This window comes from Bradyrhizobium sp. BWC-3-1 (assembly GCF_032917965.1).
Lineage (GTDB): Bacteria > Pseudomonadota > Alphaproteobacteria > Rhizobiales > Xanthobacteraceae > Bradyrhizobium > Bradyrhizobium canariense_D.
In genome coordinates, this window is record NZ_CP136625.1 from 4,426,152 (window position 1) to 4,539,215 (window position 113,064).

The 113,064-nt window shown below is 64.2% G+C and carries 105 protein-coding genes and 2 pseudogenes (1 of these 107 cut by a window edge); 63 read left to right on the top strand and 44 right to left on the bottom strand.

Features of this window, described 5'->3' with window-relative positions; translation table 11 throughout:
• Positions 1-717: 717 nt before the first annotated feature.
• The gene (locus RX329_RS21455; RefSeq protein ID WP_009859265.1) at positions 718-891 is read right to left on the bottom strand and encodes a hypothetical protein; all 174 of its coding nucleotides are present in this window, start codon (positions 889-891) and stop codon (positions 718-720) included.
• A gap of 243 nt (positions 892-1,134) precedes the next feature.
• Between RX329_RS21455 and RX329_RS21460 the strand changes: the two are divergent.
• Positions 1,135-2,833: pseudogene (locus tag RX329_RS21460) on the top strand (ComEC/Rec2 family competence protein); the annotation flags it as partial.
• 138 nt (positions 2,834-2,971) lie between these two features.
• On the opposite strand, the gene RX329_RS21465 reads toward RX329_RS21460, so the two are convergent.
• The 6 genes from RX329_RS21465 to RX329_RS21490 all read right to left on the bottom strand — a co-directional run bounded on the left by RX329_RS21465 (position 2,972) and on the right by RX329_RS21490 (position 8,362).
• Positions 2,972-3,406: a hypothetical protein gene (locus RX329_RS21465; protein ID WP_018458088.1), complete on the bottom strand. Its 435-nt coding sequence runs from the start codon at positions 3,404-3,406 to the stop codon at positions 2,972-2,974.
• 494 nt (positions 3,407-3,900) lie between these two features.
• Complete coding sequence (lexA, locus tag RX329_RS21470; RefSeq protein ID WP_026233499.1) at positions 3,901-4,602, bottom strand: transcriptional repressor LexA; 702 nt, start codon at positions 4,600-4,602, stop codon at positions 3,901-3,903.
• Positions 4,603-4,778: 176 nt separating this feature from the next.
• Positions 4,779-5,990 (bottom strand): gephyrin-like molybdotransferase Glp, encoded by a 1,212-nt coding sequence (gene glp, locus RX329_RS21475; protein ID WP_317244164.1) that lies wholly within the window; start codon positions 5,988-5,990, stop codon positions 4,779-4,781.
• Between the two features lie 238 nt (positions 5,991-6,228).
• Positions 6,229-6,420 (bottom strand): hypothetical protein, encoded by a 192-nt coding sequence (locus RX329_RS21480; RefSeq protein ID WP_026233498.1) that lies wholly within the window; start codon positions 6,418-6,420, stop codon positions 6,229-6,231.
• A 167-nt stretch (positions 6,421-6,587) separates the two neighbouring features.
• Entirely contained in the window at positions 6,588-7,214 is a 627-nt protein-coding gene (locus RX329_RS21485) for an HAD family hydrolase (RefSeq protein WP_085395035.1), read from the bottom strand.
• A 14-nt stretch (positions 7,215-7,228) separates the two neighbouring features.
• Positions 7,229-8,362, bottom strand: a complete 1,134-nt coding sequence (locus RX329_RS21490; RefSeq protein ID WP_317244165.1) for an alpha-hydroxy acid oxidase — start codon at positions 8,360-8,362, stop codon at positions 7,229-7,231.
• A gap of 303 nt (positions 8,363-8,665) precedes the next feature.
• On the opposite strand from RX329_RS21490, the gene RX329_RS21495 reads away from it, so the two are divergent.
• The gene (locus RX329_RS21495; protein ID WP_026233497.1) at positions 8,666-10,003 is read left to right on the top strand and encodes a S41 family peptidase; all 1,338 of its coding nucleotides are present in this window, start codon (positions 8,666-8,668) and stop codon (positions 10,001-10,003) included.
• A 277-nt stretch (positions 10,004-10,280) separates the two neighbouring features.
• On the opposite strand, the pseudogene RX329_RS21500 reads toward RX329_RS21495, so the two are convergent.
• A pseudogene (locus RX329_RS21500) lies at positions 10,281-13,012 on the bottom strand (EAL domain-containing protein).
• Between the two features lie 142 nt (positions 13,013-13,154).
• Here RX329_RS21500 and RX329_RS21505 point away from each other — a divergent pair.
• Complete coding sequence (locus RX329_RS21505; RefSeq protein ID WP_085353576.1) at positions 13,155-13,256, top strand: Flp family type IVb pilin; 102 nt, start codon at positions 13,155-13,157, stop codon at positions 13,254-13,256.
• A 9-nt stretch (positions 13,257-13,265) separates the two neighbouring features.
• Here the strand turns inward: RX329_RS21505 and moaC are convergent, their stop codons facing one another.
• Genes moaC through RX329_RS21525 form a run of 4 tightly spaced genes read right to left on the bottom strand, consistent with a single transcriptional unit; the run spans position 13,266 to position 17,565 of the window.
• A complete protein-coding gene (gene moaC, locus RX329_RS21510; protein ID WP_317244166.1) occupies positions 13,266-13,808 on the bottom strand; it encodes a cyclic pyranopterin monophosphate synthase MoaC in 543 nt (180 codons plus the stop codon).
• Between the two features lies 1 nt (position 13,809).
• Complete coding sequence (gene trpC / locus RX329_RS21515) at positions 13,810-14,631, bottom strand: indole-3-glycerol phosphate synthase TrpC (RefSeq protein WP_317244167.1); 822 nt, start codon at positions 14,629-14,631, stop codon at positions 13,810-13,812.
• Between the two features lie 7 nt (positions 14,632-14,638).
• On the bottom strand, positions 14,639-15,652 hold the full coding sequence (gene trpD, locus RX329_RS21520; protein ID WP_317244168.1) for an anthranilate phosphoribosyltransferase: 1,014 nt from the start codon (positions 15,650-15,652) through the stop codon (positions 14,639-14,641).
• Positions 15,653-15,666: 14 nt separating this feature from the next.
• On the bottom strand, positions 15,667-17,565 hold the full coding sequence (locus tag RX329_RS21525; protein ID WP_317244169.1) for a peptidylprolyl isomerase: 1,899 nt from the start codon (positions 17,563-17,565) through the stop codon (positions 15,667-15,669).
• Between the two features lie 223 nt (positions 17,566-17,788).
• On the opposite strand from RX329_RS21525, the gene tpiA reads away from it, so the two are divergent.
• The 3 genes from tpiA (at position 17,789) to RX329_RS21540 (ending at position 20,888) form a co-directional block, all read left to right on the top strand.
• Positions 17,789-18,547 carry a triose-phosphate isomerase gene (gene tpiA, locus RX329_RS21530; protein WP_317244170.1) on the top strand — a complete coding sequence of 253 codons (759 nt, stop codon included), beginning with the start codon at positions 17,789-17,791 and terminating at the stop codon, positions 18,545-18,547.
• Between the two features lie 157 nt (positions 18,548-18,704).
• Complete coding sequence (gene secG, locus RX329_RS21535) at positions 18,705-19,091, top strand: preprotein translocase subunit SecG (RefSeq protein ID WP_007590603.1); 387 nt, start codon at positions 18,705-18,707, stop codon at positions 19,089-19,091.
• A gap of 165 nt (positions 19,092-19,256) precedes the next feature.
• Positions 19,257-20,888 (top strand): CTP synthase, encoded by a 1,632-nt coding sequence (locus tag RX329_RS21540; RefSeq protein WP_007590604.1) that lies wholly within the window; start codon positions 19,257-19,259, stop codon positions 20,886-20,888.
• 4 nt (positions 20,889-20,892) lie between these two features.
• Here RX329_RS21540 and RX329_RS21545 read toward each other — a convergent pair whose 3' ends face one another.
• From RX329_RS21545 to RX329_RS21555, 3 genes are all read right to left on the bottom strand, one after another.
• Positions 20,893-21,555: a class I SAM-dependent methyltransferase gene (locus RX329_RS21545; RefSeq protein WP_018458074.1), complete on the bottom strand. Its 663-nt coding sequence runs from the start codon at positions 21,553-21,555 to the stop codon at positions 20,893-20,895.
• A 103-nt stretch (positions 21,556-21,658) separates the two neighbouring features.
• On the bottom strand, positions 21,659-23,035 hold the full coding sequence (locus RX329_RS21550) for a sensor histidine kinase (protein ID WP_018458073.1): 1,377 nt from the start codon (positions 23,033-23,035) through the stop codon (positions 21,659-21,661).
• Positions 23,032-23,703, bottom strand: coding sequence for a response regulator transcription factor (locus tag RX329_RS21555; RefSeq protein ID WP_317244171.1), 672 nt, complete (start codon positions 23,701-23,703; stop codon positions 23,032-23,034). The genes RX329_RS21550 and RX329_RS21555 overlap by 4 nt, the downstream gene beginning before the upstream one ends.
• 196 nt (positions 23,704-23,899) lie before the next feature.
• Here RX329_RS21555 and RX329_RS21560 point away from each other — a divergent pair, with 196 nt between their 5' ends.
• The 3 genes from RX329_RS21560 (at position 23,900) to RX329_RS21570 (ending at position 26,422) form a co-directional block, all read left to right on the top strand.
• Positions 23,900-24,226 (top strand): NIPSNAP family protein, encoded by a 327-nt coding sequence (locus RX329_RS21560; RefSeq protein WP_085353235.1) that lies wholly within the window; start codon positions 23,900-23,902, stop codon positions 24,224-24,226.
• Positions 24,227-24,350: 124 nt separating this feature from the next.
• Positions 24,351-25,214, top strand: a complete 864-nt coding sequence (gene kdsA, locus RX329_RS21565; protein ID WP_018458071.1) for a 3-deoxy-8-phosphooctulonate synthase — start codon at positions 24,351-24,353, stop codon at positions 25,212-25,214.
• Positions 25,214-26,422 (top strand): MFS transporter, encoded by a 1,209-nt coding sequence (locus tag RX329_RS21570; RefSeq protein WP_317244173.1) that lies wholly within the window; start codon positions 25,214-25,216, stop codon positions 26,420-26,422. The genes kdsA and RX329_RS21570 overlap by 1 nt, the downstream gene beginning before the upstream one ends.
• A 30-nt stretch (positions 26,423-26,452) precedes the next feature.
• On the opposite strand, the gene RX329_RS21575 is transcribed toward RX329_RS21570, so the two are convergent.
• Positions 26,453-26,869, bottom strand: coding sequence for a helix-turn-helix domain-containing protein (locus RX329_RS21575; protein WP_317244174.1), 417 nt, complete (start codon positions 26,867-26,869; stop codon positions 26,453-26,455).
• Positions 26,870-27,299: 430 nt separating this feature from the next.
• Here RX329_RS21575 and RX329_RS21580 point away from each other — a divergent pair, with 430 nt between their 5' ends.
• The gene (locus RX329_RS21580) at positions 27,300-27,821 is read left to right on the top strand and encodes a dihydrofolate reductase family protein (protein ID WP_317244175.1); all 522 of its coding nucleotides are present in this window, start codon (positions 27,300-27,302) and stop codon (positions 27,819-27,821) included.
• Positions 27,822-27,941: 120 nt separating this feature from the next.
• Here the strand turns inward: RX329_RS21580 and queF are convergent, their stop codons facing one another.
• Both queF and RX329_RS21590 read right to left on the bottom strand, forming a co-directional pair.
• The gene (gene queF, locus RX329_RS21585) at positions 27,942-28,394 is read right to left on the bottom strand and encodes a preQ(1) synthase (protein ID WP_018458066.1); all 453 of its coding nucleotides are present in this window, start codon (positions 28,392-28,394) and stop codon (positions 27,942-27,944) included.
• A 51-nt stretch (positions 28,395-28,445) separates the two neighbouring features.
• Positions 28,446-29,423 carry a lyase gene (locus tag RX329_RS21590; RefSeq protein WP_085395046.1) on the bottom strand — a complete coding sequence of 326 codons (978 nt, stop codon included), beginning with the start codon at positions 29,421-29,423 and terminating at the stop codon, positions 28,446-28,448.
• A 174-nt stretch (positions 29,424-29,597) separates the two neighbouring features.
• Between RX329_RS21590 and eno the strand changes: the two genes are divergently transcribed.
• From eno to RX329_RS21660, 14 genes are all read left to right on the top strand, one after another.
• On the top strand, positions 29,598-30,881 hold the full coding sequence (eno, locus tag RX329_RS21595; protein ID WP_317244176.1) for a phosphopyruvate hydratase: 1,284 nt from the start codon (positions 29,598-29,600) through the stop codon (positions 30,879-30,881).
• A 34-nt stretch (positions 30,882-30,915) separates the two neighbouring features.
• Complete coding sequence (locus RX329_RS21600) at positions 30,916-32,049, top strand: zinc-binding dehydrogenase (protein WP_018458063.1); 1,134 nt, start codon at positions 30,916-30,918, stop codon at positions 32,047-32,049.
• 116 nt (positions 32,050-32,165) lie between these two features.
• Positions 32,166-33,164: an MBL fold metallo-hydrolase gene (locus RX329_RS21605; RefSeq protein ID WP_247397137.1), complete on the top strand. Its 999-nt coding sequence runs from the start codon at positions 32,166-32,168 to the stop codon at positions 33,162-33,164.
• 175 nt (positions 33,165-33,339) lie between these two features.
• Complete coding sequence (locus RX329_RS21610; RefSeq protein ID WP_085353225.1) at positions 33,340-33,891, top strand: NADPH-dependent FMN reductase; 552 nt, start codon at positions 33,340-33,342, stop codon at positions 33,889-33,891.
• Positions 33,892-34,100: 209 nt separating this feature from the next.
• Positions 34,101-34,418 carry an FtsB family cell division protein gene (locus RX329_RS21615; protein WP_007590617.1) on the top strand — a complete coding sequence of 106 codons (318 nt, stop codon included), beginning with the start codon at positions 34,101-34,103 and terminating at the stop codon, positions 34,416-34,418.
• 311 nt (positions 34,419-34,729) lie between these two features.
• Entirely contained in the window at positions 34,730-35,752 is a 1,023-nt protein-coding gene (pdhA, locus tag RX329_RS21620) for a pyruvate dehydrogenase (acetyl-transferring) E1 component subunit alpha (RefSeq protein WP_085353223.1), read from the top strand.
• A 29-nt stretch (positions 35,753-35,781) separates the two neighbouring features.
• A complete protein-coding gene (locus RX329_RS21625) occupies positions 35,782-37,170 on the top strand; it encodes a pyruvate dehydrogenase complex E1 component subunit beta (RefSeq protein ID WP_026233491.1) in 1,389 nt (462 codons plus the stop codon).
• Between the two features lie 3 nt (positions 37,171-37,173).
• The gene (locus tag RX329_RS21630) at positions 37,174-37,476 is read left to right on the top strand and encodes a DUF5076 domain-containing protein (RefSeq protein WP_007590623.1); all 303 of its coding nucleotides are present in this window, start codon (positions 37,174-37,176) and stop codon (positions 37,474-37,476) included.
• A gap of 2 nt (positions 37,477-37,478) precedes the next feature.
• Positions 37,479-37,931 (top strand): nucleoside deaminase, encoded by a 453-nt coding sequence (locus RX329_RS21635; protein WP_317244177.1) that lies wholly within the window; start codon positions 37,479-37,481, stop codon positions 37,929-37,931.
• A 60-nt stretch (positions 37,932-37,991) separates the two neighbouring features.
• A complete protein-coding gene (locus tag RX329_RS21640; RefSeq protein ID WP_247397145.1) occupies positions 37,992-39,341 on the top strand; it encodes a pyruvate dehydrogenase complex dihydrolipoamide acetyltransferase in 1,350 nt (449 codons plus the stop codon).
• Positions 39,342-39,389: 48 nt separating this feature from the next.
• Positions 39,390-39,596, top strand: a complete 207-nt coding sequence (locus RX329_RS21645; RefSeq protein ID WP_247296603.1) for a hypothetical protein — start codon at positions 39,390-39,392, stop codon at positions 39,594-39,596.
• 17 nt (positions 39,597-39,613) lie between these two features.
• A complete protein-coding gene (lpdA, locus tag RX329_RS21650; protein WP_317244178.1) occupies positions 39,614-41,035 on the top strand; it encodes a dihydrolipoyl dehydrogenase in 1,422 nt (473 codons plus the stop codon).
• A 145-nt stretch (positions 41,036-41,180) separates the two neighbouring features.
• The gene (locus tag RX329_RS21655) at positions 41,181-42,422 is read left to right on the top strand and encodes a threonine synthase (RefSeq protein ID WP_247392809.1); all 1,242 of its coding nucleotides are present in this window, start codon (positions 41,181-41,183) and stop codon (positions 42,420-42,422) included.
• An 86-nt stretch (positions 42,423-42,508) separates the two neighbouring features.
• Positions 42,509-43,477, top strand: a complete 969-nt coding sequence (locus tag RX329_RS21660; protein ID WP_317244179.1) for a tripartite tricarboxylate transporter substrate binding protein BugD — start codon at positions 42,509-42,511, stop codon at positions 43,475-43,477.
• A gap of 32 nt (positions 43,478-43,509) precedes the next feature.
• Here RX329_RS21660 and RX329_RS21665 read toward each other — a convergent pair whose 3' ends face one another.
• The 3 genes from RX329_RS21665 to RX329_RS21675 form a co-directional block, all read right to left on the bottom strand.
• Positions 43,510-43,896: a response regulator transcription factor gene (locus RX329_RS21665; protein ID WP_018458052.1), complete on the bottom strand. Its 387-nt coding sequence runs from the start codon at positions 43,894-43,896 to the stop codon at positions 43,510-43,512.
• Positions 43,897-43,981: 85 nt separating this feature from the next.
• The gene (locus RX329_RS21670) at positions 43,982-44,572 is read right to left on the bottom strand and encodes a response regulator (protein WP_249802374.1); all 591 of its coding nucleotides are present in this window, start codon (positions 44,570-44,572) and stop codon (positions 43,982-43,984) included.
• 77 nt (positions 44,573-44,649) lie between these two features.
• Positions 44,650-47,085 (bottom strand): PAS domain S-box protein, encoded by a 2,436-nt coding sequence (locus tag RX329_RS21675; RefSeq protein ID WP_317244180.1) that lies wholly within the window; start codon positions 47,083-47,085, stop codon positions 44,650-44,652.
• A 744-nt stretch (positions 47,086-47,829) separates the two neighbouring features.
• On the opposite strand from RX329_RS21675, the gene RX329_RS21680 reads away from it, so the two are divergent.
• From RX329_RS21680 to RX329_RS21690, 3 genes are all read left to right on the top strand, one after another.
• Positions 47,830-48,198: a hypothetical protein gene (locus tag RX329_RS21680; RefSeq protein ID WP_231188449.1), complete on the top strand. Its 369-nt coding sequence runs from the start codon at positions 47,830-47,832 to the stop codon at positions 48,196-48,198.
• Positions 48,195-48,383, top strand: coding sequence for a hypothetical protein (locus RX329_RS21685; protein WP_039800268.1), 189 nt, complete (start codon positions 48,195-48,197; stop codon positions 48,381-48,383). Before RX329_RS21680 ends, RX329_RS21685 begins: the two co-directional genes overlap by 4 nt.
• 66 nt (positions 48,384-48,449) lie before the next feature.
• The gene (locus RX329_RS21690; RefSeq protein WP_231188451.1) at positions 48,450-48,740 is read left to right on the top strand and encodes a hypothetical protein; all 291 of its coding nucleotides are present in this window, start codon (positions 48,450-48,452) and stop codon (positions 48,738-48,740) included.
• Positions 48,741-48,831: 91 nt separating this feature from the next.
• Here the strand turns inward: RX329_RS21690 and RX329_RS21695 are convergent, their stop codons facing one another.
• Positions 48,832-51,021 (bottom strand): lytic transglycosylase domain-containing protein, encoded by a 2,190-nt coding sequence (locus RX329_RS21695; protein ID WP_317244181.1) that lies wholly within the window; start codon positions 51,019-51,021, stop codon positions 48,832-48,834.
• 324 nt (positions 51,022-51,345) lie between these two features.
• On the opposite strand from RX329_RS21695, the gene RX329_RS21700 reads away from it, so the two are divergent.
• The 3 genes from RX329_RS21700 (at position 51,346) to RX329_RS21710 (ending at position 53,726) form a co-directional block, all read left to right on the top strand.
• Positions 51,346-53,082 (top strand): adenylate/guanylate cyclase domain-containing protein, encoded by a 1,737-nt coding sequence (locus RX329_RS21700; protein ID WP_317244182.1) that lies wholly within the window; start codon positions 51,346-51,348, stop codon positions 53,080-53,082.
• A gap of 105 nt (positions 53,083-53,187) precedes the next feature.
• The gene (locus tag RX329_RS21705; protein ID WP_018458044.1) at positions 53,188-53,364 is read left to right on the top strand and encodes a hypothetical protein; all 177 of its coding nucleotides are present in this window, start codon (positions 53,188-53,190) and stop codon (positions 53,362-53,364) included.
• A 149-nt stretch (positions 53,365-53,513) separates the two neighbouring features.
• Positions 53,514-53,726, top strand: coding sequence for a hypothetical protein (locus RX329_RS21710; protein WP_085353209.1), 213 nt, complete (start codon positions 53,514-53,516; stop codon positions 53,724-53,726).
• Positions 53,727-53,877: 151 nt separating this feature from the next.
• On the opposite strand, the gene RX329_RS21715 is transcribed toward RX329_RS21710, so the two are convergent.
• Positions 53,878-54,051, bottom strand: coding sequence for a hypothetical protein (locus tag RX329_RS21715; RefSeq protein ID WP_018458042.1), 174 nt, complete (start codon positions 54,049-54,051; stop codon positions 53,878-53,880).
• A gap of 199 nt (positions 54,052-54,250) precedes the next feature.
• Here RX329_RS21715 and RX329_RS21720 point away from each other — a divergent pair, with 199 nt between their 5' ends.
• Positions 54,251-54,829: a hypothetical protein gene (locus tag RX329_RS21720; protein WP_317244183.1), complete on the top strand. Its 579-nt coding sequence runs from the start codon at positions 54,251-54,253 to the stop codon at positions 54,827-54,829.
• 26 nt (positions 54,830-54,855) lie between these two features.
• On the opposite strand, the gene RX329_RS21725 is transcribed toward RX329_RS21720, so the two are convergent.
• Positions 54,856-55,077, bottom strand: coding sequence for a hypothetical protein (locus RX329_RS21725; RefSeq protein WP_317246436.1), 222 nt, complete (start codon positions 55,075-55,077; stop codon positions 54,856-54,858).
• 534 nt (positions 55,078-55,611) lie between these two features.
• On the opposite strand from RX329_RS21725, the gene RX329_RS21730 reads away from it, so the two are divergent.
• The 3 genes from RX329_RS21730 (at position 55,612) to RX329_RS21740 (ending at position 59,788) form a co-directional block, all read left to right on the top strand.
• Positions 55,612-56,010: a MerR family transcriptional regulator gene (locus tag RX329_RS21730; RefSeq protein ID WP_317244184.1), complete on the top strand. Its 399-nt coding sequence runs from the start codon at positions 55,612-55,614 to the stop codon at positions 56,008-56,010.
• A gap of 1,245 nt (positions 56,011-57,255) precedes the next feature.
• Positions 57,256-58,980 (top strand): dihydroxy-acid dehydratase, encoded by a 1,725-nt coding sequence (ilvD, locus tag RX329_RS21735; protein WP_027518135.1) that lies wholly within the window; start codon positions 57,256-57,258, stop codon positions 58,978-58,980.
• Complete coding sequence (locus RX329_RS21740; RefSeq protein ID WP_026233489.1) at positions 58,967-59,788, top strand: tetratricopeptide repeat protein; 822 nt, start codon at positions 58,967-58,969, stop codon at positions 59,786-59,788. The genes ilvD and RX329_RS21740 overlap by 14 nt, the downstream gene beginning before the upstream one ends.
• Positions 59,789-59,803: 15 nt before the next feature.
• On the opposite strand, the gene xth is transcribed toward RX329_RS21740, so the two are convergent.
• Positions 59,804-60,601: an exodeoxyribonuclease III gene (xth, locus tag RX329_RS21745; RefSeq protein ID WP_247487485.1), complete on the bottom strand. Its 798-nt coding sequence runs from the start codon at positions 60,599-60,601 to the stop codon at positions 59,804-59,806.
• Between the two features lie 133 nt (positions 60,602-60,734).
• Between xth and RX329_RS21750 the strand changes: the two genes are divergently transcribed.
• Complete coding sequence (locus RX329_RS21750; RefSeq protein WP_247487482.1) at positions 60,735-63,065, top strand: ATP-binding protein; 2,331 nt, start codon at positions 60,735-60,737, stop codon at positions 63,063-63,065.
• A gap of 9 nt (positions 63,066-63,074) precedes the next feature.
• Here the strand turns inward: RX329_RS21750 and erpA are convergent, their stop codons facing one another.
• Positions 63,075-63,404, bottom strand: a complete 330-nt coding sequence (gene erpA / locus RX329_RS21755) for an iron-sulfur cluster insertion protein ErpA (protein WP_007610737.1) — start codon at positions 63,402-63,404, stop codon at positions 63,075-63,077.
• A 134-nt stretch (positions 63,405-63,538) separates the two neighbouring features.
• Between erpA and RX329_RS21760 the strand changes: the two genes are divergently transcribed.
• The 12 genes from RX329_RS21760 to surE all read left to right on the top strand — a co-directional run bounded on the left by RX329_RS21760 (position 63,539) and on the right by surE (position 75,656).
• A complete protein-coding gene (locus tag RX329_RS21760; protein WP_247487480.1) occupies positions 63,539-64,747 on the top strand; it encodes a deoxyguanosinetriphosphate triphosphohydrolase in 1,209 nt (402 codons plus the stop codon).
• Between the two features lie 9 nt (positions 64,748-64,756).
• Complete coding sequence (gene argS, locus RX329_RS21765) at positions 64,757-66,547, top strand: arginine--tRNA ligase (RefSeq protein ID WP_317244185.1); 1,791 nt, start codon at positions 64,757-64,759, stop codon at positions 66,545-66,547.
• 139 nt (positions 66,548-66,686) lie between these two features.
• Positions 66,687-68,261, top strand: a complete 1,575-nt coding sequence (locus tag RX329_RS21770; protein WP_317246437.1) for an SPOR domain-containing protein — start codon at positions 66,687-66,689, stop codon at positions 68,259-68,261.
• A 45-nt stretch (positions 68,262-68,306) separates the two neighbouring features.
• Complete coding sequence (gene nagZ / locus RX329_RS21775) at positions 68,307-69,335, top strand: beta-N-acetylhexosaminidase (protein ID WP_317244186.1); 1,029 nt, start codon at positions 68,307-68,309, stop codon at positions 69,333-69,335.
• Positions 69,332-70,171 (top strand): segregation and condensation protein A, encoded by an 840-nt coding sequence (locus RX329_RS21780; RefSeq protein WP_007590654.1) that lies wholly within the window; start codon positions 69,332-69,334, stop codon positions 70,169-70,171. Before nagZ ends, RX329_RS21780 begins: the two co-directional genes overlap by 4 nt.
• A 21-nt stretch (positions 70,172-70,192) precedes the next feature.
• A complete protein-coding gene (gene scpB / locus RX329_RS21785; RefSeq protein ID WP_027567087.1) occupies positions 70,193-70,945 on the top strand; it encodes an SMC-Scp complex subunit ScpB in 753 nt (250 codons plus the stop codon).
• A 166-nt stretch (positions 70,946-71,111) separates the two neighbouring features.
• Positions 71,112-71,348, top strand: a complete 237-nt coding sequence (locus tag RX329_RS21790) for a twin-arginine translocase TatA/TatE family subunit (RefSeq protein ID WP_007610722.1) — start codon at positions 71,112-71,114, stop codon at positions 71,346-71,348.
• A gap of 88 nt (positions 71,349-71,436) precedes the next feature.
• Positions 71,437-71,991, top strand: a complete 555-nt coding sequence (tatB, locus tag RX329_RS21795; RefSeq protein WP_018458029.1) for a Sec-independent protein translocase protein TatB — start codon at positions 71,437-71,439, stop codon at positions 71,989-71,991.
• On the top strand, positions 71,988-72,800 hold the full coding sequence (gene tatC, locus RX329_RS21800; protein WP_018458028.1) for a twin-arginine translocase subunit TatC: 813 nt from the start codon (positions 71,988-71,990) through the stop codon (positions 72,798-72,800). The genes tatB and tatC overlap by 4 nt, the downstream gene beginning before the upstream one ends.
• A gap of 199 nt (positions 72,801-72,999) precedes the next feature.
• Positions 73,000-74,331, top strand: coding sequence for a serine--tRNA ligase (gene serS / locus RX329_RS21805; protein WP_018458027.1), 1,332 nt, complete (start codon positions 73,000-73,002; stop codon positions 74,329-74,331).
• Between the two features lie 94 nt (positions 74,332-74,425).
• Positions 74,426-74,788 carry a hypothetical protein gene (locus RX329_RS21810; protein ID WP_085353194.1) on the top strand — a complete coding sequence of 121 codons (363 nt, stop codon included), beginning with the start codon at positions 74,426-74,428 and terminating at the stop codon, positions 74,786-74,788.
• A 100-nt stretch (positions 74,789-74,888) separates the two neighbouring features.
• Entirely contained in the window at positions 74,889-75,656 is a 768-nt protein-coding gene (gene surE, locus RX329_RS21815; protein WP_085353192.1) for a 5'/3'-nucleotidase SurE, read from the top strand.
• Between the two features lie 35 nt (positions 75,657-75,691).
• Here the strand turns inward: surE and RX329_RS21820 are convergent, their stop codons facing one another.
• Positions 75,692-76,063, bottom strand: a complete 372-nt coding sequence (locus RX329_RS21820) for a response regulator (protein ID WP_317244187.1) — start codon at positions 76,061-76,063, stop codon at positions 75,692-75,694.
• Positions 76,064-76,288: 225 nt separating this feature from the next.
• Between RX329_RS21820 and RX329_RS21825 the strand changes: the two genes are divergently transcribed.
• Complete coding sequence (locus tag RX329_RS21825) at positions 76,289-76,939, top strand: protein-L-isoaspartate(D-aspartate) O-methyltransferase (protein WP_026233485.1); 651 nt, start codon at positions 76,289-76,291, stop codon at positions 76,937-76,939.
• A 110-nt stretch (positions 76,940-77,049) separates the two neighbouring features.
• Positions 77,050-78,435, top strand: a complete 1,386-nt coding sequence (locus RX329_RS21830) for a LysM peptidoglycan-binding domain-containing M23 family metallopeptidase (protein WP_317244188.1) — start codon at positions 77,050-77,052, stop codon at positions 78,433-78,435.
• Positions 78,436-78,592: 157 nt separating this feature from the next.
• Here RX329_RS21830 and RX329_RS21835 read toward each other — a convergent pair whose 3' ends face one another.
• Positions 78,593-79,609, bottom strand: a complete 1,017-nt coding sequence (locus tag RX329_RS21835; protein ID WP_317244189.1) for an ATP-binding protein — start codon at positions 79,607-79,609, stop codon at positions 78,593-78,595.
• Positions 79,610-79,789: 180 nt separating this feature from the next.
• Here RX329_RS21835 and yajC point away from each other — a divergent pair, with 180 nt between their 5' ends.
• The 6 genes from yajC to RX329_RS21865 are packed head-to-tail and all read left to right on the top strand — an operon-like array spanning position 79,790 to position 85,443.
• Positions 79,790-80,155 carry a preprotein translocase subunit YajC gene (gene yajC, locus RX329_RS21840; protein WP_007610701.1) on the top strand — a complete coding sequence of 122 codons (366 nt, stop codon included), beginning with the start codon at positions 79,790-79,792 and terminating at the stop codon, positions 80,153-80,155.
• A gap of 59 nt (positions 80,156-80,214) precedes the next feature.
• The gene (gene secD / locus RX329_RS21845) at positions 80,215-81,819 is read left to right on the top strand and encodes a protein translocase subunit SecD (RefSeq protein WP_018458020.1); all 1,605 of its coding nucleotides are present in this window, start codon (positions 80,215-80,217) and stop codon (positions 81,817-81,819) included.
• A 10-nt stretch (positions 81,820-81,829) separates the two neighbouring features.
• A complete protein-coding gene (secF, locus tag RX329_RS21850) occupies positions 81,830-82,849 on the top strand; it encodes a protein translocase subunit SecF (protein ID WP_018458019.1) in 1,020 nt (339 codons plus the stop codon).
• Between the two features lie 60 nt (positions 82,850-82,909).
• The gene (locus RX329_RS21855; RefSeq protein ID WP_018458018.1) at positions 82,910-83,293 is read left to right on the top strand and encodes an Mth938-like domain-containing protein; all 384 of its coding nucleotides are present in this window, start codon (positions 82,910-82,912) and stop codon (positions 83,291-83,293) included.
• Complete coding sequence (locus RX329_RS21860) at positions 83,290-84,153, top strand: phytoene/squalene synthase family protein (RefSeq protein WP_317244190.1); 864 nt, start codon at positions 83,290-83,292, stop codon at positions 84,151-84,153. The genes RX329_RS21855 and RX329_RS21860 overlap by 4 nt, the downstream gene beginning before the upstream one ends.
• A 45-nt stretch (positions 84,154-84,198) precedes the next feature.
• Entirely contained in the window at positions 84,199-85,443 is a 1,245-nt protein-coding gene (locus tag RX329_RS21865) for a threonine ammonia-lyase (protein ID WP_317244191.1), read from the top strand.
• Positions 85,444-85,459: 16 nt separating this feature from the next.
• Here RX329_RS21865 and RX329_RS21870 read toward each other — a convergent pair whose 3' ends face one another.
• The 5 genes from RX329_RS21870 to RX329_RS21890 all read right to left on the bottom strand — a co-directional run bounded on the left by RX329_RS21870 (position 85,460) and on the right by RX329_RS21890 (position 90,188).
• Positions 85,460-86,638, bottom strand: a complete 1,179-nt coding sequence (locus RX329_RS21870) for an aminotransferase class V-fold PLP-dependent enzyme (protein WP_317244192.1) — start codon at positions 86,636-86,638, stop codon at positions 85,460-85,462.
• Between the two features lie 78 nt (positions 86,639-86,716).
• A complete protein-coding gene (locus RX329_RS21875) occupies positions 86,717-87,295 on the bottom strand; it encodes a CAP domain-containing protein (RefSeq protein ID WP_085353188.1) in 579 nt (192 codons plus the stop codon).
• Between the two features lie 84 nt (positions 87,296-87,379).
• Positions 87,380-88,474: a serine/threonine protein kinase gene (locus tag RX329_RS21880; RefSeq protein WP_317244194.1), complete on the bottom strand. Its 1,095-nt coding sequence runs from the start codon at positions 88,472-88,474 to the stop codon at positions 87,380-87,382.
• A gap of 7 nt (positions 88,475-88,481) precedes the next feature.
• The gene (trmFO, locus tag RX329_RS21885) at positions 88,482-89,909 is read right to left on the bottom strand and encodes a methylenetetrahydrofolate--tRNA-(uracil(54)-C(5))-methyltransferase (FADH(2)-oxidizing) TrmFO (RefSeq protein ID WP_085353185.1); all 1,428 of its coding nucleotides are present in this window, start codon (positions 89,907-89,909) and stop codon (positions 88,482-88,484) included.
• Positions 89,910-90,035: 126 nt separating this feature from the next.
• Positions 90,036-90,188, bottom strand: coding sequence for a DUF1127 domain-containing protein (locus RX329_RS21890; protein ID WP_018458011.1), 153 nt, complete (start codon positions 90,186-90,188; stop codon positions 90,036-90,038).
• A 617-nt stretch (positions 90,189-90,805) separates the two neighbouring features.
• Between RX329_RS21890 and RX329_RS21895 the strand changes: the two genes are divergently transcribed.
• The gene (locus tag RX329_RS21895) at positions 90,806-91,132 is read left to right on the top strand and encodes a hypothetical protein (protein WP_317244195.1); all 327 of its coding nucleotides are present in this window, start codon (positions 90,806-90,808) and stop codon (positions 91,130-91,132) included.
• 76 nt (positions 91,133-91,208) lie between these two features.
• Here RX329_RS21895 and RX329_RS21900 read toward each other — a convergent pair whose 3' ends face one another.
• Complete coding sequence (locus tag RX329_RS21900) at positions 91,209-92,033, bottom strand: lytic murein transglycosylase (protein ID WP_317244196.1); 825 nt, start codon at positions 92,031-92,033, stop codon at positions 91,209-91,211.
• A 130-nt stretch (positions 92,034-92,163) separates the two neighbouring features.
• Positions 92,164-93,072, bottom strand: a complete 909-nt coding sequence (locus RX329_RS21905) for a DUF2189 domain-containing protein (RefSeq protein WP_026233481.1) — start codon at positions 93,070-93,072, stop codon at positions 92,164-92,166.
• Positions 93,073-93,406: 334 nt separating this feature from the next.
• Between RX329_RS21905 and RX329_RS21910 the strand changes: the two genes are divergently transcribed.
• Complete coding sequence (locus tag RX329_RS21910) at positions 93,407-93,790, top strand: DUF3597 domain-containing protein (protein ID WP_085384623.1); 384 nt, start codon at positions 93,407-93,409, stop codon at positions 93,788-93,790.
• Positions 93,791-93,843: 53 nt separating this feature from the next.
• Here RX329_RS21910 and RX329_RS21915 read toward each other — a convergent pair whose 3' ends face one another.
• On the bottom strand, positions 93,844-94,119 hold the full coding sequence (locus RX329_RS21915; RefSeq protein WP_317244197.1) for a GNAT family N-acetyltransferase: 276 nt from the start codon (positions 94,117-94,119) through the stop codon (positions 93,844-93,846).
• Positions 94,120-94,367: 248 nt separating this feature from the next.
• Complete coding sequence (locus tag RX329_RS21920; RefSeq protein ID WP_317244198.1) at positions 94,368-94,724, bottom strand: hypothetical protein; 357 nt, start codon at positions 94,722-94,724, stop codon at positions 94,368-94,370.
• A 178-nt stretch (positions 94,725-94,902) separates the two neighbouring features.
• Between RX329_RS21920 and RX329_RS21925 the strand changes: the two genes are divergently transcribed.
• On the top strand, positions 94,903-96,510 hold the full coding sequence (locus tag RX329_RS21925) for an acyl-CoA synthetase (RefSeq protein WP_317244199.1): 1,608 nt from the start codon (positions 94,903-94,905) through the stop codon (positions 96,508-96,510).
• A gap of 9 nt (positions 96,511-96,519) precedes the next feature.
• Complete coding sequence (locus RX329_RS21930) at positions 96,520-97,380, top strand: PCC domain-containing protein (RefSeq protein WP_317244200.1); 861 nt, start codon at positions 96,520-96,522, stop codon at positions 97,378-97,380.
• A gap of 16 nt (positions 97,381-97,396) precedes the next feature.
• Here the strand turns inward: RX329_RS21930 and RX329_RS21935 are convergent, their stop codons facing one another.
• The gene (locus RX329_RS21935) at positions 97,397-99,469 is read right to left on the bottom strand and encodes a DUF1217 domain-containing protein (protein WP_317244201.1); all 2,073 of its coding nucleotides are present in this window, start codon (positions 99,467-99,469) and stop codon (positions 97,397-97,399) included.
• A gap of 1,164 nt (positions 99,470-100,633) precedes the next feature.
• Between RX329_RS21935 and RX329_RS21940 the strand changes: the two genes are divergently transcribed.
• On the top strand, positions 100,634-101,215 hold the full coding sequence (locus RX329_RS21940) for an SRPBCC family protein (protein WP_018458001.1): 582 nt from the start codon (positions 100,634-100,636) through the stop codon (positions 101,213-101,215).
• A gap of 2 nt (positions 101,216-101,217) precedes the next feature.
• A complete protein-coding gene (locus RX329_RS21945; RefSeq protein ID WP_317244202.1) occupies positions 101,218-102,171 on the top strand; it encodes a cytochrome D1 domain-containing protein in 954 nt (317 codons plus the stop codon).
• Positions 102,172-102,219: 48 nt separating this feature from the next.
• Here the strand turns inward: RX329_RS21945 and RX329_RS21950 are convergent, their stop codons facing one another.
• The 5 genes from RX329_RS21950 to RX329_RS21970 form a co-directional block, all read right to left on the bottom strand.
• Positions 102,220-102,894, bottom strand: coding sequence for an HAD-IA family hydrolase (locus RX329_RS21950; protein ID WP_085353172.1), 675 nt, complete (start codon positions 102,892-102,894; stop codon positions 102,220-102,222).
• Positions 102,895-102,912: 18 nt separating this feature from the next.
• Positions 102,913-103,476: a DinB family protein gene (locus RX329_RS21955; protein WP_026233478.1), complete on the bottom strand. Its 564-nt coding sequence runs from the start codon at positions 103,474-103,476 to the stop codon at positions 102,913-102,915.
• A 46-nt stretch (positions 103,477-103,522) separates the two neighbouring features.
• Entirely contained in the window at positions 103,523-106,504 is a 2,982-nt protein-coding gene (uvrA, locus tag RX329_RS21960; protein WP_317244203.1) for an excinuclease ABC subunit UvrA, read from the bottom strand.
• A gap of 282 nt (positions 106,505-106,786) precedes the next feature.
• Positions 106,787-107,476 carry a porin family protein gene (locus tag RX329_RS21965; RefSeq protein WP_317244204.1) on the bottom strand — a complete coding sequence of 230 codons (690 nt, stop codon included), beginning with the start codon at positions 107,474-107,476 and terminating at the stop codon, positions 106,787-106,789.
• A 223-nt stretch (positions 107,477-107,699) separates the two neighbouring features.
• Entirely contained in the window at positions 107,700-108,482 is a 783-nt protein-coding gene (locus RX329_RS21970) for an outer membrane protein (RefSeq protein ID WP_026233477.1), read from the bottom strand.
• Between the two features lie 435 nt (positions 108,483-108,917).
• On the opposite strand from RX329_RS21970, the gene RX329_RS21975 reads away from it, so the two are divergent.
• A complete protein-coding gene (locus tag RX329_RS21975) occupies positions 108,918-109,415 on the top strand; it encodes a single-stranded DNA-binding protein (RefSeq protein WP_007590726.1) in 498 nt (165 codons plus the stop codon).
• A 369-nt stretch (positions 109,416-109,784) separates the two neighbouring features.
• Positions 109,785-112,529: a DNA gyrase subunit A gene (gyrA, locus tag RX329_RS21980; RefSeq protein ID WP_317244205.1), complete on the top strand. Its 2,745-nt coding sequence runs from the start codon at positions 109,785-109,787 to the stop codon at positions 112,527-112,529.
• A 105-nt stretch (positions 112,530-112,634) separates the two neighbouring features.
• On the opposite strand, the gene RX329_RS21985 is transcribed toward gyrA, so the two are convergent.
• Positions 112,635-113,064, bottom strand: partial view of a potassium transporter Kup gene (locus tag RX329_RS21985; protein ID WP_085353166.1) — the 3' end only. Its footprint extends 1,424 nt past the window's final position; only the last 430 of its 1,854 coding nucleotides appear in the window; its start codon lies beyond the right edge, outside the window — the gene reads right to left on this strand; its stop codon occupies positions 112,635-112,637.

Genomic DNA, 113,064 nt, shown 5'->3' on the forward strand with positions numbered 1-113,064 from the left:
ACCAATATCGCTGAAACAAAGCATCATGAACCACGCAAGTTTAACCGAGGCTTAGCCCGTCGGCTTCGGCCGGCGGCTTTTCTTTGCCCACATCGTGCGAACACATAAGCAAATGCCGCAGCAGTGACACTGCTGCGGCATCGCGCACGGTCAAATGAACCGGGTAAAAAAATCACGTAAAATATGGAGCCAGCCCCGGCTTCATCACGCTAAGCGAAATGCGGGCGGGCATGCAAATTGATTCGAATTGTTCCTTAACGTGTGTCAGGCGCTTTGAGTGAAGGCACCGCCGGGGCTGGGCGTGGCGGGCCTTCTCCCCAAGCACAAGGCCGCGTATGTCCCCCACGGCCCCGTCCCGCCGGAGAGCCTGCGCCGATTGCGTTAATGCCCGGTTGCGGGCAGCCGGATTCACGCTGGCGGGCCGCTGGGTTGCCGATTTGGCACACTTCACGATTTTCGCCCCGCCCAATGGTCGGTCTGTCAGAAAATCGACAGACAGTGTCGGGAAGAGGCGAGTACGGTAGAGGCGGCTGATGGGCGTATTCGCGTTATTTGCTATGTCGGAAAGTGCAGTACGCTTCTACCGTTTAGCTGAGGTGTGCAGGGAAAAGGCCGCCGAAGCCCGTTACTCCATCGATGCGGAGCCGTGGCTTAAACTTGCTCAGGACTGGCTCGAATTAGCACGAGCCTGCCAGCAAGAGCACGACGGCGAGAAGCCTACGAGCCGCGCTGCATCCGATGAACGGCTACCAGAAGATCTGGACGCTCGAGCACTTCCACCAGCTTGTCCAAGATGATGCGCTCGTTATTCCGGGGCCTCGGTTCTAAGTATTCCTCGAGAATGCGCTGGGCATCACTAACAGCCTGAAGAGCTAGCTGTTCATCGGTCATCTGTTAGCCTCCGGTGGCTGTCCAGAACGGAAGAACTTACGTGTAAAATGGTTCCAGATCCATTAATTACCGGTTGATGATGGATGCTCGCGCCTGTGGGATGATCCACAGCAATGCTCCTTGGGCAATGCAATCGAAACGTCGTCCCAGCTGGGACAATGGGCCCAGTTTGTGGGTTTAATTGGGGATCAGCCCAGCTTAAGATAAATAATGCGTCTGAAATCAATATCTTAGACGGTATACGCGCGGCTGATGCCGCCACTCGCGCCGGTGCGGCCCGGCAGCTACGACTTTTCGCGTGACATGTTCTTCCAGGGCATCGGCGCCTCCGGCTTCGCGATGGGCGCCATCACGGTGGCGTCGCCGCCTGAGACCGGCGGCTTACGGCTGCGTTACGCGGCCTTCATGCAAGGCCTGCGCGATGCGATCGATGCCCGCATCCGGGCGACGCTCGACGGCGACAATCGGGCGATCGCGACCGCGCTGCTCACCGGGCGGCGCGATGCGATCACCACGCCCGTCAACGATGCGATGTTCATCTCCGGCCTCGGCCACGTGCTCTCGATCTCCGGTTTATCACATGGCCGTCGTTGCCGGCGTCGTGTTCTTCGCGGTGCGCGCGCTGCTCGCTCTGATCCCCGGACTGGCAGCCGGCTTCGCCATCAAGAAATGGTCGGCCGCCGCCGCGCTGGTCGCCGCTGCGTTCTACCTGCTGCTGTCGGGCGCGGAGGTCGCCACGCAAAGGTCGTTCTTCATGACGGCGGTGGTGCTGATCGCGGTGATGGTCGATCGCCGCGCCATCACCTTCCGCACGCTTGCTGTGGCTGCGCTGATCGTGCTGGCGGTCGCGCCGGAAGCGCTGGTGCATCCGAGTTTTCAGATGTCGTTTGCGGCAACGCTCGGCTTGGTCGCACTGGTGCAAATCGGCATGCCCAATTTGTTTGCCTCGCCGGACAATTCGGCGACTGCGCGCATTGCGATGTGGGGTGGGCGCGAGATTGCGATGCTGTTCATGGCTTCGCTGATTGCGGGACTTGCGACCACGCCCTATGCCGCCTTTCATTTCCACCGTGTCACGCCGTTCGGCGTGCTCGCCAATCTCGGCGCGATGCCCGTGGTCTCTGCGCTGGTGATGCCGGCGGGGCTGTTGGGGCTGCTTGCTGCGCCGTTCGGGCTGGACAGCGTGTTCTGGTGGCTGATGGGGATTGGCATCGAGTGGATGGTCGCGGTCTCGCGCTGGGTCGCGGCCTTGCCGGGCGCGGTGGGCCGCATCCCGGCGTTCGGGATCGCGCCGCTGATCGCGGCGAGCCTGGGAATCATTGTGCTCGGCTTGTTGCGCACGCCGCTGCGCTGGTCCGGCGCCCTGGTGCTGCTGGCAGCGATCCTCTGGGGACTGTCGGCGCGGCAGCCCGACATCCTGATTGCCGGGGATGGCGCGAGCGTCGCGGTGCGGGGCAGGGACGGATATCTGCACCTGATCAGGACGAACAAGGACGGCTTTCTGCTCAAGGAATGGCTCGCTGCCGACGCCGATCCGCGCGAGGCGGGCAGAGCCTCGCTTGCCGATGGCGTGTCCTGCGACGAATCCGGCTGCGTGACGCCACTGGCCGACGGGAGGCTGGTCGCGCTGGCACTGCGCGTCGACGCTCTCGCAGACGATTGCAGTCGGGCCGCCCTGGTGGTGACGACTCGTCCCGCGCCGCCCGATTGCGCGGCGATGGTGGTCGATCGGCAGCGGCTCGCCAGCCAGAGCGCGCTGGCGCTGACGCAGCGTGGTGACGGTTTTGTGGTTCAGGCAGTGAGGGCGAGAGGCACGAGCCGCCCCTGGTTGCCGGCCGGCGCCGGCGAGGGTGATTTCGACGGCAGCCTCGCGCCAAAGTCGACCGCGCCTCGCATCAAGGACGCAACGCCGGCGGACACCGACCTGCAAGCCGACGATTGATCTGATGGTGCGGAGCAACGCAGTGGTTCGGTGCGTCCGTTCGGATTCGCGGGGCGCAAACCACACCATCTCGCCGGCCACGGCCGGCGATGGCGATTCAATCCTGACCTCCGACCTCGTAGCCGGAGGGCGGCTCTGTCAGCCGATCGGCAGGTGCGTGACGGTCGGCTGCCTGTCGGCGGTGATCTGCGCCTTGTGCTCGCGCTCGGTGACCGACTGAGTCACCGGCAGTTGCAGCACCGTCGCGCGCTGGCCTTCGACGAGCTGCGTCACCAGCACGTATTTGCCGTCGGGGAATTCGATCGCATCATGATGGCGGTCGGGAACGTGCGGATCGATCTTGCCGAACTTGCCGACGCGGGAATTGATGGTGCGCGTCCAGATCCAGCGATTGTCGTAGCGGACGTCGTCGGCGAAGGCGAGCTCCGTCCCCGGCAGCAGGCAGACGGCGACGGACGGATCGGCTGCAGAGGCGAAGCCGCGCGTCGAGGTGCCGCGGAAGCTTGTCGTGACGATCGTCTCGCCGACTTCGGCGGGGCGCGACGCGACGGCATGTAGGCTGTAGTCACACATCGGGTGCTCCTCATGCTGGGATAGCAACCCGCGTCTCTTATCGAGGCGCAGGCCTCTATCAGAGTGGAAGCACGAACGCTGTGCTTGGTTGTGGGCAAATCTGCGGCTGGCTTCCGCAAGCCGCGATCACATTATCTTTCCCGAATTCAATAGGAACAAAGCTCGCCGCGATGCATTCGGGAGGCGCGTACGCGAACATTGCCAACTTGGCTGCAACGGCCGAACTTGACCGCTGGTCGCTGTTTCCTCGAACAACCGAGCCGCGAAGCGGTGCTGCTTGAAGCGGTGCTGCTTCGTCGGCGTGGCGAGGAGCCAGCGTTGGAGGAGGGGCCGGATAGTCTGTGCAGAACCAGAAAGGCTATCCAGCCGGAGCGGACGATGATCCGCTCCAATCTCTGACCGGCGATGCCGATCGGAAGCGCGCGAGGCGCCAAGCACCTCCGGCATGAAGTGCTTCCGATATGAAGTACTGCCGATAGAAAGGACTCCCGGTATCAGTACTTCCGGTAAAGCCCGATCAGCTTGCCCTGAATCTTCACCCGGTTGGGCGGCAGGATGCGGACCTCATAGGCCGCGTTGGCGGGCTCGAGCGCGATCGAGGCGCCGCGACGGCGGAAGCGCTTCAGCGTCGCTTCCTCGTCGTCGATCAGCGCCACCACGATGTCGCCGGTATCGGCGCTCTCGTTGCGCTGGATCAGGGCCATGTCGCCGTCGAGAATGCCGGCTTCGACCATCGAGTCGCCGCGCACTTCCAGCGCGTAATGCTCGCCCGAGCCGAGCATGTCAGGCGGTACGCTGATAGTATGGCTGCGGGTCTGCAACGCCTCGATCGGCGTGCCGGCCGCGATGCGGCCCATCACCGGCACCGCGACGGGACGTTCGCCCTCGTCAGCGGGCAGGCTCGCGCTCGCACGCACCTTGCCGAGATTGCCCTCGATGACGCTCGGCGTGAAGCCGCGGCGGCTGCCAGCGGCTGCCTGGAGCTCCGGCAGCTTGATGACTTCAATCGCACGGGCGCGGTTGGGCAGGCGTCGGATGAAGCCACGCTCCTCGAGCGCCGTGATCAGGCGATGGATGCCCGACTTCGAGCGCAGATCGAGCGCATCCTTCATCTCGTCGAAGGAGGGCGGCACGCCGCTTTCCTTCAGACGTTCACTGATGAACCGCAGAAGCTCGTATTGTTTGCGCGTTAACATCTCGACCAAAGTCCCCCGGTTGATGTCGTCCGATTCCGAGACGCTGAATTCGGCCATAAGCCGCTGCATGCTCGAAACAAATCATGAACAGACACTATATGTTCGATACATGTTCCGCAACTGCTTAATTTACCGTGAACAGAGCAAAGTGCGCGGAACGCGCGTTGCGGGGGCGCTCAGACGGGGAGCCGCAACACTTCGCAAGCCGTGCCGGCTTCGGCCTTCGGCGCGAATGGTGCGCGGACGAGAAGTACCTGTGCTGCAGCGAGATTCGCAAGCAGCGAAGAGTCCTGATGATTGACGGGAACAACGACGCGTGTGCCATCGTCACGCTCCTCAAGATGCGCGCGCAGATAGTCCTCGCGCTGGTCGTTGGCGCCGACGTCGCGGCCGAGCACGGCGCGTTCACGGCGATGGTGAATCACTGAACGGCCCGACAGGGCGCGAATCAGCGGCACCATGAACAGGAAAGCGCACACGTAGGACGATACGGGATTGCCCGGCAGGCCGATCACACCCATTGCGCCGAGTCGCCCGTGCATCATCGGCTTGCCTGGCCGCATCGCGATCTTCCAGAACGCCATCGCGATGCCTTCGTCCCGCAGTGCCTGCTGGACCAGATCGTGGTCGCCGACCGATGCGCCGCCGGTCGTGATCAGGACGTCGGCGCCGCTCTCGCGGGCGCGGCGGATGCCGGCGGTGGTGGCCTCGAGCGTGTCGGCGGCAATACCGAGGTCGATGGTCTCGGCGCCCTCGCTGCGGGCGAGCGCGTGCAGGGCGTAGCCGTTGGAATAGACGATCTGGCCGTGGCCGGGCGTGGTGCCCGGCATCACCAGCTCGTCGCCGGTGGCGAGAATCGCGACCTTCGGACGCCTGACAACGGCAAGGTGCGGATGATTCATCCCGGCGGCGAGCGCGAGGTCTCGCTCGGTCAAACGGCTTCCCTTGCGCAGGAGCACGTCGCCCTCGCGGAAATCAACGCCGGCGGGGCGGATGTGCCGGCCGGCGATTGCGGCTTCCTTGATCGTGATCCGCTTGCCGGCGGCGATCGTGTCCTCCTGGATCACGACGGCGTCCGCGCCAAAGGGAACGACGCCGCCGGTGAAGATCCGCACGGCCTCGCCGGCTCCGACCGTCCCCTCGAACGGTCGGCCCGCTGCGACTTCGCCGATGACGGTGAGCTCCGAATCGATCGTCGCGGCATCGGCCGCGCGCACCGCGTAGCCGTCCATCGCCGACATCGCCTGCGGCGGCTGCGTGCGCCGCGCCACGACGTCACGCGCGAGCACGCGATGGTAGGCCTCGTCGAGGGAAATCATTTCTTCCGGCAGCGGCTCTGCACCCGCCAGCACCGCGGCAAGCGCGTCAGAAACCGGCATCAAGGCCACGGCGAAAACTCCTGCTCGGCACGTTCGGGCGAATGTTCCGCACGTCTTCTAGCCGAGCGCAGGCGCAGAGGCAAAAGCGGCTGAGCAGGCACAGTCATCCCGCCCCTTCACATTGTTCCGGAAGGCAGGATCAAGCGCGTCGCGGCATGATCCGAAGGAGGTCACAGATCGGCAGGAGAGTGGTCATGGAAGCGACGAAAATCATGGCAAGGCGAGAACGCGCCATGGCCTGAATCGATCAGCTCCCTGCCTGCCCGGGAGTTACGTCGGGCGCCTTGGATCCCTGATCCTTGTCGGGCAGCGGGTCGGCTTGGGATTTCAGGTCGGCGGCCTTGCTCACAAGCTTGGCGGAAAGGTCCGAATCTGAAGTTGTCCTCGCGAATTCAAGAAGAAGAGAGGCCTGCTTGGTGAGGTAGGTTTTGCCCAGCACGATGATGCATCCGTCCGTAGAAGTCCCAACGGACTCTAAGAGTCCGGAAGGCGGTATTCCGTTCCCGGAACTCTGTATAAAAATGTACAAAGTGATCCGGTTCCTCAATTTTTCAAAATTGGTCCCTCGGGCCGTGCCGTCGTGGGTTTCGCGACAACGGACCGTCGTCAAATGCCCAATGCCTTCAATGCGTTCCCGACGTCACGCGGCGAGGTCACATGCACCGCCGTCAAGCCGCGCGCGCGTGCTCCCTCGATGTTTTCGGCAAGATCGTCGAAGAACACGATGCGCCCGGCGGGCACGCCGATCGCCGCAACGACGTGGTCGAAGGCCTCCGCATCCGGTTTGCGCAGGCCGATGCTGGACGACAAATACAGCTCGCGGAAATGGCCGAGGAGGTCGGCATATTCCCTCGAGAAATGGTCCACGTGCGGCCGGTTGGTGTTGGAGAAAGCATAGAGCGGCATCTGTTTCGCTGCGCGCGGCAGCAGCTCGGCGATGTCAGGCATTTCGCCGGCGAAAATCGCGTTCCAGCCTTCCAGGAACTGCGCATCCGAAATGCCGATTCCGAGCGAGGCTCGCAATGAGGCGAAATAGTCCTCATCGCTGATCTTCCCCATCTCGTGCAACCGATAGGCTTCGCTGTCCCGCACATAGCGCGCGACGATGGCTTCGGGCTTGCAGCCGGCATGTCCCGCCCAGCAGGCGATCGCCTTGGAGAAATCGATATCGAGCACGACGCGGCCGAGATCGAACAGGAGCGCATCCGCGCTGCCGGGAGAGAGCGATGTCACCTGCGTCCTTTCACTCAGTATCGATACGGCTCGTGGTCGAACAGCGGAAACGCGCTGAACACACTCGGCGCGTTGGTTGCGGTCGCCTGCTGCAGGCAGGATTTGTTGACCTCGGCGAACGAGGTCGCACCCAAGAGGCCGAGGCAGCGCAGCACTTCGTCCTCGAGCAGTTCCAGCATGCGCGCCACGCCGGCTTCGCCGGCCGCCGCCAGCGCCCAGCATTGCAGCCGGCCGATGCCGACGAGGTCGGCGCCCGCCGCGATCGCCTTGACGATGTCGGTGCCGCGACAGACACCGCCATCGACCATGATCTTGGCGCGGCCGTTCACGGCGTCGACGATCTCGGGCAGCACGTGCATGGCGCCGCGACCGTGATCGAGCTGACGGCCGCCATGGTTGGAGACGTAGATCCATTCGACGCCGTGATCGATCGCGATCAGCGCGTCCTCCGGCGTCGCGATGCCCTTGAGGATCAGCGGGATCTTGAACTTGTCCTTGATCATCTTCACCGTCCGCCACTCCAGACCCTTCTGGTAATCGCCCCCGGTGGCGCGCAAGCGGCTCTCGCGAACGTAGCGCTTGGCGATGTCACGTTCGCGGCGGCTGTAGTGGGCGGTGTCGACGGTCAGGCAGAAGGCGGCGTAGGCGTTCTTCTCGGCCCGGCTGACGACGTCGGCGACGAAGGCGTCATCGCCGCGCACATAGAGCTGGTAGAGCCGCAGCGCGTCGGACGCAGCTTCGGCGGTCTTTTCTAGGCCGGGCTCGGACACCGAACTGAGCATGTGCGCCGCACCGAAAGTGCCGCAGGCGCGTGCCACGCTCGCCGCACCATCCGGATCGAAGATCTCGAGCGCGCCGACCGGGGCGAGGACCACGGGCAGGCGCATCTTGCGGCCGAACTGTTCGACCGAACCTGTAACCTTGCGAACATCGCGCAGCACGCGCGGGCGGAAGGCGATCTCGTCCAGCGCCATGCGGTTGCGACGCATCGTGGTCTCGGTCTCGGCCGCGCCGACGATATAGTCCCATGCATTCTGGTTGAGGTTGGCGCGGGCTTTCCGGATGAATTCATGCAGATTCTGGAACGGCTCGGTGCTGGCGCCGAGCTCGACGTTCCTTTCCGGTTGGATGCGGGGTGCTTCGTTCATTGTTATCCTCCCGAGAATTTGAAGCCTTCCCTGATCGCCTAACCCGTCCGGGGCGCCAAAACCATCCTAAAATGGCATGGCTGCGAGGCGCGGGCCGGCCGGCCGACCCCCGCTGCGCACGAACCGGTCCTGCAACGTTGCCGAAAGTTTAGGTCCGGACCAACCGATTTTTTCGGTGTACCCGCCGGCGTGGCATCCCGGCCTTGAAGAAACCAGAATGGTATTGTGAGAAGCAGGCTGGATCGCCATTTGCATGGCGGCTCCCAGCCCACCGAACCGCGAAGCAAAAAGGCCAGCCTATCCATGCGGAAAACCCTGCTGTTTCCACTGGGCGCGCTCACCGGAGCGTGTCTGACCCTTTTGGTAGCCAGTCCGCACGGCGGCGTTTGGGCGGCACGGGCGGCAGCGAGCGCGGATGACGCCTATTCCAAGCTCAATCTGTTCGGCGAAGTGTTCGAGCGGGTGAAGGCGAGCTATGTCGAGAAGCCTGACAATGCCAAACTGATCGAAGGCGCGATCACCGGCATGGTGACCTCGCTCGATCCGCACTCGCGCTACATGAACGACAAGGCCTGGACCGAGATGCAGGAGACCACCTCCGGCGAGTTCGGCGGGCTCGGCATCGAGGTCACGATGGAGGAGGGGCTGGTCAAGGTCGTCTCGCCGATCGACGACACGCCGGCATCCAAGGCCGGCATCATGTCGGGCGACCTCATCAGCAAGATCGACGGCGATGCCGTGCAGGGCATGACGCTCGAGCAGGCCGTCAACAAGATGAAGGGGCCGGTCGAGACCCAGACCAAGCTCACGATCGTGCGCAAGGGCGCCGACGCCCCGCTCGACGTCGCGATCAAGCGCGAGATCATCCATGTGCGTCCCGTGCGCTTCCACGTCGAGAACGGGGATATCGGCTATATCCGCGTCACCTCGTTCAACGAGCAGACCACCGATGGCCTGAAGAAGGCGATCGCATCGATCACCAAGGAGGTTCCGCCGGAGAAGCTGGTGGGCTACGTGATGGACCTGCGCAACAATCCGGGCGGATTGCTCGACCAGGCCGTGTCGGTGTCGAGCGCGTTCCTGCAGCGTGGCGAGGTCGTCTCGACCCGCGGCCGCAATCCGGAAGAGACCCAGCGCTTTACCGCCCATGGTGGCGACCTCACCAAGGGCAAGCCGCTGGTGGTTCTCGTCAACGGCGGCTCCGCCTCAGCCTCGGAGATCGTGGCCGGCGCGCTGCATGACCACAAGCGCGCGACGCTGATCGGCACGCGCTCGTTCGGCAAGGGCTCGGTGCAGACCATCATTCCGCTCGGCACCGGCAACGGCGCGCTGGCGCTGACCACGGCGCGCTACTACACGCCCTCGGGCCGCTCGATCCAGGCCCAGGGCATCGCGCCCGACATCGAGATCCTCCAAGACGTGCCGCCCGAGCTGAAGGGCCGGATGGACACCATGGCGGAGTCCCAGATGCGCGGTCATCTCCAGGCAGCCGACGGCACCGAGCAGACCGGATCGCAGTCCTATGTCCCACCGGAAGCGAAAGACGACAAGGCCCTGCATACGGCCTACGACTTCCTGCACGGCCAAACCGCGAATGCGGTCGCCGCCAAGCCGGCGTCGAAGGCTGCGGTGCCGAACTAGGCGCTCGCGACGGTAAGGTGTTGATCGCCCGGGAGCGGATAGCCGTTCCCGGGCGAACTTGTTTCGGGACGCTGTGTCAGCTCGGGTTCATGGCCGCGAAGGTGGCCTCGTAGCAGCCATCGCGCTCGGCCCAGCGGCGGGCGCGGTCGCGCTCGACCAGACCTCGCCGCCGGGATGAACCCGCAACTCCAGCAATTGCATGACCTCCGCGACACCTGCGTCGTGTGTATCGAGGAGAGCTTCTGGGAATGCCGCTGCGCCGACCACGAGGTCCGAACTAGCTTGCCTCGCGGCGGCGGCCTTCGTTGCCGCCGCGTCGGGCGAGACGGCTGCGATGAGCTGCGAACAGCTCCAGCACCTTGTCGGCGGGCTTTGCGGCGCTGAACAGATAGCCCTGCATCTCGGAGCAGCCGAGCGCGCGCAGCAACCGCTGCTGCTCCTCGGTCTCGACGCCCTCGGCCGTGGTGGTCATGCGGCGGGCAGCCGCGAGATTGACGACCGCCTGCACGATGCTGGCGGAGCCGTCGGGGCCGGCGATGTCGTTGACGAAGCAGCGGTCGATCTTGATCTTGTCGAACGGGAAGCGGTGCAGATAGCTTAGCGAGGAGTAGCCGGTGCCGAAATCGTCCAGCGCGATGCGGACGCCGATCGCGCGGAGTTGATGCAGGATCGCAAGCGCCGTGTCGTCGTCGCGGATCAGCACCGCCTCGGTGATTTCGAGCTCGAGCCGGCTCGCCGACAAATTGGAGGCGGCAAGCGCCGCCATGATCTTCAGCGCCAGCGTGCCGCTCTTGAATTGCACCGGCGAGACGTTGACGGCGAGGCGGATGTCGTCAGGCCAGTTCGCCGCGTCCCGGCAGGCGGTCGCCAGCACCCATTCGCCGATCTCGTTGATCAGGCCGGTGTCCTCGGCGATCGGAATGAACTCCGCCGGCGAGACCATGCCGCGCTCGGGATGGCGCCAGCGCACCAGCGCCTCGCAGCCGGTGATGCGGTCGTCCTTCAGGCTGAGGCAGGGCTGGTAATACACCTCGAGGCCGCCTTCGAGCCCGCCTTGAGCGATGGCGTGGCGCAGGTCGATCTCGAGCTGCCGCCGCTCGTGGATCTTGGCGTCCATCTCCGACTCGAAAAAGCGATAGGTGCGGCGCCCCGCGGCTTTGGCGGCGTACATCGCCATGTCCGCGTTCTTCAGGATCTGGTCCAGCGCCGTTCCATGTTGCGGCGCCAGCGCGATGCCGATGCTGGCGTCGGTGGCAAGATGATGCCCCATGCAGTCGAACGGCGCCCGGATGGCCTCAAACACCCGCGCGATGAGCTCGCTGACCTGATCCGGCGATGTCACCGCGCTCTGGACGATGGCAAATTCGTCGCCGCCGAGGCGTGCCACGAAGTCCGTCGGACCCGCACAGCGGTGGAGGCTCTGCGCGACCGACTTCAGGAGCTCGTCGCCGACGAGATGCCCGAGCGCGTCGTTGACGCCCTTGAACTCGTCGATGTCGATGTAGTGCACCGCGAGTTGTTCGCCGCCGGCGACGAGATCGAGTTCCTGACGCAGATGCTCGTGGAACATGGTGCGGTTGGGCAGGTCGGTCAGTGCGTCGTAATGAGCGAGATGGGTGATGCGCTCCTCGATACGCCGGCGCTCCGTGATGTCCTCATGCGTCGCCACCCAGCCGCCATCCGTGAGCGGTTCGTTCACGATCTGGATCGAGCGACCGTCGGAGGTCTCGACCACCATGGAATTGCGCACGTGGACGTCGCGCAGGACCCGTGCGACATACTGGTCCGCATCGCCGGTGAACGAGCCGGTGGCTTTGCGGTGTGCAATGATGTCGTGAAAGCTGCAGCCGGGTCTCACGATGTCGGCCGACAGCCCGTACATCTCGATGTAGCGCTGATTGCAGATCACGAGCTGCTGCGAGGCGTCGAACAGCAGCAGGCCCTGGGTCATGTTGTTGACGGCGCGGTCGAGACGCTGCTTTTCCAGCGTCAGCCGTTCCCGCGAAAGACGATGCTGCTCCAGGAGCTTGCGAACGATCGCGATCAACACGCCCGCGATGGCGAGCGTGGAAGAGGCCGCGACCGAGATCAGGATGCCGATCTGCTCGCGCCAGTCCGTCAGGGCCGTCGCGCGCGTCGTGGTGGCCATCATCAGGATCGGGAAGTGAGGCAGGCATGTGAGGAAATCAGCCGGTCCTCGCCGTCGACGGGGCTCATGAAGCGGCCGGTAAAATGGTCGAGCCCGAAAACCCTTTGATGCGCGAACGGACCGTTCTTGAAATTCCGTCCCATCAATTCACTGGAATGGGGATAACGGGCGAGCATCGTGCCGTCCCGGTGCAGCATCGAGACCGTCGTGCTTTCGCCGAGCACGGCTGACTCGAAGAATTTTTCCAAGTTTGCCGGCTCGATGCCGCGTCCGACCACACCCATGAATTCGCCGTTCGGTCCGACGACCTTGCGCACGATCAGGATGGTCCATGCGCCGGAGATGCGACTGTAGAGTGGCTCGATCAGGACGTCGGGAGCGTCGGGATCGTACCGGAAGGTCTGGAAATAGGCGCGATCGGCAACGTTCACGTTCGGGGCCGGCCATGCCGCCGACGAATTGATCAAATTGCCTTCGGCATCGATGATATTGACGCCGCCCATGTAGGGCAGTGCCTCGATCTTCGAACGCAGCATCCGGTGGAGGTCCTGGCCGGCGAGGCGCTTGCGATAGTCCGCCGCACTGGTGATGCCGCTTGCGCGGACGTAGTCGACGAAATCCTTCTGGATGACCGCGAAATCCTGCAATTGCTGGTCGAAATGATGGGCCAGCATCAGCACGGTGTTTTCCAGCTCGCGCCCGGAGCTGCGCAGCGCACGTTCGCGGAAATTCTGCGCCATCAGCGTCGCGCCGACGGCGATCGCAGCGATCAACAGCGTGCCGCCCACCACCAGCCAGCGGATCGGTCCGCTGCGCACGAAGGCTTGGTCAAAAAGGCGACTGCCGAATCCCGTCATCATGATCGATCGTTGTCGTGCACACGCCAGGGTCAATTCTTGGCCCCGGAAACATCCGTTGGTTTACGGGAACGGAGTGGAGGCGAAGTTAGCAAGCTGGGTTAATGGGCCGTGAAGGGACCCTCGCAAAAGCAATCAATATGCGATCGAGTATGGGCTGATTGCGCTCGCGATCGTCGCCGTGGTGGACGGCCTGGGCAGCAAGCTCAATTCAAAATTCGGGTCGATCAGCGCGTCGTTGAAGTAGCAGCCGCAATCAGACGCGGTAATGGCCGGACTTGCCGCCGAGCTTCTCGACCAGATGGATGCCTTCGATGCGCACGCCGCGCTCCACCGCCTTGATCATGTCGTAGATGGTGAGGCAGGCGACCGAGACGGCGGTGAGCGCTTCCATCTCGACGCCGGTCGGGCCCGTGACCTTCACGCTGGCGCGGATGAGGCAGCCCGGCAGCGTTGCGTCTGGCTCGATCTCGACCGTCACCTTCGACAGCGCGAGCGGATGGCAGAGCGGGATCAGCTCCGCGGTGCGCTTGGCGGCCATGATGCCGGCGATGCGGGCGGTGCCGAGCACGTCGCCCTTCTTGGCGTTGCCGGACACGATCAGGTCAAGCGTCGCCCTGGTCATGACGACGCGTCCTTCCGCGACCGCGAGCCGTTCGCTGGCGGGCTTGTCCGACACGTCGACCATCCGCGCCTCGCCGGAGGCGCCGATATGGGTGAGAGCAGGGCCGGTCTTGGTGTTAGACTGGGTCTTGGACTCGGACTTGGCTGGTTTCGTCGCGGTCGGCTTGCGGGCCATGTCAGCGCGTGCCCGTCGCGCGCGCCGTCGTCTCGCGCGCCAGCAATGTGCGCGTCGCAGCGGTAACGTCGGCTTGCCGCATCAGGCTCTCGCCGACCAGGAAGGTCGACATGCCGACGCGCTCGAGCCGGGCGAGATCGGCGGGCGTGAAGATGCCGCTCTCGCCGACCATCAGCCGGTCGCGGGGGATCAGCGGTGCCAATGTTTCGCTGGTCGCAAGGGTAGTTTCGAAGGTGCGTAAATTGCGATTGTTGACGCCGATCATCGGCGAACGCAGCTTCAGCGCGCGGTCAAGCTCGGCGCGGTCGTGGATCTCGATCAGCACGTCCATGCCGTGGGCGATGGCGGCATCCTCGAGCTCTTTTGCCGCGGCATCATCGAGCGCCGCCATGATGATCAGGATGCAGTCGGCGCCGTGCGCCCGGGCCTCCGCCACCTGATAGATGTCGAACATGAAATCCTTGCGCAGCACCGGCAGTGACGTTGCCGCGCGGGCCGCCACCATGAAGTCGAGATGGCCCTGGAACGAGGGCGTGTCCGTCAGCACGGACAGGCAAGCAGCGCCGCCGGCCTCATAGGCCCTGGCCAACAGCGGCGGATCGAAATCGGCGCGGATCAGGCCCTTTGACGGCGACGCCTTCTTGACCTCCGCGATCAGCGCGTAGTCGCCATTGGCGTGCTTGGCCTTGATCGCGCGCAGGAAGCCGCGCGGTGCTGCTTGCGCCTTGGCCTTCGCCTCTACCGCCGACAGCGGCTGCGCGCGCTTGGCCGCAGCGATTTCTTCGCGCTTGTAGGCTTCGATCTTGGTCAAGATGTCCGACATGTCAGGCTCAGCCGTTCGAGACCGCGATCAAATGTTTCAGCCGCGCGCTCGCCGCGCCGCTGTCGAGCGATTTTGCGCCGATCACGACACCTTCCTTGAGATCCCTGGCACGCCCCGCCACGACCAATGCGGCAGCGGCGTTGATCAACGCGACGTCACGATAGGGGCTCGGCTTGCCGTCGAGCACGCCCTGCAAGGCGATAGCGTTGGCGTCGGCGTCGCCGCCTTTGAGCGCACCGGCCTCGCAGCACGGCAGGCCCGCGTCCTCCGGCGTCACCTCGAAATTCCGGATCTCGCCGTTGTGGAGCGCGGAGACGAAGGTCGGGCCGGTGAGGGTGATTTCGTCGAGGCCATCGGAACCGTGCACGACCCAGGCGGATTCAGAGCCGAGGTTCTTGAGCACTTGCGCCAGCGGCTGCACCCATTGCCGGGAGAACACGCCGACCATCTGCCGCTTCACGCCCGCCGGATTGGACAAGGGGCCGAGCAGGTTGAAGATCGTGCGGGTCGCAAGCTCCACCCGGGTCGGGCCGACGTTCTTCATGGCGGGATGATGGGCGGGGGCGAACATGAAGCCGATGCCGCATTCGCGTATGCAGCGGCCGACCTGCTCCGGCCTCAGATCGATTTTCACCCCGAGCGAAGCCAGCACGTCGGCGGCGCCGGAGCGCGACGACAGTGCGCGGTTGCCGTGCTTGGCCACCGGCAGACCGGCGCCCGAAACGATGAAGGAGGCGCAGGTCGAGACATTGACCGAGCCGGAGCCGTCGCCGCCGGTGCCGACAATGTCGACGGCGTCCGCGGGCGCATCGACCGTGAGCATCTTGGAGCGCATTGCCGCGACCGCGCCGGTGATCTCGTCCACGGTCTCGCCGCGCACCCGCAGCGCCATCAGCAGGCCGCCCATTTGCGAGGGCGTAGCCTCGCCGGACATCACGGCGTCGAAGGCGGAAGCCGCTTCGTCACGCGACAGGCTGGCGCCGGTCGCCACTTTTCCAATGATCGATTTCAGGTCGTCCATCGCGTGCTTTCAACTCACTGGTTCGCGCCGGTCACCTGCGCGAAGGCGGCCTGATTAATTGTGGTCCCGATGTCGGTTTCGAGCTTGTTGACGTAGGAAGCGACCTGCTCCTCGGTCTGCGCACGGTCGAGACTGTCCTTCAGCTTCTTGACCGCCTCGGAAGCGGCATCGACCGTGGGATCGATGATCTCGGTAACGCGGAACACGATCACCTCGGTGCCGCCGGTCACTGCCGTCTGCGCGACGCCGTCCTTGGCGACGCGGAAGGCGGCCGACACGACGGCCGCGGGCACGCTGGCGGGCGAGTCGTCCCGCTTGAAGCCGGTGGCGGTCTCGACCTTGGCGCCGATCGCGGCTGCTTCGTCGGCGAGCTTGCCGCCAGATTCGAGCTTCTGCACCATCTCGGTCGCCTTGGCCTTCAGCTTGGTCGCGATCTGGTCCTGGCGCCAGCGCACCTCGACCTGGTCGCGAACCTCGTCGAGATTGCGGTCGCGCGAGGGCGTGATGGCAAGCACGTCGTACCAGACATAGCCGCCCTTGAAAGAGATCGAGTCATTGTCGACGCCGACATCGGTGTTAAAGGCCTGCGACACCACGTCGAGGCCCTGCGGAATGCCGGAGACCGGCTGGCCGCTTGGCGCGCGGCCGGAACGGTCGACGGCGTCGATGGTCACGGCGGTGAGGCCGAGCTTCTGCGCCGCGTCGATCACGCTGGCACCGCCGCCGCGCTCGTCTTCCATCTTGTCGCGGAGATCGGCGACCTTGACGCGCGCACGCTCGGTGGCGATCTCGCGCTTGATGTCGGCGGCAACGCTCGTGTAGTTCGCCTCAGTGCCCGGCTCGATCTTTTCGACCTTGACGATCGACGTGCCGAGACGGCCCTGGATCGGCTGGCTGATTTGACCGGCGGGAAGCGCGAAGACAGCGTCTCCAACGGCGGGATCGAGCGAGGATTTGGTCACGAGCCCGAGATCGACGTCAGACGCGCTCAGTCCGCGCTCCTTGCCGAGGTCCTCGAACGACGTCCCGCTGGTGAGCCGCTCGCGTGCGGCCTGTGCCTCGGCGGCGTTGGGGAATACGATCTGCTGGATCTGGCGCTTCTCCGGCGTGCCGAGCCGGTCCTTGCGCTGGTCGAATGCTTTCTTGGCGTCCTCGTCCGACACCTCGCTCCACTTGCCGATCTCCTCCGGCGAGACCACGACGAACGCGATCTTGCGATATTCGGGCGCGCGGAACTGGACCTTGTGATCCTCGAAATAGGCGGCGAGCGCCTCCGGCGATGGCGCGTCGATGGTGCCTGCCTGAGCTGCGTCGAGCCTGACGAATTCAATGGTGCGCTGCTCGTTCTGGAAGCGCGTCAGCACGTCGAGCATCGCCTTCGGCGGCTCGAGGCCGGCACCGATCGTGCCGGTGATCTGCCGACGCAGTGAGACCTTGCGCTGCTCCGAAACGTAGCGCTGCTCGGTATAGCCGAAATTGCGGATCACGGACTGAAAGCGGTTCGAATCGAAGTTGCCGCCGACGCCCTTGAAGTTCGGGTCGTTCATGATGAGCTGGCGGATCTGGTCGTCGGACTGGCCGAGCCCGAGCCGGCGCGCCTCTTCGTCGAGGGCGGCTTCCGCGATCGTCTGCTGCAGCACCTGACGGTCGAGGCCGAAGGCGCGCGCCTGTTCCGGCGACAGCGGCCGGCCGAATTGGCGACTGATCTGCTGGAGGCGATCGGTATAGATCTGGCGGAACTCGTTCAATGAAATCTCGGTGCCGCCGACCTTGGCCACGGTGGACTGCCCAAAGCCCTTGAAGATGTCGGCAATGCCCCAAACGCCGAAACTGATGATCAGCACGCCCATCACAATGGCCATAATGGTCTTGCCGAGCCAGTTTGATGAGGCCTTGCGCATTCCTCGAAGCATTTGGTCCAACTTGTTTGGCAGGAGGGGAACGGAAGCGCGTCTTAATGCAGATTCCGCAAAAGCGCGTCACCAAATTGATCAATCATCATAAAGTGGTGGCTTTCCCCCCGCAACCTCGGGTCTAGCAGGCTTTCGATCCCTGCGGTTAAAAGCCCCTGGTCTCTGGAACTGCCACGGGACCTCTGCTAGCGCATGAACAAACCAAATTTTGCTGGAATTTGACATGACCGATGCCATCCGCCCCCTGATCGCCGGCAACTGGAAAATGAACGGCCTCAAGACCTCGACTGCCGAATTCGACGCCATGCTCAATGGCGCGGCAGAGGTGGCCGGCAAAGCCGAGCTGCTGGTTTGCCCGCCGGCGACCCTGATCGCTGCCTTTGCCGAGAAGGCACGCGGCAAGAAGGTCGCGGTGGGGGCCCAGGATTGCCACCCCAAGGCCTCGGGCGCCCATACCGGCGACATCGCCGCCGAAATGCTGGCGGATTCGGGTGCGACCGCAATCATCGTCGGCCATTCCGAGCGCCGCGCCGACCATGGCGAGGGCGATGCCCTGATCCGGCAGAAGGCTGAGGCCGCCTGGCGCGCCGGAGTGACGGCGATCGTCTGTATCGGAGAGACGCAGGGCCAGCGCGATGCGGGCCAGACCGTGGATATCCTGCGCGGCCAGCTCACCGGCTCGCTGCCGGATGGCTCGACCGCCGCCAATCTGGTCGTGGCCTATGAGCCGGTCTGGGCGATCGGCACCGGCCTGACCCCGACGTCTCGGGATGTCGAGCAGATTCATGGCTTTATCCGGGAATTCCTGACCTCCAGGTTCAAGGCCGACGGCGCCGGGATGCGCATTCTCTATGGCGGTTCGGTCAAGCCCTCGAACGCGGCCGAGCTGATGGCCGTGAAGAACGTCAATGGCGCGCTGGTCGGCGGGGCCAGTCTGAAGGCGGCCGATTTCCTTGCGATTGCGCAGGGCTGCCCTAATTAGGCAGGGCCGTCCCTGGCTGGTTCAAACCACTCGTCCGGGGCTGATCGGGGGTGGCAATGCCCCGTCCGATCGTGTAACACCGCGCAACTTCAGGAAAACCCCGCGAAGCACGATTGGCCGCCGTCTCGGCGCTGTCGGCTTGTGACGGAAGGACACTATGCAGACCGTTGTCATCGTCATTCACCTCATGATCGTCACCGTTATGATCGGCGCCGTCCTGCTCCAGAAGTCAGAAGGCGGGGGCCTCGGCATGGGAGGCGGCGCAGGCTTCATGTCGAGCCGCGGCACGGCGAACCTTCTGACGCGGACCACCGCGATTCTGGCCGTCGGCTTCTTCCTCACCAGCCTGTTCCTGTCCTGGTATGCCGGCTACGACCGCAAGCCGTCGTCGATCATCGGTGCGCCGGCGTCGCAGACACAGCCGGCCGGTGGCGGACCGATCGCGCCGCCGACCTCGGGTGGCATCCTGGATTCGCTGAAGAAGGCCGACGAGCAGCAGCAGGCTCCGGCACCGAGCGGCCCGCAGGTACCGCGTTCGCAATAAAACAGGGGGCCATGCAGGGCGGCTTCTACCGTCCTGGATCAACAATCCCTATCAAGGCTCTGTCACCACTCTCAGTTCTGGCTCACCCACAGCCCCGCAAAATGTTTGGGGCGGAATACGAATCGCTTTGGCGAATCGAATTCGAGGGATTAGAGGTTAAGCCCCATGGCGCGGTACATATTCATCACCGGCGGCGTGGTTTCTTCGCTCGGCAAGGGTCTGGCTTCAGCGGCACTCGGTGCCCTGTTGCAAGCTCGGGGCTACAAGGTCCGCCTCCGCAAGCTTGACCCCTATCTCAATCTCGATCCCGGAACGATGTCGCCGTATCAGCACGGCGAAGTGTTCGTGACCGATGACGGCGCGGAGACCGACCTCGATCTCGGTCACTATGAGCGCTTCACCGGGCGGCCGGCGACCAAGGCCGACAACATCACGACCGGGCGGATTTATCAGGACATCATCTCCAAGGAGCGGCGCGGCGATTATCTCGGCGCGACCATCCAGGTGGTTCCGCATGTCACCAACGCCATCAAGGATTTCGTCCTCGACGGCAACGACGATTACGACTTCGTGCTGGTCGAGATCGGTGGCACCGTCGGCGACATCGAGGGCCTGCCGTTCTTCGAGGCGATCCGCCAGCTCAAGAACGAGTTGCCGCGCGATCACGCCATCTACATTCATTTGACGCTGCTGCCTTACATCCCGAGCGCCGGTGAGCTGAAGACAAAGCCGACGCAGCACTCCGTCAAGGAGCTGCGCTCGATCGGCATCCAGCCGGACATCCTGCTCTGCCGTACCGATCGCGAGATCCCGAAGGAGGAACGGCGCAAGCTCGGGCTGTTCTGTAACGTGCGCGAGAGCGCCGTCATCGAGGCGCGCGACGCCGACAGCATCTACGCTGTCCCTCAGGCTTACCATGCGGCAGGCCTCGACGACGAAGTGCTTGCCGCCTTCGGCATCGGCTCGCGGATTCCGCCGGAGCTGCGGAGCTGGCAGCAGATCAACGAGCGCATCCGCAATCCCGAGGGCAACGTCACCATCGCCATCGTCGGTAAGTATACCGGCATGAAGGATGCGTATAAGTCGCTGATCGAGGCGCTCTCCCATGGCGGCATCGCCAACAAGGTGAAGGTCAATCTCGACTGGATCGAAAGCGAGATCTTCGAGAAGGAGGATCCCGCGCCGTTCCTCGAGCACGTCAACGGCATTCTGGTGCCCGGCGGCTTCGGCCAGCGCGGCGCCGAAGGCAAGATCCGCGCGGCGCAGTTCGCGCGCGAGCGCGACGTGCCGTATTTCGGGATCTGCTTCGGCATGCAGATGGCGGTGATCGAGGCAGCTCGGAATCTCGTCGGGATCGAGGAGGCCAACTCCACCGAGTTCGGCCCGACCAAGGAGCCCTTGGTCGGCCTGATGACGGAATGGCTGCGCGGCAACGAGCTCGAGAAGCGCACCAACGCCGGCGATCTCGGCGGCACGATGCGCTTGGGCGCCTATCCCGCGGCGCTCAATCGCGGCAGCCGCGTTTCGGAAGTCTATGGCGGCGCGACCGAGATTTCCGAGCGCCACCGCCATCGCTACGAGGTCAACACCGCCTATAAGGATCGCCTCGAGCAGCACGGGCTGAAATTCTCGGGCCTGTCGCCCGACGGCGTGCTGCCGGAGATCGTCGAGTACGAGGATCACCCCTGGTTCATCGGCGTCCAGTTCCATCCGGAACTGAAGTCGCGACCGTTCGAGCCGCATCCGCTGTTCGCGTCGTTCATTCGCGCGGCAATGGTTCAGAGCCGCCTGGTGTAATCGCTCAGCGCGTGGCGGTGCAGTCACCTGCAAGATGCATCGGCTCCGGCGCGGCCGGCATTGACGTATCAGGCGCAAGCGATCCCGTGACGAGCTTCATCTGCGGCCGTCGCGTCAGCTTGTAGACGGCGGCCGGCGGCACGTTGAGCAGGGCACGATCCACCAGCTTTGCGCGCAAGCCCAGCCGGTCGAGCACGGGCCGCGGGATCGGACAACTCATGCCGTAGGTGAACTGGTAGAAGGCGCCGCCGGGGCGGACATGACTGAACGCGCCACCGACGATCGAGACCACCTTGCGCGTCGACATGTTGAGCAGCGGCAGGCCGCTCACGACCGCGCCGACGGGCGCGCCGTCATAGAGGCGCTCCGTTGCGAGCCGCCCTGCATCCATCCACAAGACGCGCGCGTTCGGAAAACGCATCTGGAGCACCTTCATGAAGTCGGAGCCGTATTCGATCAGCGTGAGGTCCTGCTGGCGCACGCCGCGTTTGAGCAGCTTGTAGGTGAACGCGCCGGTGCCGGGGCCGAGCTCGAGAACAGGGCCGGTCGATGCGGTGATCTCGCGGGTGATGAGATCGGCCAGCGCCGCGCCTGACGGCGCGATCGCGCCGACGCGGCGCGGGGCTGACATCCATGACAGGAAGAACGAGAGGAAATCGTTGGGCATGCGCACTCCGGCATCTTGGTTGCGCCTCGCAGGTCAGAGGTGAGGCGGCCGAACAATCGTTTGAGTGCATTGCGACAGCATTGCGTGCCGCCTGTCGATTGCGTCAATTCTCCCGGACGGGCGGCAGTGACATCCTGAAGCACGCGCCGCCGATCGCTGTGTCCGCGACCGAGATGTGGCCGCCATGCAGGAGCACGATCTCGCGCACCATGTTGAGACCGAGGCCGGCACCGCGATCCAGCGGTGTCAGCCGGTAGAACGGTTCGAATATCTGTTCGCGCTGATCGGCCGGAATGCCGGCGCCTTCGTCCGTGACCTCGATGCTCGCGGGCCTGCTGACACGAATGCCTATGGTGCCGCGGCGCGGGCCGTGCTGGATCGCATTCTGCACAAGGTTGGTCAGCGCGCGCTCCAGCGCCGCCGCATCGCCGATCGTTTCGACCGGCGTGGAGGGGGCGTCGAGCGCCAACTCGTAGCCGGCGGCAATGGCCAGCGGCGCAAGATCTGCGGCCGCGCTTTGCGCGATTGCGACGAGGTCAACGCGCGTGAAGGGATGGCCGCAGCGGTCGAGCCTTTGAATGTCCAGCAGCTGCTCGGCAAGCGTTGCCAGCCGCGCGGAATCCTCCAGCAACCGGGTCTTGTCCGGCCCCGCTGGAAGCGACTCCAGCCGCGTGTTCAGGATCGCGATCGGTGTGCGCAACTCGTGTGCGGCATCGGCGACGAAGCGCTTGTGGCGGGCATAGCCCTGGTCTAGCCGCGCCAGCGCGTCGTTGACCGCGGTCACGAGCGGCACGACTTCCAGCGGAATCCGGTCCAGCGACAGCCGCGCGCCGCGTTGATGGATGTCGATGCGCCGCGCCTGGTCCGCCGTCGCATCGAGCGCCTCGAAGGCGCGCCGCACGATCATCGGCGTGGCGATGAACGTCGCCGTTCCCATGAGGAGCAGGCCAGGCAGGGCGATGCCGAGCAGTGCAAGCGATGTCATGATCAACGCCTTGGCGCCCGTGAGCTTGCCTTGCGTCGCCGTGATGATTTGCACATTGCCGGCGTCGGTATCGACCCGCTTCAGCCGCGCCGGGGGCTTGCGCGGATCGTCCTCGAACAGCTGCCAGCCGAGCCGGGCCTGGCTGATCTGGTCGAGGCCGCTGCCGATGGCGGCGAATTCGGCCGGCACGGCGCCTTCGCTTAGCGAATGTCCCTGCCTGTCGCGGACCAGGAACCAGAGATCGGGGGTCTCGCTGCGCAATTGTTTCAGCTCGGTCGTCGGCCGCAGGACCAGGTCGCCTTGCGCGTCGCGTCCGAGCGCGCGCTGGACGATATCGATCACGCGATCTTCGTCGCGCCCGGCGATCACGAATCCCGACGCGCTCAATGCCCCGACGACGACGGCAACGAGCGCCGTGAGCAGCACCGCCTGGAGCGACAGCAGGCGCCAGCTCAGCCGCGAGCGCAGGCAATAGGGTTCGTGGTGCTTGCTCATAGCAGCTTCTTCAAGAGATAGCCGACGCCGCGGATGCCGTGGATCTCCACGCGCGCATCGGCTTCCGAGAGTTTGCGGCGCAGGCGCGACACGTGCGTATCGAGCGCATTCGACTGGATCTCGTCGTCGAAACTGTAGACGGCTTCTTCCAGCGCGGAGCGCAGCACGGTCCGGCCCATGCGGCGGACCAGGGCTTCCAGCACGAGGAGCTCGCGTCGCGGCAGCTCGAGCGGAGCCCCGTCGCTTGCCTCGCGATGGCCGAAATCGAAGGCGAGGCGGCCGGCGTGCATGATGTCGGGATGCAGCCCGGCGGGCCGGCGCAGCACGGCGCGCAGCCGCGCCAGCAATTCCTCTACCGCAAACGGCTTTGACAGATAATCATCCGCCCCGCAGTCCAGTCCGGCGACCCGGTCGGCGAGTTCGCCGCGCGCCGTCAACACGATGATCGGCACGCCGTCGGCGCGCGCCCGCAGTTTCGGGATCAGGGTGAGACCGTCGCCATCGGGAAGCTGGCGATCGAGCAGGACGGCGGCGTGGACGTCGGCAGAAATGGCCTCTTCCGCCTCCGCGAGCGTGGGGGCGTGGTCCACCACCATGTCGTAGCGCTTCAGCGCCGACGCCAGCGCGTCGGCCATTTCGACCTCGTCCTCGACGAGCAAAATCCGCATGATCCGCACCTCAACCTCAATCGCGCCATTCTAGCGGCCGTATCATTGCGGCAGCATTGCGGGAACCCGCTCTCGATGAAGCGGCTTGAGCGGGCTCTAGCCATGCACGGAACGCTACCGGGGCGGCTGAGCGGGCCTCAAGACACCGTCGGGGCGGGCCGTTATAACCGCCGGACCTGATCAGGGAGGAATATGAATGATCTACGAAATGCGCATCTATCGCTGCGTGCCCGGCCGCCTGCCGGCACTGCTCAAGCGGTTCGAGACCGTCACGCTGAAGGTGTGGGAAAAGCACGGCATCAAGCAGGCCGGGTTCTTCACGACCGTGATCGGTGAATCCAACCAGGAGCTGACCTATTTCCTGGCCTGGGAGTCGCTCGCCGAGCGCGAGAAGAAGTGGGCCGCCTTCATGACCGATCCGGACTGGATGAAAGGGCGCGCCGAGAGCGAGGCGGACGGCCAGATCGTCGGCAACATCGTCAGCCAGATCCTGGCGCCGACCGCCTTCTCGTCGGTGAAGTAGAGGCGGCCGGCGCGAGGGCGTCGCGGAGAGCCTGGGCGCACCCTGATATTCTGGGAGCCCAGGCCGAATGGGGTTGATCCGCCCTTCATCGCGGCTATGGTCGCGCCGGAACGAGGGATTTGCCTTGAGCTCTTCGACGTCAGCGGCGCCGGTCGTCACCATTGGCAAGGTCAAATTCGGCAATGATCTGCCGATCTCGATCATTGCCGGGCCGTGTCAGCTCGAAAGCCGCCAGCATGCGCTGGAGGTGGCCTCCGCGCTGAAGGAGATCGCCGCGCGGCTGCAGATCGGCCTCGTCTACAAGACCTCATTCGACAAGGCCAATCGCACCAGCGCGTCGGCCGCGCGTGGCCTCGGACTTGCACAATCGCTGCCGATCTTCGCCGAAATCCGATCGTCGCTCGGCCTGCCGGTCCTGACCGACGTGCATGACGCCGGGCAGTGTGCCGAGGTGGCGCAGGCGGTGGACGTGTTGCAGATTCCCGCCTTCCTATGTCGCCAGACCGATCTGCTGCTGGCGGCGGCCGCAACCGGCAAGGTCGTCAACGTCAAGAAGGGTCAGTTTCTTGCGCCCTGGGACATGGCCAACGTCGTGTCCAAGATCACGAGCGCGAACAATCCCAACGTGCTCGTCACCGAACGCGGCGCGTCCTTCGGCTACAACACCCTGGTCTCCGACATGCGCGCGCTGCCGATCCTGGCGCGCACCACCGGCGCCCCCGTGATCTTCGACGCGACTCATTCGGTGCAACAGCCGGGCGGGAAGGGGACGTCTTCCGGAGGCGAGCGCGAATTCGTGCCGGTGCTCGCACGCGCAGCCGTCGCCGTCGGTGTTGCCGGTATCTTCATCGAGACCCATCCCGATCCTGACAGCGCGCCGTCCGACGGACCCAACATGGTGCCGCTGCGCGAGTTCGAAGGGCTGATCCGAAGGCTGATGGCGTTCGACGCGCTCGCCAAGGATTCGACCAAAGCCGACCCGCGCTGATGCAGCAAGGCGAGGCGCGGGCGCACGATCACGGCCTGCCGGCCGCGCTTTACGTCATCTCCGGTGCAAGCTTCGCCGCGGCGCTCTCCGCGCGCGCGCTCGATCCGGTGCTGCCGCACGTCGCGGAGGACTTTGGCGTCAGCATCGCGACCGCTGCCGGTTTTGCCGCGGTGTTCGCCTTCACCTTCTCGATCATCCAGCCGATCGTCGGCGCCGCCGCCGATCTGTTCGGCAAGACGCGGCTGATGATCGGCTGCCTCGCGCTGCTCGGCCTTGCCAACATCCTGGGGGCGCTCTCGAGCTCATTCTCGGTTCTGTTCGCGACCCGTATCCTCGCCGGTATCGGCTCCGGCGGCGTGTTTCCGGTGGCGCTCAGCCTGACCAGCGATCTCGTCGGTCCGGAGAAGCGCCAGGTCGCGATCAGCCGCACGCTCGCCGGCGCGATGGCGGGCAATCTCCTCGGCGCCTCGGCCTCCGGCCTGATCGGCGATTTCCTCGGCTGGCGCGGCGTGCTGGCGGTGCTCGGCGCGCTGGTGATCGTTGCCTCGATCGCGGTCGCCGCCGGTTTTCGTGGCGCCAAGGTCAAGCATCCGCCGAAGACGAGCCTGTCGGCGCTGAAGGCGGGCTATCGCACCATCTTCACCAACCCGAACGCCTATGTCTGTTATGCGGCGGTGTTCATCGAAGGCTGCTGCGTGCTCGGCCTGTTTCCCTACATCGCTTCGTTCCTGTTCGAGCTCGGTCAGACCTCGCTCTCGATCGCGGGCATCGTCATCGCGGGCTTTGCGGTCGGCGGCTTGTTCTACACGCTGACGGTGTCGCGCCTGCTGCCATGGCTGGGCATGAAGGGAATGATGATCGCGGGCATGACGCTGGTGGCTTCGCAGCTCGTTGCCGTCGGCTTCGGCCTGCGCTGGGAAGTGCAGGCGTTCAATCTCATCGTGATGGGATGGGGCTTCTACATCGCCCATGGCTGCCTTCAGATGTTTGCCAGCGAACTCTCGGTCGAGGCGCGCGCCACCGCGCTGTCGCTGCATTCGTTCTTCTTCTTCATGGGGCAGACGGTGGGGCCGCTCGCCTATGGCCTTGGCCTGCAGCATGGCGGCAAGATGCCAACTCTGCTCGTGAGCGCCGCGATCATGGTCGCGCTGGGCTTCGCCTGTGCGCGGCTGTTGAAACAGCGGGCGCCATCGGATGCAGTCGCCTAAAAGATGTCTAGCGCCTGACGCGGCGTATCGTCATTTAGAACCTCCTCTCCTCAGTTTTTGCTTCATCTGGGAAAGCATCTTGGGGCCCCCGGCCGATAGTCTCTCGGCAATCGCACCAAGCTCCGGATCAGCATTACGATATTTGCTGCCCCATAAGCCAAGCTCGGCGAGGACAGGCAGCAGATCAATGCCCGCCTCCGTAAGGCGATAAATCGCCTTCAGTTTATGCGTGGGGTCGTCATGACGGGTAAGGACGCCGCCTTCTTGCAGCGTTTGAAGCCGCTCCGCAAGCGTCCGCGATGATATCGATTCATCGGACTGCAGAAATTCCCGGAAGTGCTGTTTCCCCGCGAAAACGATGTCACGCACAATCAGCAGCGTCCAGCGATCGCCGAGCAACTCCAGCGACAGACTGATTGGGCAACCTGATCGCTGTCTTCCCGACATCCGTAGTTCCCTTTGTAAATCGATTTACTATTGACATCATTCGAGGCTGGCGTCAATGCTTCCAAATGTAAACCAATCACAAAGTCTCAATGCTGGAGGAGTGGTGGAAAATGCCCGCAGATATCCATCAGGTTGCAAGCGGCGGCTTTTACATATTTCAGAAGGTGACAGAGCTCCTGGGCAGGAAACTGCGCAAAGACGTGACTTATCGATCTGTCCCGCTCGATGACGCCCGCAGCAGCATGATCGCAAACGGGATATCAGCCAGCTTCACGGAAGCGTTGATCGAAACCCCAGCGAGCTTCAATCGCGAAGAGCGATGGGCACTCGACACGCCAACTTCAGAAAACACAACTCGAACGACCTTCAAACAATGGGCTGCTGAATCGTTCGCAGCTTCGATCCTTGCATTATTCGAGAGAATAGACCGATGCGAAAACTTATCCTTCAGATGCAGGTGTCAGCCGATGGCTTTGTCGGCTCCTACGGAACGGTAAATTGGCAGCTATGGGGTTGGGGTGACAACAACTTTTGGGATGATGAACTGAAGCGCGATTTCAATGCTCACTTCGAGCGCATCGACACGATTCTTCTCAGTCGGAAGATGCTGAATGAAGGGTATCTACGGCATTGGGAGAACGCAGCGAACCGCTACCCAACTGAGCCATTCTACGCGTTCGCTAAGCGTATCACAGAAATGAGCAAAATGGTGCCGACGAATAAGCCAACGGAGCGGGCGTGGGAACGAACCACGCTTGTCAGCGGAGATTTGCACGAGGTGGTCGGCGCCTTAAAGAGCCAACGAGGGCGCGACATTGGCGTGTTCGGTGGCGCGGGGTTTGCCGCGGCGCTGATCGAACAAGGTCTCGTTGACGAGTTTCAATTCTACGTCAACCCGGCGTATTGGGTGACGGCGTCAGGATCTTCGCGGCGTCGGGGTTCAGGAAGCTAAAATTACTCGAGGCCAAGGCTTATTCGAGCGGCGTGGTTGTTAGCCGCTATACCTCGTCCCCCGAGCGAGCAAATCTTCGCGGTCGAGACGCGCGGTGAGTCAGAAACGGTCTCTTCAAGCTCAGCCCCGGCCGCGATAGGGCGCGACGCCCTGCTCGGGCACCCACAATCCCTTCGGCGCGCGGCCCGTCTGCCAGAACACGTCGATTGGAATGCCGCCGCGCGGATACCAATAGCCCCCGATGCGCAGGAACTTCGGCTTGATCTCGCTCGCGATGCGCTTGCCGATCATCACGGTGCAGTCCTCGTGGAAGGCGCCGTGATTGCGGAAGCTCGCGATGTAGAGCTTGAGCGACTTCGACTCCAGCAACCATTGGCCGGGGGCGTAGTCGATCATCAGATGTGCGAAATCCGGTTGTCCCGTGACCGGGCAGAGCGAGGTGAATTCCGGCACGGTGAAGCGTACCAGATAGTCCGTGCCCTTTTGCGGGTTCGGCACGCGGTCGAGCTGCGCTTCTTCCGGTGTGTGCGGCCATTCGACCGCGCGGCCCAGCTGAAGGGATTTCTTCGCCATTGTCGTCACATCCTGTTCCGCGTGCCGGGATGGACGCAAATGCCGCTGTCGTCAACCGGCGGCGACCGTCTGGATCATGACGATCCGGTCGTTGCCGGATTCGCAGCCCCAGAGCTCGCCCGGCCTCCCGTCGAGCTGGCGCACATTGGCGTTAGCCTTGTCGCTGGCGAACACGTTGAAGCGCTCGGTGGCGGGATCGAAGCGGACGATGGCGTTGGCGGAGAAATCGGTCAGCCAGACTTTGTCCTTGTCATCGACATAGACCGCGTAGGTGCGGGGACGCTCGCCGGGCAGCTTCCAGGTCTTCCAGGAGGCTTCCGCGGGATCGTGCACCGAGACGTGGCCACTGTTCCACTCGCTGACCCAGATCCGGCTTTTCGAATCCGACCAAACCCGTCGCGAACCTTGGCTCGGCGTCGGCGGCTCGACCACACTGGCGCTGCCCGTCGCCGGATCGATCCTGGCAATATAGCTGCCGGCAAGCGAGGCATACCAGACGTCGCCCTTGGGCGTGACGGTGATTCCGTAGGGGCCGACGCCCTTGGGCGCCCTGAACACGTCCATCCCGCCCGCGTTCGGCTTGAGGCGGCCGTAATAGCCGGACTGGCCGGTGAACCAATAGGTGCCGTCCTTGTCGAACACGCCGGTGTTGAGATTGGCGTAGGCGAACTTCTCGGGCAGGCGGAACAGGGTGACCTTGAGGTCGGAAGGATCGACGCGGGCGATCGCATTCTGGCCGCCCTCGGTGATCCAGGGCGCGCCGTCGGGGCCGATGGTCACGCCGTGCGGGGCGGCGCCCTGGCCGAGGCTGACCGTCTTATGGCTGCCATCCTTCGGATCGAGCCTGCCGAGCAGGCCCTTGCCCTGGGCCGTAAACCAGACCGTGCCATCGGGAGCGGGAGCGAGGTCGTGCAGACCGATGCCGGAGCTAATGGGGTAGTATTTTGTCCGGAACGGGCCTTCCTGCGCAAAACTCGGGCGGGTCGCGAGGAGGGCGATGCTCGAGGCAAGAAACTGGCGGCGATTCATGGCGTTACCCCGACTGTTTCAGATTGAGGTTTTGCGCGCAGACCAGATGCGGTCAACCTTAGTCCGAGCCGCTTCACGCGTCAGTCGAAGCCCACCCTCCAAGCGTTCACATTTGCTTGCGGTCCGTGTAAGACCCGCGGCACCGATCAGCCCTAACGAACGGAAGTGCACATCATGACCGCCATCATCGACATCATCGGCCGCGAAATTCTCGATAGCCGTGGCAATCCCACCGTCGAGGTCGACGTCGTGCTGGAAGATGGCGCGCTTGGCCGTGCTGCCGTGCCGTCCGGCGCCTCCACCGGCGCCCATGAGGCGGTGGAACTACGCGACGGTGACAAGACTCGCTATCTCGGCAAGGGCGTCACCAAGGCGGTCGGCGCCGTCAACGGCGAAATCTTCGAGGCCCTGAGCGGCCTCGATGTCGAGCAGCAGGCCCAGCTCGACCAGATCATGATCGACCTCGACGGTACGCCGAACAAGAGCCGGCTGGGCGCCAACGCCATCCTCGGCGTGTCGCTCGCCTGCGCCAAGGCGGCCGCGAACTCGCTCGACATGCCGCTCTATCGTTACGTTGGCGGCACCTCGGCGCGGCTGCTGCCGGTGCCGATGATGAACATCATCAATGGCGGCATGCACGCCGACAATCCGATCGACTTCCAGGAGTTCATGATCCTACCGGTTGGCGCGTCCTCCTTTGCCGAGGGCTTGCGCTATGGCGCGGAGGTCTTCCACACCCTGAAGTCCGAATTGAAGAAGGCCGGCCACAACACCAATGTCGGCGATGAGGGCGGCTTTGCCCCGAACCTGCCGTCGGCGGACGCCGCGCTCGAATTCGTCATGAACGCGATCGGCAAGGCCGGCTACAAGGCGGGCTCCGACATCGTCATTGGCCTCGACTGCGCCTCGACCGAGTTCTTCAAGGACGGCAAATACGTCTACGAGGGCGAGGGCAAGACCCGCTCGATCTCCGAGCAGGCCAAGTACCTTGCTGATCTCGTCTCGCGCTATCCGATCGTGACCATCGAGGACGGCATGTCGGAAGACGACATGGACGGCTGGAAGGAGCTGACCGACCTCGTCGGCAAGAAGTGCCAGCTCGTCGGTGACGATCTCTTCGTCACCAACGTCAAGCGCCTCGCCGAAGGCATCAATGCCGGACGGGCCAATTCGATCCTGATCAAGGTCAACCAGATCGGCACGCTGACCGAGACGCTCGCCGCCGTCGAGATGGCGCACAAGGCCGGCTACACCTCGGTGATGTCGCACCGCTCCGGCGAGACCGAGGATTCTACCATCGCCGACCTCGCGGTCGCCACCAATTGCGGTCAGATCAAGACCGGCTCCCTTGCGCGCTCCGATCGCACCGCCAAATACAACCAGCTCCTGCGCATCGAGCAGCAGCTCGGCAAGCAGGCGCTCTACGGCGGCAAGGCGGCACTGAAGGCGCTGGCATAAGCCAGCGGTCGGACAAGAACAGGGGAGGATCGACATGAGCGACGGCAAGAACGGCCTGCAACTGCGTTCGCTGATCAAGAAGAGCGGTGAGCTCGAAATCTCGCTGCTCGACGTGCCGACCCCCGAACCCGCCGCGGACGAGGTTGTCGTCCGCGTCGAGGCCGCGCCGATCAACCCGTCCGACCTCGGGCTCTTGATCGGCGCGGCCGACATGAGCACGGCAAAGGCTTCGGGCACCAAAGAAGCTCCCGTCATCACCGCGAAAGTGCCGGAAGGCGCGATGCGGGCGATGGCAGGCCGGCTCGACGAATCCATGCCGGTCGGTAACGAAGGCGCGGGAGTCGTGATCAGGACCGGCTCCTCGGATGCCGCGAAGGCGCTGATGGGCAAGACCGTCGCCATGATCGGCGGCGCGATGTACACGCAGTATCGCACGTTGAAAGTGCGCGAGTGCCTGCCGCTGCCGGAAGGCACCACGCCGGCCGAAGGAGCCTCCTGCTTCGTCAATCCGCTGACCGCGCTCGGCATGACCGAGACCATGCGGCGCGAGGGTCACAAGGCGCTGGTGCACACTGCGGCCGCATCCAATCTCGGGCAGATGCTGAACAAGATCTGCATCAAGGACGGCATCCCGCTGGTCAACATTGTGCGCAGCAAGGAGCAGGCCGACATCCTGCACAAGATCGGCGCCAAATATGTCGTCGATTCCACCGCACCGAGCTTCCTCGGCGATCTCACCAATGCGCTGGTCGAGACCGGCGCCACCATCGCCTTCGACGCCATCGGTGGCGGGAAGCTCGCCGGCGACATCCTCAACTGCATGGAAGTCGCGATCAACAAGACCGCGAAGGAATACAGCCGCTACGGCTCCAACGTGCACAAGCAGGTCTATGTCTATGGCGCGCTCGATGTCCGCCCGATTGAGCTGCCGCGCGGCTTCGGCATGGCCTGGGGCGTCGGCGGCTGGCTGCTGTTTCCGTTCCTGATGAAGATCGGGCAGGCGGACGGGGCCAGGCTGCGCCAGCGCGTCGTCGACGAACTGAAGACCACGTTTGCCAGCCACTACACCAAGGTGGTGTCGCTTTCCGAGGCGCTCGATCCCGCCAACATCGCGGTGTACGCCAAACGCGCCACTGGCGAAAAATTCCTCATCAACCCGAACAAATAATCGGGACGTGCGACGGCACGTCACCGAAAGAAGGTCTTGCCTTCTGAGCGAAGCCGGGGATTATTCCGCCGCCATTTGCACGCGGGAAAACCGCGGGGCGCTCAGAAGGGGACCTCATGACCGATCTTAATCGCCGCCATTTGCTTGCAGGCGCCGCCACCTTCGGTGCGGCTGCCGTGACCGGCTTTGGGCCGACCGCCGCCAATGCCTCAGTACCGCAAGCCGGCACGCAGGCGCCGGGCTTCTACCGCTACAAGGTCGGCAGCTACGAGTGCACCTCCATCAATGACGGTGCGCGCACTTTCCCGATGCCGGACAAGTTCGTCGTCAACGCGCCGAAGGAGGAAGCGCTGGCCGCTGGCGAGGCGGCCTACATGCCGAAGGGCATGGTCACGGTGCCGTTCAACCCGCAGCTCATCAACACCGGCTCCAAGCTCGTGCTGATCGATACCGGCAACGGTGTCGCCAATCTCGAGCCCAGCAAGGGCGCGGTCGGCCGCACGCTGCAGAACCTCCAGGCCGCCGGCGTCGACCCCAAGAGCATCGACGTCGTGCTGCTCTCGCATCTGCATCCCGACCACACCAACGGCATTCGTCTCGCCGACGGCGCGCTTGCCTTCCCCAATGCGGAGATCATGGTGCCAGGCAAGGACTGGGAGTTCTGGACCAGCGAGGACAACGCCGCCAAGGCCGAGTCCAACGCGATGATGAAGAACTACTTCGCCAACGTGAAGAAGACCTTTGCCGGCCTCGAATCCAAGGTGACGAAGTACGAGTGGGGCAAGGAGGTCGCACCGGGCATCACCTCGATCGCGACGCCCGGTCACACCCCGGGGCACACCTCGTTCGCGGTCGCCTCAGGCGATTCCAAGGTGCTGATCCAGTCCGACGTCACCAACATCCCGGAGTTCTTCCTGCGCAATCCGGACTGGCATGTGGTGTTCGACACCGATGCAGCGCTGGCGCAGGAAACCCGCCACAAATTCTACGACATGGCGGCGGCCGAGAAGGCGACCGTGATCGGCTTCCACTTCACCTTCCCCTCGGTCGGCCATGTCGAGAAGGACGGCGCCAAATATCGTCTAATCCCGTCGGCGTGGAATCCGACCATCTGAGCCGATTTGCAGATTTGTACCAGGGATCGGGCCGCCACTTGGCGGCCTGATTGTTTGGGCAACCGTTCAGAAACCCAGCGTTTCCAAATCCGACCAGTCCATGCACTTGCATCTATCGGTCGAGATCGCTTAAGTGCCGACCCGGCACTCCCGCTGAAGATTTCGAGGACACTCTATGGCCTACAATATCGTCACGATCGCCGGCAGCCTGCGTAAGGACAGCTTTTCGCTCAAGATCGCCAATGCGCTCGCCAAGCTCGCGCCGGCCTCGCTCAAGCTCGAGGTCATCACGCCGGCCGGCATCTCGTTCTTCAACCAGGACCTCGAGGGAGCGCCGCCGGCGGATTGGCTGTCTTTCCGCGAAAAAATCCAGAAATCGGACGGCGTCATCTTCGTCACGCCGGAATACAATCGCGCGATCCCGGGGGTGCTGAAGAACGCCATCGACGTCGCCTCGCGGCCCTATGGCAAGAGCTCGTTCAACGACAAGCCGGTCGGCATCATCGCGAACTCGCCGGGCCCGCTCGGCGGCGTCAGTGCCGCCAAGACGCTCCAGAACATCCTGCCGGGCATTTCCGGCCCGATCATGCAGCAGCCGGAGGCCTATCTGAACGGGGTGGGTGACGCGTTCGATGCCGACGGCAACCTGACCAAGGAGTCCTTGAAGCCGGTGCTCCAGGCCTATATCGACGCGTTTGCGGTGCACGTCGCGAAGCATCACGGCTGAGGCCGCGAACCCCGGGTCTCCGTCATGGCCGGGCAAAAGCGCGAAGCGCGTCTTCGCGCTAGATGTCCCGGCCATCCACGTCTTTGCCAAATTGACGAAGAACGTGGATGCCCGGCACAAGGCCGAGCATGACGGCTGAGCCAGGCATTGGAACGCCAAGCGGGCGGGCAATTAGCACGCCCTTAACCAACCTGTCCCATCTTCCCAGGATGGTCTCCCGCGCGCGCCTGAAATCGATCCTGACCGGTCTTGCCCTCTATGCGATGGCGGCCGCCATCGTCGGCTATTTCGGCGTCAACGCCTATACCGGCAAATACGGCCTCAACGCCCGCCAGGAGCTCGACCAGGAGATCGTGGCGCTGACCAGCGAACTGGCGCAGCTCAAGCGCGAGCGCGCCAGGAGCGAGCAGCGCGTTTCGCTGCTGCGCTCCGCGAAGATCGACCCCGACATGCTGGACGAGCGGGCGCGCTTCCAGCTCGACTACGTCAATCCGCGCGATCTCGTCCGGACGATCCCGGCGAACTGACACGCGAGCGGCACAAGCGCCATTTGCGGGGTTTGCGGTCTGCCGCTGACTCCATCGAGCCAGCGCGATTGCGATATGCAAGCAGCCCGTTGCTTCCTGCGGCTGACGTGAGCGGGTCTGCGATCGGTATTCCACACACGATGCGGGAGTCGGGGAGCTAAATGTTGCCCGATCCGCGTCACAGATTTTGCAATATTACGATCGCGTTGCAGTGCGGCATAATGAAAGGCGTGCCATGCCGCCGCGGTGCTTTCCAAGGGCGTTTGACTTGGGTTAGACAGGGCTGAAGTTTTCTCTGACCCGGAATTCCCATGGCCGCACCCAAGAAAGCCGCCGCGAGTACTGCACAGGACAAGACCGACGGCGGTTCGCCCCCGGAATTCACCAGAGAGCAGGAGCTCAAGGCGCTCCGCGACATGCTCCTGATCCGGCGGTTCGAGGAAAAGGCCGGCCAGCTCTACGGCATGGGCGCGATCGGCGGCTTCTGCCACCTTTATATCGGCCAGGAGGCCGTGGTGGTCGGGATGCAGATGGCCCTGAAGCCGGGCGATCAGGTCATCACCGGCTATCGCGATCACGGCCATATGCTCGCCACCGGCATGGAGGCCAAAGGCGTCATGGCCGAGCTCACCGGCCGTCGCGGCGGCTATTCCAAGGGCAAGGGCGGCTCGATGCATATGTTCAGCAAGGAGAAGCACTTTTACGGCGGCCACGGCATCGTCGGCGCACAGGTCTCGCTCGGCACCGGGCTCGCTTTCGCCAATCACTATCGCGACAACGACAATGTCAGCGTCACCTATTTCGGCGACGGCGCGGCCAACCAGGGCCAGGTCTATGAGAGCTTCAACATGGCGGAGCTCTGGAAGCTGCCGGTGATCTACGTCATCGAGAACAACCGCTACGCCATGGGCACTTCGGTCTCGCGCGCCTCGGCGCAGCAGGATTTCTCCAAGCGCGGCGCCTCCTTCAACATTCCCGGCCAGCAGGTCGACGGCATGGACGTCCGCGCCGTGAAGGCCGCCGGCGACGAGGCGGCGGCCTGGTGCCGCGCCGGCAAGGGACCCTTCATCCTGGAGATGCAGACCTACCGTTACCGCGGCCACTCGATGTCCGATCCCGCAAAGTACAGAACGCGCGAGGAGGTCGAAAAAGTCCGCCACGACCAGGATCCGATCGAGCAGGTGCGCAACCGCCTGTTGGCCGCCAAGGTCAGCGAGCAGGATCTGAAGGCGATCGACGCCGAGGTGCGCGACATCGTCAACGCGTCCGCCGATTTCGCCCAGCATGATCCCGAGCCGGATGCCGCCGAGCTCTGGACCGATATTTACCGCTGAACGCGCGCAAGCTTTCTTTTGGAGCCGATATGCCAATTCAAGTGCTGATGCCCGCGTTGTCGCCCACGATGGAGAAGGGCAACCTCTCCAAATGGCTGAAAAAGGAGGGTGAGACGATCAAGTCCGGCGACGTCATCGCCGAGATCGAGACCGACAAGGCGACCATGGAGGTCGAGGCGACCGATGAAGGTACGCTCGGCAAGATCCTGATCCCCGAGGGCACCGCCGACGTGGCCGTGAACACACCGATCGCGACAATTCTGGCCGATGGCGAAAGTGCCGCCGATCTCGCCAAGGCGCCCGCGCCTGCCCAGCAGCAGAAGGCTGCCGAATCCGTAGCCCCTGCCGCCGCGAAGACCGAGGCTCCAGCTCCCAAGGCTGCGCCGGCGCCGCAGGCCGTCGCAGAACCCGACCCGGAAGTGCCCGCCGGCACCGAGATGGTGACGCAGACCATCCGCGAAGCCCTGCGCGATGCTATGGCCGAAGAGATGCGCCGCGACGCCGACGTCTTCGTGATGGGCGAAGAGGTTGCCGAATACCAAGGCGCCTACAAGGTGACGCAAGGGCTGCTTCAGGAATTCGGCGCCAAGCGCGTCATCGACACGCCAATCACGGAGCACGGCTTTGCCGGCATCGGCGTCGGCGCCGCGATGACCGGGTTGAAGCCGATTGTCGAGTTCATGACCTTCAACTTCGCTATGCAGGCGATCGACCAGATCATCAACTCCGCGGCCAAGACGCTCTATATGTCCGGCGGCCAGATGGGCTGCTCCATCGTATTCCGCGGGCCCAACGGCGCCGCTTCCCGCGTGGCCGCCCAGCACAGCCAGGATTATTCGTCCTGGTATTCCAACGTCCCGGGCCTCAAGGTCGTCGCGCCGTTCTCGGCCGCTGATTACAAGGGCCTGCTCAAGGCTGCGATCCGCGATCCCAATCCGGTGATCTTCCTCGAGAACGAGATGCTCTACGGCCACACTGGCGAGGTGCCGAAGCTCGACGATTTCGTGATTCCGATCGGCAAGGCGCGCATCGTGCGCTCCGGCAGCCATGTCACGATCATCTCGTGGTCGAACGGCATGAGCTACGCGCTGAAGGCCGCCGACGAACTCGCCAAGGACGGCATCGAGGCCGAAGTGATCGACCTGCGCACGCTGCGTCCGATGGACACCGACACCATCGTCAACTCCGTCAAAAAGACGGGACGTGCCGTCACGGTGGAAGAGGGCTGGGCCCAGAGCGGTGTCGGCGCCGAGATCGCCGCGCGGATCATGGAGCATGCCTTCGACTATCTGGATGCGCCTGTAACCCGGGTCTCCGGCAAGGACGTGCCGATGCCGTATGCCGCGAACCTGGAAAAGCTCGCGCTGCCTTCGGCTGCCGAAGTGGTCGAGGCCGCCAAAGCCGTCTGCTACAGGTAGACCATGGCGGGTCCGAAGGAGCAGCCATTGCCACCCGACGTCCTCGTCCGCGACGACGCGGTCGAGATCCTGCGCGTGTTCGTGCTGGACGGCGGGCTGTCGATGGCGTTCCAGCGGGCCTTCGACGAGCCCGACATGTGGGGCCTGCTGCTCGTCGATCTCGCCCGTCACGCCGCGCGCGCCTATGCGCGCGAGAGCGAATACACCGAGGAGGACGCGCTGAACCGGATCATCGAGATGTTCCAGGCCGAGATCGAGCGTCCCACCGACACCGGCACCACGACGCCGCGCGGGAAGGGGCACTGACCGTGGCGATCGAATCCTATCATTTCGATTTCATGCTGGAGGCGATCCGCGAGGCGGAAGCCTCGATTGCGCAAGGCGGCCTGCCGATCGGCGCCGTGCTGACCCGCGACAACAAGGTCATCGCCCGCGGCCACAACAACCGGGTGCAGGAGAACAACCCGATCCTGCACGGCGAGATGAGTTGCCTGCGCGAGGCGGGTGCGATTTCGTTCCACGATACCGTCATGTACACCACGCTGTCGCCATGCGCGATGTGTGCCGGTGCGCTCTCACTGTTCAAGGTCAAGCTTGTGGTTATTGGAGAGTCCGTCACCTTCGAGGGCTCCAAGGACATTCTCGACAAGTTCGGCATCTCCTGGATCGACCTTGCCGACGACCGCTCCATCACCATGATGAAGAATTGGCGTTCCATCCCTGCCAATGAGCGCCTGTGGCAGGGCGACATCGGCAACTAACCTGGTCTGTTCGTCTTCGGTCCGGAGACGGATTTTTGCAAAGTTCTTCTTGAGGTCAGCATGCCCATCAACATCCTGATGCCCGCTCTTTCGCCGACGATGGAGAAGGGCAACCTCGCCAAGTGGCTGAAGAAGGAAGGCGACAAGGTCAAATCCGGCGACATCATCGCCGAGATCGAGACCGACAAGGCGACCATGGAGGTCGAGGCCATCGACGAGGGCACGATCGCCAGGATTCTGGTGCCAGAGGGCACGCAGGACGTGCCTGTCAACGACGTGATCGCGGTGCTGGCCGGCGAGGGCGAGGACGTGAAAGCGGCAGGTGCCGCCAAGCCCAGTGCCTCCGCCGCGCCTCCGAAAGCTGCTGAAGCCCCTGCTGCTGCATCGGCTCCTGCGCCTGCTGCGCCCAAGGCCGCGCCGGCGCCCGCCGCAGCACCTGCACCGCAGGCCGCAGCACCGGCTGCGCAGAGCAACGGCCATGCCGGCCGCGTGTTCTCCTCGCCGCTGGCGCGCCGGCTCGCCAAGGAAGCCGGCGTCGATGTTGCGATGGTGACTGGCACCGGCCCGCATGGCCGCGTGGTGGCACGCGACGTCGAGCAGGCCAAGTCCGGCAAAGGCCTGAAGGCTCCCGCGGCGACGCCGTCAGGCGCACCCTCGACCGCGCCGACCATGTCGGACAAGCAGATCCTGTCGCTGTTCGAACCCGGCTCCTACGAGGTCATCCCGCATGACGGCATGCGCCGCACGATTGCGCAGCGTCTAACCGCGTCGATCCAGAACGTCCCGCACTTCTATCTCACGATCGACTGCGACATCGGCAAGCTGCTCGCCGCGCGCGAGGAGATCAATACGGCTGCTCCCAAGGACAAGGAGAAGAAGCCGCTCTACAAGATCTCGGTCAACGACTTCGTCATCAAGGCGATGGCGGTCGCGCTGCAGAAGATCCCGAATTGCAATGTGAGCTGGACCGAATCCGGCATGGTCAAGCACCACCATTCGGACGTCGGTGTTGCGGTGGCAATGCCCGGCGGCCTGATCACGCCGATTATCCGCAAGGCGGAGACCAAGACGCTATCGACCATCTCCAACGAGATGAAGGATTTTGCGACACGCGCCCGCTCGCGCAAGCTGAAGCCCGAAGAATATCAGGGCGGCACGACGGCCGTCTCGAATCTCGGCATGTTCGGCATCAGCCACTTCACCGCCGTGATCAATCCGCCGCATGCCACCATCCTCGCAGTCGGCACCAGCGAGGAGCGGCCTGTGGTCCGTGGCGGCAAGATCGAGATCGCGAACATGATGAGCGTGACCCTGTCCTGCGATCACCGCGCCATCGACGGCGCGCTCGGCGCCGAACTGATCGGCGCCTTCAAGCAGCTGATCGAAAATCCCGTCATGATGATGGTCTGACGCGCGGTAGAGGGGGCAACGTTGCATGTCCGTACCCGCTGGCCATGGATGTCGCTGCTGCTTGGAGCAGTCGTCGCGCTCAACCCGATTGGGCTCGATCTTCTTTACTCCGCGTTCTTTGCCAGTGAACAACTGGCACGGAACATCGCCCAGCCGGTCGTGCTGATTGCCTTGGCCGTAATGGCTTTGGCGACGATGCTCGAATGGCTGGTGAGGTCTTTTCTGATCAAGCGCCGCGCCCGCGGCGCCTCTTGAGTTGAATGGGAGCCGCCATGGCCGACACATCCTTCGACATCATCATCATCGGCTCCGGTCCGGGCGGTTATGTCACCGCAATCCGCGCCGCCCAGCTCGGCTTCAAGGTCGCGATCGTCGAGAAATCCTATCTCGGCGGCATCTGCCTGAACTGGGGCTGCATCCCGACCAAGGCGCTGCTGCGCTCGGCCGAGATCTACCACTACATGCAGCACGCCAAGGATTACGGCCTGTCGGCCGACAACGTCTCGTTCGACCCGAAGGCGGTGGTGCAGCGCTCGCGCGGTGTCTCGAAGCGGCTGAACGATGGCGTTGGCTTCCTGATGAAGAAGAACAAGGTCAGCGTGATCTGGGGCGCGGCCTCGATCGATGCGCCCGGCAAAGTTACCGTGAAGAAGTCGGACGTCGGGGGCCCCAAGGGTGCGCTGGGCGAGGGGACGTATCAGGCCAAGCACATCATCATCGCGACCGGCGCGCGGCCGCGGGTGCTGCCGGGCCTCGAACCCGACAAGAAGCTGATCTGGACTTATTTCGAGGCGATGGTGCCGGAGCGGATGCCGAAATCGCTGCTGGTCGTCGGCTCCGGCGCGATCGGCATCGAGTTCGCCTCCTTCTTCCACACCATGGGCTCGGACGTCACCGTGGTCGAAGTGCTGCCGCAGATCCTGCCGGTGGAGGACGCCGAGATCGCCGGCCTGGCCCGCAAGCGTTTCGAGAAGCAGGGCATCAAGATCCTGTCCTCGACCAAGGTGACCAAGCTCGAGAAGAAGGCCGACAGCGTCGTCGCTACCATTGACGACGGCAAGGGCAAGCCTGTGACGACCGAGTTCGAGCGTGTGATCTCGGCGGTCGGCGTCGTCGGCAACATCGAGAACCTTGGACTCGAGAAGCTCGGCGTGAAAACGGATCGCGGCGTCATCGTGATCGACGGCTACGGCAAGACCAACATCCCCGGCATCTATGCCATCGGCGATGTCGCGGGGCCGCCGATGCTGGCTCACAAGGCCGAACATGAAGGCGTGATCTGCGTCGAGGCGATCAAGGGCCTGCATCCGCACGCCATGGACAAGAACCTGATCCCGGGCTGCACCTATTGTCAGCCGCAGGTGGCCTCCGTCGGCCTCACCGAAGCCAAGGCCAAGGAGAACGGCCGCGAGATCCGCGTCGGCCGCTTCCCCTTCGTCGGCAACGGCAAGGCCATCGCGCTCGGCGAGGACCAGGGCTTGGTCAAGGTGATCTTCGACAAGAAGACCGGCCAGCTGCTTGGCGCCCACATGATCGGCGCGGAGGTCACCGAGCTGATCCAGGGCTACGTCGTCGCCATGAACCTTGAGACCACGGAAGAGGAGCTGATGCACACGGTGTTCCCGCATCCGACCCTGTCGGAGATGATGAAGGAAGCCGTGCTGGATGCGTATGGACGGGTGCTGAATATTTGACGGGCGCGCATCGCCGCCCACCACCGTCATTGCGAGCGAAGCGAAGCAATCCAGACTGCCTCCGCGGAAAGACTCTGGATTGCTCCGCTGCGCTCGCAATGACGAGCGGAGGGATCTGTTTGCAAAACAAGAAGGAAATCACCCCATGCAAGACAACGACAACCTCACCATCGAACGCCCGACCTTCGTCACCCATCTCGAATGCGCGATGGAGGGCGATCATTACGCCGCCGACCAGGTCCACAACCTCTCCAAGGCCGGCAAGCCGCTGCTGGTGCGCTACGACCTTGCCGGTGTGAAGACGGCGCTGACGAAAGACGCGCTCGCCCAGCGCCCCGCCGACATGTGGCGCTACCGCGAGCTTTTGCCGGTGCGTAAATGTCAGGACATCGTCTCGCTCGGCGAGGTCACGACGCCGCTGATCCGGCTGCCCAAGCTCGGTGCAAAACTCGGCGGCGGCGAGATCATCGTCAAGGACGAGGGGCGCTTGCCGAGCGGCTCGTTCAAGGCGCGCGGCCTCGTGATGGCGGTGTCGATGGGCAAGGCGCTCGGCATCAAGCATATGGCGATGCCGACCAACGGCAATGCCGGCGCGGCGCTCGCGGCTTATGCGACCTCCTGCGGCATCAAGACCACGATCTTCTGCCCGGCCGATACGCCGGAGGTGAACGTCAGCGAGATCGAGCTGCAGGGCGCCACCGTCTACCGCGTCAACGGCTATATCGACGATTGCGGCAAGATCGTCGGCGAGGGCAAGGCGAAAGTCGGCTGGTTCGACACCTCGACCTTGAAGGAGCCGTACCGCATCGAAGGCAAGAAGACGATGGGGCTCGAACTCGCCGAGCAGCTCGGCTGGGACGTGCCCGACGTGATCTTCTATCCGACCGGCGGCGGCACCGGCCTGATCGGCATGTGGAAGGCGTTCGACGAACTAGAGAAGATCGGCTTCATCGGCAGCAAGCGCCCGCGCATGGTCGCGGTGCAAGCCTCCGGCTGCGCGCCCATGGTGCGCGCCTATGAGGCCGGCACCGAGCATGCGACGCGCTGGGAGGATGCTCACACCATCGCGTCAGGCATTCGCGTGCCGCAGGCGATCGGCGACTTTCTCATTTTGCGCGCGGTGCGGCAGAGCAACGGTTTTGCCATTGCCGTCGACGACGACAAGATCTCGTCGGCGCTCAGCGAGGTCGCGCGCGAGGAGGGGCTGTTGCTCTGCCCCGAAGGTGCTGCCACCTACGCCGCCTACAAGGACAGCCTCGCCGACGGCCGCGTCAGCAAGTCCGACCGCGTGATGCTGTTCAACTGCGCCACCGGCCTGAAATACCCGCTGCCGCCGGTCACCCGCACGCTCGATCGCCACAAGCCGATCGACTATTCGCAGTTCTAGCGCGGCATTTCGTCCCTTCACGAACGATCCCTCTTCCCGTACGCGGGAAGAGACAAAAACAACAATGACATTGCTGGGAGAAGACAATGAAGGCCGCCTGGGCTGCGCTGATTGCTATTCTCGCTGTTGCAGGCGCCGCGCGCGCCGACGACTATCCCTCGCGTCCCATCACCATCATCGTTCCCTTCGCCGCCGGCGGTCCGTCGGATGCGATGGCGCGAGTGCTTGTCGAGCGGATGCGGACATCGCTTGGGCAGCCGCTGGTGATCGAGAACGTCACCGGCGCGGGCGGCTCGATCGGCGTCGGCCGCGCCGTGCATTCGGCCCCCGACGGCTACACGATCTCGTTCGGCCATCTCGGCACCCACGTCGCCAACGGCGCCGTCTACAAGCTCAATTACGACCTGGTCGCGGACCTGGAGCCGGTGGTGCTGCTGCCGAGCAATCCGATGATCGTCGTCAGCAAGAACGCGGTGCCCGCGACCTCGCTGAAGGAGCTGCTGGACTGGCTGAAGTCGCGACCGTCGCCGCCGACCGCCGGCACCGCCGGCGCGGGCTCGGGTAGCCACATCGCCGGGCTCTATTTCGAGAGCGTCAGCGGCATCAAGCTGCAATACGTACCGTATCGCGGCACCGCGCCCGCCCTGAACGATCTCATTGCCGGCCAGATCGACATCATCGTCGACCAGACCTCGAACTCCATCAACCAGGTCCGCGCCGGCACCATTCGCGCCTACGCCATCACCGATGACAGGCGCCTGTCGTCGGCGCCCGACATCCCGACGGCGGAGGAGGCGGGCCTGAAGGGCTTCAACATGACGCTCTGGTCCGGCATGTGGGTGCCGAAGGGCACGCCAAAGGCGATCGTCGCCAAGCTCAATGCCGCTGCCGTGGAAGCGCTGAACGATCCCGGCGTGAAGAAGCAGCTCGAAAGTCAGGGGCTTGAGATGACACCCCAGGATCAGCTCACGCCCGAGGCCCTGGGCGCCCGCCAGAAGGCGGAGATCGCGAAGTGGTGGCCAATGATCAAGGCGGCGAACATCAAGGTGGAGTGAGCGCCGTGTCGCCAGGGCTCGGCGCCAGCGTATCACGTCTCGGTTTGATCGGAGCCGGACAGGGCCATCCGCAGACATTCAAGCAGAGCGGGCGTGGAGAACGGCTTCGCCAGAAAGCAGATAGCGCCCGCTTTCAGCGCGCGGTCGCGCACGGCATCGTCGGGAAAAGCCGTCATGAAAATGAAGGGCGTGTGGTGACCAAGGCTGCGCATGTGCGTCAAGAGCTCAAGGCCGCCCATCAACGACATCTGCACATCCGCGATCACGCAGGACGTCGTCTTCAGTTCGGCCGATTGAAGAAATTCGTCAGCGGAGCGAAAGATGTTGACCGTGTATCCCCGCGACGTCAGCAGATTATTGGTCGCAAGGCGGACTGATCGATCATCGTCGATGACGGAAATGGCCGAGGGGATTGACAAGATGATCGCTCCTGATCGGGGAGCCGCCGATCACGGTGCCGCACTTGACGAAAGTGAGCCCTTGAAGCGAGCTTGAAAAGCATACTTAGGTTTGCACCTTTCCGCCCGGGCGTGAGATTCCGAGCGCCTCCACCATTCTGACGAGATCGGCCAACGACTTGGCGCCCATTTTCCGCATGATCTGCCCGCGGTAGATCTTGACGGTAATCTCAGCCAATCCGAGCTCGGCAGCGACTTGCTTGTTCATCAGGCCGGACGCCACCAGGGCGAGGATGTCGCGCTGGCGCGCGCTCAAACCCTCGAATCGGGACCGCACTCCCGCGACCGACTCCTCGGCATTGCGTCGCTTGCGATCCCGTTCGATCGCGGCCTGAACCGCATCCAGCATGTCCTGGTCGCGCACCGGCTTGGTCAGAAAATCGATGGCGCCGCTCTTCATGGCCCTGACGGTCATCGGAATATCACCATGACCGGTGATGAAGATAATGGGCGTGTGAATGTTCGCCTTCGCTAGGTCCGACTGCAGGTCAAAGCCGCTTGAGCCCGGCAGGCGGATGTCGAGCACAAGGCAGCTGGGGACCGCCGGTGGCTTGGCTTCCATGATCTCCGCCGCGGAGCCGAAAGCCTCGACCTTGAGGCCGACGGATTGAAAGAGGTTGGTGAGCGCACGGCGCATCGATGGATCGTCGTCGACGATCAAGACGATCGGATCGTCGGAACTCGTCTGCACCGTCGCCACCTTGGGAAGGTCGGTCACGACGTGTCCTCGATCGGCAAGGGCAGGGCAATCTGGAATGTTGCTCCGCTTCCGTCATTGGGGAAGGCCGAGAGCCGGCCCGCATGAGCCTCGATGATCGATCGGCAGATCGACAGTCCCATCCCCAGGCCGCTCGGCTTTGTCGTGAAGAAAGGTGTGAAGATGCGCTCCGTCGCGCCGTCGCCGAGGCCGACCCCGCTGTCTGTCACGATCAGGAGCATGCGGCCTTCGCCGTGCTCGCTCGCCTGGCTGGAGCGGATCGCAAGCTCGCGCGGACGGTCCACATTGGCGTGCATGGCTTCAATCCCGTTCATGACCAGGTTGATCAGCACCTGCTGCAGCTGGATCCGGTCGCCGCAAACGCTGGGTAGAGCGGACGCCAGCTCCATTCGTACCGACACGGCATGGGTGGCAAGCTCGCGGCGGACGAGCGCCACCGTCTCCCTGACGAGCTGGTTCATGTCGACCGGAGCCATCTCGATCTCGGTCTTCTTCGCAAGCGTTCTGATCCGGCGGATCACCTCGCTGGCGCGATTGGCGTCCTCGACGATCCATTCCACGGAACGGCGTGCGGCATTCAGTTGGGCTGGTTCGCGGCCGAGCCATCCGATACAGGCATCCGCATTGGAGATCACGGCGGCCAAGGGCTGATTGATCTCGTGGGCGATCGAGGCCGTGAGTTCGCCGAGCATCGTGACACGCGTCACGTGAGCTAGTTCGGCTTGCGCCTTGCGCAGCGCTTCTTCGGCCTGCTCGGCGCGGATGGCCGCCGTCACGTCGCTGCTGACGCCACGATAACCGAGAAAGTTGCCGTTCGCGTCGTGCAAGGGCTTGCCGCTGGTGCGCACGTAGATCGGAGATCCGTTGCGATCCTTGCTTCGGTAGACCAGGTCGCGAAACGGAAGGTGGGCATCGAGCGTCGCGCGATGCCGCTCCCACTTCTCGGGCTCGAGCTCGGCATCGGGTGGAATGTCCCAACGGGCGAGGCCGATCACGCCCGTGGGCACGGGACCGGCCGTGTCGGCATGTTCCGAAATCCGTGTGATACGGTGGTCCGGCCCGCTCTCCCAAAACCAGTCCGAGGCGGTTTCGGCATAGTCGCGAAATCGCTGCTCGGACAGCTTGAGCTCGTCAAAGGCTTTTTGCAGCGCTTGTCTGGCGGCAAACTGCTCGGTGACATCGACGTGGGTGCCGATGATTTCCGTGACATCGCCGTCCCCGCCGACGACGGGATGCCCCTCCGTATGGACGTGTCGTACGGAACCGTCCGGACGCAAAATCCGAAAATCAACTTCGAAAGGCTGCTTTTGCCGGATTGCCTGACGTTCCACATCGACGATCCGGCGAAAGTCTTCGGCGAGGATCCGTTGTTGGAAAGCCTGCGCCGACAGATCGATCTGGTCCGGGTTGAATCCGAACAGGCGATAGAGTTCGGCCGATCGGTAGGCAAACTCCTGACTGCGCACGTTCCAGGCCCAGCTGCTCGTGTGGCTGAGGCGCTGGGCTTCGGTCAGATAGGCTTCGCTGCGACGCAGCCGCTGTTCGGTTTCCTTTGCCGTAGTGACGTCAGTGACCGCTCCGACAAACTCGATGTGGCCGGATCCATGTCTCACCACGCGTGCCACGGAATGGTGATATTTGATGGTTCCATCGGGCATCAGCAGGCGATACTCATGGTCGAAATCGCCGACCTCACGGAAGGCCCGATCAAGGGTCTTGCTGACCGCATTGCGATCTTCCGGATGAATGCGCTGGAAAACGAAATCGAGCGTCGGTTTGACCTGCGGGTCACATTGGAAGATGCGAAAGGTCTCCCTGGACCAGACGGCCTCGCGGGTTGCCAGGCTCAGGCCGAAGCTGCCGGTGCGGCTCAACTCCTGCGCTTGGGCAAGGTAGGCCTCGCTCTGCCGCAGCGCATCCTCCGCCTCCTTGCGCTGGGTGATGTTTTCGCAGGCGACCAGCACGATCGGCGTGCCGTCGCCGCGTCGCATGGCCTTGGCGTTCTCACGGACCCAGAGAACCGAGCCGTCCTTCCGGATCTTGCGAATCTCCCAGGTGTGCGACTGGTCCACGGTTTCCAGGCACAGCCCGACACAGCGACGGACGAAATCGCGGTCCTCTTCGAAAAAGACGTTCAGCACAGATTGGCCGGTCAACTCGGCCGCCGTGTAGCCCAGTTGCGCGGCGCCAAATGTATTTACGTTGAGCACCGTTCCGGCCGGATCGACCATGAAATACATGACCGGATTGTGCTCGAACACTTGTCGCCATTGCTTCACGGCGTCGCGCAGGTCGGCATTGTCCTGCCGCCAGCCATCCCCAGTCGCGGGCTCGCCTTTCCCCGCATTGCCGAGAGATCGAAGCGCCGCAAGTCCGCCGAGCAGGAATTGCGCGGCCGAATTCCCTAGTTTTGCGATCTGGCCAGGCATCATCGCAAGCGTCCCGGCCCGCGTGGGGCAGGGAGAGTAGAGCACTTTGCGACAGCAGGGGCAATTCCCTGATCAAAGCAGGATTCCGCATCGAAAGTTCGCGGGCTCCGTGCAGCTTGCCAGCGTTGCGCCGTCTCGTTGCGAGCGGACGAAACTCCGGTAAATCACCGGACAAACCTATGTATAGGTCGCGCAATCCTAGTCATACGCTGCATTTACCTCCGTACAATTGAGCGGCCCGTCACATGGGGACTAGTCTCACCGGCAATCCAGTGGTGTCGATCGCAACGCTTGAACAGTTGAGTAGCGCGGGGTCGTGCACTCAAGAGGCCAGCTTCGCCTCCGCCGGCGCTGACTTGCCGATGATCTGGTCACGATTGAGAAGCCGCATTTCGTTGACGAACGTGATGATTGTGCATCAGCGCCCGTGGGGATCCTCGACCGTCAGAGGCGCCCATCAGAGGCCAGGAGGAGAGGATCATGTGCGATAAGCCCGAACACTCCGAGCGCCCTTCCGCCGCAAAAAGCTGCGCCGTCTGCAGCGGGAAGTTCGGCCTGATCCGGTATTATTCCTGGCGAGCGCCGCTTTGCTCCCGGAAATGTCTCGATCGCTTCAGAGCGCGCCGCGAACGCGATCGCCGATGGCTGTTTCGGTCTCAGGCGGCGTAAGCACCAGTCACCGGATCCGCTGCGTTCGGCAATTCTGTATCGGGAGGCTGCGCGTTGAACCGTTGTTGCAAGCTCCTCTTGGCGATCACGCTGCCGCTTTCGTTGATGACTGGAGCGGAGGCGGACGAGGCTGGACAGGATGGCGCACATCGTCATCCGCCTCGGGATCTGCTCCTCCACGAGCAGTTCTATTCGAGTTGGCACATGCCGGACAATCCGGTGCTGACTTGCTGCAACAACGCCGACTGCTACCCGACCGAGATACGGCGGGTCGAGGGGAGCATCTACGCGCTGCGCCGGGAAGACGGGAAATACATCCTCATTCCGCCTCAGAAGGTCGAGCGAAACAGGGATAATCCCGACGGCCGCAACCATCTTTGCGCGCCGCCGCCGTCCGCCTCTCTCGTCGACACGGTCTACTGCTTTGCGCTCGGAGGTGCCACATGAGGTTCATATTGGTGAACGGCAGGACCCCTTTTCGCAAAACGTCCTGCCTCTGGTGCTGCGAGGAGATCAGCGGCGGCTATCTGCGCGATGCGAAGACGCTGCTGCCCTACTGCGGCTACGAGTGTTACGCGCTTCATGGCGAAGCTGCGCCGCTGATCGAGGGGCGCACACGAGCGGCGTCTTGAGCGGATAGGGGGGCGAAACGGGCGGTGGATTTGCCGTCCGGGCGAGAGGACATCGCGATGAGATTCATGTTCGTCAATCAGGAAGGGCCTCGCCACGGCGGTACCTGCAGCGCGTGCGCGCAGCCGCTGGGCGCGAGTTACGTCCGCCATGTGCCCGCTGAGCGGCGGTACTGCGACTATGATTGCTACCGTCGATATCAGCAGACGGCGGTGGAAATGCTCTGGCCTTACCGCAGTTCGCTCGAAGCGATCACGGTGTCGAGCTGGAACTGGATACTGCAGACGGGCGCGCTCTCGCGCTCGCTGACGGAAGCATTTCTGCGCGCGTACGAACCCTCTGACCACGGAAGGAGGTGACGGCTCGCCAAACGATGCGGACCCGCGCAGAGAGGTCGGTCGCAGTCACTGCATCCAGCTTCACGCCGCGTCCAGCCCCGGCGTCGCGAAGCTAGGGCGCGGCGGCTGCGGCCGATGCCGTCGGCATCGCGCCCCTGTTCGGCGTCGTAACGCGCTGCTCGGACTTCCCCGCGACGACGCTGCTGGCCTCAAACCTCGCACGATAGACCAGCACGTTCTCGATCACGCGCTGGACGTAGTTGCGCGTCTCCGACAGCGGGATGCGCTCGACCCAGTCGACCGGATCGACCTTGGGATCCCTGGGGTCGCCGCGCGCCTGCACCCATTCGCGCACGCGGCCCCGGCCGGCATTGTAGCCGGCGAAGGTCATGATCTGGTTGCCGCGATATTCCGACATGAGCGCACTGAGCTCGGCCGCGCCCATCTGCGTGTTGTAGACGGGATCGGAGACCATCTTGTCCCAGTCATAGGTCAGGCCGAAGCGCTTTGCGGTGTCGCGGCCCGCTTCCGGCGTCACCTGCATCAGCCCGACTGCGTTGGCGGCCGATTTGTCGCGCTGGTCGAACGAGCTTTCGGTGCGCGCCACCGAATAGATCACGCTGGGATCGATCGCGGGCGCCACCTGCTTATGTTCAGGGATGCCGATGGTCGGGAAGGCGTAGTGATCGAGCGCGAGCCCGCGCGCCAGCGCCGACTTGCCGACCTCCAGCATCACGCGCGCATCGTTGCGCCGGCCGGCGAGCTCGCCGAGCGCTTCGAGTGCGGCGACGTCGGTGCTCTCCTTGGCAAAATCCTCGGCGAAGTAAAACACCATGTCGCGCTCACCGACGCCGTAGAGCATGTCGGCGGCGCGCACGCGCTCGTCCGCGGGCGGCGCGTCGACTGCTGCCAGCACGGGCGAGGGCGCACGCAGCTCGATGCGGTCGAGACCGAGCCTGGCGCGGGCGAGCTGGCCGTAATAGGCGGTCGGATAGCGCGCCGCCGCCTGATAGCTCAGGCGCGCATCGGCCGGTGCGTTCATTGCCTCGGCCGCGCGGCCGCGCCAATAATGCGCGCGCGACAGCGCGATCGGATTGGCGGAGCCTTCGTCGATCGCGGCGAAATGCGTCATCGCCGCCTTGGGATCATCGAGATAGCGCAGCGCGATCCAGCCGCACATGAAGTGATAGTCGGCGCGATAGACCTCCATCGCGGGCACGGCTGCCGAGCGCACCAAATCATAGGCGGTTTTGAACTTGCCCTGGTCGAGCAGCTTTCGCGCGAGCAGGCGGCGCTCGCGCCACCAGGCGTCGGTGTCTTGCGCCGCCATCGTATCGGGCGCGGCGGCCAGGATCACCTCGGCCGCGTCGTCGATGCGGTCATTCTGGAGATGCCATTGCGCGCGGCACAGCACATAGCCGAGGTCGCGGCGCGCCTCGGCCGAAATGTCCTCCAGGTAATCCTTGGCCTTGCTGGCCTTGCCGGTGACTGCGGCGCAGGCCTTGACGATCGCGAGCGCATCCTCGCCGAGCCGCTTGGCTGCGCGCCGCGCCCCCGCATAGTCCTTGGCGCCGAGCCGCTTGTCCATGCGGGCGCGATGATCCTCGGCGGTCAGGAGATCGCGGAACGCTTGGTAGGAATCCTCCTCACTGCGCTCGGACAATTCGTCCGTGCGCCAGGCATCGCGCACGAGACGCGCGGCCCTGTCGCTGTCGCCCTCGGTCATCAGCACGCGGGCGAGCGCGAACTTGCCCTTGGCGCTGGTCGGCCGGTCCATCGTGAATTTGTGCACGGTCGCCGCGTTGGCCTTCTCCTGCCACAGCCGCGCCTCGGCGCGGCGGCGGAGCAGCGCGCTGCTCGGCCAGTCCGGATTGGCGGCGAGGAAGGCGGCGTAGCGCTTGAAGTTCGCCGTGCTTTCGGAATGGCGCAGCATAAACCAGTCGGCGAGTTTCTGTCCGGCCGGGTCGGCAATGCGGTCGCGCGCCGCGCTGGCGTCCTCGGTCTTGCCCTTCCGCGCGAGATCGATGGCATCCTTCAGCGCGGCGAGATCGCGAGTCAGCGGCGGGGCTGCCGGCTTGTCCGAGGGCGCGTCGTCCTGCTTCTTCGACTTGCGCTTGGCCTCGGCATGCTTGCCGTGCCGCGCCTTGCCGGCGGAGGCGTGGCGCTGCTTGCCGGTTTTCGCCTCATGCGTCTTCTTCGGCGCGGACGATTTGTGACCGCTCTTCGCTGCCAGCTCTGTAGGGATGAAGGCCAAAGCGGCCACGGCAACGACACACGCGAGCGAGCGTAGGCACTGGTTCATTCCGTGGTCCCCCTGCGAAACCAGTACAAACCAAAGTCCGCGACGAGATGCGGCTCGAGAATCAAAACGGCGTCAAAATGGTGACACGACGTCGTTTCGCATCCTGAAGCTGTTCCAACAATGCGGCGAAATACGGATGGAGCCAGGGAACCTGTGCAACGGCGGGGCGAGCGGGTCTCTTAACCTTCATTAACGAGTACGGCTCGCGCGACGGTTGCGGCGGTTCAGGACGCCTCGAAGCGGCCAAATTGCGCGTATTCCCGGCGGCAAATCCGTTGTATTGGGTTCCAAAGCCTTTCCCCTTCAGCCCATTGTCCCGCGCCCATGCCGATTTTCAACCAGTCGATCCGGCGCAAGATCGTCGGGATTGCGCTCGGCCTCATCATCCTGATGGTCGTCACCGCGATCCTGTCGATGGTGATGTCCAGCCGCGTCGGCCATCTTCTGGATGAGCTGACCGCGCGGTATATTCCGGCTTACGGCCACCTGGCGCGGTCCAATGTGCGTTCGCTGGAGCGGGCGCTGGCGATGCGGCGCATGGTGATCGCCAAAATGCAAACGCCGCCGGACGAGGAGGGCTTTGCGGCGCGGCTGAAGATCTTCAGGGAAACGGACGCCCAGGTCGAGCAGGAGGCCGAAGCCGCGCGAAAGCTGATCAACGCGATCATCGACGATGAGAGCACACCGTCGGACAACGCGGCACTCGCCCGGATCGAGACGCGCATCGAGAATGCAGTCAAGGAGCTTCGCCGCGAACTCGACGAGGAGGACGCCAAGCTGCTCCGGCTGCTCGATGCCAAGGACTTTGCGGCCACGCGCGACGTGCTCGTCCATGTGGACGCGCTCCGCGATCTCTTCACCCAGCGGATCGATGCGATCCGCGCCGAGATGCTCTCGCAGGTGTTCGTGAGCACCGCGCAGGTGATCCGCCATCAGCGCCTGGCGATCATCGTCTCGGGCATCGTGACCATCCTCGCGGCGATCGTCGGACTTGCCTTTGCGATCATGGTCTCCACCGGGATCACGCGACCGGTCCGGCTCTTGCTGGCCGGCACCCGCGAAGTCGAGGCGGGCCGCTTCGACAAGACCATCAGTGTCTCGACGCAGGACGAGATTGGCGAACTCGCCTCCGCCTTCAATCGCATGGTCGAGCAATTGCGCCAGAACGAGCGCATCCGCGAGACCTTTGGCCGCTACATCGATCCCAAGGTGGTGCAGGGGCTGATTGACCGGCCGGAGGTCGCCGTCGACGGCCAGCGCCGGGTGATGACCATCATGTTCTGCGACATGAGCGGCTTCACCGCGATGAGCGAGGGCATGACCCCGCGCGGCTTGGTCAAGGTGATGAACCACTATTTTACCGTCATGTCCGGTCCGATCAGGAGCAACCGCGGCATCATCGACAAATATATCGGCGACGCCATCATGGCCTATTGGGGCCCTCCCTTCATCGAGGAGGAAGAGCCGGCGCTGCTCGCAGGCCTTGCTGCGATCGAAATGGCCGATCAGGTGCCCGCGCTGCAGAAGCAATTGCCGGATCTGCTCGGCATCCGCGCCATGCCCGGGCTTTGCGATCTGCGGATCGGCATCGCCACCGGCGAGGTCCTGACCGGCAGCATCGGCTCCGAGCTGATGATGAGCTTCACCGTGATGGGCGACGCCGTGAACCTCGCCTCACGACTGGAGGCCGTCAACAAGACCTATGGCACCCGTATCCTGATCTCGCAGGCGACGGCGGACGCGATCGGCTCGCACCTCGGATTGCGCGAGGTCGACCGTCTTGCGGTCGCCGGCCAGAGCGCGCCGCAAACGATCTTCGAGGTGATGGGCCGGGCAGGCGCACTCACGGCCGCGCATGAGAGCCTGCGTTCTCACTACGCCGAAGGCCTCGCCGCCTATCGCGCCCGCCGCTTCGACGAGGCCCGCGCCGGCTTCAACGCGGCACTTGAAGCCGTCCCAGGCGACGGCCCCTCGCGGGCAATGCTTGCTCGTATCACGCGGTTCGAGGCCCATCCGCCGGACGAGGGCTGGGACGGCGCCTGGCGGTTGGAGCAGAAATAGTCGGCCGCGCGGGAAAAATTGATTCTACTCGATAACGATGTTCGCAGTGACCTATTTCCCGGGCTTAGGTTTGGTGTCCTTGAGGCGTTTGATGGGGACACGCCGATGACAGAACTTGAGAACAGGCTCGAACGGTTCGAGACGCTCACCGCCGAATGCGAGCTGATCGCCAGGCTCGCCACCGACAGCACCAAGCGTGAGTTTTATCTGAAGCTCTCGGAGCGGTATCGCCAGCTGGCGGTGGACATGCGGCAGGCCATAGCGAGCCAAGCTGCGGCCTGACGCCGGCAATCCGTTCTTAACACTTGGCGCGCATCCTCAATGCAGATGCGGGGACGCCTGCGGCGATTTTCCGCAGTGGAAATGCCGGCGCCCGCTGCGGTGCAGCGCGCCTCGCGAGATTGTTTTGTCGTGCCTCACAGGGCGATCCCATGCGCCTCCTTGCGGTCATCATGTTTGGACTCATGACGGCAGCCTGCAACCAGGAGCAGGAGATCACCGGCTCGACCCCGGTGTGCGCGATGCGGAACTTTACCTCCTTCAATCCCCGCGACATGACCCAGTGCGTTGCCGCCTGCAAGGCGTGCGACCACGGCAACACGGTCACCTGCAGCACGTCGTGCACGCTCAAGGGCGCCCGCTGAGCGGCTCCGCCCCTGGTTCGGGGCCGACGGTGTCTCGACGGTGTTTTGGCACCGGAACGATTCACATGGATCGATCATTGAAGGGATGGCAGGACGCGGAGTCCTTTGGAATGGGTATGCTCGATCCCGGTCGGTTCCTGGTCTCATGCTCTCACTGCGCAGCCTGGCCGATGGCCGCCAATGTAAGACGTTCGAGCTGGTCGGCTTCGCCGAACGAGGTCCGCTTCGTTTGCCCGCGCTGCCGCCGCGAGGAGACCGCGATCATCTCCGCCTCCGGCGAGTTGACGCCGATCCGGCGCGTCGACGTCCCGCCGCGCGACGTCACCGCGGCCTGGGCTCAGGCCCAGCGCCCAAGAGGGCGAGCGTAGCCCGCCGTTTAAGGAGAAGAGGCCGAGCGCAGCCAGCTGAGGGCAAGAGGGCTCGCGTCACCATCCGTCGGGACCTCTGATGAGGCAGTTGGAACTGCCGCGGGAGGTGATCCAAGCAGGTGCAAATGTGCTAGGATCGTCGGCATGAGTTCATCCATGCCCCGTCCAATCCTGCCGCCCCTCGGCGACCGTTTCCGCCTTAACCCGGTCGCGGTGCGCCTTGCGCCGCTGTTCGGCTTCGCGCTGCTGATCGTGTCATGCGCGCTGGGAAGCTTTGCATTGGCCTGTGCCACGCCGTTTGCGGCTTGCGCGGTTGTCGCCGCCGCCATGCTGCCGCTGCGTCCGGCGCTGCTCGTGGTCACGGGCGCCTGGCTGGTGAACCAGGGCATCGGCTTCGGCGCGCTGCACTATCCGATCGACCCCAGCACTATCGCCTGGGGCTTCGTCATCGGCGCTGCTGCGCTGCTATCGACCGCAGCAGCATCGACGGTCCTCCGTAGGCTGCCGCAAGGCCGCACGCCGCTGATGCTTGCGATTGCATTCGTTGCCGCCTACGCGGTCTATGAGTTCGCGCTGCTTGCCGCGACGCCGGTCCTGGGCGGCGAGGGCGCCTTCACCGCCGCCATCGTGACCCGGATCGGGCTGACCAGCGCCATCTGGCTCGCCGGCCTCGTCGCCGCCTGTGAGATCGTCCGTCTGGCCGATCCGTTCGGGCGCGCGATGCGGAACGCCTGAGCGCCAACCAAGGCACTGAAGTCCGGTCATGCCGATAACCGGACCTTTGCCCAGCGCTGCAAGGCGACCGCTGTCCAAACCGTCTCGACAAACCCGAACGGCCAGGCGCCCTGGAGAAAGCCATAGACCCCGCTGAGCGCGCAGGCTGCCGCGAAGGCCAGCACGAAATGCGGTCCGCGCGGCTCGAGCGCGTAAAACAGCAGCATCGCACTGACCGACAGCAGTCCGAAGATTGTGATTGCGTGCATCAGCCGGCCGGAGGCTTCGGCTTCTTGGCGACACCGAGGGTGTGGAAGACGGCGGGCCCCATCACCGGCCACAGCGCGGCCGTCGCGGTCAGAACGGTCGCGGCGCACATTGCAGCCAGCACGGACGATCGGATTTTCAAGCCGCGTCCGCGATCGACAGACGATCCAGACCCAGGCGCAGACCACGACGGCGATGGACAGTTTCGTCATCAGCCCGTGCGCATGGTCGAGCACCGCGATCAGGCTGCCCACGCTGGCGAGCACGACAGCGGGTAGGGTGAACGGCAGCACACAGCACGCCGTGCAGGCTGCCGCGACAACCGCGGTTGCGACCGCCGTGCCGGCGGCCTTGCCGCCGCCTGGTTCGACCCTTGGTTCGGTCTGGGTTCCGCAGCCGCATCCTGGCGACGTCTCGGACGAAAGGCTGCAGGACGGTCCTATAACGCTCATGTGATTCTCCTCATGCTTGTGCGCCACGGACCGGATCGCTACGCCCTCAAGCCACTTGAGGTTCAAGCGAAAAGTGAGAGCTCCATGAGAATTGGCGTCCTCGCCAAGACGGCCGGCGTTTCGGTTCCCACCATCCGCTACTACGAGAGCATCGGTCTTCTGACGCCGCCGGCGCGCCAGGGCGGCCAGCGCATCTACGGCAGCGACGCTCTCGGGACGCTCAGCCTTGTCAGGCATTGCCGTGAGCTCGACTTCTCCATCGACGAGACGCGCGACATCCTCGCATCGGTTCAGCGGCGCTTGCCCTGCAGCGATACGAAGACATTTGCAGAGAAGCATCTCGGATCGATCAGGAAGAAAATTGCGGAGTTGCGGACACTGGAAGCGACCATGGTCGCGCTGGTCAGCGGCTGTGAGACGACGTGCAGCGGCAGTGCTGCGCCGGACTGCGTGATCCTGCAGCCAGGATGCGGGCCCGCCTGATCCCGGATAGCGCCTTGAAGTGCACGATGCCGTTGCGGTTGCCTGTCGGGCAAAACACTTGATCATTTCCCGACATGTCCGTGTCAAGCCGGGGCATCCAAAATATTCCGCTTTACCGAAATTCGGAAATGGCGTATGTGTCGCGCATCCCGGCTCATCCTTGAGGGCGATCTTGTGGTCGTCATGTTCGCGAGCCGGGCTTGCGGTGGACGCGGCAGCGTTCGGGTGCGAGAGGCCAAGGGCAGGGCGGATTGCTCTCCGTGAGCCCAAGGCTGCGTTCCGACGAGCGGCGCTGCTAGGCTTCGTCTCGTCTGTAAGTTTTCGGCTCCACGACAGGGCTGGAAAAACTGCGGCGAAATGGCGAGCCGTGCGTACGGCAAAACCGTGTGGTCCTGGCCGTCGTTGCTACGGTCAAGCTCTTGCGGATGCGGCATCTGCGTCAACCGGCGCGGTGCCGGTGACTTCTGCAAGGGCGAGGGAGGCCAGAGAGAATTCGGCTCCCGGGAGAGCACGGCATAAGCCGTCCAACCATCGCGCAGGGAAGGCCGAGTGATTGGCTACACCTGTATGCTGCTGTGCGGTTCTCTCTGCGTGTGCTTTTCGCGCAGCGGACCGCGGGTGCCAGCCGGCACCCGGCCTTCCCTGCGCCCTCTTGGATAAAGGGGCGGAATGACCAAGCAAAGCTCGGGCGAAATATGCCGCGAGGACGCGAAGCGTGTCTGCAATCAAAATGCGAGCTGGAAGAGTGCCGCTGCCGCCTCATAGTCCGTCATTGCTGCGCTCGCAAAGACGATGTGGAGAGAGTGTGCACAACACTTCGATCTGTGGCCTGGACGCAGCGCCCTTGCGGCGCGTCCGGACAGGCGGGGAGATGATGAAGCGCCGACTCACCTTGGCTGCGCCTCGTCGTCGCGCCGAAGTTGCAACGCAGGCACGCACCGGAAACTTGAAGTTGTGGGATTGTCCTCCCGCCGGGGGTATCGCAGTAAGCTCGATCGTGTCCTTACGGCCACGATTGTGCCGTCCGTGCAACACTCGTCACGGATTTAACCATCTTCTCTGTCCGTTCGCATCGACGCCGCTTTTTGGCCACACCCGAACATGAATAAATTCACTCGAATATTTTAGCGGCAGCGGTGATCCTGGAAGACGACGGAAATCCCCAAGGTCGATTCAAAAGGTCGATTCAAATCTTGGCTCTGATTTTTCGGGTCTGAAAGGGTTGGCCGGGGAAACTGGTTTGCGATGGACGCGAAGAGCAACATCAAGCAGAGGCTGCCGAGCCGTCACGTGACGGAAGGTCCTGCGCGCGCGCCCCATCGCTCCTACCTCTACGCCATGGGTCTGACCACCGACCAGATCCACCAGCCCTTCGTCGGCGTCGCCTCGTGCTGGAACGAGGCCGCGCCCTGCAACATCTCCCTGATGCGCCAGGCGCAGGCGGTGAAGAAGGGCGTCGCAGCCGCCGGCGGCACGCCGCGCGAGTTCTGCACCATCACCGTGACCGACGGCATCGCGATGGGGCATGACGGCATGCGCTCCTCGCTGCCGTCGCGCGAATGCATCGCCGATTCCGTCGAACTGACGATCCGCGGCCACGCCTATGACGCTCTCGTTGGCCTGGCCGGCTGCGACAAGTCGCTGCCGGGCATGATGATGGCGATGGTCCGTCTCAACGTGCCCTCGATCTTCATCTATGGCGGCTCGATCCTGCCCGGCAATTTCCGGGGCCAGCAGGTGACCGTGCAGGACATGTTCGAAGCCGTCGGCAAGCACTCGGTCGGCGCAATGTCGGACGAGGACCTCGACGAGATCGAGCGCGTGGCGTGCCCCTCGGCGGGTGCCTGCGGCGCGCAGTTCACCGCCAACACGATGGCGACCGTCTCCGAGGCGATCGGGCTGGCCTTGCCGTACTCGGCCGGTGCTCCGGCACCCTATGAAATTCGCGACGCCTTCTGCATGACCGCGGGCGAGCAGGTCATGGAGCTGATCGCCCAAAACATCCGGCCACGCGACATCGTCACCCTCAAGGCGCTGGAGAATGCCGCCGCCGTGGTCGCCGCGTCCGGTGGCTCGACTAATGCTGCACTGCACCTGCCGGCAATCGCGCACGAGTGCGGCATCAAGTTCGACCTGTTCGACGTCGCCGAAATCTTCAAAAAGACACCGTACGTCGCGGATTTGAAGCCAGGCGGCCGTTATGTCGCCAAAGACATGTTTGAAGTAGGTGGCATACCGCTTCTGATGAAGACGCTGCTCGACAACGGATTTCTCCACGGTGACTGCATGACCGTCACCGGTCGAACGATCGCCGAAAACCTCAAAAGCGTGAAGTGGAATCCGCACCAGGACGTGGTGCACCCGGCAGACAAGCCCATCACCGTCACCGGCGGTGTGGTCGGTCTGAAGGGCAATCTGGCGCCAGAAGGTGCGATCGTGAAAGTCGCGGGAATGTCCAACCTCAGGTTCACCGGTCCGGCCAGGTGCTTCGACCGTGAGGAGGATGCTTTCGAGGCCGTCCAGAAGCGCACCTACCGCGAAGGCGAAGTCATCGTGATCCGCTACGAGGGGCCGAAGGGCGGTCCCGGCATGCGGGAAATGCTCCAGACCACCGCGGCGCTGACCGGCCAGGGCATGGGCGGCAAGATCGCGCTCATCACCGACGGCCGCTTCTCCGGCGCCACCCGCGGCTTCTGCATCGGCCATGTCGGGCCGGAAGCCGCCATCGGCGGCCCGATCGGGTTGCTGGAGGACGGCGATATCATCGAAATCGACGCGGTCGCCGGTACCCTTAACGTAAAATTGAGCGACCAGGAGCTTGCCCAACGCAAGACCAAATGGACCGCTCGCGCGACTAACCACACGACGGGCGCGCTCTGGAAATATGCTCAGCAGGTTGGACCAGCGGTCGGTGGGGCAGTGACCCATCCGGGCGGCGCGCACGAGAAACAGTGCTATGCGGACATCTAGGCGTACCATCGTTGCGTTTGTGTTGGGGGCTGCCGCGCTGGCCGCGCCGGCTCTCGCCTTTGACGGCGCACCCGTCAGCCAGAAGGATGCGACCATCCCGGTGGTCACGACCTTGCCGGGCGCAGCAGGCAAGGTGCGCAATGTACCGCCAGTCGTGCCCCAGGAAACCTCGCTCAGCGCCCTGCAATATGCCGCGGAGGGTGGCCACCCCATCGCGCAGTGGAAGCTCGGCCGCATGTACGCCAATGGCGACGGCGTCGCCCAGGACGATGTGCGTGCGTTCGAGTATTTCACCCGCATCGCCAACGCGCACGCCGAAGACAGCCCGTCCGCGCCGCAGGCGCAGATCGTCGCCAACGCCTTTGTGGCGCTCGGCCGCTATTATCTCAGCGGCATCCCGAATTCGAAGGTCAAGCCGGACCAGGAGCGGGCGCGGGAGATGTTTTCCTATGCCGCGTCCTATTTCGGCAATGCGGATGCGCAATACGATCTCGCCCGCCTGTACCTGAAGACGCCGGACGCTTCGCGCGAGGATTTCCGCTACGGCGCGCGCTGGCTTGGACTCGCCGCGCAGAAGGGCCAGCACGAGGCCCAGGCGCTGCTCGGCCAGATGCTGTTCAACGGCGACCGCCTGCCGCGGCAGGCCGCCCGCGGCCTGATGTGGCTGACGCTGGCGCGCGACAGCGCAGGCAGCGACGAGACCTGGATCAAGGAAAACTACAACCGCGCCTTCGCAAAGGCCTCCGACGACGATCGCGCCATGTGCCTGCAGATGCTGGAGCAATGGGTGCAGGGTCGACGGGAGTGATGGGTTGAGGCGGCCTCACGCCGCCTCAAGATCGAGATCCGCCCACACCGGCACGTGGTCCGACGGCTTCTCCCAGCTGCGCACATAGCTGTCGATGCCGACATTGGCGAGCCGGTCGCTGGCCTGTGGCGACAGCAGAAGGTGGTCGATCCGCAGGCCGTGGTTCTTCTGCCAGGCGCCGGCCTGGTAGTCCCAGAACGTGTAGAGCCCGGGCTCGTCGGTGACGGCCCGAAGCGCATCGGTCAGGCCGAGGCCGAGCAGGGACTGAAAACTTTCCCGCGTCTCGGCCTTGAACAGGGCGTCCTCGGTCCAGGCGGCGGGATTATGGACGTCCCGGGCATGCGGGATGACGTTGAAGTCGCCTGCGAGGATCAGCGGCTCCTCGGTCTTGAGGCGCTCCTTCGAATACTCAAGAAGCCGCGACATCCATTTGAGCTTGTAGGGATATTTCTCGGTCCCGACCGGGTTGCCATTGGGCAGATAGAGGCAGGCGATGCGCAGCACGCCGGACTTGAGCGTCACCACGCCTTCGAGGAAGCGGGCATGCGCATCCTCGTCGTCGCCGGCCAGCCCCGACTTGGTCTCGTCGAACCGGAGCTTGGAGAGCAGGGCGACACCGTTGAACGTCTTCTGCCCGTGGGTGACCACGTTGTAGCCGAGCGCCTCGATCTCCAGCCGCGGGAAGGCGTCGTCGACGCATTTGATCTCCTGGAGGCAGACGATGTCCGGCTGGCACTCCTTCAGCCAGGTCAGGAGGAGATCGATGCGCTGCCGGACCGAGTTCACGTTCCAGGTGGCTATTCTGATGGGCATCTTGGCGGCTCCGGGCAGGGGCCATGGTTAGAACAAAATGCAAACGCGCCCGTCAAGGACGCTGCGAAATCTCCCACAAAATTAACCCGGCTTAAGTCGGGCCCGGGCCATTGATCGTGAAAAGGTTTTTCGAATGGGACGGCCGAACAAAGCCATGAAGCGAACCGAGCCCCGCGACGGGTTGATCGGCGCGTTCCTGTACTGGCTCGGCGGCTACGAGATCGAGGACGGCCTGACCGCCGGTCTCAGCGAGCGCGAGCTGAGCCGCATCCGTGCCAAGCAGATCGACGCGGTGATACGCCTGATCCCGGTGACGATGGCCGTCACTATGCTCAACGTCGCGGTGGTGCTGATTTTGTTCTGGGGTCGTGGCTGGAACGACTTTCTCGCGATCTGGGGCATGACCCTCGCGACCGCCGCCTCGCTCGCGGTGCGCGCGTGGCGGCGCTCCCACCAAAGCCCGCCTCAGGAAGCCTCACCCCGCGCCGCGCGGCAGATGTTGCGGCAGGCGTTCTTCCTCGCCGCAATCTGGGGCACGCTGCCGGTCGCGCTCTTCAGCCGAATCGAGCCGACCAGCCAGCTCATTCTCGCCTGCCTGATGGTCGGCATGATGTCCGGCGGTGCCTTCACGCTCTCGACCTTCCCGCGCGCGGGCCTCGTCTATCTCGCGACGACCACGATCGCCTGCGCCGGGGCGTTGCTGTTATGCGGCGCCGGGCCTTACCTCGTGACCGCGGTGTTCCTGCTGCTGTTCGCGTTCTTCATGGCGCGCAACATCGTCTCGCAAGGCAATCTGTTCCTTGGCAATCTCAAGGCCCAGCTTGAGCTCGAGCGCAAGACCGAGATCATCTCACTATTGCTGAAAGATTTTCAGGAGAACGCCAGCGACTGGCTGTGGCAGACCGACGCCGAAGGGCATTTGGTCGACGTGCCCGAGCGCTTCGCCGCGGTCGCACAGCTGCCACTGGCCTTGCTGAAGGGCTCGCATTTCGCCGACGTGCTCGACATGCTGTGCCCCGAAGACAAGAGCGCGGCCTACAATGTCGTCGGCCTGATGGAGCACGCCGAACCGCTGCACGAGATGAACCTCAAGGTCGTCGCCGGCGGCGAGGCGCGGCTGTGGTCGCTCACCGCGAAGCCGGCCTACGACCGCGACGGTCAATTCCTCGGCTATCGCGGCTTCGGCCGCGACGTGACCGAGCGCTGGCGCGCGGAAAAGGCCGAGGCCGAGAGCCGCGCCAAATCGGATTTCCTCGCGGTGATGAGCCACGAGATCCGCACGCCGATGAACGGCGTGCTCGGGCTTGCCAGCATGCTGCTGGAGACAAAACTCGATCCGGAGCAGCACGAGGCCGTCACCACGATCCGCGAGTCCGGCGACAATCTCCAGCGCATCCTCAACGACATCCTGGACCTCTCCAAGCTCGAGGCTGGACGCTTCGCGTTCGAGGTGATCGACTTCGCGCCGCAGGCGCTGGTAGAGACATTGGCGACCGTCGTGCGCGCGAGTGCCAAGAGCAAGGGGCTCGCGGTCAAGGTCAAGCTCGATCCGAACCTGCCGCCGACGCTGCGCGGCGATGTCGCGCGTATCCGCCAGGTCCTGCTCAACCTCGCATCCAACGCGGTGAAGTTCACCGACCAAGGCGAAGTCACGATCGCAGCCGTCTGTCAGGCCCGCCGCGATCTGCTCGCCACCGTCGAATGGAGCGTGACCGACAGCGGTATCGGCATCGCCCCCGAGAAGCTTGGCCAGCTCTTCTCCGACTTCGCGCAGGCCGACGCCTCGATCAGCCGCCGCTTCGGCGGGACCGGGCTTGGGCTTGCGATCTCCCGGCGCATCATCGAACAGATGGGCGGCACCATCGGCGTCACCTCGACGCCGGGCGAGGGCTCGACATTCAGCTTCACGCTGGTGCTGCCCTGGAGCCAGGAGCAGGCATCCGACTACATTGCCGACCGCGACGAAGCCGACTACCTCAAGGCGCGTATCGCGAGTCTCGACCGACCGCTGAGGGTGCTGGTCGCCGAGGACGACGCCGTCAACCGCATGGTCGTGAGCAAGATGTTAGGGGCCTTCGACGTCGAGCTGCGCGTCGTCACCGACGGCGTCGAGGCCGTCGCGGCGGCCTCGGAGGAAGACTACGATCTCGTGCTGATGGACGTGCGGATGCCCGACATGGACGGCCTTGCCGCAACCCGGGCGATCCGTGCGCAAGGTGGCCGATTCGAATCCTTGCCGATCATCGCGCTCACCGCCAATGCCTTCCCCGAGGACGTCAAGATCTGCCGCGAGGCCGGCATGTCGGACTTCCTGGCCAAGCCGCTACGCAAACCCGCGCTGCTGGCGGCGCTGCTGCGCGCGCTCGATGGACATGTGATGGCGGGAGACGCACCACTTCAGCCGGAGCTCATGTCGGTCGACGTGGAGTGGACGGACGAGGAAAGGCAGATGACCGGCGCCTAGCCGGCGACGTCAGATCGAGAAGCTGGTCCCGCAGCCGCAGGACGCCGTGGCGTTCGGATTGTTGACGCGGAACGAGGCGCCGATCAGATCGTCGACGAAATCGACCTGCGACCCCGCCAGGAACGGCTGCGAGGCGGAATCGACCAGCACCACCGCATTGTCCTGCTCGATCACGAGATCGTCGTCAGTGCGGGCACGGTCAATGTCGAACTTGTACTGGAAGCCGGAACAGCCTCCGCCCTCGACCGAGATCCGCAGCATCGCGCCAGACCCTTCGCCCTTGAGGATCTCCCCAATCCGGCGTGCGGCCTTGTCACTGATGGTCACGTCAGTCGTCATCGTTCGTCTCCGATAGGCCCGCGGTCACACCAAGGTCACCTGAAGGTCACGTGCCCTATTCAGTTGGTATCCCGCGTCCGGCATAGTTAAGTGCCACCATACGCAGAATCAAATGGATAGAGACTAAATTCGCCGTGTCCGTCGGAATGGCTGCCCCCCACGCGCCCTATGCCTGCGATCCCGAGCGCAGTCGCGGCCGATTGGTCGCGGAACCGCCAAGCCGGACCCGCAGCCCGTTTCGACGGGATTGCGACCGGGTGATCCATTCCACCGCGTTCCGCCGGCTGAAATACAAGACCCAGGTGTTCGTCTTCCACGAGGGCGACCACTACCGCACCCGGCTGACCCATTCGCTGGAGGTGGCGCAGATCGCCCGCGCGCTGGCCCGGCAGCTCGGGCTGGACGAGGACCTCACGGAAACCCTGGCGCTCGCCCACGATCTCGGCCATCCGCCGTTCGGGCACGCCGGCGAGCGGGCGCTGGACGCCTGCCTGAAGGATTTTGGCGGCTTCGATCACAACGCCCAGACGCTCCGCGTCGTTGCGGCCCTGGAACAGCGCTATCCCGAATTCGACGGGCTCAACCTGACCTGGGAAGCGCTGGAGGGCATCGTCAAGCACAACGGCCCGCTGACCGATCGCAGCGGTGCGCCGGCCGGGCGTTATCGCGAGCGCGGCGTTCCCGTCGGCATCGCCGACTACATCAAGATCTATGATCTCGAATTGTGGAGTTTCGCCTCGCTGGAGGCACAGGTCGCCGCGATCGCGGACGACATCGCCTATGATGCCCACGATATCGACGACGGTCTGCGCGCCGGCCTGTTTCACCTCGACGACCTCAAGGTGATGCCGCTGACCGCGGAGATCATCGCCGAGACTTCTGCGCATTACCCCGATCTCGAAGACGTCAGGCGCGGCGCCGAGCTGGTGCGCGAGCTGATCTCACACTTGATCGGTGCCGTGTTCGCCGAGGCCCAGATAAACCTTGCCGTCGTGAAACCGCAATCCGCACAGGACGTGCGCCAGCAGAGCCGGGCATTGATCGCATTCCCCGCCGCGGTCGCCGAGGAGGAGGCCGCCATCAAGCGCTTTCTCTATCAGCACATGTACCGCCACAAGCGGGTCATGCGGGTGATGGGCGAGGCGGAACAGATCCTGTTCGACCTGTTCGCAAAATACCTCACCTCGCCCGGCGAGCTGCCGCCGGAATGGCTGGTCGGGGCGGAGGCGGACAATGAGGGCGACCGGGCCCGCCGGATCGGGAATTTCATTGCCGGAATGACCGACCGTTTCGCCCTGACCGAGCACCAGCGGCTCTTTGACTCGACCCCGGATTTGCGTTAGGCGGCGCCCATGCCCGACACATCCTCAGCACTGCACCTGTTCGCCGACGTGCTCGCACGCGTGCACGCGGTCTGCCGCGCGCTCGCGGCGGAAGCCAACTGGCCCGAGGGCATCGATTTCTCGCGCGTGGTGGTCGAGCCGCCGCGCGATGCTTCCCATGGCGACATGGCGACCAACGCAGCCATGGTGCTTGCGAAAGAGGCAAAGGCAAAGCCGCGCGACCTCGCCGAGCAGATCGCCGAACGGCTGCGCGCGGACCCGTTGATCGCCAAGGTCGACGTCGCAGGTCCAGGCTTCATCAACCTGACGCTGGAGCCGGCCGCATGGGCCGAGGCGCTACGGACCGTGCTGCGCGAGGGCGCCGATTACGGCCGCGTCCGCGGCGGCTCCAAGGTCAACGTCGAATATGTCTCCGCCAACCCCACCGGACCGATGCATGTCGGCCATTGCCGCGGCGCCGTGTTCGGCGATGCGCTGGCGAGCCTGCTTGAATTCGCAGGCCGTGACGTCACGCGCGAATATTACATCAACGACGCCGGCGCGCAGGTCGACGTGCTCGCCCGCTCCGCGTTCCTCCGGTATCGCGAGGCGCTCGGCGAAGACATCGGCGCGATGCCGGAAGGCCTCTATCCCGGCGACTATCTGAAGCCGGTCGGGCAGGCGCTGGCGCAGGAGCACGGCGACAAGCTCCTCGCCGTGAGCGAGGGCGCGTGGCTACCGACGGTGCGCGCCAAGGCGATCGCGATGATGATGGACGAGATCAAGGATGATCTCGCCGCGCTCAACATTCGCCACGACGTGTTCTTCTCCGAGCGCTCGCTACAGAACGCCGGCAACAACAAGGTCGCCGAGACCATCGATTTCCTGCGCGCCAAGGGCGACGTCTACCAGGGCCGTCTGCCGCCCCCAAAGGGGGCTCCGACCGAGGATTGGGAAGATCGCGAGCAGTTGCTGTTCAAGGCGACCGCCTATGGCGACGACGTCGATCGCCCGCTGATCAAGTCGGATAATTCCTACACCTACTTCGCCGCCGACATCGCCTACCACAAGAACAAGTTCGATCGTGGTTTCGCGGAGATGATCGACGTCTGGGGCGCCGACCATGGCGGCTACATCAAGCGCATGCAGGCGGCGGTGAAGGCGACCACCTCCGGCAAGGGGGCGCTCGACGTCAAGATCGTCCAGCTGGTGAAGTTGCTGCGCAACGGCGAGCCGGTGAAAATGTCCAAGCGGAGCGGGGACTTCGTCACCTTGCGTGAGGTGGTGGATGAAGTCGGCCAGGACGCCGTCCGCTTCATGATGCTCTACCGCAAGAACGACGCGGTGCTCGACTTCGACCTCGCCAAGGTCATGGAACAGTCGCGCGACAACCCGGTGTTCTACGTGCAGTACGGCCACGCCCGCGGCCACTCGATCTTCCGCAACGCCCGGGCCGAGGTGTTCCCGGAACTCCCGGAGGAAACGGAAAAGCGCATCGCCTGGCTGGGTGAGTCGGCGCTGGAACGGCTGTCGGACCCGGCTGAACTCGACCTTCTTAAGCGGCTCGCAATATTTCCGCGCATGCTGGAAGCGGCCGCAACCGCCCACGAGCCCCACCGAATTGCCTTCTATCTCTATGATTTAGCCAGCGAATTTCATGCACTTTGGACGAAGGGGCGCGATTTGCCCTATTTACGCTTCATTATCAATAATGATGCAGATCTAACGAAGGCGCGGCTGGCCATGGTCGAGGGCGTCGTCTCTGTCCTGGCATCGGGCCTCGCCATCCTCGGCGTCCATGCTCCGGACGAGATGCGGTAGTTTGGGGCGAACTACTTAAGGGATTTCGGGGGTAACCGGCAGAAGCCGGATCGCTTAGACTTGGTTGAAAGCCTTGTGGGTCGAAAGCCGCGCCTTGGTCGAGGGGCGCGCGGCTTTCCCGAAGGGACGCATCATCACGATGGCCGAACGATATCAGGACAGACCGTTTCCTTCCGATGACTATCGCGGTGGCGATCAGCATGGGAGGGCGGAGAGCGGTGATCCCTTGGCCGAACTTGCTCGCCTGATCGGGCAGACCGATCCGTTCGCAGCGCAAGGGCGGCCGGGCGTGCACCCGCCTGCAGCACCTGCGCCTGCCCAGAGCTATCAGGACGACGACTATCGCCAGGACGATGGCCAGCAGGACTATGCCGAGCAGGCCCCGCCGCCGCCCGGGCCACCCTCATGGATGCGGCGCGCCAATGTGCAGCCGCAGACGGTGCCAGCTGAGCCTGCCTATCCCGCTTCCGTAAACCCGGTTCATCCACTGCATCGTTATTCAGCCCAGCCGACTGCGCCCGAGCCTGAACCTGATTATCGTCAGCCGCAGGCCTATCCGGATCAGGCCTATCAAGCTCGCACCCATCAGGGGCAGGCCTATCAGGATCAGGCATATCAGCAGCCCGATCAGGCTTACCAGGAGCAAGCCCACCAGCAGCCCGATCCGGCGCGCTACGACGAGGCGCTCTACGGACGGCTGGAGGCGGGCGAGCAGGACTATCAGCGCGATCCCGCCTATCCCGACGATCCTTACGCGTTCCAGAGCGACTATCCCGAGGCCGATCTCGACGAGCCGAAGAAGCAGCGCGGCGGCATGATGACCGTCGCGGCGATCCTGGCCCTTGCCGTGGTCGGGACCGGCGCTGCGTTCGCTTACAAGACCTATGTGGGCTCGCCCCGCAGCGGCGAGCCGCCGATCATCAAGGCCGACAACACGCCGACCAAAATCGTGCCGGCGCCGTCGGACTCCTCAGCCAAGGTACCGGACCGCATGGTCACCGGAGATGGAGCCGAGAAGATCGTGCCGCGCGAGGAGGCGCCTGTCGACGTCAACGCCAAGGCGGGAGGTCCCCGCGTGGTGTTCCCGGCGCTGAACCAGAACGCGAACCCGCCGCCAGTCGCGAGCGTGTCGCCGTCCAGCATTCCGCTGTCGAGTGCGGGCCCGAATCCGAGCAACGGCACGCTGCCGAACAATTCGCCGCGCGCGATCAGGACCGTGGCCGTGAAGGGCGATCAGACCGACGCCACCGCGTCGCAAGCGGCCACGGCCGCGAAGCCGACAGCTCTCCCGAAGCCCGTTGCGGCACCAGTTGCACCACGCACGCCGCCGACCTCGGCCAATGCCAGTGCCAATCAGCCGCTCTCGCTGGCGCCGCAATCGGCGCCGGCCGCGGAGCCACCGCAGCGGATGGCTGCGACCAATCCGACGCAAATTGCGCCCGCGAGCAGCGGTGGCGGCGGCTACGTCGTGCAGGTCTCCTCGCAGCAGACCGAGGATAGCGCCCACGCCTCGTACCGGGTGCTTCAGAGCAAGTACGGCAGCGTGCTTGGCTCCCGCGCACCCGTGGTCAAGCGGGTCGACCTGACCGACAAGGGCAAGGGAATCGTCTACCGCGCCTTCGCTGGGCCGTACGGATCGCTCGAAGAGGCGAACCAGGCCTGCAACAGTTTGAAATCCGCTGGCCTGTCTGCCTGCTTCGTCCAGAGGAATTAACGGCCGTTTCCTTGACCCTCTCGCGGGTCAGGGTTAATCGGCCGTATGAGCACGCGGGCCTTCATTACCGGCGTTTCCGGAACGGAACTAACCGCCGCCGAGCGGGAGTTTATCCGCAGCGAACGCCCGTGGGGCTTCATCCTCTTCAAGCGCAATGTCGAGACGCCGGCTCAAGTTGCTGCACTCGTTGCGGAATTGCGGGCGGTTGCGGGTTTCGCTGATGCCCCTGTCCTGATCGATCAGGAGGGTGGGCGGGTGCAGCGCCTGGCGCCGCCGCATTGGCCGGTCTATCCGCCGGGCGCTATTTTCGCAGGCCTCTACGATACTGATTCGGCGCTCGGGCTGACCGCGGCGCGCCTCAGCGCCCGGCTGATCGCGTGCGATCTCGCAGATCTCGGCATTACCGTGGATTGCTTGCCGCTGGCCGACGTGCCGGTGGCTGGCGCCAACGCCGTCATCGGGAACAGGGCTTACGGCACCGAACCGGGAAAGGTCGCCGCGATCGCCCGCGCGGTCACCGAGGGCCTGGCACAGGGTGGCGTGTTGCCGGTGCTCAAGCACATCCCCGGCCATGGCCGAGCTACGGCCGATACCCATTTCAATCTGCCGACGGTCGACACGTCGCGCGACGAACTGGATCGCACCGACTTCGCGGCATTCAAGCCTTTGGCGGATTTGCCGATGGCCATGACTGCACATATTGTGTTTAGCGCGGTCGACCCCGCCCATCCGGCGACGACATCTGCGACAATGATCGCTGAGGTGATTCGCGGCGCAATCGGGTTCCATGGTTTGTTAATGAGTGATGACGTGTCGATGAACGCGCTGTCGGGCAACATCGCCGAACGGACCCGCGCCATTTTTGCGGCCGGCTGCGACATGGCCCTGCATTGCAACGGCAACATCGAGGAAATGCGTGAGGTCGCCGGCCAGACACCCGAACTGGCGGGCAGGGCGCTGGAGCGGGCGAACGCCGCGCTCGCTGCGCGTAAAGGACCGCAACCGTTCGATCGCGCGGCCGCGCGCGCCGAACTGGAGGCATTGATCGCACGGGCAAACACGGCATCGGCATGACCGCAGAAATCCTATCGTTTGAAACCGGGCGGCCCGCAGAGCTCGCCGAGGGTGAGCCGGCGTTGGTGGTGGACGTCGAGGGTTATGAAGGTCCGCTCGACCTGCTGCTCGCACTGGCGCGGCAGCAGAAGGTAGATCTCGCCAAGATCTCGATCCTGGCGCTCGCCGACCAATATCTCCACTTCATCGAAGCCGCGCGAAAGATCCGCCTCGAGCTCGCCGCCGACTATCTCGTGATGGCGGCATGGCTCGCCTTCTTGAAATCGCGTCTGCTGCTGCCGGAGCCGCCGAGTGCGGAAGGCCCGAGCGCGGAGCAGATGGCGACGGCGCTCGCCAACCGCCTGCGCCGGCTGGAGGCGATTCGTGAAGCCGCCAACCGGCTGATGAACCGGCAGCAATTGCTGCGCGACATCTTCCCGCGCGGCGAGCCCGAGCAGATCGCCGAGATCAAGCATCCGAAATACACGGCAACGCTCTATGACCTGCTCACCGCCTATGCCGCGCAGCGCCAGTCGCGCGTGCTGGCAAGCGTGCATCTGGCCAAGCGCACGGTGTGGTCGCTTGCCGAGGCGCGCGCCACGCTGGAGCGGCTCGTCGGAAGCATCAGCGAGCAAGACGATTGGGGCGTTCTCGACGATTTTCTGCTTCAGCATGTCGCCGATCCGACGCAGCGCGCGACGGTGCTCGCCTCGAGTTTCGCGGCTGCGCTCGAGCTGGTGCGCGAAGGTCAGCTCGAGCTGAATCAGAAAGAGGCGTTTGCGCCCATCTATTTCCGGAAGGGGCGCCCCAAGCCGGTCATGGACGCAGCTCCTGCGCCCGATGCGCCGGTCGCTTAAGTGCAACAAGGAGAATCTGCCATGGCAAGCCTGGCTGAAGTGCGGGTAGAAGAGGCCGAGCCGATGGAGAACGAGTCCCAGGCACGTCCCGAAGAATTGCGGCTGCTGGAAGCGCTGCTGTTCGCTTCGAATGAACCGCTGGACACCGCGACGCTGGCCAAGCGCATGCCCGAGGGCGTCGACGTGAAGGCCGCGCTCGAGCAGTTGCAGGCCGACTACTCCCTGCGCGGCGTGAATCTCGTGCGGGTCGCTAACAAATGGACCTTCCGCACCGCGGGCGATCTCGCCTGGCTGATGACCCGCGAGAGCACCGAAACCCGCCGCCTGTCGCGCGCCGCGATCGAGGTGCTGGCGATCATCGCCTATCACCAGCCGGTGACGCGCGCCGAGATCGAGGAGATCCGCGGCGTCGTCACCTCGAAGGGCACGCTGGACGTGCTGCTGGAAACCGGCTGGATCAAGCCGCGCGGTCGTCGCAAGACGCCGGGCCGTCCCTTGACCTTCGGAACCACCGAGGACTTCCTGTCGCAGTTTACTCTGGAACAGCTCGGCGATTTGCCGGGCCTGGAGGAGCTGAAGGGCACGGGCCTGCTGGATTCGCGCCTGCCGACCGGATTCAGCGTGCCGACGCCGTCGGATGACCCGACTTTGCGGGAAGACGAGGATCCGCTGGAGCCGGGCGAGGACCTTGATCTGGCGCTGGCGCCCGCGGTCGAGCCCGAGACGCCGCCGGAAGGCGGCCATGAGGGGGGCGAGGGTGGCAGCGAGGACTGACGTCCCGGCCTTTTACCGGCCGCCTGCGACCAGTTAACACTAGCAAAATTACGTAGCGCCAACAGCGAATTGGCGCTGCCTTGGTCCTTGTTTTTGACACCTGCCAAGCCTAGGTTTCGGTGAAGATCGGCCGGTCCCCGGCCATGCGCGTTTGGAGGGTTGCAGGATGGGTTCACTCAGCATTTGGCACTGGGTCCTGGTGATCGCAGTGGTCCTGCTGCTGTTCGGTCGCGGCAAGATCTCGGATCTGATGGGCGACGTGGCGCAGGGCATCAAGGCGTTCAAGAAGGGCATGCAGGACGACGACAAGGTCGCCGACAAGCCCGAGCCGGCCAAGTCCATCGAGCACAACAATGCCGCGCCGACCGCGGCACGGTCGGACGTCGGCAGCAAGGCCGTCTGAGCCAGAGAGCACGCGAGACGCGGGTAGCGGACCCGATCCTGCGCGCGAGGGATTGGGCCGGCTGCGGCTGGCGTGAACGGAAGACCTCATGTTCGACATCGGGTGGAGTGAACTGGTCCTGATCGGGGTCGTGGCCCTGATCGCCATCGGCCCGAAAGAGCTGCCGGGCGTGCTGCGCATGGTCGGGCAGTGGATGGGCAAGGCGCGCAAGATGGCCGCCGAATTCCAGGGCCAATTCCAGGAAGCGATGCGCGAGGCCGAAATGGCCGACCTCAAGAAGAGCTTCGACGAGGTCAAGGAAGCGGCTTCCGGCTTCGCCGGCAACAATTTGATGACCTCGCTCCAGAAAGACGTCAGCGACGCGCTCCGCGTCGATGCGCTGGACAAGCCCGCCGAGACCTCGATCTCCACCGCTGTCGAACCGTCGGCGACTTCAAGCGAAGCGCTGACGACGCCCACCACGCCGGAAGCGCCGACGCCGGAGACCTTCGTGGAAGCCGAGGCACATGCGGCCGTGAACGAGCCGCTCGCCATCACCCGTGAGGTCGAGCAGGCGCAGGTCGCTCAAGGTTCGGTCACGCAAGATTCGGTCACCCAGGACACTGCGCCGGCCGAGGCGATTAAGGGCGCCAAAGCGTCATGAGCGCCGCCGATATCGAGGCCAGCAAAGCTCCCCTGATGGACCATTTGATCGAGCTGCGTTCGCGGCTGATCAAAGCGCTGCTCGGCTTCGGCATTGCCTTCATCTTCTGCTTCTTCTTCGCCAAGCAGATCTACAACGTGCTGGTCTGGCCGTTCGTGTGGATCGCGGGTCCCGAGAACTCGAAATTCATCTACACCGCGCTGCTGGAATATTTCATCACCCAGCTCAAGCTCGCGCTGTTCGGCGCCGGCTTCATCTCGTTCCCGATCGTCGCGACACAAATCTATAAGTTCGTCGCTCCCGGACTCTACAAGCACGAGAAGCAGGCCTTCCTGCCGTATCTGGTCGCGACCCCGTTCTTCTTCGTGCTGGGCGCAGCACTGGTCTATTTCGTCGTGCTGCCCATGCTGGTCCGCTTCTCGCTCGGCATGCAGCAGGCCGGCAGTGACGAGACCGCGCAGATCCAGCTGCTGCCCAAGGTCGGCGAATATCTGTCGCTGATGATGTCGCTGATCTTCGCCTTCGGCATCGCCTTCCAGCTTCCGGTGATCCTGACGCTGCTGGGGCGCATCGGCATCGTCACGTCTAAAATGCTGCGCGAGAAGCGCCGCTATTTCATCGTCGTTGCCTTCGTCATCGCGGCCGTTCTGACCCCGCCCGATGTGCTCAGCCAGTGCTCGCTCGCGATTCCCTTGCTCGCGCTCTACGAGGGCTCGATCATCGCGGTGGGAATTGTGGAGAAGAAGGCTGCAGCTTCGCAAGCCTCTAGCGGCACCGACGTATCGACGCCGGCCAATCCGGCAGAGTAGGGCGCCCCATACTCCGGTGTCATTCCCCGCGAAAGCGGGGAATCCAGTACGCCGCGGCCTATCGGGGAATCAGTGATGTTTCTGGAATACTGGATCGCCCGCTTTCGCGGGCGATGACAGCCGTGCTAGGGGAAGCAGCCATTTGCATAAATGCAAATCCAGGATTTGCAGGGTTGCAACAAGCCCCAGGACCACGGCCATGCACGACATCAAATCGATCCGCGACAACCCGCAAGCCTTCGACGCCGGCCTCGCACGACGCGGCCTGAAGCCGATGTCGGCGTCGCTGCTTGCGATCGACGAGACCCGGCGTGCGGCGATCCTGGCTTCCGAGCAGGCGCAGGCGCGGCGCAATGCGGCCTCAAAGGAAATCGGCGATGCCAAGAAGACGAAGGACGAGGCGCGCGCGGCGAAGCTGATGGCGGAGGTCGCCGAGCTCAAGACCACCATGCCGGAGCTCGAGGCGACCGCGAAGGCTGCCGACGAGGAGCTCGCCAAGGAGCTGGCGGCGATCCCCAATCTGCCGCTCGGCGAGGTCCCCGATGGTGTCGACGAGCACGGCAATGTGCAGCGCCATGTCTTCGGCAACAGGCGCAACTACGCGTTCGTGCCAAAACCCCATGACGATCTCGGCGCCGCGCTCGGTGACATGGATTTCGAGACCGCAGCGAAGCTCTCCGGCGCGCGCTTCGTCGTATTGAAGAAGGGACTGGCGCGGCTCGAACGCGCGCTCGGCCAGTTCATGCTGAATCTACACGTTGACGAGCACGGCTATACCGAGATCAATCCGCCGCTGCTCGTGCGCAACGAGATCATGTTCGGCACCGGACAATTGCCGAAGTTCGAGGACGACCAGTTCTGGGCGATCAAGGGCGAATTGCTCGCCGCGCCCGACCATGAGCGGCTCCGGACCGAGCGTCTCGGGATCATTCCGACCGCGGAGGTGGCGCTCACCAATCTCGTCCGAGAATCCATCCTCGACGAAAAGCAGCTGCCGATGCGGCTGACTGCGCTGACGCCGTGTTTTCGCGCGGAGGCGGGCGCCGCAGGGCGCGACACCCGCGGCATGATCCGGCAGCACCAGTTCACCAAGGTCGAACTGGTCTCGATCACGACGCCGGAGACGAGCAAGGACGAGCACGAGCGCATGCTCGCCTGTGCCGAGGAAGTGCTGCGACGGCTCGAGCTGCATTACCGCGTGATGACGCTGTGCACCGGGGATATGGGTTTCTCGTCGCAAAAAACCTATGACATCGAGGTCTGGATGCCGGGTCAGGGCGACGGCGGGGCATTCCGCGAGATCTCAAGCTGCTCGGTTTGCGGCGATTTCCAGGCCCGCCGGATGGACGCGCGCTCGCGCGGCCCCGATGGCAAGCCGCGGTTCGTGCACACGCTCAACGGCTCCGGCACAGCGCTAGGCCGCGCGTTGATCGCCGTGATGGAGACCTATCAGCAAGAGGACGGCTCGATTGCGGTCCCCAGCGTGCTCCAGCCCTATATGGGCGGGCTGAAGGTGGTCGCACGCGACTAGGCGTGCCGCCAATCTGAAACGGAGAAACGTTTGGTTGCGAAGATCGGGCGGCCGGTTATCCTGCCGGCCACCCGACAACGCGAACCGATCGTTCATGGCCTTGCACCGCGATATCTTCTGGGTCGGCAGACAATGGGCGGTGACGGGTGCCGGTATCCAGGCCGTCGATCAGCGGCTGCGTGGCGTGCTCGACATCGCGATCACGCGGCTCTGGGACGACGATCTGGTCCAGAGCCGGCGGGCCAAGCCCGGTGTGAATGCAGCCGATTTCGACCAGGCGCTAACGCTGGCACGTGACCGCTTTCCACAGGCGCCGGTGCCTGACCCATTCGTCGCGCAGCTGGAGGCGCTCGGCGTGATTGAGGCGCCGATGGTGAGCCCGGTCGTGCCGGCGATGAGATTGCACGCGGAGGGCCGGCTTGCGCGCTTTCTGCCGCAATGGCGAGTTCGCCGATAACCGCCAAGCCGGCGACCAGGTGCCGCCCGGTCGGCCGGTTTGCCTGATCGGCCCCGGCCGGATAAGACGGCTCAGACCCGCTTCAGGAATCGACCTTCCCATGCGCATTCTCTGCACCAATGACGACGGCATCCACGCCCCCGGCCTCAAGGTCCTGGAGGAGATCGCGCGCGCATTGTCCGATGACGTCTGGGTGGTCGCGCCTGAGCTCGACCAGTCCGGCGTGTCGCATTCGCTGTCGCTCAACGATCCGCTGCGCCTGCGCGAGGTCGGTCCGCGGCATTTCGCGGTGCGCGGCACGCCGACCGACTGCGTCATCATGGGCGCGCGCCACATCCTCGGCGCCAAGCTGCCCGATGTCGTGCTGTCCGGCGTCAACAAGGGCCGCAACGTCGCCGAGGACGTGGTCTATTCCGGCACCATCGCCGGTGCGCTGGAGGGCACCATCCTGGGGCTGCCGTCCTTCGCCCTGTCGCAGGAGTTCAGCGTGGAGACCCGCGACCGGCCGCTGTGGGACACGGCCCGCAAATTCGGGCCCGACATCCTGCGCAAGGTGATCGCCGCCGGCATCCCGAAGGACACCGTCATCAACGTCAACTTCCCGGCCTGCGCGCCGGAGGATGTGCTGGGCATCCGCGTGACGCGGCAAGGCAAGCGCAATCTCGGCTTCCTTAGGATCGACGAGCGCAGGGACGGCCGTGGCAATCCGTATTTCTGGATCGGCTTCGAGCGCACCGCGATGATGGATACGCCGGCCGACGGCACCGATCTCGCGGCGCTCCGCGAACGCTACGTCTCCGTCACGCCGCTCAGGCTCGACCGGACCAACGAGGCGTTTTCCGAGGCGCTGAGTGCGACGCTGAAGTAAGTCCGACGCTGAAGTAATCCGACCTGGAATGGGGCCTAGCCGCCGCGAAGCGCGGCTTCGATGGTCTTGCCGAGGGCGTCGAGCTGAAATGGCTTCTGAAGCGCCGGCCGATCGCGGTACTGCTCGGGCAGGCCCGAGTAACCGTATCCGGTGGCGAAGATGAACGGGCAGCCCTTCGCCTTGATGACATCGGCGACCGGCGAGATGACCTTGCCGTTGACGTTGACGTCGAGAATGGCGATGTCGAACTCGGTTGCCTGGGCGAGCCGCATGGCTTCGGTGATGTCGCCCGCCTCGGCTGCGATCTTGTAGCCAAGCTCTTCGAGCATGTCCGCGACCATCATCCTGATCATCACCTCGTCTTCGACGAGGAATACAGAGCGGCCAGTAAGCCCCGTCGCGGTCATGGTCGAGTCCTTGCCCATTGCCAAAAACGTTCGCAGATAACATGAATCGACGCAATGCGCGTTTCGACGAACGGATGCCTGAAAATGGCCATCGCGGCTCGCCCGTTGCAAGCCAATTTATGGTCAACTACGCCATCCGAAGCCTATCATGGGTTCCCTGAGCCGGAACAGGAATCTCGCGCCCAGGTTGGGCGTCCCGGACCGCAAACACAGCACAAGCAGGCAATGACCCCCCATCAGCACCCGCCGGAAAAGATGATGTTTCAGCTCACGCTGAGGCGTCGGGGCATCAGCGACCAGGCGGTCCTGAGGGCCATGGAGGAGGTGCCGCGCGATCAATTCGTCGACGACGCCGATCGGGACGGCGCATATCGCGACAGCGCGCTCCCGATCGCCTGCGGGCAGACCATCAGCCAGCCCTTTGTCGTCGCCTACATGACCGAGCAGCTCCAGCTTCAGAAGAAGCACCGCGTCCTCGAGATCGGCGCCGGCTCGGGCTACCAGGCGGCGGTGCTGTCGCGGCTCGCCGGCCAGGTGTTGACGGTCGAGCGCTACCGCAAGCTTGCGGATGCCGCACGTATCAGGCTTGAAAAACTCAACTATCACAACGTCGAGGTGATGCTGGGCGACGGACTCAATCTGCCCCCCAATATTGGCCCGTTCGATCGCATCATCGTCACGGCCGCGATGGAGCAGCTCCCGGAGAACCTGGTCGAGCGGCTGGAGGTGGGTGGCATCCTGATCGCGCCCGTCGGCCCGCATCAGGGGGTGCAGACGCTGATCCGGCTGAGCCGGACCGAAGCCGGGATCGAGCGCAAGGAACTCGTCGAGGTCCGCTTCGTGCCGGCGCTGCCCGGCGTGGCGCGGGAGCTGTAGAATTCCGGATTGGCTGCGCTGCCAACATCTTATTGGGGAGGGTTAAGCCGTTATTTACTCGGCGCGTGTTTACTTAAAACACCAGTTCTGTTGCGTACGAGTGAGTAACCATGTCCGTTGCCGCCGAGTTGCTTTACTCGCGCCGTGTGCCGCAGGTCGCGGTGCTGGCGCTGATCTCCTTCAGCTTCGCAGGGTGCAGCGCCGACATGTCGTCGCGCATGTCCCAGTCGAACTTCTCCAATCCCTTCGCGCAGGAATCGACCGGTTCGGTGCAGCAGGCCCCGCCGCCGCAGCGTGAGTTGCCGCAATATTCGCGGCCGCAGACGCAGTCCGGTTATTATCAGTCGCAGCCTTTGCCGCCGGCGGTATCCACGCCGCAATCCTACCCCGTTGCAGCAGGCGGTGTGTCCGGAGGCGGACGCGGCGTGAGCTCCTACGCACCCCCGGCGCAGCCGCATCTCGAGACCACGGCCACCGTGCCGCCACGCTCGGTTGCAGCCGCCCAGCCGATCGGCGGAACCAAGATCATCGTCGGCACCAGCGATACGCTCGACCTGCTTGCCAAACGCTATCGCGTCACGCCGCAGGCGATCCTCGCCGCCAACGGCTATAAGGGGCCGCGCGCGCTCTCGCCCGGCCAGCAACTGATCATTCCGCACCAAGCTACGGCGGCTGCGCCCGCGCCGCTCATGGCTCCCGTTGCCGCTGCCCCAGCGCCCGCTGCGAAGCCGGTTGCGGCCGTTGCCGCGCCGTCAAGCACGCACTTCGTGAACCACGGCGACACGCTCGCCAGCATTGCCCGCAACAACCATATCTCGGCGGCCGAATTGGCCCGCGCCAACGGCCTCGATCCCTCTGCAAAACTCAAGCTCGGCGCCAGGCTGGCCGTGCCCGGGGCCAAGACCGCCGCTGTCGCAGCACCGCTTGCCGCGGCTCCGGTCGGAGCCGCTCCCGTCGCGGGGACGCTGCAGCCGGTTGCTGCCGCGCCTGCGCCCGCCACCAAGATGGCCGCCGTCGCCGCGCCGGTGCAGAGCGCGCGCCTGGCCCAGGCCACCGCCAACGTCGAAGACAAGGCCGCGGACACTCCCGCGAAAGCTGCGGAGACCACCAGCGCGCTGCCGACTTTCCGCTGGCCGGTGCGCGGCAAGGTGGTCACGAGCTACGGCGCCAAGACCAATGGCAAATCCAACGACGGCATCAATCTCGCGGTGCCCGAGGGCACGCCGGTCAAGGCGGCCGAAGACGGTGTCGTTGCCTATTCCGGCAACGAGCTGAAAGGTTACGGCAATCTGGTCCTGGTTCGGCACTCCAACGGCTACGTCACCGCATATGCCCATGCGAGTGAGCTGATGGTGAAGCGCGGCGATACCATCAAGCGCGGCCAGGTCATTGCCAAGTCGGGTCAATCCGGCGAGGTGGCGTCGCCGCAGCTCCACTTCGAGATCCGCAAGGGATCGAGCCCGGTTGATCCGCTTCAATTCCTGAACGGGGCGTGATGAGGCCTACATTGTCTCCCAACTGAAGCTGTCGTCGCCCGGCTTAACCGGGCGACCCAGTACGCCGCGGCCTCTCGATCGATCACAACCGTCTCTGGAATACTGGATCTCCCGCTTTCGCGGGCGATGACAGTTTTGGGTTGGGCTATGACTGTGGCTACGTCGCCGCCAGCTTGACGCCGAGCCGTCCCGCAAGCTCCTGGACGAACTGCCAGGCGACACGGCCCGAGCGCGAGCCGCGCGTCGTCGACCATTCAAGTGCCTCGCGTTCCAGGGCGTCATCGTCGATCTTCACGCCGAAATGGCTGCAATAGCCCCGCACCATGGCGAGATATTCGTCCTGGCTGCACCGGTGGAAGCCGAGCCAGAGACCGAAGCGATCCGACAGCGAGACCTTCTCCTCGACGGCTTCGCCGGGATTGATCGCGGTCGAGCGCTCGTTCTCGATCATCTCGCGCGCCAGCAGATGGCGGCGGTTGGAGGTGGCGTAGAGGATGACGTTCTCCGGCCGCCCCTCGATGCCGCCTTCGAGCACCGCCTTGAGCGATTTGTAGGACGCATCATTGCCGTCGAACGAGAGGTCGTCACAGAACACGATGAAACGGAAGGACGAGGCACGAAGCTGCTCCATGAGGGAGGGCAGGCTCTCAATGTCCTCGCGATGAATCTCGATCAGCTTCAGTCTGTCGGCCGGTTTGCGCTCCGCGTTGATGCTGGCATGCGCCGCCTTCACAAGCGACGACTTGCCCATGCCGCGCGCGCCCCAGAGCAGCGCGTTGTTGGCGGGCAATCCGTTGGCGAAACGCTCGGTGTTCTCCATCAGGATGTCGCGCATCCGGTCGACGCCCTTGAGCAGGAACATTTCGACGCGGCTGACCCGCGGCACCGCCGCAAGGCGGCCGTCCGGGTGCCAGACGAAAGCATCCGCCTGCTTGAACGACTCGCGTTCGGCGGCGGGCTTGCCTTGCGCGGAGAGGTGCGCCGCAATCGTCTCCAGCGCGCGAACGATGCGCTGCTGGGAGACGTTTTGGTTCGTCTTGGACGTCGTCTTGGAAATCGTCTTGGAAGCCGCCTTGAGGGCCACCTTGGGACGTTTTGCCGCGACGCGGGCTGCCTTCGCGGCAGGGGTGCGAGGGCCTTTGCCGGCCGGGCTTTTGCTTGGTTTTTGGGGCATGTCCGAAGTTCCTGAGAATGCAGCCTTATCGGGCCTGTGCGCGCGCCGCAAGGTGGCTAAAAGGGCGGTCTGGCAGCGTTGCAATTGGGGCAATGGCCGCTATAGTCCGCGCGAATTTGACCGAACCGATCGCCATTTGGGCCTGACCGGTTTTCCCCCGTTCTCACGAGGATCGTCCGAATGCTGATTACCCCTGCGTATGCCCAGGCTGCGGGCGCCGGCGACACCAGCGGCATGCTGATGTCTCTGCTGCCGTTCGCCCTGATCTTCGTGATCATGTACTTCCTGATTCTGCGTCCGCAGCAGAAGAAGGTCCGTGACCACGCCGACCTGGTGAAGAACATCCGCCGCGGCGACACCGTCGTGACCTCGGGCGGTCTCGTCGGCAAGGTCACCAAGGTCGTCGACGACGACCAGATCGAGTTCGAGATCGCCGATGGCGTGCGCGTGCGGCAGATGCGCTCGATGGTCTCCGGCGTGCGCGCCAAGGGCGAGCCGGCCAAGGAATCCAAGGAAAGCGCCAAGGAAGACGCCGCGTCGAAGTGAGTGCTTCCGCGAGTCTCTCAAGTTTTCCTGCAAATCTCCTGATCTGACAGGTCCAGTCGATGTTGTATTTCACGCGGTGGAAGGCGCTCGGGATTATCCTGACGGCGCTGATCGTGTGCCTCTGCGCGGTCCCGAACTTCTTCCCCGAAGCGCAGGTCAAGACCTGGCCCGCCTGGGCGCAGCGTCGGCTCGTGCTCGGCCTCGATCTTCAAGGCGGCTCCTATCTGCTGCTCGAGGTCGACGGCAACTATGTGAAGAAGGAGCGGCTCGACCAGGTCCGCGACGACGTTCGCCGGACGCTGCGCGATGCCAAGATCGGCTTCACCGGCGGCGTCACCGTGCGCAACGACGCGGCCGAGGTTAGGATCACCAAGGAATCGGACCTGCAGCCTGCGCTCGCCAAGCTGCGCGAGCTGTCCCAGCCGCTGGGCGGACTGGTCGGATCCAGCGGTCAGCGCGACCTGGATGTGACTGACGCCGGCGGTGGCGTGATCCGCCTTACCATCCCGCAGGCCGCGATGCTCGACCGCATGCGCAAGACCATCGAGCAGTCGATCCAGATCGTCGAACGCCGCGTCAACGAGCTCGGCACCGTCGAGCCCGTCATCCAGCGCCAGGGCAACGATCGCATTTTGGTGCAGGTCCCCGGCCTCCAGGACCCGACCCGGCTGAAGGAATTGCTGGGCAAGACCGCGAAGATGGAATTCCGCATGGTCGATACGTCGGTGCCGCCCGATCAGGCGCAGCAAGGACGTTTGCCGCCGGAATCCGAGCTTCTGATGAGCGCGTCACCGCCGCCCACACCCTATGTGGTCAAGAAGCAGGTGCTGGTCGCCGGCGGCGACCTGACCGATGCCCAAGCGAGCTTCGACCAGCGCACCAGCGAACCCGTCGTGAGTTTCAAGTTCAATACGTCGGGCGCGCGCAAGTTCTCGCAGGCCACGCAAGAGAACGTCGGGCTGCCTTTTGCGATCGTGCTCGACAACAAGGTCATCTCGGCTCCCGTGATCCGCGAGCCCATCACAGGCGGACAAGGCCAGATCTCGGGCAGTTTCACGGTGCAATCGGCCAACGATCTCGCGATCCTGCTGCGCGCCGGCGCGCTGCCGGCACCGCTCACGGTGGTCGAGGAGCGCACCGTCGGTCCGGGCCTCGGCCAGGACTCGATCGAAAAGGGCGAGCTCGCCGCCTATGTCGGCTCGATCCTGGTCATCATCTTCATGCTCTTGACCTACCGGCTGTTCGGCGTGTTCGCCAACATCGCGGTGGCCATCAACGTCGCCATGATCTTCGGCCTGTTGTCGCTTCTCAACGCCACGCTGACGCTGCCCGGCATCGCGGGCATCGTGCTCACCGTCGGTATCGCGGTCGATTCCAACGTGCTGATCTACGAGCGCATCCGCGAGGAGTTGCGTGGCGGCCGCAACGCGATCTCGGCGATCGACGCCGGCTTCAAGCGGGCGCTTGCGACCATCCTCGATTCCAACATCACCACTTTTATTGCCGCCGCGGTGCTGTTCTACATCGGTACCGGTCCGGTGCGCGGCTTCGCCGTGACGCTCGGAATCGGCATCATCACCACGGTGTTCACCGCTTTCACCCTGACCCGGCTGATCGTGGCCTGGTGGGTGCGGTGGAAGCGGCCGCAGAGCGTGCCGATCTAGGAGCCTGATCGTGAATCACACTGTTCTCATCGGGCTCGGCGTCCTCATTGCCATTCTCACCGTGGTTGCGGCATTCGGCTGGCTGCCGTCGCTGCGCATCGTCCCCGACGATACCCATTTCGACTTCACGCGTTTTCGCCGGATCAGCTTCCCGATCTCGGCGGCGTTGTCGATCGTCGCGATCACGCTGTTCTTCACCCATGGACTGAATTTCGGCATCGACTTCCGCGGCGGCACCCTACTGGAGGTGCAGGCCAAGTCCGGCACCGCCGATATTGCGGCGATGCGTACGACGTTGGATGCCCTGCGTCTGGGCGAAGTCCAGTTGCAGCAATTCGGCGGCCCCGCCGATGTCCTGATCCGTGTCGCGGAGCAGCCGGGCGGCGACGCCGCCCAGCAGGAGGCCGTGCAGAAGGTCCGCACCGCGCTTGGCGATTCCGTCGACTATCGCCGCGTCGAGGTGGTGGGACCGCGCGTATCGGGCGAATTGCTCGCCTACGGCATGCTCGGCCTGATGCTGGCGATCGTCTCGATCCTGATCTACCTCTGGTTCCGATTCGAGTGGCAGTTCGCGCTTGGCGCCATGATCGCCAACGTGCACGACATCGTGCTCACGATCGGGTTCATGTCGATCAGTCAGGTCGATTTCGACCTGACCAGCATCGCGGCGCTTCTGACGATTTTGGGCTATTCGCTCAACGACACCGTCGTCATCTACGACCGCATCCGTGAAATGCTGCGGCGCTACAAGAAGATGCCGATGCCGCAGCTCCTCAACGAATCAATCAACTCGACGCTGTCGCGCTCGATCATCACCCATTTCACTGTGACGCTGGCGCTGCTGGCCCTGCTGCTGTTCGGCGGCCATGCCATCCACAGCTTCACCGCGGTCATGATGTTCGGCGTGGTGCTGGTCGGCACCTATACCTCGATCTTCATTGCGGCCCCGATCCTGATCTATCTCGGCGTCGGCGAGCATCGCGAGGATGCGGTCGATAAGGCTACGCCGGCGAAGAAAAGCAAGGCATGATCCGAACCGCATGCCCTCGCAGGAGTTTGGGAGGGCAGTAAGCTCATTCGGACGAAGCTCATGGCCGGCGATCCCAACGCACCGCATTTCCCCCGCTCGGCGCCGATCGAAGCCTATGGCAAGGGCGGCTTTGCCTTTGCCGGCATGTCGCATCGGGGATCGCTGCTTTGCCTGCCCGACGCGATCTGGGCCTGGGACATAACGGACCCTGCAAAGATCGACCGCTATTCGCTGGATCGAGTCTTCAAGTCTGCCAACAGCATCGACACGCTCCTGGTCGGCACCGGAACCGGGGTCTGGCTGCCGCCGCCGGAACTGCGCCAGGCGCTCAAAGCGGCGAGGGTGGTGCTGGATGCGATGCAGACCGGTCCCGCCGTGCGTACCTACAACATCATGATGGGCGAACGGCGGCGCGTCGCGGCCGCGCTGATCGCCGTGCCATGAGTGGCTCCGCGCCGCCGCCGGATTCTGTTGCGTTCTGTGCTGACCTCGTGCGCAGCCACGACTTTCGGCACTATGCCGCGACCCTGTTCGCGCCCGCTGCCGAGCGCCGCGGGCTGCTGGCGCTCTATGCCTTCAATGTCGAGATCGTCCGCGTCCGCGATCAGGTGAGCCAGCCCTTGCCCGGTGAAATCCGCCTGCAATGGTGGACCGACATGCTGTCGGGCCAAGTCCATGGCAGTGCCGAGGGCAATCCGGTGGCGGCGGAGCTGCTCCGCGCAATCCGTGATTTCGACCTGCCGGTCGAGCCGCTGTCGCTGCTCGCCGACGAGCATCAATTCGATCTCTACAACGACCCAATGCCAACAATGGCGGCGCTGGAGGGCTACCTCGCGGCGACCTCATCGGCGCTGTTCGATCTCGCCGCCCGGATCATGGGACCACCGTCGGCGGCGGCCGAGCATCTCGCCCGCCATGCCGGGCTGGCGCAGGGCATCGTACAGGTCATCGCCAATCTGCCGCGCGATGCGGCGCGCCGGCAATTGTTCCTGCCGCAGCAGGTGCTGGCGAGCCACGATTGCGACGTGGAAGACGTGTTCGCCGGAAAGGAGACGCCAAACTTGCGCGCCGCGCTGGGCCAACTCTCGGGCGAGGCGCAGCAACATTTGACGACGGCCTTGTCGCTGCTGGTGGAGGTGCCGGCATCAGTGCGTCCAGCGTTCCTTCCGCTCGGACAAGCGCGGGCCGACCTCAAGCGCCTGTCGCAACCCGGGCGCAATCCATTTACGCCGCAACCGTCATCGCGGCTGCGTACGCTGTGGACGCTGTGGCGGGCTTCACGTTCGCGGGAATTTACCAAATAGCGGTTGGCTTATCGCCGGAGCCGGGCAAATGCTCTATGCTGTCCTATGGCTGAGTTGTCCCAAACCATATCTTCCGATCTGGGCGGCCTTCCGGTCGTACCGGCCGACATCCATGCCGCCGCCGAGACGATCCGCGGCGCCGTCGTCGAGACGCCCTGTAGCTACAGCCGCACGCTGAGCAATATCTGCGGCTGCGACATCTGGCTGAAATTCGAGAACCTCCAGTTCACGTCCTCGTTCAAGGAGCGCGGCGCGCTCAACCGCCTCAAGGCGCTGACGCCGGAGGAGCGCGCGCGGGGCGTCGTCGCGATGTCGGCGGGTAACCACGCGCAGGGCGTCGCCTATCACGCCAAGCGGCTCGGCATTCCCGCCACTATCGTCATGCCGGTCGGCACGCCCATGGTGAAGGTCGAGAACACCAGGCATCACGGCGCCGAGGTGGTGGTGACGGGCGCCACGCTGGAGGAGGCGGCCGCGTATGCGCGCAGCCACGGCGAAGTCCATGGCATGATCTTCGTCCATCCCTATGACGATCCGCTTGTCATCGCAGGGCAGGGCACGGTCGGGCTGGAAATTCTCGAGGCCGTGCCGGAGCTCGATACGCTGGTCGTCCCGATCGGCGGCGGTGGCCTGATCAGCGGGATCGCCATTGCCGCGAAATCGATCAAGCCGTCGCTGCGGATCCTCGGCGTCGAGCCCTGGCTCTACCCCTCGATGTACAATGCCATCCATGACGGCAATTTGCCGGCACGTGGCGACACACTCGCGGAAGGCATCGCGGTGAAGTCGCCCGGCAACATCACGACCGAAATCGTCCGCCGCCTTGTCGACGACATTGCGCTCGTCAACGAAGCCGAGCTCGAGCGCGCGGTGGCGACCCTGATCTCGATCGAGAAGACGGTCGTCGAAGGCGCCGGTGCCGCTGGCCTCGCCGCGCTGATGTCCGACCCGTCCCGTTTCGCCGGTCAGAAGGTCGGGCTGGTGCTGAGCGGGGGCAATATTGACACACGTCTGATCGCATCGGTCCTGACCCGCGAGTTGGCGCGCGAGGGGCGGCTCACCCAATTGTCGCTCGACATTCCCGACAGGCCCGGCCAATTGGCTGCGGTCGCGGCACTGCTGGCCGAGGCCGGCGCCAACATCATCGAGGTCTCGCACCAGCGCACGTTCTCGGATCTTCCGGCCAAGGCGACGTTGCTGCAATTGGTGATTGAAACCCGCGACAGCGCCCATCTCGACGAGGTCATGGCGAAGCTTGGCGCATCCGGATTGAGTGCGCGCTGTACCTGAGCGTGCATGATCGCCGCTATCGCCGCGTCAAACCCGCCAAATGGACGATCAGCCGATCGATCTCCGCGTCCGTATTGTAGTAGTGCGGGGAGGCGCGCACCACCGGCGGCAGCGAGCGGATTTCGGCATCGATGCGCGTGCTCGACGGATCTGAGGCACCGATCGTGATGCCGGCTGCGGCCGCGTCGCTGACGACCGCTTCCGCCTCGTACCCTTCCACCGTGAAGCTGACGATGGCTCCCGGAGCGCGTCCGAGGTCGCGAACTCTGATGCCGCGAATGGATGCAAGGCCGCCCCGGAGGCGGTCCGCCAGCATGCGGCAACGCCGCTCGATCGGGCCGATCCCGATATCGAGGGCATAATCGACAGCCGCGCCGAGCCCAAGCCGGGCTGCGTAGTTGTTCTCCCAGGTCTCAAAACGGCGCGCATCGTCACGCAGCCGAAAAGCGTCCCGGGAGACCCAGGGTGCGGCGAAGTGATCGATCATTGGCGGTTCGAGCCGCTGCAGCATTTTTCGGCCGACGTAGAGAAAGCCGGTGCCGCGCGGGCCGCGGAGGAATTTACGCCCGGTCCCCGACAACATGTCACAGCCGATGGCCTCGACGTCGACCACCATCTGTCCGACTGCCTGGCAGGCGTCGAGCAGATAGGGGATGCCGTGCGCCCGCGCTATCTTGCCGACGGCTGCAGCCGGATTGACCAGCCCGCCATTGGTCGGAACCCAGGTGATCGCAATCAGCTTCACGCGCTCATCGATCATGCGTTCGAGCGCGTCGACGTCGAGCTCGCCGCTGGCATCGCTCGGCACGACGTCGATCGCGACGCCTGTTCGGTTGGCGACCTGAAGAAAGGCGACATAGTTGGCCGCGTACTCCGCCTCGGCGGTCAGGATCCGGTCGCCCTTGCTGAATGGAAGCGCGTAGAAAGCCATCTGCCAGGCAACCGTCGCGTTCTCCATGAGGGCGATCTCATCGGGCGCGGCGTTCAGGAGGCGGGCGACCGAGCCGTAAACGGATACAAGTCGGCGCGCCTCGCGGTCGGCGGCAGCATAGCCTCCGATCTCGCTCTCCAGATCGATGTGTTCCTTCATCGCCGCAACAACCGGCGCCGGCATCAGCGCTGCGCCCGCGTTGTGGAGATAGGCGAGCCGAGAGGCAGCCGGCGTGTCGCGACGAATTCGGTCGATATCCATCATCCATGCCTCCGCGTCTCGCGATCCTCGTGCATGGATTAAACGCGTCGAGGGATGCGAACAAGATGGCCAAGCTTGGTCTCAGATGCAAAGGCCGAGCAGCTTGATGTGGCAGCCGCTGGATTTTGGCTTGCTGGCGGGCGCAGCCTCGCGCTTCACCGCAACCAGCGGCTCCCCGTCTTTCTTGCCTTTGCCTTTGCCCTTCGGCTCGTAGTCGCCGGCGATCACCATTGCCCAATAGGTGCGCTTGCCGCTAGCGTTTTTCGCGCTCGCGATCCCGACGCGGGAAGCGTTGTGCAGCAGCAGATTCTTGCGGTGTCCCGACGAGTCGATCCACTGTCCGAGGGTCTTCTCGAAATTGTCGTAGCCGTAGGCGATGTTCTCGGCGGCGCGGCCTGCGCCGGCCGGTGCGACCCGGCGGTTGAACGGGCCGAGGGCGTCGTGACTGAGGTCGTCCTTCGTCGCCATCGCGCGCGCCTGGTCCATGGCGATGCGGTCGAGGGTCGAATCGCGGACGACGCGGACCTCACCATGCTTGAGGCGGAAGCTCGAGATCAGCTCGGCGGGGGACTCGGCCATTGCGGACGTGGTGGCGAGCAGCAGAAGGCTAGCGATCAGGCCGCCAACCACGCGATGCATCATGTACCCCCGAGTGCCCATGACCCCGCCAAGTCCCCCCACCAAGTTCGAATTATCGGATCGCTTCTCTATCGCCAATGTGGACGCTTCAAGGCGTGATCCACGTTAGCTCGCCGGCAGGTCGGCCTCGAAATTGAAGCGGTCGCGCAGGTTCTTGCGCTGCTCCAGGATGTCCTTGAGGAAAGCACGGTCCTGGTCGTTCTTCATCATCGGCTCGATCAGGTCGAGCTGGTTCATGGCGACCAGTTGCAGGATCTCCGTGCGCGGCTTGCCGTCCGGATTGCGTGGCAGTGCGTGCACGACCTGGATGTGTTCCGGCGGCTTTGGCCCCTTGGCAACGGTGAGCTCGTTGCGCAATTGGCCTTCGAGCGCGGCCTGATCGGCTTCGACGAAGGCATAGAGGCCGACACCGGAGCGGCGGTCGGCAAAGGCGACGATGGCGGTGTCGCGCACGGCGGGGTTCTTGCGGATCAATTCTGCCAGCACCGGCGCGTCGTTGACGAGCCTTCGGCCGCCGCCTTCACGGTCGGTGAAGTTGAACAGGCCGCGGGTGATTGCCCGATAGACCTTCTTGCCGGTGGCGAGCCAGAGGCTGGCGGCGAACGACTTCTTCGCCAGGATCTTGCGCTCGCGCGGCGTCAGCGCCTCGGGCGCGTAGGATCGCTTGTGCTTGAGCAGATGCCGGAGATCTTCATAGGCCAGGATCCGGTAAAGCCGGCCGCGACGGTCGAAGCAGGCGGCGAGCTGGAAGTCGGTCACATAGGCGCGACCGTCGCGGCCGACCAGCCAGTTCTGTTCCTTGGCAAGATCGTTGTGGCAGATTCCGGCGCGGCGCAGCCGTCGCAGCGCGGCCTTCGCCGAGCGAAAATAGGCGAGGTCGCCATGCGGTTTCGCCAGATGCAGCGCGACACCATCGACGAAGCTGCGCACCAGCGCGCGGCGTCCGGCCCACAGCAGCTCCGGGCCGACATCGAGTCCCTTAGCGAGTGCCAGCGCATGCTTCTCGCGGGCGAACAGGTGGCGCGCCAAAAGGAATGACCACCACGGCACCTCGTCGAGGCGGCGCAGCACCGCGTCGACCTCGCCGTCATCGTCGCGGAATCGGCCGCGCTCGACGGTCGAGAACACGTCGCGCTTGAGCAGCACGCCCTCGGTCCAGCGCGCCGAGAGTGTTGCGGCGTCGTCTTTGGGAAGGTTCATCGAAAACTCACGCCGCGGCGGCAATGCGCAGGTGATCGGCGATCCAGCGATCGAGATCGGCGAGCGCCAGCGCGCTCATCGCCTGCTTTTTGGCCACCGTCTTCTCGTTCCCGCGCAGCCGGCTTCCGTCGGGCTTCTTCGTCGGTGCGCTGGCGAGCGGCGGGAACAGGCCGAAATTGATGTTCATCGGCTGGAACGAGCGCGTGCCGGGCTCGATGGTCTCGATATGGCCGCCGGTGATGTGGCCGAGCAGGGATCCGAGCGCAGTCGTGACCGGCGGACTCGCAAGCGTCTCGCCGCGCACCTCCGCTGCCGCATAGAGACCGGCAATCAGGCCGACGCTGGCGGATTCCACATAGCCCTCGCAGCCCGTCATCTGGCCGGCAAAGCGCAGCCGCGGCTGCGCGCGCAGGCGCAATTGGCCGTCGAGCAGCTTTGGCGAGTTGAGAAAGGTGTTGCGATGCAGGCCGCCGAGGCGAGCAAATTCGGCCTTCTCCAGCCCCGGAATGGTGCGGAAGATGCGCTGCTGCTCGCCGTATTTCAGTTTCGTCTGGAAGCCGACGATGTTGTAGAGCGTGCCGAGCTTGTTGTCCTGGCGCAGCTGCACGATCGCGTAGGCCTTGGTGGTGGGATCGTGCGGATTGGTGAGGCCGACCGGCTTCATCGGTCCATGGCGGAGAGTCTCGGGGCCGCGTTCCGCCATGACCTCGATTGGCAGACAGCCGTCGAAATAGGGCGTGTTGGTCTCCCATTCCTTGAACTCGGTCTTCTCGCCGGCGACCAGCGCTGCGACGAAGCCGTCATACTGCTCCTTTGTCATCGGGCAGTTGATGTAGTCGGCGCCGGTGCCGCCGGGACCGACCTTGTCGTAGCGTGACTGAAACCAGGCCACCGACATGTCGATGGATTCGCGATGCACGATCGGCGCGATCGCGTCGAAGAAGGCGAGGGCGTTCTCGTCGGTCAACTCGCGGATCGCATCGGCCAGCGGCGCCGAAGTGAGGGGGCCGGTCGCAACGATGACGTTGCTCCACTCGGCCGGCGGCAGGCCTGCGACCTCACCGCGGGCGATCTCGATCAGCGGATGATCGTTCAGCGCCTTGGTGACGGCCGCCGAGAAGCCGTCGCGGTCCACCGCCAGCGCGCCGCCGGCGGGTACCTGGTTGGCGTCGGCTGCGCGCATGATCAGCGAATCGAGGCGGCGCATCTCGGCATGCAGCAGGCCGACGGCGTTGTTGGCGGCATCGTCCGAGCGGAACGAATTGGAGCAGACGAGCTCGGCAAGCCCATCGGTGCGGTGTGCCTCGGTCATGCGGGTCGGCCGCATCTCGTGCAGCACCACGGGCACGCCGGATTTGGCCACCTGCCAGGCGGCTTCGGAGCCGGCAAGGCCTGCGCCGATCACGTGCACGGTATTTGATTGGGGTCCTGTCATGGGGCGGACAGGTAGCGCTTTTCGGCGATCAGTGGAATCGCCGAGATCGAGTTTTCTGCCTCCGGATGCGACAACGCCCGCACGAGGCGGGCGCTATCGGTCCGTCCGGTTCAGGGCTGAACGATATCAGCCCTGATACTGACCGGCGGCAACGCGCGGGATGTCCGAGCGATCGAGGCCGATATCGGAAAGCTCGCGATCGCTGAGCTGGGACAGCTCGGCAACATTGCGCTGATAGTCCCGGAAAGCTTGGATCATGCGGATGAGCGAGAGCAGCATTGGTAATCTCCTGTAGTTCGATTCAGCTCTTGCCCGAGCCTCATCGTTGAAATGAATATAGGTGAGAGTGGTGCAGTGCGAAAGTTCCGATGCTGCGATGCAGCTAAGCGCTGAATGCATGGCGCTGGTAACGGACGATTAACCCGAAAGCACTCCCGCCCAAAGCGTAGGCGGAACAGGGAGCACAGGTCTGAAGTCCCGTGAATTCACGGATTTGCTATGGGCTAGTCGGTTCCGTTCGGAGCGCAATAAGTCGCTTTGCTCTTGTCCGCAAGCGGATCGACTAGCTTCTATAACCAAGTCTCACATGCGAGAATCGCATGATTCTAATGAACTTATACTCATTACTTGGCGCGTGCGTACACTTTTGCCAACTCTCGCCAGCGATTCGCCTGGTTGCAGCGGATCCACATGACGAAGGGCGGCGAGTCAGGACTATCCCGCTTGGTTAGCCACAACCGTCCCCGCTCGCAGTGCACACACGCTGAACGTGTGGCGTTGATTACAAGCGTGTAATGAAAATCAGAAATTTTGCATGCAGCTCTGCGCGCCGCGCAACATCACGCAATTCTCGCGGGGAATTCATTGCGTCAAGTTGCCGCACCCGGAGGAAGGTGATGTCGCAGATTCCGGCAATGTCGCTGGCTCTGGCCCAAGAACAAGAGAAGGAAGGTAACGTCATGACGAAGTTACTCGGGGTTATCGCAATTGCCGCCGTTGCGTTCGCCGTCACGCCGGCCCAGGCCGCCAAGCACGCCGCCGGCGGCTGCAGCTCGGCCAATCTGGAGAAGACAGAGACCGCGATCGAAAACATGGCCGATGGTGACGGCAAGTTCGTCGCGCAGAAGGAGATCGCGGCCGCGCAGGACTCGCTGCTCAACGGCAAAATGGGTGCGTGCGGCGCGCATCTGAACAAAGCGATGCACGCCACCATGGGCAGATAGGAACTTCAGGAACGCATTAGGAGAGGGCCGGTCGCCGAGCGATCGGCCCTACGCTTTTGTCCTGCAAGCATCTCATCTAAGGGGCGCGCGCGAGCTGGGTGGCGAAATAGGCGACGGTCTTCGAGTAGACCTCGCTCTTGTTCCACTGCTGCAGCACCGCGAAATTCGGACTGCCCGGCTGCCAATCCTTACCCTTCTGCCAGCCATAACCGGCAAGATAGTTCGCGGTGGAGGCGAGCACGTCAGGGGCGTTGTGCAGGAGATCGCGCTTACCATTGCCGTCGAAATCGACGGCGTATTTCATCCATGACGACGGCATGAACTGGGTCTGTCCGAGCTCGCCGGCCCAGGCGCCCTTCATGTCGGCCGGTGCGAGGTCGCCGCGCTGGACAATGCGGAGCGCATCCAACAGCTCGGCGCGAAACTGCTCGGAGCGCCGGCAGTCATAGGCCAGCGTCGCCAATGAGCGGATGGTCGCGAACTTGCCGGTATTGACGCCGAAATCGGTCTCGAGACCCCAGATCGCGACCAGCACCTCGCCAGGCACGCCGTAGGTCTGCTCGATACGCGACAGCACCGAGCCGTATTGCTTCATCATGTTGGAGCCGCGCGTCAGGCGCGGCGGCACCATGCGGCCGGAAAACTCCTCGAAGGTCTGGCTGAAGGCCTTCTGCGAGCGGTCGCGGTTGAGCACGTTCTGATCGAGCGTCACACCGGCGAGCCCGGCGGAAATGGCCTGTTGCGAGACGCCCTTGGCCGCGGCGTCCGTTTTGAAGTCTGCAAGCCACGCGTCGAAATTGCCTGAACCGCAGGCAACAGCGGCGAGCGCTGGCTGAGCGGATAGGATGGACGCGGTGATGGCTAAGGCTGCGAGGGCGAGACGAGAAATCGTCGGGGTCATTCGAGCAAATAAATTCCGTGAAGTGATCTGAACGGCGCGCGCAATCTCGATGGAAACCGCGGCCAAAGCAAGGCGTATGACAGTGCGCGATCCTGCCCGCACCGGGGCAGGATCGCATGTCACGATATCGTCAGGCGTCGGTCCGATTGCGCCAGGGGAAGAGGTTGGCGGGGAAGTCGGCGGCCGGCTTGCGTGCACGATGCGGCGGAGGCGGCACCGGACGCGCGCCCGGATCGGCCGCGATCACCTTGCGGTAGAGATGCCAGGTGGCATGGCCGAGCACGGGGACCACCACGGCAAGGCCGAGGAAGGCCGGAATGGTGCCCAGCGCCAGCAGGACGGCCACGATCAGGCCCCAGGCCGCCATCGGCACCGGGTTCTTCGCGACGACGCGCAGTGACGTCACCATGGCCTCGAACGCGCCGGCATGGCGGTCAAGCATCAGCGGGAACGACACGGCGCTGATGCACAGCGCGGCAAGGGCGAACAGGAAGCCGGTGCCGCAGCCGACCACGATCAGCCACCAGCCTTGCCGGCTCGTGAGCACGCGCGTCAGAAAATCCGAGATCCCGGATGCGCCTTCATAGCCGAAAGCGGCGACATAAATTGCCTGCGCGGTCGCAACCCAGGTCACGAACAGGGCCAGCAGCAGCGCGCCGAGACCGAGCATGGCGCCGAACGAGGGCGAACGCAGCACCTCCATGGCATCCCAGGCGCTGGCCTCCTCATGGCGCTCGCGCCGGCTGGAGAGCTCGTAGAGACCGAGAGCGGCGAACGGGCCGATTAGCGCGAAGCCTGCGGCCAGCGGGAACAACAACGGCAACACTGAATAACCCATCACCACGCGGGCGAGCACGAGGCCCAGCACAGGATAGATCACGCAGAGGATGATGGCGTGGCTCGGCACCGCCTTGAAATCGTCCCAGCCGCGCTTGAGCGCATCCTGCAGATCGGAGAGTTGGATGGTTCGGATCACCGGTCCAGCCGCTTCGGCGGTCTGGGCCATGGACGGGACATTGCCCGGGTAGAGTGTGGCCATGGTCGCTAGCTCCCTTGCCATGCGGCCGCATCTGGCGCCAGCAACGGCGCAAGCGGCCGCTATTCTGAGTTTCGCGATCCCCAACCAGACGCGAATTCCGGATAGCATCGCGAACTGAACGTCAACCGTACGCCCATTTGCGAGTCCTGTCCCTCACGCTTGGGTGAGATTCGATGCCGCGGTGCAATCTCTACAGTGTCATTCGGTCGTTATTTCGCCGCAGATAAGCTGATGCTGCGTGCTTGTTCGCGGAACTTTGGCGGGCGCAACGACGCAACTTGGTCTATAAGTGCCACTCAAGGCCCTTCCAGCGGGTCCTTTTCGGGGAGCAGACATGAGCATTTTCGGGAAAATTATGGGCGCGATCTTCGGTAGCCAGCCAGCTTCCGCCGCGCCCGCAGGCAGCGCACCGTCGGGCAGCGCGCCCGCAGGGGCCGCGCCGAGCGGATCCGCGGCGACGGTGGACGTTGCCTCGATCGTCGACGCGGCGGCCGCTGCGCACAAGGGCGAAAAGCTGGAATGGCGCACCTCGATCGTCGATCTGATGAAGGCGCTCGACATCGATTCCAGCCTCGCTGCGCGCAAGGACCTCGCCAAGGAGCTCGGCTACAGCGGCGACACTAACGATTCCGCGACCATGAACGTCTGGCTGCACAAGCAGGTGATGTCCAAGCTCGCCGCCAATGGCGGCAAGCTGCCGCCGGAGATCAAGCACTGACCGATCGCCCGGTCGCAATCCAAGGGCTCGCGATCGCGCGGGCCCTTTTGCATTCAGGCGACGAGATCCGCATCTTCCGGATGCCTGTCGAGATAATCGACGACGAAACCGCAACCGGCAATCACCTTCCTGCCGTCGCGCCGGATCAATTCCAGCGCGCCCTTGACCAGCTCGGAGCCGATGCCGCGGCCGCGCAGCGCGCGCGGCGTCTCGGTGTGGGTGATGATCACCGCCGCCGGCGTCAGCCGGTAATTGGCGAAGGCGATTTCGCTGCCGACATCGAGCTCGAAGCGGCTTCTGTCATTGTTATCCCGTACCGACGGCGCCATGCAAAAATCCTTCCGACATGCTGCTTGCCTCTGATCTAGGCGCCTCAACCGGTCCTTGCCAAGGTGCGAGCAAGAGTGGTTGCCGCAGGGGAGATATCCGGAAACTGCGTGTCCCGCTCAGCCTGGAATTGAATCCGGGCTTGCCGACGGCGCAGGAGTCGTTATGGAAGCTCGGGGCGTTGTAGCCCCCCGCCGCTTCTCGCAACGCCGGCGTTGGATCTCTTCCTAGGCCTGATCGCCCGGATGCTTCAATCGGTCGCCTTGGCGAGCCTGGAATCCTCCGGCTGCGCCTGCGGGCGCAGGCATCCCTGGCAGATGACGAGGGAACGGTTGACCCTGGCGTCCCGTTCCTCCTCGATGCCATCCTTCGCCTGCCACCATTCCTTTGAATAGGGCTGAAGCGCGGCTTGCGACCTGTTGCGCTCGGATCGGGCCGCGCGCGCTGGTTCTGAAGCAGCGCGCGGGTGATTGGGATTTTCGCCGGCGCCGTCCCAGGCATAGCGCGCGGGCTTGAAGGCGGGATCGGAGGCGAGGTGCGCTTGTGGGCCCACGGCACATCCGGCAAGCGCCAGCGATAACAGGAGGAGGGCGGGCGCTTTGACCATGATGCGGCACTCTTTACGCGAGAACTGAACGAGGTTGCGCCGATCATGTTTAAAATTTCCTGAACGGTTGGATGGGCTGCGCTGCGCCCGGCAACCTTGCAGGGGTCCTGGCGATGGCGATAAATGGGCGTAATGAGCGGGCGGCTCGCGTGCCGTCCGCCGCCGAAGAGGAAGCCCGATGCAGCCCCTGCGCATGTCCCGCCGCGTCATGAATCTCGCTCACATGCTGACCCAGAACGCGCGGCGGCATGGGGCGCGTCCCGGTTTCGTCTGGGGCGACAGATCCTGGACATGGCGCGAGATCGACGCGCAGGTCTCGGCGCTGGCAGCCGCTCTCGCGGCGCGGGGCATCGCGAAGGGCGACCGCATCCTCGTCCATTCCAAGAACGGCGACGAGATGTTCTTTTCGATGTTCGCCGCGTTTCGGCTTGGCGCGGTCTGGGTACCCACCAATTTCCGCCTGATGCCGGACGAGGTCGCCTATCTCGCGCAGGCCTCCGGCGCGAAGGCGTTTCTGTGCCATGTCGATTTTCCCGAGCACGCCGCGGCCGTAAGCGGTGGCGCGCTGGAATTCACCTGGAGCATCGACGGTCGGGCGCCGTTTGCCGAGACGTCGGTTGCGGATGCCGTCGCGTCGCGCGCCGGCACGGTGGTCGAGAACGTCGCAGTCGAGCACGACGATCCCTGCTGGTTCTTCTTTACATCGGGCACCACCGGCCGCTCCAAGGCTGCGGTGCTCACCCACGGTCAGATGGGTTTTGTCGTCACCAACCATCTCGCCGATCTCACGCCCGGCGTCACCGAAGCAGATGCCTCCCTGGTGGTGGCGCCGCTGTCGCATGGCGCCGGCGTGCATCAGCTGGTGCAGACCGCGCGCGGCGTGTGCACCGTGCTGCTGCCGACGGAGAAATTCGACATTGACGAGGCGTTCCGCCTGATCGAGGCGCATCGCGTCAGCAATCTCTTCGTGGTGCCGACCATTCTGAAGATGATGGTCGAGCATCCCGCCGCCGACAAATACGATCATTCCTCGCTGCGCCATGTGATCTATGCGGGTGCGCCGATGTATCGCGAGGACCAGAAGGCTGCGCTGAGGAAGCTCGGCAAGGTGATCGTGCAGTATTTCGGCCTCGGCGAGGTGACCGGCAACATCACCGTGCTGCCGGCAGCGCTGCATGACCCCGAGGACGGGCCGCACGCGAAGATCGGCACCTGTGGCTTCGAGCGTACCGGCATGCAGGTCTCGATCCAGGACGACGAGGGCCGTGAACTCGGCGCCAACCAGAGCGGCGAGATCTGCGTAATCGGCCCCGCGGTGCTGGCCGGCTACTATGACACTCCCGAAGCCAATGCGAAGGCGTTCCGCAACGGCTGGTTCCGCACTGGCGATCTCGGCCACATGGACGAGGAGGGGTTCGTCTACATCACGGGACGAGCCTCCGACATGTACATTTCCGGCGGCTCCAACATCTATCCGCGCGAAATCGAGGAGAAGATTCTGACCCATCCTTGCGTCGGCGAGGTCGCGGTGCTCGGCGTACCCGATGCGACCTGGGGCGAGGTCGGCGTTGCCGTCTGCGTCGCCCGCGAGGGCGCGAAGCCGGTGAGCGAAGCGGAGATGGCGGCATTCCTCAGCCCCAAGGTGCCGCGCTACAAGATGCCGAAGCGGTTCTTCTTCTGGGAGGCCTTGCCGAAATCCGGCTACGGCAAAATTCCCAAACGGATGGTTCGCGACGAGCTCGAGGCTCGCGGGCTGCTCGAGCTCGACAAGACACGGGCAGGCTGAGCGAAGGTCATGCGCAGCATCAAGCAGCCCGGCGCGCCGATCGCCGAACGCATCCAATGGGCGGAGGCGAGGGGACGCGCTTTCTCCTTCACGCTTCAAGCAGGTCTGCCGCTGCTGGAAGCCGCGCGCCGCGGTTTTGCCGCGGAGGGATTTGCCGGCGGCGTGCTCAGCTTCGAGCGCGGCGCGCTCGGGCCGTTCGGCTATGTCATGCCGGCGCTGTCGAAGACCAGCGAGAACGCCGCGTTTTATAGCGACACATTCCGGCCAAGCGGCGTGACGCGCACCAGGCTCGGCAGCATGACGCTGGGCATGCGCGATGGCGCCCCGTTCTTTCATTGCCATGGGCTGTGGACGGAGGCCGATGGCCGCGCCGGTGGTGGCCACATGCTGCCGGACGCGACCGATGTCGCCGAGCCGTTCGAGGTCGAGGCCTTCGGCATCGATGGTGCGATGTTCGCCGCAGAGCCAGATCCCGAGACCAATTTCAAGCTGTTCGGGCCCGTGGCGGCTGCGAGCACCGGCGCACGCACGACCAGCCGCGCTTTCGCGCTGCGGCTGCGCCCCAATCAGGATTTCGCGGGCTGTCTCGAAGACTTCTGCCGCGCGCAAGGCATCGCGCGCGCGAGGATCCATGGCGGTGTCGGCTCGACCATTGGGGCGCGCTTCACCCATGGCGGCGTGACTGAGCCCTTCGCGACCGAGCTTGCGGTAACCGGCGGCGCGATTGCGGCCGGCTCCTCCGGCGCCCTCGAAGCCGCACTCGATGTCGCCCTGATCGACTACACTGGCGGCATAGCGGAGGGCCGTCTGATCCGTGGCGACAATCCCGTGCTGATGACCATGGAGCTGGTGCTCGAGGTGTTGGGCTAGTATCGGCGAGCGATCATCAGCGGGTGCGCAGCTTGGCGATGGCCAAGTATGTGGAGTCACTGATCCCCGAACTGGATCCCTGAAACAGGTTGAGCAGGGGGGATTGACCCTGGCCGGTGCTCTGGCTGTTTCTGATGTCATACATGGCGGAGAAACGGCTCAACAGCTTTGTCACCTTCGCGGGATCGGACAGATCCTTGATCTTCATGAATCTGTCTACGAACTTGGCCTGCTGATCGATCGGCATCGCCGCCATCGAGTCAGGCAAATCGAAAGTGGTCCTGAACACCTCCGAAAGAGCCTTGTCGGCAAGGATGTCGTATGCGGACGTGATGTCCCCCGCCTTTCGCTGGAAATAGAGCGCAAGGCGCACGCCGGGATTGGCATCGCCCTGCTGCTGCTCCAGGCTTTGCTCGACATAGTTCGCTTGTGTTTCCCGAAACTGATCCCGCTTTTGCGGACCCATCATCGGAAGACGCGCGACGTTGCCTTTACTGTCGAAATTGAACGACGCCACGATTTCGGCAAAGCGAGGATCGCTCTCGGTGTTCGCGAAGCTCTTTGGATCGTTCAGGTCGGAGCTGAAGATCTTCTTGAGAAATTCGGTGCTGACCTTCCTGGGATCCAGACCCTTGGCCAAGAGAATGAAATCGACCATCGGCCTGTTTGCGAGAAGATCGGAAACACTGTCGATGCCGGCGATGGCCTGCTGATATTCCGACGCATCCTTCGTGGCCTGTGCCCGAACTGCGGCCTGCTGCTGGGGAGTCGCCGTGCTGGCGCTCTTCACCGCTCCAATGACGTAGTCCTTGGCGATCTGGAGGACTTCAGCCGAGTCCTGAGCCACCAAGGGGGTGGTCAGATTGCCTTTTGCGTCGAAGTTGAAGGCGCGTGCCAGCTCCAAATATCGATTGTCCTTGAGGGTATAGACGTAGCTTTTGGGGTCGTTGATGTCGCTTTCGAGCACGGCCTTGACAGTCGCCGGCGAGACGTTCGCGGGCTCGAGGCCGACAGCTCCCAGCGCAAATTCATACACGCCCGGTGTCGATACGAACGCCTCGACTGAATTGATCTTGAGGATGGCAGTTCTAAATTGCCTGATTGCAAAAGCTTCGTTCAACGGGCTCGCCGCCGAATAGACGGCGGACTTGCTGTCGTCGAACTTCTGTTTCGTGATCGTGACATTTGCAGCAGTCTGCGCCGACACACCTGACGGAAGCGACCCGTCGGAGGAAAATTCGAACGCACCGGCCAGGTCGACGAACCCGCCAATCGTCTCTATCTGCTCGCTAAGGCTAGAAATGCTGCTCGCATATGACTCCAAATGATGCTTTTCGACCAGAATCTGGACGTTCAACTGGGTCACGTTCGCGCCCGGTTGCGATAGTTGGGCGGTGTAGTCGGCGATCCTTGAATTGGCCGCGGTGACATCCGATCGGGCCTGAGCAAGGTCGGCGTTGAGGCCACTTAGCTGAGAAGCGAAAGTGGTGTTGACGTAGCTGTTGGGATCGGATGGATCGCTGCGCAAGACCTGGCTTATGGTGTCACGCGACCACTTGCTTTGATCGATCCCGTACGCCGAATAGACATAGTTGCGAAGACGGTCGTTGTTCAGGAGCTGGTCTGCACTGCTGATGTTACCGATTTCGGCGCTGTAGTAATTCGAATCGCCGGCAAGTGCATCGACCTGGCTTTTCCTGGTCGCCGTGTACAGACCAATCATCTCGTCGGTCTGGTTCTCCGATTGCGCCACCGGCGTGGCACTGCCATTGAAGGAAAACGCGGCGGCGAACTCACGGTAACGCTTGTCGACCAGCTTGTTGACAAAGCTGTTTGCGTCGGAGAGGTCGCTCTCCAGCACCTTTTTCATGAAGGCCTTGGCGTAGGCCATGTCTTCCAGGCCATACGCCTTCGTTGCATAATGATAAAGGCGATAGTCTTTCATGAAGTCGTCGACGGACTTCACCTTGCCGATGTGGGCTTTGTAATAGGCGGCCTCTCGCGCTACGTCCTGTTGCTGTTCGACCCGCGTCAGGGACTGCTTGAGATTGCGCGTGATGTAGCTGTAACTGAGATACGTTGATACCATCGCGCACTCCTACGGTCCCGGACGTCCGTCAATCATTGCGGGGTCGCGAGGTGGGCTGGCCTCATGCCGGCAAACTGTCTCAGAGCCAGGTTCTCCAAGGCCATTTCGGACCGCGATCCCAGATTCAAGTTTGCCCTCGCGAGGCATATCGGGTTTTGTTGCTGCATGTTTCTCAGATACAGCTTTCGTGAGGGTTGCGTTCCGGATATGTCCCGATCAAGAGATCGATCGGAATGGCTCTCGTCCCGAACGCGACGCAGCGCCATAGCGCGTCGAAGACGCGCGTAAACGCGCTTACGGCGGTGTGGCGTTGAGCCGGGATCCAGAAGCCGTGCATTCTGCCGCAGGATGGGTCACGGCTCTGCGGCGCATCGCCGGAGGGGCGCTGCGCCGCGTCCGGGGCACGAGAGCCCGAAGTCATCTGGCATTGCTATTCACGTGATACGCGCGGTTTCGCATTCTCGCGGCCTGTGCGGCCCGAGCTTTGCGGCATTCTTTGCCCCCAAAATGCCGAGGGCGCAGGGAAGGCCGGGTGCCGGCTGGCACCCACGGTCCACTGTGCGAAGGTTGCGCTACGAGAGGCTGCACAGCGGCATACAGGTGAAGCCCAACACACGGCCTTCCCTGCGCAGTGGTTTTACGGCTTATGTCGTGATCTCCCCGGGGAGCGATGCACTATTGCCCCCGTCGCCTTGCGGATGGCTGACGCTGCGGCCCGGTCGGCCCGCACGCATCACCGCAAGACTTGGCGCACAGACCCCGGGCGCCAGGACCACACGATTTTGCCGTACGCAGGGCTGCACCGGTCGTGTGCGCGACACTTTCGCTCACGGTTGCCCGCCCTGCGAAGCCTTCGCGCCGGTGTGGCCCACGTCCACCACGTCCCATCCCGCGTTCGTGACGATCGCGATCCGCCCCTCGGCCGGGTTGGGATGGCTCTTTATATGATAATCCGAAATGCGGATAAAGAGAAATATTTTTAAGCGCCGTGATTGACCCGCTTATTGGTGTTTTGCCCGCCGGGGCGGCAAGGGGTTGTGGGGCGCGCGCGGGCCCCGCCGCAACGCGGCCACGAACGGGTCTCCCCGCGGCCGCAAAATGCGCTACCATGATTCCAGCGCGCTTCAAGTCGCGCATGATCAACGACACGTATGAGGAAACGAGATGAGGGTGACGATTGGACGGCGCACGGTCCTGGCCGCGGTGCTGATTGCCGCGGGCGCGGTGGCTTTGACGGCGGCGTTTGGCCCGGTTTCGACATCGGCCTGGGCCCACGGGCCGACCCGTCAGAAGGTGCGCGAATCCATCGAGATCAACGCCGCCCCGGCTAAGGTGTGGGCCGCAATGGGCAATTTCCAGGACATGAGCTGGCTGCCACCTGTCACCAAGACCGAGGGCGAGAAGGGCAACGAGATCGGTGCGACGCGAAAGCTGACGCTGACGGGAGGCGCGACCGTCGACGAGGAGCTCTACAAGTTTGACGCCGCCGCGATGAGCTATTCCTACCGGATCACCAATGTGGACGTGAAGGTGCTGCCGGTCACCAATTATTCCTCGACATTGACGGTGACGCCGAGCGCTGACGGCAAGGGCTCGACGCTGGAATGGGCCGGCGCGTTCTATCGTGGCTTTCCCAACAACGAGCCGCCGCCGGAGCTGAGTGACGAGGCCGCGGTCAAGGCGGTGAAGGGGCTGTACCAGGCGGGCCTCGAGGCACTCAAGAAGAAGATCGAGAGCGGAAGCTGACGGTGCGGGCGCTGGTCCTGGCGGCGCTCGCCGCCAGCTTTTGCCTGGCCGGCATCGCGCATGTGTTCGCCGAAGAGGCATTCGTCACCAACCAGCTCAGCGACGATCTGATGGTCGTGGACCTCGCCACGGCGCGCAGCGTCGCGACCATCCCGATCGGCGGCAAGCCGGCCGGCGTCGCCGTCAGCGCGGACGGACGTTTTGCCTATGTCACGAGCCCGGATGCCAAAGCCGTGACGGTGGTGGACGCAGCAACGCGGCAGGTTGCGGCGCGGATCGAGGTCGGCGGCGGGCCGCTCGGCATTGCCGTCGCGCCGGATGGCCGCACCGTCTATGTCGCGGACTGGTATGCGGCGGCGGTGCGGGTGATCGACGCGGCCTCGCGCAGCGTCATGGCCAGCATTGCGGTCGGCGCCTCGCCATCGGGGCTCGCGGTAACGCCGGATGGCAAGCTGCTGCTCTCGGCCGACCGCGACGACGACAGTGTGTCGGTGGTCGACACCGCGACGCGCCAGCGCACGACGACCATCAAGGTCGGCACCCGTCCGTTCGGCGTCACCATCGATGCCGAGGGCAAGCGCGCCTACACGGCCAATGTCGGCTCCAACGACGTCTCCGTGATCGACATCGCCACTGGGGCCGAGACCGGCCGCGTGCAGGTCGGGATGCGCCCTTATGCGGTGGCGCTGGCGCAGGGCCGCGGCTTCGTCACCGATCAGTATGGCGGCACTGTCAGCGTGTTCGATCTGGTGACCTTGAAGCCGCTCAAGCGCATCAATGTCGGCGATTATCCCGAAGGCATTGCCGCGGCTGCCGACGGCAAGCGCATTATCGTCGCCTGCTGGGAAAGCAACACGCTCGATATCATCGATGCGGTCGAGCTGAAGCTGATCGGCGAGGTCAAGACCGGCGACGGCCCGCGCGCGTTTGGGGCATTCTTGCGCAGGACGGAGTAGGGGCGTGTAGCCCGCGTGAGCGGAGCGACATGCGGGACGGGGCTCTCCTCATCCACCGGCGTTCCCGGATATCGCTTCGCTCATCCGGGCTACGGCACCGGGGCACAGCGTCCATACAATCTCATCCATCTGATCAAACATGTGATCCGGCGCCATCGCCCGCAGCGCCGCCGGCGCCGCATAACCCCAGCCCACCGCTCCGCAGGCAATTCCCACTGTCCGCGCCGCCTCGATGTCGCGCACTTCGTCGCCGATCGAGATGACCTTGCCCGGCTCCACGCCGGCGCGGCGGATGACCCGTCGGAACTTCGCGGGCTTGCCGAAAAGCGAGGCCGCGCAATCGAAATGGGCGAACAGCGTCGCGCAATCGCCGAGCTTCTCGCGCGCATTGGCTTCGCTGTCCGACGTCACCATCGCGAGCTGCACGCCACTCTCCGCCAGCGTCCGCAGCATTGTCTCGACCCCCGCAAACAGCGAAATCTCCGCTGCAGCCTCCGCCTTCAGTCGCCGCGCATGCCGCGCGATCGCCGGCAGCTTCCACAGCGGCACCTCGAGCCGGCTCAGAATCTCCCGCGAAGAAGCATGCCGCAGCCCCTCGATATCCTCGTCCGCGACGCGGCGGAAGCCGAAGCGATCGGCGACGTCGTTGATGGTGCGCAGGAACCACGGAAAGCTGTCGGCCAGCGTGCCGTCGAGATCAAAGATGGCGAGGGAGTAGGGCATGGAGACGAAGCTACACCGCTAGGCTTTCCACACGGTTTCCTCGGTCCATCCGAGTTGGTCGAATTCGGTGGCCCTGAGCGGCGCCTCTCCCTCGGCGAAGAACTCGTCAAGCTGAGGCGGCGCGACGCTCGTTTCGGACAGCATGGCGTGCGCTTGTCCGCGGTGATGAATTTGATGCTGGAACAGATGCATGAGCAGTCGGTCGCGGCGTTCGGCCTGGACCCGCGTGTCGCGGTTGATCCGCACAATGCCGTTGAGAATCTCGGGCGTCAGTGCATCGCACATGGCGATCAAGCGCTTGTCGATCGCGGCTTGCGCAGGCTTCAGCGCAGCAAGGGAAAGGTGCGGCACGTCGTTCTTCCAAGCTGCCGGTCCCAACCATCCGCCCTCCAGTGCATCGACATAGAAGAGGTCGATGACATGGATGTGGTTCAGCGTGCGTTGCAGGCTCGGAAAGAAGCCGGTCCGCTCGGCTTCGAAGTCGGCCTGAGACAGCGCCGCGCAAGCGGTGAGCAGCCGGTGGTTTGCCCAAGCATTATTGTGGGCGAACGCACGATAGGTTTGCACAAGTCCGGCAGGCAAACTCAGTCTCCCTCAGACAATGTGTCGGCCGCTCCCGCGGCGTAACCTACTCGGCCGCCTCGCTCGCCGCGCGTCTCCGCTTCGGCTTCCGAGCCTTCGCCAGCACCGGCGCCAGGAACTTCCCCGTATAGCTCCGCGGCGCTTTTGCGATGTCCTCTGGCGGGCCCCAGGCGACGATCTCGCCGCCGCCATCGCCGCCTTCGGGGCCGAGGTCGATGACCCAGTCGGCGGTCTTGATCACTTCGAGATTGTGCTCGATGACGACGACCGTGTTGCCCTGCGCGACCAGCTCGTGCAGCACCTCCAACAGCTTCTTGACGTCGTGGAAATGCAACCCGGTGGTCGGCTCGTCCAGGATGTAGAGCGTGCGGCCGGTGGCGCGCTTTGACAGCTCTTTTGCGAGCTTGACGCGCTGGGCTTCGCCGCCCGAGAGCGTCGTGGCCTGCTGGCCGACATGGATGTAGTCGAGGCCGACGCGATGCAGCGTCTGGAACGTCTCGCGTACACGTGGGACCGCCTTGAAGAACTCGGCCGCTTCCTCGACGGTCATGTCGAGCACGTCGGCGATGCTCTTGCCCTTGAATAGGACCTCCAGCGTCTCGCGGTTGTAGCGCTTGCCCTTGCAGACGTCGCAGGTGACGTAGACGTCGGGCAAGAAGTGCATCTCGATCTTGATGACGCCGTCGCCCTGGCAGGCCTCGCAGCGGCCGCCCTTGACGTTGAAGGAGAACCGGCCGGGCTCGTAGCCGCGCGCTTTCGACTCGGGCAGGCCGGCGAACCATTCGCGGATCGGCGTGAAGGCACCGGTATAGGTCGCGGGGTTGGAGCGCGGCGTGCGACCGATCGGCGACTGGTCGATGTCGATGATCTTGTCGATGTGCTCGAGGCCCTCGATGCGGTCGTGCGGCGCGGCGCCTTCGCTGGCATTGTTCAGCTTGCGGGCGATCGCCTTGTAGAGCGTGTCGATCAGCAGCGTCGACTTGCCGCCGCCGGAGACGCCGGTGACGCAGGTGAACAGGCCGAGCGGAATTTCGGCCGTAACGTTCTTGAGGTTATTGCCGCGCGCGTTGACCACCTTGATGGTGCGGCGATGGTTCGGCGGGCGCCGCTCGGGCACCTCGACCTCGAGCTCGCCGGTGAGATATTTGCCCGTCAGCGAGTTGGGGTTGCGCATGATCTCGGCGGGCGTGCCTTCGGCGATGATGTTGCCGCCATGCATGCCGGCGCCGGGGCCGATGTCGAGCACGTGGTCGGCGAGCAGGATCGCGTCCTCGTCGTGCTCGACCACGATCACGGTGTTGCCGAGGTCACGAAGTCTCTTGAGCGTGTCGAGCAGGCGCGCGTTGTCGCGCTGGTGCAAGCCGATCGAGGGCTCGTCGAGCACGTAGAGCACGCCTGTCAGGCCCGAGCCGATCTGCGAAGCGAGCCGGATGCGCTGGCTCTCGCCGCCGGACAGCGTGCCGGAGGAGCGGGAGAGTGTGAGGTAGTTGAGGCCGACATCGAGCAGGAAGGTAAGGCGCTCGCGGATCTCCTTGAGGATGCGGCCGGCGATCTCGTTCTGCTGAGTGTTCAGCGCCTCCGGCACGGTCTCGAACCACGCGCCGGCGCCCTTCACCGACATCTCGGAGATGTCGCCGATATGCTTGCCGCCGATCTTGACGCAGAGCGCCTCGGGCTTGAGCCGAAAACCGTGGCACGCCTCGCAGGGTACGTCGTGGAAATACTTCGCCAGCTCCTCGCGCGCCCACTCGCTCTCGGTCTCGCGATAGCGGCGGTTGATGTTGGTGATGACGCCCTCGAACGGCTTCTTGGTGTCGTAGGAGCGGACGCCGTCCTCGTAGGAGAACTTGATCTCGTCCTCGCCGGAGCCATGGAGGATCGCGTTCTGCGTCTTCTTGGGCAGATCCTTCCATTTGGTGGTCAGCGTGAACTTGTAGTGCTTGCCGAGCGCAGTCAGCGTCTGAATGTAATAGGGCGACGAAGACTTGGCCCAGGGCGCGATCGCGCCCTTGCCAATGGCGAGCTCCTTGTCGGGAATGACGAGGTCTTCGTCGACATGCTGCTCGACGCCGAGGCCGCCGCACGCGGGACAGGCGCCATAGGGGTTGTTGAACGAGAACAGCCGGGGCTCGATCTCGGGGATGGTGAAGCCGGACACCGGGCAGGCGAACTTTTCCGAGAACAGCATGCGCTCGGGTCCGCTCTTGTCGTGGATCTTTGCGGTCTTCTTCCTCTCTTCCGCGGATGCTGCCGCAGCCGGCGCATCCGCGAATTCGATGACGGCGAGGCCCTCGGCAAGTTTCAGCGCGGTCTCGAAACTTTCGGCGAGGCGCTGGCCGATGTCGGGGCGCACCACGATGCGATCGACGACGACGTCGATGTCGTGCGGGAATTTCTTGTCGAGAACAGGGGCTTCGGCGAGCTCGTGGAAGGCGCCGTCGATCTTGACGCGCTGAAAGCCCTTCTTGAGCCATTCGGCAAGCTCTTTGCGGTACTCGCCCTTGCGGCCGCGCACGACCGGCGCGAGCAGATAGAGGCGCGAGCCCTCGGGCAGCGCCAGCACGCGATCGACCATCTGCGAGACGATCTGGCTCTCGATCGGCAGGCCGGTGGCGGGCGAATAGGGCACGCCGACGCGCGCCCACAGCAGGCGCATGTAATCGTAGATTTCGGTCACCGTGCCGACGGTGGAGCGCGGGTTCTTCGACGTCGTCTTCTGCTCGATCGAGATCGCCGGCGACAGGCCGTCGATCTGGTCGACGTCGGGCTTCTGCATCATCTCCAGGAACTGGCGGGCGTAGGCAGACAGCGATTCGACGTAGCGGCGCTGGCCTTCGGCGTAGATGGTGTCGAACGCGAGCGAGGATTTGCCGGAGCCCGACAGCCCCGTGAACACCACCAGCTTGTCGCGGGGAATCTCGACATCGACGTTCTTGAGATTGTGCTCGCGCGCGCCACGGATGGTAATTGCGCGCAGGTTTGATCCCACGTTCTGCTGTTGGCGCTTCGCCTTGATCACTTCATCCATCCGGGTTGCCCTCAAGGAATCCCAAAGGCGCGCGATCGCGCCAACAAAAAAGGCGCGCTTCGCCCGGAACCGGGATCGGCGCCGATGGGGTTGTCAGCGAACGTAGGAAGAACGGAGACGGATTTCCAGTGGGACTTGCGAATCGTCAACGGATTGTTGGCGCACTGGCGGCATCTGGCAGGAGCAGGGTGGAACTGCGCGGCAACGTGCCCGACAAAACAAAAAGGCCGGCACAAGGCCGGCCTTTCGTAACGCGGATGGCGTTGGGGCTAAGTACTGAACTCAGTACTTGGCGACCACCGGGCCCCCGAAGTGATAGTTCACGCCGACCTGCACGGTGTGAAACTCGAGCGTGCCGGAGGGCAGGGCGCCCGAGAAGTAGGTCTCGCCGCCGAGGCTGCGAAAGAGGTACTCGCCCTTGACCGACCACTGCGGAGCGAAGAACGCTTCGACGCCCGCACCGACGGTCCAGCCGGAGTGCCACTTGCTGTCGGAAACGGTCACGCCGAGCGCGCTGACGCTGAGCTTGTTGTCGATCCAGGCGTAACCACCGGTGCCGTAGAACAGGACGTTGTTGACGGCGTAGCCGATGCGGCCGCGCACGGTTCCCATCGCATCGGTTTTGGAGCTGAGGGTGGTGCTGACGAGGCCGAAGCCGGGGACGGCAACGGGGCCGGTGACCGACGCGCTGACATCAGCCCAGGAACCATCGGCCTCGACGCCGAACACGACATTGCCGGTCTGCCAGTTGTAGCCGGCAGTACCGCCGACGAAGCCGCCCTTCATCTTCGGGTCGGTCGAGGAATTTTCCCAAGCGCCGCCACCGACGATACCGAGGTAGAAGCCGGTCCAGTTGTAGACCGAAGCCATGGCCACCGGGGCCTTGGTGTAGGGGCGCGCCGCGAGATCAGCGGCCGAAGCCGGGGCAGCGAGAGCGAACAAACAGGCCGAAGCCAACAAAACCTTTTTCATTTTCAACTAATCCCAGTCCCAGTTTCTGATTGTGCCTTCCACGATAGGGAGGGCATCGGACTCACTTGCCCAACTGATGCCGTACTTACACCAGTGAAGCCGCAAGTTGTGTCACTCAAAAGCAACAACGATCGGAACGGTTATTGACCGATTAATATCGGAGGACTGCACAGCAAAAGGCCGGCGCAAGGCCGGCCTTCGAAGTGCGATATGTCCAGCGCGATCAGTACCTTGCGATGGCCGGACCGCCCCAGCGATAGTTCAAGCGGACCAGGCCCATGTCTACGTCCTGGCGAATCCGGTCGCTGCCGAATACCGCACCCGCAGGCGTTGTGAAGCCGATCGTGCGATCGCCAAGGAAGATGTGGTCGTACTCAAAGCCCAGCGACCAGTTCGGGGCGAAGCCGAATTCCAGACCGGCCCCGACCGTGCCACCCCAGCGAGTCTCCCGGGCCGAAGCCAGCAGCGCGCCCGCGCCGGGCGTACCCGCAGCAGCGTAGATGTCGTACTTGTCACCGACGACGGCGGCGCCGCCCTTCACGTAAAGCAGCACGTTGTTCCAGGCGTAACCGACCTGACCGGTGATGAGACCGAAAGCGTCGATGCGGGAACGGTTGCGATCACCCGTCACCAAAGCGGTACCAGGGAAGAGGGTGCTCACGTTGTCGCCCCGGAAATCAGCCCAGTTGCCCTGGCCTTCCAGACCGAACACCCAATTGGCGGACTGCCAGCGATAGCCGATCTGGCCGCCGACGGTGCCCCCTGTTGCATTGTGACAGCCTTCGCCGACGAGAACGCCGGTCGCGGGCGTGACGAAGTCCCAGCACTTGTGGCTGGAGCCACCGCCGCCGTTGATGCCGATGTAGAAGCCGCTCCAGTCGTAGATGGCGGCAACCGCCGGCGGCGGGGCTTTGGTGTAGGGACGCGCGGCCATGTCCGCCGCGCTTGCGGGAGCCGACAAGCCCATCGCCACTGCACCGATTGCACAAATAAGAAGCTTATTCATTGCCAGTCTCCCCAGGTTTCGTCCGCTTCTTATTTCCCCGAAGCGGCTGATCAGGCGCGAGGGCCCATATGAACTAAGTCCGAGGCAACCGTAGCTCTACGGAGCGGCAGAGTCCGTCTCCCAAATGCAACAAGACCGCGGCAGTGCGAGTACCCATAACTTGCTGAACGGAACCTACAAAGGTTCCAATCGACCTGTGCCTTTCCGCAACACATGTGGCCGATCGATCCCACGCCTTCAGATCTGTCTTCGCCAAGAACAAATCTGGAACGAACCGGAGGTCGATGCTATATGTGGGGATAACCGGAAGGGTGACGGCCTGATCGTCGTCCGCAAGTGTTCGGCGAGCGTATAGGGTCGCCTCAACAGGCACGGCGGAACGCGGGAGCGGACCGGCCTTCTTGAATTCAGTGGCATTCGGAGCGGAGAGCGGAGATGGCGGGAAGCGTCAACAAGGTCATTCTGGTTGGAAATCTCGGCAAGGATCCTGAAATCCGCCGCACCCAGGACGGGCGGCCGATCGCCAATCTGAGCGTCGCGACCTCGGAGACGTGGCGCGACAAGGCGACTGGCGAGCGCAAGGAAAAGACCGAGTGGCACCGCGTCGTGATCTTCAATGAAGGGCTCTGCAAGGTCGCCGAACAGTATCTGAAGAAGGGCGCCAAGATTTACGTCGAGGGTGCGCTCCAGACCCGCAAATGGACCGACCAGAGCGGTGTCGAAAAGTACTCGACCGAAGTCGTGCTGCAGGGGTTCAACTCGACCTTGACGATGCTGGACGGTCGTAGCGGCGGTGGCGGAGGCGGCAGCTTCGGCGACGAGCCGGGCGGCGATTTCGGCTCCTCCGGTCCGGTCAGCAGCGCGCCGCGGCGCCCTGTTGCCGCCGGCGGCGGTGGCCGCAACAGCGACATGGACGACGATATCCCGTTCTGAGCGATTCCGCTCCAAGAACGCGGCGCCTGATGCGGACGCCCGGCCGGATGGGCGGCGCTTCTCATCTCATGTCAGAACATCCCACTAATCGACAGGACGGGCTCGGCATTTCCGGGCCCGCTTCATGTTTGGGTGAGCTCGGATTGCGGCTTGGCAAACGCGCCGACGCGGCAAGCTCACCGCGCGGTTTTCCACGCGTGAGCGGCGATTTTGCAAGGCCGATGCGAGTGCTGTCCGAGACACCGCTCGCAAGGGCTTAAGTTGTTGGAAAAATAGGCGGAAAAAGCGCTTCCCAGAACGCCGCGAGGGTGGTTATCAGAGGCTCGATGCGCTATATGATTCCCAGATAAAACCTCACCGGATTTCCCCTTGGCTGACGACGACGACAAGCCCGGCGACCAGCCGGCGCAACCCTCGGATATTCGCCCCGTCTCCATCTTCGAGGAGATGAAGAAGTCCTATCTCGACTACGCCATGAGCGTGATCGTGGCGCGGGCGCTGCCTGACGCCCGCGATGGCCTGAAGCCGGTGCATCGCCGCATCCTGTACTCGATGAACGAGCAGGGGCACACGCCGGACAAGAAGTACGTCAAGTCCGCCCGCGTGGTCGGTGACGTCATCGGTAAATATCATCCGCATGGCGACCAGTCGATCTACGACGCCATGGTCCGGATGGCGCAGGATTTCTCCATGCGCGTGCCGCTGATCGACGGCCAGGGCAATTTCGGCTCGGTCGACGGCGATCCCCCGGCTGCCTATCGTTATACCGAAGCCCGATTGACGAAGGCGGCGCTGGCTCTGCTAACCGACATCGACAAGGACACGGTCGACTTCCAGCCGAACTACGACAACAACGAGACCGAACCGTCGGTCTTGCCAGCCAAGTTCCCGAACCTTCTCGTCAACGGCGCCGGCGGCATCGCGGTCGGCATGGCGACCAACATCCCGCCGCACAATCTCGGCGAGGTCATCGACGCCTGCGTCGCGCTGATCGACAACCCCGCGCTCACCATCGACGAGCTCATCAACATCGTGCCGGGACCGGACTTCCCGACCGGCGGCGTCATCCTCGGACGGCAGGGCATCCGCGCCGCCTATCACCTCGGCCGCGGCTCGGTCATGATGCGCGGCAAGGTCGCGATCGAGACCATCCGCAAGGAGCGCGAGGCGATCATCATCACCGAGATTCCCTACCAGGTGAACAAGGCGACGATGGTCGAGCGCATCGCCGAGCTGGTCAAGGAAAAGAAGATCGAAGGCATCGGGGACCTGCGCGATGAATCCGATCGCGACGGCTACCGCGTCGTCATCGAATTGAAGCGCGACGCCGTGCCGGATGTGGTGCTCAATCAGCTCTACAGGTTCACGCCGCTGCAGACGAGCTTCGGCGTCAACATGGTGGCGCTCGACAGCGGCCGTCCACGGGTCATGCACCTGAAGGACCTGCTGGCGATCTTCGTCGACTTCCGCGAGCGGGTCGTCACGCGGCGCACCAAGTTCCTGCTCGCCAAGGCCCGAGATCGCGCCCATGTTTTGGTCGGTCTCGCCATCGCAGTCGCCAATATCGACGAGATGATCCGCGTCATCCGGACCTCGCCCGACCCGACCACCGCCCGCGACACCCTGATGTCGCGCGACTGGCCGGCCCGGGACGTCGAGGACATGCTGACGCTGATCGACGATCCGCGCCACCGCATCAGCGAGAACGGCACGATCCGGCTGTCGATGGAGCAGGCGAGGGCCATTCTCGATCTGCGCCTGCAACGCCTCACCGCACTCGGCCGCGACGAAATCCGCGAGGAGCTCGACAAGCTCGCCGGCGAGATCGCCGACTATCTCGACATCCTGCGCTCGCGCGACCGCGTGCTGGGCATCATCAAGTCCGAGCTCGCCGAAGTGAAGGCCGAGTTCGCAACCCCGCGCCGCACCGTCATCATCGAGCAGGAAGGTGAGGTCGAGGACGAGGACCTGATCCAGCGCGAGGACATGGTCGTCACCGTCTCGCACGCCGGCTACGTCAAGCGCGTGCCGCTGTCGGCCTACCGGGCCCAGCGCCGCGGCGGCAAGGGCCGCGCCGGCATGCAGACCCGCGATGAGGATTTTGTCAGCCGGCTGTTCGTGGCGTCCACGCATACTCCGATGCTGTTCTTCTCCTCGCGCGGACAGGTCTACAAGATCAAAGTCTGGCGCCTGCCGATGGCCGCGCCGAATGCGCGCGGCAAGGCGCTGATCAACATCCTGCCGCTGGAGCAGGGCGAGCGCATCACCACCATCATGCCGCTGCCGGAGGACGAGTCCACCTGGGGCAATCTCGACGTGATGTTCGCCACGACAGGCGGCAACGTCCGGCGCAACAAGCTGTCCGACTTCGTCGATGTCCGCCGCTCCGGCATCATCGCGATGAAGCTCGACGACAACGAAGCGATCGTCGACGTGCAGATCTGCACCGAGCACGACGACGTGCTTTTGACCGGCGCCGGCGGCCAGTGCATCCGCTTCCCCGTGACCGACGTGCGCGTGTTCACCGGCCGCACCTCGATGGGCGTGCGCGGCATTGCGCTTGCCGAGGGCGACAAGGTGATCTCGCTGGCGATCCTGCGCCACGTCGAGACGACGTCCGACGAGCGCTCGGCGTACCTGAAGATGCGTCGTGCGGTCGCCGGCGAAGCTGCGGCCGAGGAGCCGGCGGCGGACGCCGAGGCCGAGGAGACCTCCGGCAGCTTCCAACTCGCCCAGGAGCGTTACGTCGAGATGTCAGCGCAGGAGCAGGTCGTGCTGACCGTGTCCGTCAACGGTTACGGCAAGCGGACGTCGTCCTACGAGTACCGCACCACGGGCCGCGGCGGCAAAGGCATCGTCGCCATGAGCGTCAACAACCGCAACGGCAACCTCGTAGCGTCGTTCCCCGTGGAGGATGCTGATCAAATCATGCTGGTTACCGACAAGGGCCAGCTGATCCGCTGCCCGGTCGAAGGCATCCGCGTCGCCGGCCGCTCGACCCAGGGCGTGATCGTGTTCGACACCGCGGAGGACGAACACGTCGTCTCGGTCGAGCACATCACGGAAGAGGCCGAGAGCGGAAACGGGGCGAATGGGGAGTCGAACGGGGAGTGATGCGTCACCCCCTAGCCCGGATGGAGCGCAAGCGAAATCCGGGTTCTTCATTCGGACGGCTGTCCCGGATTGAGTTGTGCTCGATCCGGATACTTCACTGACCAGCTAAATCTCCAGCTCCGTGCCGAATTCCACCACCTGCTTGGTCGGTACGCCGAAGAACGCGGCGGAGCGTTCGGCGTTGCGTTGCAGGAAGGCGAACACGGTTTCGCGCCAGACCCACATGCCCGGCACGTCCTCGCGCGGGATGATGGTCTCGCGGCCGACGTAATAGGTGATGTCGGAGAGATCGATGCCGGGCAGCTTGCCGTGGCGGCAGGCGAAGGTCAGCCCTTCGTAAATCGTCGGGTTCTGCATGAAGCCGTAATGCAGAACGACGCGGGTAATGCCGGGAATGATCTCGATCACCTCGATGCGGTCTTCGTCGGCGATGTGAGGAAGCTCCTCGATCAGCACGGTGACCAGGACGATGCGCTCGTGCAGCACGTGGTTGTGCTTGACGAACTGGGTCAGTGCCAGCGGCACGCCGCGCGGC

Excerpts from the sequence above, each read along its gene's own strand:
- RX329_RS21625 (WP_026233491.1), top strand. The coding sequence starts at position 35,782 with ATGCCAATTCAAGTGCTGATGCCCGCGTTGTCGCCCACGATGGAGAAG.
- argS (WP_317244185.1), top strand. The coding sequence starts at position 64,757 with ATGCCCGACACATCCTCAGCACTGCACCTGTTCGCCGACGTGCTCGCA.
- lpdA (WP_317244178.1), top strand. The coding sequence starts at position 39,614 with ATGGCCGACACATCCTTCGACATCATCATCATCGGCTCCGGTCCGGGC.
- RX329_RS21630 (WP_007590623.1), top strand. The coding sequence starts at position 37,174 with ATGGCGGGTCCGAAGGAGCAGCCATTGCCACCCGACGTCCTCGTCCGC.
- RX329_RS21525 (WP_317244169.1), bottom strand. The coding sequence starts at position 17,565 with ATGCTTCGAGGAATGCGCAAGGCCTCATCAAACTGGCTCGGCAAGACC.
- xth (WP_247487485.1), bottom strand. The coding sequence starts at position 60,601 with ATGCCCATCAGAATAGCCACCTGGAACGTGAACTCGGTCCGGCAGCGC.
- RX329_RS21730 (WP_317244184.1), top strand. The coding sequence starts at position 55,612 with ATGAGAATTGGCGTCCTCGCCAAGACGGCCGGCGTTTCGGTTCCCACC.
- secG (WP_007590603.1), top strand. The coding sequence starts at position 18,705 with ATGCAGACCGTTGTCATCGTCATTCACCTCATGATCGTCACCGTTATG.
- tpiA (WP_317244170.1), top strand. The coding sequence starts at position 17,789 with ATGACCGATGCCATCCGCCCCCTGATCGCCGGCAACTGGAAAATGAAC.
- RX329_RS21940 (WP_018458001.1), top strand. The coding sequence starts at position 100,634 with ATGAGGGTGACGATTGGACGGCGCACGGTCCTGGCCGCGGTGCTGATT.
- RX329_RS21695 (WP_317244181.1), bottom strand. The coding sequence starts at position 51,021 with ATGAACCAGTGCCTACGCTCGCTCGCGTGTGTCGTTGCCGTGGCCGCT.
- secD (WP_018458020.1), top strand. The coding sequence starts at position 80,215 with ATGTTGTATTTCACGCGGTGGAAGGCGCTCGGGATTATCCTGACGGCG.
- RX329_RS21905 (WP_026233481.1), bottom strand. The coding sequence starts at position 93,072 with ATGGCCACACTCTACCCGGGCAATGTCCCGTCCATGGCCCAGACCGCC.
- RX329_RS21550 (WP_018458073.1), bottom strand. The coding sequence starts at position 23,035 with ATGAGCAAGCACCACGAACCCTATTGCCTGCGCTCGCGGCTGAGCTGG.
- RX329_RS21580 (WP_317244175.1), top strand. The coding sequence starts at position 27,300 with ATGCGAAAACTTATCCTTCAGATGCAGGTGTCAGCCGATGGCTTTGTC.
- RX329_RS21545 (WP_018458074.1), bottom strand. The coding sequence starts at position 21,555 with ATGCCCAACGATTTCCTCTCGTTCTTCCTGTCATGGATGTCAGCCCCG.
- tatB (WP_018458029.1), top strand. The coding sequence starts at position 71,437 with ATGTTCGACATCGGGTGGAGTGAACTGGTCCTGATCGGGGTCGTGGCC.
- RX329_RS21930 (WP_317244200.1), top strand. The coding sequence starts at position 96,520 with ATGCGCAGCATCAAGCAGCCCGGCGCGCCGATCGCCGAACGCATCCAA.
- queF (WP_018458066.1), bottom strand. The coding sequence starts at position 28,394 with ATGGCGAAGAAATCCCTTCAGCTGGGCCGCGCGGTCGAATGGCCGCAC.
- RX329_RS21975 (WP_007590726.1), top strand. The coding sequence starts at position 108,918 with ATGGCGGGAAGCGTCAACAAGGTCATTCTGGTTGGAAATCTCGGCAAG.
- RX329_RS21720 (WP_317244183.1), top strand. The coding sequence starts at position 54,251 with ATGCCCCGTCCAATCCTGCCGCCCCTCGGCGACCGTTTCCGCCTTAAC.
- uvrA (WP_317244203.1), bottom strand. The coding sequence starts at position 106,504 with ATGGATGAAGTGATCAAGGCGAAGCGCCAACAGCAGAACGTGGGATCA.
- tatC (WP_018458028.1), top strand. The coding sequence starts at position 71,988 with ATGAGCGCCGCCGATATCGAGGCCAGCAAAGCTCCCCTGATGGACCAT.
- RX329_RS21675 (WP_317244180.1), bottom strand. The coding sequence starts at position 47,085 with ATGATGCCTGGCCAGATCGCAAAACTAGGGAATTCGGCCGCGCAATTC.
- RX329_RS21615 (WP_007590617.1), top strand. The coding sequence starts at position 34,101 with ATGGTCTCCCGCGCGCGCCTGAAATCGATCCTGACCGGTCTTGCCCTC.
- RX329_RS21740 (WP_026233489.1), top strand. The coding sequence starts at position 58,967 with ATGCGGACATCTAGGCGTACCATCGTTGCGTTTGTGTTGGGGGCTGCC.
- RX329_RS21600 (WP_018458063.1), top strand. The coding sequence starts at position 30,916 with ATGAGCGACGGCAAGAACGGCCTGCAACTGCGTTCGCTGATCAAGAAG.
- RX329_RS21570 (WP_317244173.1), top strand. The coding sequence starts at position 25,214 with ATGCAGCAAGGCGAGGCGCGGGCGCACGATCACGGCCTGCCGGCCGCG.
- RX329_RS21870 (WP_317244192.1), bottom strand. The coding sequence starts at position 86,638 with ATGATGGATATCGACCGAATTCGTCGCGACACGCCGGCTGCCTCTCGG.
- RX329_RS21610 (WP_085353225.1), top strand. The coding sequence starts at position 33,340 with ATGGCCTACAATATCGTCACGATCGCCGGCAGCCTGCGTAAGGACAGC.
- RX329_RS21820 (WP_317244187.1), bottom strand. The coding sequence starts at position 76,063 with ATGACCGCGACGGGGCTTACTGGCCGCTCTGTATTCCTCGTCGAAGAC.
- RX329_RS21895 (WP_317244195.1), top strand. The coding sequence starts at position 90,806 with ATGTCGCAGATTCCGGCAATGTCGCTGGCTCTGGCCCAAGAACAAGAG.
- RX329_RS21725 (WP_317246436.1), bottom strand. The coding sequence starts at position 55,077 with ATGCACGCAATCACAATCTTCGGACTGCTGTCGGTCAGTGCGATGCTG.
- lexA (WP_026233499.1), bottom strand. The coding sequence starts at position 4,602 with ATGTTAACGCGCAAACAATACGAGCTTCTGCGGTTCATCAGTGAACGT.
- RX329_RS21875 (WP_085353188.1), bottom strand. The coding sequence starts at position 87,295 with ATGGGCACTCGGGGGTACATGATGCATCGCGTGGTTGGCGGCCTGATC.
- RX329_RS21660 (WP_317244179.1), top strand. The coding sequence starts at position 42,509 with ATGAAGGCCGCCTGGGCTGCGCTGATTGCTATTCTCGCTGTTGCAGGC.
- moaC (WP_317244166.1), bottom strand. The coding sequence starts at position 13,808 with ATGGCCCGCAAGCCGACCGCGACGAAACCAGCCAAGTCCGAGTCCAAG.
- RX329_RS21685 (WP_039800268.1), top strand. The coding sequence starts at position 48,195 with ATGAGGTTCATATTGGTGAACGGCAGGACCCCTTTTCGCAAAACGTCC.
- RX329_RS21705 (WP_018458044.1), top strand. The coding sequence starts at position 53,188 with ATGACAGAACTTGAGAACAGGCTCGAACGGTTCGAGACGCTCACCGCC.
- RX329_RS21750 (WP_247487482.1), top strand. The coding sequence starts at position 60,735 with ATGGGACGGCCGAACAAAGCCATGAAGCGAACCGAGCCCCGCGACGGG.
- RX329_RS21790 (WP_007610722.1), top strand. The coding sequence starts at position 71,112 with ATGGGTTCACTCAGCATTTGGCACTGGGTCCTGGTGATCGCAGTGGTC.
- RX329_RS21490 (WP_317244165.1), bottom strand. The coding sequence starts at position 8,362 with ATGAACGAAGCACCCCGCATCCAACCGGAAAGGAACGTCGAGCTCGGC.
- RX329_RS21455 (WP_009859265.1), bottom strand. The coding sequence starts at position 891 with ATGACCGATGAACAGCTAGCTCTTCAGGCTGTTAGTGATGCCCAGCGC.
- RX329_RS21780 (WP_007590654.1), top strand. The coding sequence starts at position 69,332 with ATGACCGCAGAAATCCTATCGTTTGAAACCGGGCGGCCCGCAGAGCTC.
- trmFO (WP_085353185.1), bottom strand. The coding sequence starts at position 89,909 with ATGACAGGACCCCAATCAAATACCGTGCACGTGATCGGCGCAGGCCTT.
- RX329_RS21825 (WP_026233485.1), top strand. The coding sequence starts at position 76,289 with ATGACCCCCCATCAGCACCCGCCGGAAAAGATGATGTTTCAGCTCACG.
- RX329_RS21835 (WP_317244189.1), bottom strand. The coding sequence starts at position 79,609 with ATGCCCCAAAAACCAAGCAAAAGCCCGGCCGGCAAAGGCCCTCGCACC.
- nagZ (WP_317244186.1), top strand. The coding sequence starts at position 68,307 with ATGAGCACGCGGGCCTTCATTACCGGCGTTTCCGGAACGGAACTAACC.
- RX329_RS21890 (WP_018458011.1), bottom strand. The coding sequence starts at position 90,188 with ATGCTGCTCTCGCTCATCCGCATGATCCAAGCTTTCCGGGACTATCAG.
- RX329_RS21900 (WP_317244196.1), bottom strand. The coding sequence starts at position 92,033 with ATGACCCCGACGATTTCTCGTCTCGCCCTCGCAGCCTTAGCCATCACC.
- RX329_RS21590 (WP_085395046.1), bottom strand. The coding sequence starts at position 29,423 with ATGAATCGCCGCCAGTTTCTTGCCTCGAGCATCGCCCTCCTCGCGACC.
- RX329_RS21830 (WP_317244188.1), top strand. The coding sequence starts at position 77,050 with ATGTCCGTTGCCGCCGAGTTGCTTTACTCGCGCCGTGTGCCGCAGGTC.
- RX329_RS21950 (WP_085353172.1), bottom strand. The coding sequence starts at position 102,894 with ATGCCCTACTCCCTCGCCATCTTTGATCTCGACGGCACGCTGGCCGAC.
- RX329_RS21555 (WP_317244171.1), bottom strand. The coding sequence starts at position 23,703 with ATGCGGATTTTGCTCGTCGAGGACGAGGTCGAAATGGCCGACGCGCTG.
- RX329_RS21670 (WP_249802374.1), bottom strand. The coding sequence starts at position 44,572 with ATGCGCCGTGCGCTCACCAACCTCTTTCAATCCGTCGGCCTCAAGGTC.
- RX329_RS21810 (WP_085353194.1), top strand. The coding sequence starts at position 74,426 with ATGGCCTTGCACCGCGATATCTTCTGGGTCGGCAGACAATGGGCGGTG.
- trpC (WP_317244167.1), bottom strand. The coding sequence starts at position 14,631 with ATGTCGGACATCTTGACCAAGATCGAAGCCTACAAGCGCGAAGAAATC.
- RX329_RS21645 (WP_247296603.1), top strand. The coding sequence starts at position 39,390 with ATGTCGCTGCTGCTTGGAGCAGTCGTCGCGCTCAACCCGATTGGGCTC.
- RX329_RS21690 (WP_231188451.1), top strand. The coding sequence starts at position 48,450 with ATGTTCGTCAATCAGGAAGGGCCTCGCCACGGCGGTACCTGCAGCGCG.
- trpD (WP_317244168.1), bottom strand. The coding sequence starts at position 15,652 with ATGGACGACCTGAAATCGATCATTGGAAAAGTGGCGACCGGCGCCAGC.
- RX329_RS21605 (WP_247397137.1), top strand. The coding sequence starts at position 32,166 with ATGACCGATCTTAATCGCCGCCATTTGCTTGCAGGCGCCGCCACCTTC.
- eno (WP_317244176.1), top strand. The coding sequence starts at position 29,598 with ATGACCGCCATCATCGACATCATCGGCCGCGAAATTCTCGATAGCCGT.
- RX329_RS21920 (WP_317244198.1), bottom strand. The coding sequence starts at position 94,724 with ATGGTCAAAGCGCCCGCCCTCCTCCTGTTATCGCTGGCGCTTGCCGGA.
- RX329_RS21655 (WP_247392809.1), top strand. The coding sequence starts at position 41,181 with ATGCAAGACAACGACAACCTCACCATCGAACGCCCGACCTTCGTCACC.
- serS (WP_018458027.1), top strand. The coding sequence starts at position 73,000 with ATGCACGACATCAAATCGATCCGCGACAACCCGCAAGCCTTCGACGCC.
- RX329_RS21855 (WP_018458018.1), top strand. The coding sequence starts at position 82,910 with ATGGCCGGCGATCCCAACGCACCGCATTTCCCCCGCTCGGCGCCGATC.
- RX329_RS21560 (WP_085353235.1), top strand. The coding sequence starts at position 23,900 with ATGATCTACGAAATGCGCATCTATCGCTGCGTGCCCGGCCGCCTGCCG.
- RX329_RS21710 (WP_085353209.1), top strand. The coding sequence starts at position 53,514 with ATGCGCCTCCTTGCGGTCATCATGTTTGGACTCATGACGGCAGCCTGC.
- RX329_RS21860 (WP_317244190.1), top strand. The coding sequence starts at position 83,290 with ATGAGTGGCTCCGCGCCGCCGCCGGATTCTGTTGCGTTCTGTGCTGAC.
- RX329_RS21540 (WP_007590604.1), top strand. The coding sequence starts at position 19,257 with ATGGCGCGGTACATATTCATCACCGGCGGCGTGGTTTCTTCGCTCGGC.
- RX329_RS21770 (WP_317246437.1), top strand. The coding sequence starts at position 66,687 with ATGGCCGAACGATATCAGGACAGACCGTTTCCTTCCGATGACTATCGC.
- RX329_RS21640 (WP_247397145.1), top strand. The coding sequence starts at position 37,992 with ATGCCCATCAACATCCTGATGCCCGCTCTTTCGCCGACGATGGAGAAG.
- ilvD (WP_027518135.1), top strand. The coding sequence starts at position 57,256 with ATGGACGCGAAGAGCAACATCAAGCAGAGGCTGCCGAGCCGTCACGTG.
- RX329_RS21915 (WP_317244197.1), bottom strand. The coding sequence starts at position 94,119 with ATGGCGCCGTCGGTACGGGATAACAATGACAGAAGCCGCTTCGAGCTC.
- surE (WP_085353192.1), top strand. The coding sequence starts at position 74,889 with ATGCGCATTCTCTGCACCAATGACGACGGCATCCACGCCCCCGGCCTC.
- RX329_RS21965 (WP_317244204.1), bottom strand. The coding sequence starts at position 107,476 with ATGAAAAAGGTTTTGTTGGCTTCGGCCTGTTTGTTCGCTCTCGCTGCC.
- RX329_RS21575 (WP_317244174.1), bottom strand. The coding sequence starts at position 26,869 with ATGTCGGGAAGACAGCGATCAGGTTGCCCAATCAGTCTGTCGCTGGAG.
- RX329_RS21935 (WP_317244201.1), bottom strand. The coding sequence starts at position 99,469 with ATGGTATCAACGTATCTCAGTTACAGCTACATCACGCGCAATCTCAAG.
- RX329_RS21880 (WP_317244194.1), bottom strand. The coding sequence starts at position 88,474 with ATGAACCTTCCCAAAGACGACGCCGCAACACTCTCGGCGCGCTGGACC.
- yajC (WP_007610701.1), top strand. The coding sequence starts at position 79,790 with ATGCTGATTACCCCTGCGTATGCCCAGGCTGCGGGCGCCGGCGACACC.
- RX329_RS21495 (WP_026233497.1), top strand. The coding sequence starts at position 8,666 with ATGCGGAAAACCCTGCTGTTTCCACTGGGCGCGCTCACCGGAGCGTGT.
- RX329_RS21925 (WP_317244199.1), top strand. The coding sequence starts at position 94,903 with ATGCAGCCCCTGCGCATGTCCCGCCGCGTCATGAATCTCGCTCACATG.
- RX329_RS21465 (WP_018458088.1), bottom strand. The coding sequence starts at position 3,406 with ATGTGTGACTACAGCCTACATGCCGTCGCGTCGCGCCCCGCCGAAGTC.
- RX329_RS21970 (WP_026233477.1), bottom strand. The coding sequence starts at position 108,482 with ATGAATAAGCTTCTTATTTGTGCAATCGGTGCAGTGGCGATGGGCTTG.
- erpA (WP_007610737.1), bottom strand. The coding sequence starts at position 63,404 with ATGACGACTGACGTGACCATCAGTGACAAGGCCGCACGCCGGATTGGG.
- RX329_RS21910 (WP_085384623.1), top strand. The coding sequence starts at position 93,407 with ATGAGCATTTTCGGGAAAATTATGGGCGCGATCTTCGGTAGCCAGCCA.
- RX329_RS21865 (WP_317244191.1), top strand. The coding sequence starts at position 84,199 with ATGGCTGAGTTGTCCCAAACCATATCTTCCGATCTGGGCGGCCTTCCG.
- RX329_RS21700 (WP_317244182.1), top strand. The coding sequence starts at position 51,346 with ATGCCGATTTTCAACCAGTCGATCCGGCGCAAGATCGTCGGGATTGCG.
- pdhA (WP_085353223.1), top strand. The coding sequence starts at position 34,730 with ATGGCCGCACCCAAGAAAGCCGCCGCGAGTACTGCACAGGACAAGACC.
- scpB (WP_027567087.1), top strand. The coding sequence starts at position 70,193 with ATGGCAAGCCTGGCTGAAGTGCGGGTAGAAGAGGCCGAGCCGATGGAG.